Below are 107,905 nucleotides of genomic sequence, written 5' to 3'. Positions count from 1 at the left end.
CGCGATGGCGGTGTGCCTGATCAGTAGTTTTCAACTGACACACCGCCATCGCGAGCAAGCCCGCTCCCACAGTTGACTGCGTTCGGCCTGGGGCATCCACACAGCACGCTTGCACAGGGATTTGTGCGATATACACAAAATTCCTACAAGTTTTCCTAAAAATACCCCCCGCGCGGTTAGTCGCCACCCCCCGCGATGCATTAAAGTAGGCCCCCCAGGTCTGGCGTCGGTTGTTCGACACCACGGCTCACCCCTCCAGGAACCGTCATCGATGGAACATCGTGAAGCGCTGCTCGCGCTGCGAACTTTTCTTTCTACGCAGATTCTCGGCCAGGAAAAACTCATCGATCGCCTGCTGATCGCGCTGCTCGCCGACGGCCATATGCTGGTAGAGGGTGCACCGGGCCTGGCCAAAACCAAGGCCATCAAAGAGTTGGCCGAAGGCATTGAAGCGCAGTTCCATCGCATCCAGTTCACCCCCGACCTTTTGCCCGCCGACATCACCGGCACTGAAATCTATCGCCCGGAAACCGGCAGCTTCGTGTTTCAACAAGGCCCGATCTTCCACAACCTGGTGCTGGCGGACGAAATCAACCGCGCCCCGGCCAAAGTGCAGTCGGCGTTGCTTGAGGCCATGGCCGAGCGCCAGGTCAGCGTGGGGCGCAGCACCTACGAGCTGTCACCGCTGTTTTTGGTGATGGCCACGCAAAACCCCATCGAGCAAGAAGGCACGTACCCGCTGCCCGAAGCGCAGCTCGACCGTTTCCTGATGCACGTCAAAATCGGTTTTCCGGACGCCGCCGTCGAACGGCGCATTCTGCAACAGGCGCGTGGCGAAGCGCTCAACGGTGAAACCAAGCCCGAGCGCCGCGTCAGCCAGCAAGCGATTTTCGCCGCGCGCAAGGAAATCCTCGGCCTGTACATGGCCGATGCGGTGGAGGAATACCTGGTGCAACTGGTGATGGCCACGCGCACCCCCGGCAAGTTCGACCCGGAAATGGCCGAGTGGATCGCCTACGGCGCCAGCCCGCGCGGCTCCATCGCCCTCGACCGCTGCGCGCGCGCGCATGCCTGGCTTGCCGGGCGTGACTTTGTGAGCCCCGAAGATATTCAGGCGGTGCTGTTCGACGTGCTGCGCCATCGCATCATTCTGTCGTTCGAAGCCGAAGCGGCCGGTATTGACCAGGACCGCGTGGTGCAGCGCATTCTCGACGTCGTTGCCGTCGCTTGAACCCCATGAATGCCAGCGATGGAATACGCGTCACGCTCAGCGAACTGATTGAGATGCGCCACCGCGTGCGCGAGGTGCAGCTGTTTTCGACGCCGAGCCAGCGCAGCCCGTTGATTGGCCTGCACCACTCCAAGCTGCGCGGGCGCGGCGTCGATTTCGACCAGGTGCGCGTGTACCAGGCCGGCGACGATGTGCGCACCATCGACTGGCGCGTCACCGCGCGTACGCAAGAGCCGCACACCAAGCTGTTCCATGAAGAACGCGAGCGGCCGATTTTCATCATGGTTGAGCAAAGCTGTCGGCTGTTTTTCGGCTCCGGCCAGATGTTCAAGTCGGTGCTCGCAGCCCAGGCCGCCAGCTTGATCGGCTGGGCCGCGCTGGGGCACAACGACCGCGTCGGCGGGCTGGTGTTTGGCGACAGCGAGCACTACGAAATCAAGCCTCGGCGCAGCAAGCAAAGCCTGCTGCAATTGCTCAACCGGCTGGTGCGCGTCAACCAGAGCCTGAACACCGAACGCCGCCCGGAAGCCGACGCCTTGGGCATGGCGCTGCGCCGTGGCCGCGAAGTGCTGCGCCCGGGCAGCCTGGTGATTGTGATCTGTGATGAACGCGCGCTGACCGAAGGTGCCGAGCAACAACTGAGCCTGTTGTCACGCCATTGCGACCTGTTGCTGTTGCCGATCTCCGACCCGCTGGACCATGCCCTGCCCGCCGCCGGGTTGCTGCGGTTCGCCGAACGCGGTGCGCAGTTGGAGCTGGATACGCTGAACTTCGATTTGCGCCAAGCCTACAAAGCTCAGGCCGAAGCACGCATCGCCCGCTGGGAACTGCTGGCACAGAAACTGCGCATACTGCTGATGCCCTTGAGCACCCAGAGCGAAATGGTCGAGCAACTGCGCCACTACCTCAACCCGCAACGCCCGGTTAAAAAACAATGAGCGGCCTTGAGCAACTGCAACCCCTGATCGCCCCACCGGCGATCGGTTTCTGGCCGCCTGCGCCGGGGTGGTGGCTGTTGCTGCTGGTGATTCCGCTGCTCGGCTGGGGGCTGTGGTGGTTGCGCCGTTTTCTGCCCACGCGGCGCCCGCTGGCCCGCGCCGAACAACCGCTGGACCCGCTGCGCATCGCAGCCCTGGCCGAGCTGGCGCTGATGCCCAAACCCTACGACGGCGCCCCCGCCGGTGCCTGGCTGCAGCAGCTCAATGGCCTGCTCAAACGCCTGTGCCGCAATGACTACCCCTACAGCCAGAGCCACACACTGAACGGCCGCAAATGGCTGGCGTTTCTCGACAACCGCTGCCCCGCTGCCGGTTTGACGCGCTGGATGGTGCTGGTCGAAGGCGCCTACAAACCGGAATGCAAACTCGATGACAAAGCCATCGCCGGCCTGACGCAAGCTGTCGACACCTGGATTCGCAAGCATGTTTGAGTTCGCCTGGCCGTGGATCTTCGCCCTGTTGCCATTGCCCTGGTTAATGCGGCTTATCTTGCCGGTGGCCGACAGTGGCGAGCCTGCATTAAAGGTCAGCTACCTGGCCGACCTCGAAGGCCTGGCGCGCCGCCGCGCACGCGTCAACCTGCCGGGCTGGCGCCAGCAAGCGCCGTTCGTGGTGCTGTGGCTGCTGCTGTTAACCGCCGCCGCACGCCCGGAATGGCTCGGCGAGCCGTTGCCGATTGCAGCCAGTGGCCGCGATTTGCTGGTGGCGGTGGACGTGTCCGGCTCCATGGACTTCCCCGACATGCGCTGGCAAAACGACGACGTCAGCCGTTTGAGCCTGGTGCAGCATTTGCTCGGGGATTTTCTTGAAAGCCGCGAAGGCGACCGCGTCGGCCTGATCCTGTTCGGCAGCCAGGCGTACCTGCAAGCGCCGTTGACCTTCGACCGGCGCACCGTGCGCACCTGGCTGGATGAAGCGCGCATCGGCATTGCCGGCAAAAATACCGCCATCGGCGACGCGATTGGCCTGGCCTTGAAACGCCTGCGCCAGCGCCCGGCGCAAAGCCGCGTGCTGATATTAGTCACCGACGGCGCCAACAACGCAGGCCAAATCGACCCGCTGACCGCCGCACGCCTGGCCGCGGAAGAAGGCGTCAAAATTTACCCGATCGGCATCGGCGCCGACCCCGAGCAAACCGGCTCGCTGGGCATCCTCGGCGTCAACCCGAGCCTGGACCTGGACGAACCCGCGCTCAGGGCCATCGCCGAGGCCACGGGCGGCCGCTATTTCCGTGCGCGCGACGGCGAAGAGTTAAGCACTATCAAGCAAACCCTCGACCTGCTTGAGCCGGTGGCGCAACAGCCCACTCAGGCCCGCCCGGCACAGGCGCTGTACAGCGCGCCGTTGGCGCTGGCGTTGATCCTGAGCATGTTGCTGGTGGTGCAGGAACGCTGGCCGAATAACGCCCTGCAACGCGCCTTCAACACACTCTCGACCCGGGGCATTTTCCTGCAACAGCACCCGCAATGGCGCCAACGCTTGAAACGCCTGCGTCTGCGGAGGCGCCGATGATCGACTTATGGCCGCATTGGTTCCGCCCCTGGTGGCTGTTGCTGTTACCGTTGCTGGGCTGGCTGCTCTGGCAACTGTGGCACCGGCAAAAGCGCGCCGGGCGTTGGCAGATGATTCTGCCGCCGGCGTTTCATGCGGTGCTGCTCAGTGGCGGCAGTGGGCGCGAGAGCAAATCGCCGTGGGTGCTGCTCGGTATCGCCTGGCTGCTGGCGGTGCTGGCCTTGCTCGGGCCTAGTTGGCAAAGGGTTGAGCAGTCCAGCCAGAAACCCGCCGACCCGGTGGTGGTTCTGCTCGAGTTAACCCCGGAAATGCTCGCCACCGACAGCCCGCCCAATCGCCTTGAGCAAGCGCGGCGCAAGCTCTATGACTTGCTGCAAGCACGCGCCGATGCGCCGACCGCGATTGTCGTGTATGCCGGCAGCGCCCACACGCTGGTGCCGCTGTCGGACGACTTGGCAACCAGTCGCAACCTGCTGGAAGCCCTGCGCCCCTCGATCATGCCCGAGCCCGGCCATCGCGCCGACCTGGCGGTGGTGAAGGCGATGAGCCTGCTCAAGCAAGCAGGCCTTGGCCAAGGGCGCCTGCTGTTGGTGGGCTCGTCGCTTTCGAAACAGGAACGCCAAGGCATCCGCCTGCTGCTGCAAGGTGCCCAAGCGCCGAGCTTGTCGATACTCGGCATCGGCAGCCGCGAAGGCACGCCCGTCACCCAAGAGAGCGGCGAGTTCCTCAAGGACGACCAGGGCGCGATCCTGGTGCCACGCCTCGACAGCCCGACGCTCAAGGCCTTCGCCAACGAAATGGGCGGGCGTTACCGTGCCGCGCGCCTGGACGACAAAGACTTGCGCCAGCTCAACCTGCTCGATGGCCCGCAAAACCTGCGCAACGACGGCCAACTGCTGCACCTCGACACATGGGCCGACCAGGGTTACTGGCTGCTGCTGCCGTTGTTGTTGCTGGTCGCGTGTGCCGGGCGCCGCGGTTGGCTGTTCTGCCTGCCGTTGCTGTTGTTGGGCGCCCCGCAACCGAGTTACGCGTTTGAATTGCAGGACCTGTGGCTGCGCCCCGACCAGCAAGGCCAATACTTGCTCAAACACAAGCGCCCGGCACAAGCCGCCGAGCGTTTTGAAGACCCGCAATGGCAAGGCATCGCATTCTTTGAGGCGGGCAACTATGCCGAGGCGATCAAGCGTTTCGCCCAAAGTGATGACGCCTATTCCCACTACAATCGCGGTAATGCACTGGCCAGGTCCGGCGAACTGGAAGCGGCCATCGATGCCTACGAACAGGCCTTGGAAGCCCAGCCTGACCTGCAACCGGCGCTGAAAAATAAAGCCCTGGTGGAAAGCCTGATGCAGCAAAAAGCCCAGACCGCCCCCGCCAAGCCTGCAAAAAACGAGGATGACGAAACCACCCAACCCGGCCAAACTGCGCAACCGGGCGATACAGGGCAAAGTGCCACAGGTGCCGAGCAATCGCCCCAAGGCCAAGGCGAAACCAGCACCGGCGACACCCAAACCGGCGCCACGCCCAAAGCCGGCGGCAACGAAGTACCGGGCAGCGAGTTGGGCGATGAACACACCACCACCCCGCCGCTGCGCCCGGCGGATGCAAGCATTGACGGCGAACGTCGCCAGGCGCTGGAGCAATGGCTGCGGGAGATCCCGGACAACCCCGGCGAACTGCTGCGCCGAAAATTCTGGTACGAACAGCAACAACATCAGGACAAGACTCGATGAGCCGCCGCACCACCCTTCTGCTCTTGCTCGCGCTGACGGCAGGCCACGCCCAGGCGGCGAACCTGGTCGCCAGCGTCGACCGCAGCCGCGTCAATTCAGGGGAAACGGTGGAACTGACGGTCGAGTCCAGCGACGTCACGCAGTTCGGCAAGCCTGACCTGTCGCCGCTGGATGCGCAGTTCGAGGTCAGTGGCACCCGCCAGATCAACCAGCTCACCACACTGGGTGACGATAACCGCGCCACCACGCGCTGGATCATCACCCTGCTGCCCAAGGAAAACGGCACCGTGGTGATCCCTGCGCTGCAAGTGGGCGAGCTGAAAACCCAGCCGATCAGCCTGCAAGTGGTTGAAACCGCGAGCCAGAACACCAGCGCCGAACTGGCCCCGGTGTTTGTCGAGACCAAACTCGACCAGAGCAGCGTGTACGTGCAGGCTCAGGCACTGTTGACCGTGCGCGTGTATCACTCGGTGTCGCTGTATGACGACAGTAGCCTGACACCGTTGCAGATTCCCGATGCACGCATCGAACAGTTGGGCGAGTCGCGCACCTACGAAAAAGTCATCAACAGCATTCGCCATGGCGTGATCGAAACCCGCTACGCCATTTACCCGCAGCACAGCGGCGCCTTGTTGATACCGGCGCAGACCTTCAGCGCCACGCTGGTGGAAGCGCGCCCGGCGCAGGAAAACACCCTGCAAGGCACTAAGCCGGGCAAGTTGATCCACGTAAGCTCGGCGCAGCTACCGCTTGAGGTCAAGCCCAAACCCGCGTTGTACCCGGCTGACACGCCCTGGTTACCGGCACGCAGCCTGAGCTTGACCGAGAGTTGGAACCCAACGCCTGAGCACGTGCAAGTCGGCGACTCGCTGACGCGCAGCCTCACGGTCAAGGCCGAGGGCTTGTCCAGCGCGCAACTGCCAGCACTGCCGAGCAGCGACATCAATGGCCTGCGCCGCTACCCGGACCAACCGGTGCTCGGCAACCAGAACAGCGACCGCGGCCTGGTCAGCAGCCGTGAAGACCGCGAAGCCCTGGTGCCGACCCGCGCCGGCGCAGTGGAACTGCCGGCGGTGGAAGTGGTGTGGTGGAACACCCACGAAGACCACCTTGAGCGCACCAGCCTGCCCGCGCGCACCCTGCAAGTGGCCACCAACCCAAGCCTGGTGGTGGACACGCCCGCCATGCCGACTGTGATCACCGCACCTGACGACGAGCGCCTGTGGCTGTGGCAACTGAGCACGCTGACCTTGGCTTGCACCACGCTGCTGGGCTTCGGCCTGTGGTGGCGGGCACGCCGGCAACCGGCGGTACAGCGCGCCGCGCAAACCGGCCCGAGCCCGCGCAGCTTGCTCGACGACCTCAAGCGCGCGACGCAAGCCAACGACCCGCAGGCTACGCGCCAGGCACTCGACGCCTGGGCGCGGCAACAGCCGGACACATTGGCCGAGATGGCCGCGCGGTTTGTGCCGTTGTCGGATGCGCTGGATGGGCTGAACGGTGCGCTGTACAGCGAGAGCGGCCATTTCTGGCTCGGTGAGGAGTTGTGGCGCGCGGTGAAGGCGATTCCGATGGCCGAGCGTGAGCAAGACCCGGCGACTGATACCACCAGTTTGCCGCCGCTGTATCCGAAATAACCCTCAATTTACCTGACATCGGGCGCAAGCCCCCTCCCACATTTGATTTGCAGTGTTAAAGGCCAGCAAGCCATATCTCTTTAACTTGCAGGAAGTTTCCTAGACAATCATTCGGCCTTGCGCCTGCTCACTTCACTGGCTAGCCTTCGCTCCGTCGCTGCATATCAGCGATCGGGTGTGAGATCCCGTGTATGAGTGGACATGCGCAACAGCCGTCTATGGCGGCTGTGTGCGGGCAGACTTCGGTCTGGCCGGGTCCTGCTCTCCGGTATCTCACCCCGCACATAGCTGCCACCTTTTTTGACGTGTGAGATCGGCAAAAGAATGGCGCCCAACCGAGCAGGTACTTCCTTCATGAACAAAATCGTACCAGATCCGCCCCGCTTCACCCCCGGCCGCGAAATGTTTGAGCGCGCTCTGAGTCACTATCTGCAACCCGACTCAGCGCCGTCTTTCACCGTGCATCAAGACCTCAGCTTCGAAGACGCCCTCGCACAAATCTGCGACCTGTTGCGCTGCGCAGCCGCCACCGCAGCTTGCGCCACTCAAGGTGTGATCGGCGATCAACGCCACATCGCCGGCGCCACCGAACACCTGATAGACAAAGCCCAAACCCTCGCAGACCGGGCACTCGACTGCCTGCACGCCGCATAACCCCTGTGGGAGACCCGGCGACTGATACCACCAGTTTGCCGCCGCTGTACCCGAAGTAACCCTCAATTTACCTGACAATGATCGTTCCCACGTTCCGCGTGGAATGCCTCCAGTGACGCTCTGCGTTACCGCGCCGGTATTGATGTCTTCAACTAAAGCGGGACGCAGAGCGTCCAGGGCAGCATTACCACGCCGTGGGAACGATCATCTGAGGTACAGCCCCCTCCCACATTTGGTTCGCAGTGTTAAAGGCCAGCAAGCCATATCTCTTTAACTTGCAGGAAGTTTCCTAGACAATCATTCGGCCTTGCGCCTGCTCACTTCACTGGCTAGCCTTCGCTCCGTCGCTGCATATCAGCGATCGGGTGTGGAAACTCGGGAGTTAGTAGGCGCCATGATCGTATGCAAACGCTCAATGGCGGCTGTACGCGGGCAGACTTTGGTCTGGCTGGGTCCTACTCCCCGGTTTCCACCCCGCGTATGGCTGCCACCTAATTCGTCGTGTGGAAACGACACCAGGTGGCTCCTCCACTGAGTAGGAGCTTTACACATGAACAAAATTGTCCCAGATCCGCCCCGCTTCACCCCCGACCGCGAAATGTTTGAGCGCGCTCTGAGTCACTATCTGCAACCCGACTCAGCGTCGTCTTTCACCGTGCATCAAGACCTCAGCTTCGAAGACGCCCTCGCACAAATCTGCGACCTGTTGCGCTGCGCAGCCGCCACCGCAGCTTGCGCCACTCAAGGTGTGATCGGCGATCAACGCCACATCGCCGGCGCCACCGAACACCTGATAGACAAAGCCAAAACCCTCGCAGACCGAGCACTCGACTGCCTGCACGCCGCATAACCCTGTGTGGGCTTGCTCGCGATAGCTGTGGTTCAGTCAATACAGGTGTCGACTGTTACACCGCCATCGGGAGCAAGCCCCCTCCCACATTTGCCCTGCAGCGTTCAAGGCCAGCACTCAATCTACCTGCACACCGCACATCCCCTGTGGGAGCGGGCTTGCTCGCGATAACTGTGGGTCAGTCAATACAGTTGTCGACTGGCACACAGCCATCGGGAGCAAGCCCCTCCCACATTTGCCCTGCAGTGTTAAAAACCAGCACTCAATCTACCTGCATACCGCACATCCCCAGTGGGAGCGGGCTTGCTCGCGATAGCAGTGGGTCAGTCAATACAGGTGTCGACTGTTACACAGCCATCGGGAGCAAGCCCCCTCCCACATTTGACCTGCAGTGTTAAAAGCCAGCACTCAATCTACCTGCACACCGCATACCCTGTGGGAGCGGGCTTGCTCGCGATAGCAGTGGTTCAGTCAATACAGTTGTCGACTGGCACACAGCCATCGGGAGCAAGCCCCCTCCCACATTTGCCCTGCAGTGTTAAAAGCCAGCACTCAATCTACCTGCACACCGCACATCGCCTGTGGAAGCGGGCTTGCTCGCGATAGCAGTGGTTCAGTCAATACAGTTGTCGACTGGCACACAGCCATCGGGAGCAAGCCCCCTCCCACATTTGCCCTGCAGTGTTAAAAACCAGCACTCAATCTACCTGCACACCGCACATCCCCTGTGGGAGCGGGCTTGCTCGCGATAGCGGTGGTTCAGTCAATACAGTTGTCGACTGGCACACAGCCATCGGGAGCAAGCCCCCTCCCACATTTGCCCTGCAGTGTTAAAAACCAGCACTCAATCTACCTGCACACCGCACATCCCCTGTGGGAGCGGGCTTGCTCGCGATAGCAGTGGTTCAGTCAATACAGTTGTCGACTATTACACCGCCATCGGGAGCAAGCCCCCTCCCACATTTGACCTGCAGCGTTAAAAGCCAGCACTCAATCTACCTGCACACCGCACACCCCCAGTGGGAGCGGGCTTGCTCGCGATAGCAGTGGTTCAGTCAATACAGTTGTCGACTATTACACCGCCATCGGGAGCAAGCCCCCTCCCACATTTGCCCTGCAGTGTTAAAAACCAGCACTCAATCTACCTGCCCACCGCACATCCCCTGTGGAAGCGGGCTTGCTCGCGATGGCAGTGGTTCAGTCAATACAGTTGTCGACTGGCACACCGCCGCCAGGAGCAAGCCCCCTGTCACAGGTTTACAGGTAAACTCCCCGTTCTTTTCATCTTCTTCACGGAGTTCGCCTTGCGTCTGTTTCACACCTCCGACTGGCACCTTGGCCAGAACCTGCATGGCCAGGAACGCGACTTCGAACACGCCTGTTTCCTCGAATGGCTGCTCGGCCAGCTGAAAGCCCAGTGCCCGGATGTATTGCTGATCGCTGGCGATATTTTCGACACGGTCAACCCGCCGCTCAAGGCCCAAGAGCGCCTGTACGATTTCATCATCAGCGCCCACGAACAAAACCCAAAACTCACGATTGTGATGATCGCCGGCAACCACGATTCCGGCTCACGCATCGAATTGCCTGCGCCGTTGATGCGGCGCCTGCGCACCCATGCGCTGGGCCGGGTGCTGTGGCTGGATGACGGCCAACTGGATGCCGAACGCTTGCTGATCCCGCTGCCCGACGCCAAAGGCAAGGTCGCCGCGTGGTGCCTGGCGCTGCCGTTTTTGCGCCCGGCAGAAGTCACTGGCGCGCACTTGGGCGATGATTACCTGCGCGGCATTGGCCAAGTGCACGAATGGCTGATCGCCGCTGCGAATGCCAAACGCAAAAAAGGCCAGGCGTTGATTGCCATCAGCCACGCGCACATGGCCGGTGGTTCGGTGTCGGAAGATTCCGAGCGCAGTTTGATTATCGGCAATGCCGAGGCGCTGCCGGCCAAGCTGTTCGATGCGAGTATCGGCTATGTCGCCCTCGGCCATTTGCACAAGCCACAACGGGTGAATGGCGAGGAACGCATTCGCTACAGCGGCTCGCCGATTCCGCTGTCGTTTTCCGAAATCGGCTACAAGCACCAGATTCTCGATGTGACGTTCGAGGGCGAAAAACTGCTCAGCGTCGAGCCGCGCCTGATCCCGCGCTCGGTCAACCTGCAACGCCTTGAGGCCGCACCGCTGGCGGATATTCTTAAACAACTGGGCGACTTGCCCGACATCGACTTGCTCGCCGACACCCAGCGCCAGCCGTGGCTGGAAGTGCGCGTGCGCCTTGATGAGCCGCAGCCAGATTTGCGCCAGCAAATCGAAACCGCCCTGCAAGGCAAAGCCGTGCGCCTGGTGCGCATCGCCGCCGAATATGCCGGCAAACGCGGCAACGACGCCACGGATGAGGAGCGCCTGATCGAACTCGACCAGCTCACGCCGCAGGAGCTGTTCAGCCGCGCCTGGCAGGACAGCTACGGCAGTGAAGTGGATGAACAGACCTTGAAGGATTTCGCCGTGCTGCTCCAGGAAGTGCAACAGGGAGCTGAACAGCCATGAAAATTCTCGCCATCCGCCTGAAAAACCTCGCCTCACTGGCGGGGCCGTTTGACATCGACTTTACCGCCGAACCCTTGGCCAGCGCCGGGTTGTTCGCGATTACCGGGCCGACCGGCGCGGGTAAAAGTACCCTGCTCGATGCGCTGTGCCTGGCGCTGTTTGGCGCCGTGCCGCGCTTGGGTGATACCGGCCAGGCGAAAATGCCGGATGCCGACAGTGATATTTCTATCGGCGACCCACGCACCCTGATACGGCGCGGCACGGGCGGCGGTTATGCCGAGGTCGATTTTGTCGGTGTCAGCGGCCGCCGCTACCGTGCGCGCTGGGAAGCCAACCGCGCACGCGACAAGGCCAGCGGCAAGTTACAGAACAGCCGGCAAAGCCTGATCGACCTCGACAGCGACCAACTGCTGGCCAGCCAGAAAACCGAATACAAAACCCAGTTGGAACTGGCGCTGGGCTTGAATTTCGAGCAGTTCACGCGCGCGGTGCTGCTGGCGCAAAGCGAGTTCAGCGCGTTCCTCAAGGCCAACGACAATGAGCGCAGCGAGCTGCTCGAAAAGCTCACTGACACCGCGCTTTACACCCAGCTTGGGCGCCGCGCCTTCGACAAGGCCAAAGACGCCAAAGACGCGCACAAACACCTGCAAGACCAGGCCACCGGCGTGGTGCCGTTGGCGCCCGAAGCGCGTGCCGAACTTGATCAACAACTGGCCGATGCACAACAACAGCTCAAGACCCAGCAGGCCCAGCTCAAGCAGTTGGAGCTTCAGCACACCTGGCTCAAGGAACTGCGCGAATGGCAGGAGCGCCAGCAGAACGCGGTTGAGCAACTGCAACAGGCCCAACAGCATTGGCACGGCCAGGGCGCGCAACGCCAGGACTTGAGCCTTCTGGAGCAACTGGCGCCGCAACGCCATCAGTTTGCACGGCAGGCTGAACTCGGCACGTTGCTGACGCCGCTCGCCGCACACATTCAGCAGTACATCGAGCAGCAAACCGCCCTGCATGCCCGTCAGGAACAGGCGCAACAACAGCAAGCCGCCGCCCAAGCGGCACTCGCCGACGCGCTGAAAAACCAGGCCGACGCCCTGCCATTGCTGCGTCAAGCGTTTGAAGAACAAAGCACCCTCGCCCACCTGACCAAAGACCTGGCCAAACGCAGCGACGACCAACAGCAGCAGCACACCGCTTGCAGCGAAGGCCAGGTGTTACTGCAAGGCTTGCAGGAAAAACACCGCCAGGTCGCCGAGCGCCTGCAACGCCTGGCCGCCGAGCTGGAGCGCAGCGCCGCGCTCGCGCCGCTGAGTGACGCCTGGAGCGCCTACCGCGACCGCCTGCAACAGCTGATGCTGATCGGTAACCGCTTGAACAAGGGCCAGGCTGAGCTGCCGCAGCTTGAGCAGCGCGCGACCACCGCCGCCGAGAAGTTCGCCCAGCAACGCGATGCGTTGGACCTGTTGTATCAGGAAGCCGGTGCCGAACCGCACGCTGTCGCCGAGCAGATCCAGTTACTCGCCAGCCTGTTGCAAGAGAATCGCAAGCAACAGCGCGCTTTCGAAGACTTGACGCGCTTGTGGGACAGCCAGCAGCAACTTGATCAACAGGCCGCCAGCCTCACGCAAAAACTTGCGGAGGCGCAGCAGCAACGCGACCAACTGAACCAGACCGGCCTGCAAACCAAAGCCGAACTCAGCGTGGCCGAACATACCCTGACAGTGACCCGGCAATTGCTCGAACGCCAGCGCCTGGCCCGCAGCGCCAGCGTCGAGGAATTGCGCGAACAGTTGCAGGATGAGCAGCCATGCCCGGTGTGCGGCAGCCATGAGCATCCGTATCACCAACCCGAAGCCTTGCTGCAAAGCCTCGGTCGCCATGACGAGAACGAAGCGGCCAGCGCGCAGAAAGCCGTGGACACGCTCAAGGAAAAACTCACCGAGCTGCGCGGCGAAGTGGGTGGGCTGATTGCCCAGCAAAAGGAATTTTTGCAGCAGCAAGAGCAATTGGCGACGCAGCAACAAGGCCTGACACCGAGCCTGGAGGCACACCCACTGTCGGCGTCGCTGTTCAATCAGGACGCCGCCAAGCGCAGCGCCTGGCTGGCTCAGCAACTGGCCCAACTGACGCAAAGCATCACTGCGGACGAACAACGCCAAGGCGCCCTGCTCAACCTGCAACAAAATGCCGGGCGTTTGCAGCAACAACTGCAAGCCGCGCAGGACGCCAGCCAAAAAGCCCGGCAATTACTGGTGGACCAACAGCGCGAGCTGTCCAACGACCGCGAGCGGCTGGACGAAGAACTCACTGCGTTTGCCAGCCTGTTGCCCGCTGAAACCCTGGAAGGTTTACGCCGCGAACCGGCGGCAACCTTCATGCAGTTGGACCAGCAGGTGAGCCAGCGCCTGGAACAACTGGGCCATCAGCGCGATGAAGTGGCCGAACAGCAAGAGCGCCAACAGGCCATCGAGAAACAGCAGACCCATCAGCAACATCGCCAGCAGCAGCTGGACGCGCTGCAGCAACAGGTCAGCGAGTTGGCCACGCAACAGCAGGCCGCCCAGGAAAAACTCAGCGCCCTGTTGGGTGATCACGCGAGTGCCGAGCAGTGGCAACAGCAACTCGAAAGCGCGGTGCTGCAGTCACGCAAAAGCGAGGCCGACGCCAACCAACAGTTGCAAGACCTGCGCAACACCCTGACCCAATTGGCCGCCGATATAAAGGCGCAGCAAGAGCGTCAACACGCACTGGCGGCCGAGCAGCACAGCCTCGACGCGCGCCTGGCTGAGTGGCGCGCGCAGCACGGCGAACTCGATGACGACGGGCTGACGCGCTTGTTGGCCTTTAGCGACAGCGGCGTCAGCCAATTGCGCCAACAGCTGCAACACAGCGAAAAAGCCGTTGAACAAGCCAAAGTGTTGCTGCAAGAACGCGAGCAACGCCTGGCCGAGCATCAGGCGTTGCACAACGGCAACCTGGAAGCCGAAGCACTCGACAGCACACTGGCTGCACTCAACCAGCAACTCACCGAGGGCGAGAAACACTGCGCCGAATTGCGCGCGCGCCAGGCCGAAGACCAACGCCGCCAGGACGCCAACCACGCGCTGGCCGAGCAGATCAGCAAAGCGTGCGAAGAATGGCAGCGCTGGGCGCGTCTGAATGCGCTGATCGGTTCGGCCACCGGCGACACCTTCCGCAAGATCGCCCAGGCCTACAACCTCGACCTGCTGGTGCACCATGCCAACGTGCAATTGCGCCAACTGGTGCGTCGCTACCGCCTTAAACGTGGCGGCAGCATGCTTGGGTTGTTGGTGATGGACACGGAAATGGGCGATGAACTGCGCTCGGTGCACTCGTTGTCAGGTGGCGAAACGTTCCTGGTGTCGCTGGCACTCGCCTTGGGCCTCGCGTCGATGGCGTCGAGCACGCTGAAGATCGAGTCGCTGTTTATCGATGAGGGCTTTGGCAGCCTCGACCCCGAATCGCTGCAACTGGCGATGGACGCGCTGGACGGTTTGCAGGCGCAGGGCCGCAAAGTCGCGGTGATCTCCCACGTGCAGGAAATGCACGAACGCATCCCGGTGCAGATCCAGGTTAAACGCCAGGGCAACGGGTTGAGTACTGTGGAGGTCAAGTGAGCGAAGCGCTGCTGTATTCGTTTCGCCGCTGCCCCTACGCGATGCGAGCGCGCCTGGCGTTGCGCTACAGCGGCGTGCCGGTGCGCATCATTGAGGTGAGCCTCAAGGCCAAGCCGGCCGACATGCTCGCGCTGTCGCCCAAAGGCACGGTGCCGGTGTTGAGCGTGGGCGGCCGGGTGATTGATGAGAGTTTGCAGATCATGCAATGGGCCTTGGCGCGGCACGACCCTGAGGATTGGTGGCTGCAAGGCGACCCGGCGGTGCTGGCGCTGATTGCCGAGAATGACCAGGCGTTCAAACATCATTTGGATCGATACAAGTACGCCGAGCGCTACCCCGAACAGCCGATGGAAGATTATCGGGCCGAGGGCGAGGTGTTTTTGCAAAAGCTGGAAGGGTTATTGGCCGGACGGCAGTATTTGCTGGCCGAGCATATGACCCTGGCTGATGCGGCACTGGCGCCGTTTGTGCGGCAGTTCGCGCATGTTGATCGGGCGTGGTTTGCAGCCACGCCGTATCACCGTCTGCAAGCGTGGCTACAGCGCTTTCTGGAGTCGCCGCTGTTCATCGCCATCATGGCAAAGCCCTGAGAGCCACAGTTAAACGGTCGACCCGCTCAAGCTCAGTGTTGGGTTTTGTGGTCGAGGGCGGCGTAGAAATTCGCGCTTTGTTGCAGGTATTTCTGGGTGTAGGCGCTGGTGCTGGATTTTTTACCGACAACGTCAACGCTGGCGGCGGCCGGCAAGGCCACGGTGGCAGACACTGCGGAAGCGGCGATGATCGAGAAGAGATTGAAGTTCATGGCGGTGACCCTTGTGTTCGTTGGGTTGGGTGGCCGGGGAAGGCCTTGGAACCCAACTTACGCCCGAGGGCTGCACCTTAGAAATACATTGAAACATTAGCTGCTATTAATAGAATTAATACAACGAGTCAGGCCCCGCAATGCGGGGCCTGTGGCTTATTGACGGAGCAAAAACTTAAGGTCGCTAGGCGCATCGATCGGCAATTTCTGCACGGTTTTACCCAGCAGGCCGGTGTTCGGGTCACGTTCGATCACCACAATTTCGTTGCTTTTCTGGTTGGCGATCAGCAAAAACTTGCCGCTCGGGTCCAGGCTGAACTCGCGTGGGTGGTCGCCTTCTACGGTACGGCGCTGCAGTTCCGTGAGGTGCGCGGTGGCCGGGTCGATGCTGAACACCAGCATCTGGTTGGCGGTGCCACGGTTGCTCACGTAGAGGAATTTACCGTCGCTTGAAGCGTGCAACGCGGCGCCAGCCTTGTCGGACACGGGTTGCCCGGCGGCAAAGTCGACCATTTGGGTTTGCGTCAGCTTGCCGTCGTTGTGATCGAATACCGCGACCTGCGCGCTCATCTCGGTGGTCAGCCAGGCGTGCTTGCCGTCAGCGCTGAACAGCAAGTGACGCGGGCCGCTGCCACCCGGCAACTGCACCGACGCCGGGTCGGCCGGGGTGAGTGGCTGCTCGTGATTGGCGTTGGGGTTGTAACGGTAGGCGAACAGCTTGTCTGCGCCCAGGTCCTGCACAAATACATACTTGCCGTCCGGCGACGACACCACCGAATGCACATGGTTGGAGGCCTGGCGTTCCGGGTTCACGCGGCTGGCCGGGTGCGCGCTCATTTGCACCGGCGCCGACAATTTGCCCGTGGCGTCGACCGGCAGAATCGCCAGGCTGCCACCCGGGTCTTCGAGTACCGAGTAGTTGGCAACGAACAGGTAACGCCCGTCAGCGGCGAGGCTGGAGTGCGTCGGCTCGTTGCCCAAGCTTTGCACTTGGTTGATCAGGGTCAGTTGATGATTGTTCGGGCTGATGCTGTAACTGCTGATACGCCCAACCGGGTCGTGCTGGCCTGGGCCGTTTTCGTTGACCACAAACAGGTGTTTCTGGTCTTTGGAGAGCGTCAGCCAAGACGGGTTTTCAGCCTTGGCGGCGAGTACCGGTTTACCGTTGAATTGGCCGGTGCGGCTGTCGAATTGCAGGCGGTAGATGCCTTCGCTGGTGCCGGCGGTGTAGCTGCCCACTAACAGCTCGAAGGTCTGTGCCGGTGCAGCTTGCACCGACATCGCACCCACACTGCCCGCCATCAGCAGGGGCCAGAATTTACGCATCATCATCTGCTTCTTCCTCTTCATTATTATTGCCAGTGACGCCGTTCATGCACACCAGGCGATGCTCGCCCGAGTCACCCGTCAGGGTCCAGCTTTGCAAAGTTTGATCAAAGATCGCCGCGCGAACCTGCTCCAGGCTGAAACTCCAGCGTTTCTCGGCGCGACCGTCCATGCAAATGATCAGCAGTGTGTGTTCATCCAGGCTGAAATCGAAGGTGTGCAGCCCGTCGATTTCGACCATCTGGCAGTCTTTAAAAGCGTCGAGCAAGGTAGCAGTGTCGGCAGTCATAACCATCAATCATCAAGAGGAAAGACCGCATGATAGGGCAAATTGTTGCATCGACCTAAGGCCGCGCCATGCAAAACGCCGCGGCACAGGCCACGGCGTTTCGGCAACCACACTGGATCAGTGGGCAAACAGCGAATTGCCCTTCTGCCCCGCCAGCTTCTCGGGCTTGATCAAGAACCGCGCCAGCGCCGGCAGCAGCCACAGCGCGCCGAACATGTTCCACAGCAGCATAAAGGTCAGCATCAACCCCATGTCGGCCTGGAACTTGATGGCCGAGAAGATCCACGTGCACACGCCAATGGCCAGGCACAAGCCAGTGAACAGTACGGCTTTACCGGTGGACTTGAGCGTCTGGTAGTACGCCTCTTGCAGCGGCAAACCGGCGCGCAGGAAGCTTTCCAATCGGCTATAGATATAGATGCCGTAGTCCACGCCAATGCCCACGCCCAGCGCCACCACCGGCAAGGTCGCCACCTTGACGCCAATGCCCATGAACGCCATCAGCGCGTTGCCCAGCACCGAGGTCAACACCAGCGGCAGCACGATGCACAGGGTCGCCGCCCAGGAACGGAAGGTGATCATGCACATGGTCGCCACACACAGGTACACCAGAATCAGAATGGTCAGCTCCGACTCTTTGATCACCTCGTTGGTGGCCGCTTCGATCCCGGCATTACCGGCAGCGAGGATAAATTCCAGGCCATCCTTGTTGTTGTCTTTGGCGAAGTCCTGCACCGCATGCACCGCCCGGTCGAGGGTTTCGGCCTTGTGGTCGTTGAGGAATACCAGCACCGGCGCCAGTGAGCAATTGTTGTTGTACAGGCCATCGGCTCGCGCGATGGAGTTGTTCAAAACGTCGGGGTTGCGCGACAGGGTTTCCCATTTCAGGTTGCCCTCGTTCATGCCCTTGATCATCTGCTTGGACACCGTCACCAGCGAGATCGCCGACTGCACGCCCTCGGTGTTCTGCATCTTCCACATCAACTGGTCGATGGGCGCCATCGCTTCATAACGCGAGCAGCCTTCGGCCTTGGTTTTGACCATCACCACCAGCACGTCGGAGCTGGTGGAATAGTTGCTGATGATGAAGTTGTTGTCTTTGTTGTAGCGCGAGTCCGGGCGCAGCTCCGGCGCGCCTTGGTCGAGGTCGCCGATTTTGAGGTGCTGGCTGTACCAGAGGCCACCGCCGAAGGCGAGCAGCGCCAGCACGATGGAGACAGGCGCGACTTTGCGGCTGGCAAAGTTCGACAGCAGGCGCCAGAACGCATGTTCACGGTTCGCGTCTTTTTTGCTCCTGGCGATGGCGCGCTGGCTGATGCCAACATACGAAATCGCCACCGGCAGCAAGATCAGGTTGGTAAACACGATGACTGCCACGCCGATGGACGCGCCGATGGCCAGCTCGCGGATCACGCCGATGTCGATGATCAGCAGCGTGATAAACCCAACGGCGTCAGCCAGAATCGCGATCATGCCCGGCAGGAACAGTTGCCGGAAGGTACGCCGCGCGGCCGTCAGTGCGTTGTCTGCCTCGCTGGATTGCAGGGCGATACCGTTGATCTTCTGCACGCCGTGGGAAATACCAATGGCGAAAATCAGGAACGGCACCAGCATCGAATAGGGGTCGAGCCCGAAGCCGAAGAAGTGCATCAAACCGAGTTGCCAGACCACCGCCACCAGCGTCGTGCTCAACACCGCGATGGTGCTGCGCAGGCAGTTGGTGAACCACAGCAACAGCACCAGCGTGATGACGAAGGCTACGCCGAAGAACAGCACCACCATCACCAAGCCGTCGATCAGGTCGCCGACCTTCTTGGCAAAGCCGACGATGTGGATCTTGACGTTGGGGTTCTGCGCTTCGAACTTGTCGCGGATCTTGTCTTCGAGTTCATGCGAGAACTTGCGATAGTCCAGGGCCAGCAATTTGCCCTGATCCTGCGGGTCGGGGTAAGACTCCAACAGCGGAATGTCGACGATGCTCGATTTGAAGTCGTTGGCCACCAGGCGCCCGACCTGGCCGGACTTGAGCACGTTGTTGCGCAGTTGGTCGAGGCTTTGCGGCGAGCCGTTGTAGCTTTGCGGGATCACTTCACCGCCGGCAAACCCTTCTTCGGTGACTTCGGTCCAGCGCACGCTGGGGCTCCACAGCGACTTGAGCCCCGAACGGTCGACGCCGGAAATGTAGAACACCTCGTCGTTGATCTGGCGCAGGGTCTCCATGTACGCCTGGCTGAAGATGTCACCGTCCTTGGCCTCCACCGAAATGCGTACCGTGTTGCCGAGGTTCGCCAAGTCGTTACGGTGCTCCATCATCTTTTCGATGAAGGGGTGCTTGAGCGGAATCATTTTTTCAAAGCTGGTGGACGGGCGAATCAAGGTCGCCTGCCAGAACAGAAAAACGCTCACCAGCAGGCAGATGACGATGACGGCCGGGCGATTGTTGAAGATCAGGCGCTCAAGAAAGGTCGCTTTATCGTTGTGATGACTGCTCATGCTTGCTCCGCCTTCTTATTGTTTTGTCGGTTCGGCGCCGGTCGGCATGGCGACACGAACACCGCCCTGCCCGACCAGAATCAAGTTGCCATTGCCTGCCGCCGTCACGGCCGAAAGCGAAATACGGTCGGGGCGATTGAACACGCTGAAGGTTTGGCCATCGTCGTGGCTGACCACCACGCTGCCGCCGTTACCGACCACGACAATCGAACCGTCATCGAGCAAGGTCGCCCCCGACAAACCGAACTCCAGGGCGCCGCGTGTCGCGGTCAGTTCAACCTGCTCCCAGGTGCTGCCGAAATCCGTGGAGCGGTAAAGATTGCCACGCAAGCCATAGGCCAACAGGGTCTGCGGTTGCGCGGTGCTGATCACGCCGAACAGCGAGCCCTCGTACGGCCCTTCGAGTTTTTCCCAGGTCTGGCCGTCGTCGCTGGAGCGGAACATGCTGCCCTGTTCACCGACGATAAACAGGCCGGCGTCTTTGATCCGGGCGATGGCGTTGAGGTGGAACTGGTCTTCGTTGTCGAGGCGGTCGCTGACGTCCGCCCAGGTTTTGCCGCCGTCGGTGGTTTCGATCAGCGCACCGTAGGCGCCTACCGCCAAGCCATGGCTGGCGTCGTTGAACCAGATGTCGAGCAACGGCGCTTCGCGTTTGAGGTCTTGGTATTGCTGGGTCCAGGTGGCGCCGCCGTCGGCGCTTGCGAGAATTTGTGCGTCGTGACCAACGGCCCAGCCTTGTTTGGCGTCGACGAAAAACACCGCCGTGAGCAGTTGCCGGGTTGGCACTTTGGCTTGGATCCAGGTACCGCCCTGATCATCGGAATAGAGGATGTGCCCGCGATCACCGACGGCCACCAAGCGAGAGCCTGCGTGGACCACATCGATCATCAGGCCCTTGGCGGCCTTGGGCGATTCAATCGCAAAGGCCGGCGCTGCGCCGGTGTCGCCGGCTGCCAGCACGGGTGTCGACAACACCCCCAGCAGCGAGAGCGCTGTGGCCAGCATCGCAACCCTGCGTGCGGCGCGCGGGCGGCAAACAACCCAACCCATGACAGGCTCACTCATAGACCTTTCTCCCGATTTATTATTGTTAGGTCGTCTTGCCTTTCTGGGCTCTGAAACCTGCAATCTAGAGCGCCTGGAGCAAGCAGGGGCCATCCTATCGGGGTTTCGAATCGTCTGACAATCGGCGCTACGTTATCTTTTGTTAACTGGCGGCTTTTGCCGATGGCCTGAATAGGGTGGCATTACTGCGCTTGATGATCGCTCCGCTGCTTCGCGCGGGAAATATCAGCGATAATGAACTTTTATTCCATATCTTGAATTATGTGAATTTTTATTCCATTAATAGCCCTCTTGAAAACAATAATTCAAAGGACCACGGCTATGCGGGAACTCGGAATCGGCCTGATCGGCACGGGCTTCATGGGGCGCGCCCACGCCCTGGCGTTCAACAATGCCCGCGCGGTATTCGACCTGCCGGTGCAATTGAAACTGGCGGCATTGGCCGATGCCGACACCGAGCGTGCGCAACGCTGTGCCAAGGCGTGGGGCTTTGCCCAGGCCCATGGCGACTGGCAGGCGCTGATCAACGACCCCAAGGTCGACGTGGTGGCCATCACCACACCCAACCACTTGCACTACCCCATGGCGATGGCGGCGATTGCGGCAGGCAAGGCGGTGTATTGCGAGAAACCGCTGGCCGTGAGCCTCGAGCAGGCCGACGCCATGCGCCGCGCCGCCAGTGCGGCGGGTGTGGTGACGCGGGTCGGCTACAACTATCAGCACAACCCGATGATCAGCCTGGCGCGGCAAATGATTGCGAATGGCGAGCTGGGCGAGATCATCAGTTTCCAGGGTGAGTTCAGCGAAGACTTCATGGCCGACCCGGCGTCGCCGTGGTCGTGGCGCTGCGAAGTGGAACATGCCGGGGGCGCTCTGGCGGATTTGGGCAGCCACTTGCTGTCGATGGCGTGCTACTTGGTGGGCGAGGTGCACAGCGTGTGCGCCGACACTCAGACCGTTCACGCCCAACGCCCCGCCACGACGGGCAGCCAAACAACCCGCGCGATTGCCGTGGATGATCAGGTGCATGCGCTACTGCGATTCACCAATGGCGCGCGCGGTACGGTGAGCAGCAGTTGGCTCAAGCATGGCTACAAGAACCACCTGAGTTTTGAGATCAGCGGCACGAAAGGCACGCTGGCGTTCGATCAGGAGCGCCTGAACGAGCTGCGGGTATGCCGCGCCGGCCAGGACGGCTTCCAGCGTCTGCTGGCGGGCCCCGCCCTGCCCGGCTATGCCGCCTTCAGCCCGGCCGCCGGGCATCAACTGGGTTACAACGAGTTGAAGACCCTGGAAGTGCACGAGTTGATCATGGCACTGGCCGGGCAAGGCGCCGAGGGCACCGACTTTGATGCTGCGTGGGCCGTCGAGCGCCTGGCAACCGCGATCCGCCTGGCTGCCTTACAAGAGCGATGGGTCAACGTCAGCGAGCTTTAGGACGCTCGCGTTCCTCCACGTGGTCGGCGTGCACCCCAAGTGTACGCCGCCAAGCATGGGCACATGCGCGTGTCAGGCAGCCGAAAGTTCATGCTCGAGTTTTCTTTAACACAGTAACTTTTCCGTCCTGCCAGACAATAAAATTCCGACACCCTTACACTACACACCTTCCTGGCAAACCTGAAAAAGATTAACCCGCCTATCTCAAAACAATAATTAAGTCACACACAGAAATATACCCTAACTGGCATTCTCTGCAAAAAAGATTACTTTATCGCCTACTTACAACACGTTCTTTTATTATTGTGCCAGGAATTGCCATGCCTCTCACGCCAGCGAATACAGCAGCACGTTTTCACCCCCTCCAACACAATGTTGATAACCCAACAACTCCAATCAAACGTGACGTTCCAACAGCTTCTCTTCCTGGAAATATCGCAACACAGCTCACCCGCGAAAACTATAGAATCAATGATAGAAACGGTGATGGCCAAATAACAGTCGGCTACTCATTCTTAAACGCGTCCGACGCGCAAGCGGCGCACTCTAAAAACGGGGGCGCTCTGGCATTCAGCGAAGCCAGGAAAAAATCATTCAGAAGTTCAATCCGGGCGTGGGAAGATGTGGTGAAGGTCAAGTTTATCGAGAATGCCAAAAATGCCGACGCCTTGGTGGTCGTTCATGGTAATAACGGTGTGGGCGGTTACGCCACACTGCCCACTGACCATAGTAAAAACATGACTATCGGGATCGGCTTGGGCGACAAGAATTCACCTCTGAACTCGTCAATGATTCACGAAATCGGCCATAGCCTGGGGCTGCGGCACCCGACCGGAGAGCACCTCGAAAACAACAAGACCCATACGGCCATGTCTTACAGGACCGATTGGTGGCGGCCCCATGACGAGCGTGGCGTCAGTGTGTCGGACAGCACGTCAACCCCAATGATGCATGACATTACGGCGGGCCAACGCCTCTACGGTGCCAACCAGCATACCCGCACGGGCGATACCACTTACGGCTTCAACTCCAATTCTGAGCGCGATTACTATAGCTTGACCTCCGCCGATGAATTGGCCGCGTTCTGCGTATGGGATAACGGCGGAAACGACACCTTGGATTTTTCTGGTTTCAAGCACAATCAGACGATCAACTTGAACGCCGGGCAGCTTTCGAACGTGGGCGGCAGGGAAGGCAATGTGTCTATCGCCAAAGGCGTTGTTGTGGAAAATGCCATCGGCGGGGACGGGGAAGATCTACTGATCGGCAACCATGTTGGCAATCGCATAACCGGAGGGGCCGGCGGCGACGAGCTTTACGGCGGCGGTAATGCGAATACTTTTGTATACCAAAAGGCCAGCGATTCCACGCTTCAAAGGCCAGACGTACTTCAGGACTTCGTCAGTGGCGTCGATAAAATAGATCTCTCCAGTGTCTTGAAAGAGGCTGGAATTTCTAAGCTGAGTTTTTCCGAAACGCCCCCCGGCGAGGGCGGCAGTATGAGCGATCAGAAAGGCGAGTTGATGCTTGACTATGATCAAAACGTTAAACTGTACAGGTTGGCTCTTAATGTGGGGGGGTGGCGCTGACTCTACAGTAGTGATCCTGAGCAAGAACCCCATACGCCCAAGCGATATATTGACCGATACCCGCTCACACTCTTCGATTGCACCCTTGCCACAACCACAACTGACGCCCCATAAGACTTTTAATTTTGACGCAGTCTCCGACTCCTCTTATATCAACTCCCAGTTGCTCAAGAACTTCACCACGGGAGAGGACAAAATCGATTTGAGCAACTTGAGTAAAAACACTCAGGTCACGTTCAACCGCGTCAATGCTTACACGGGGCGAATTGGCGACACTGTGCTTACACTAAATACAGCAACCAACAGGTACTACATCGGTATTGATATGACGGGAAATCGCAGGACCGACTTTCTGATAAGAAGTACCACGCCGATCAGATGCGAAGATGTTATTGGCGTCCAATTCCAGTAACGCGACGATAGCTAAACGCCCAGGTGGGAGCGGCGCACCGCCGCTCCCGCCCACTCAAGTGTCAGATAACGAACCGCGCGACCATCCCATTCAGGTCCACCGCCAGGCGCGACAGCTCATGGCTGGCCGCGCTGGTCTGGTTGGCGCCTGCCGCCGACTGGGTCGCCAGGTCGCGGATGTTCACCAGGTTGCGGTCCACCTCTCGGGAGACCTGGGCCTGCTCTTCCGACGCACTGGCGATCACCAGGTTGCGCTCGTTGATCAAGCTGATGGACTGCGTGATCTGCTCCAGCGCCACACCCGCGGCGCGCGCCATCTCCAGGGTGCTCTGGGTGCGCTGGTTGCTCTGCTGCATCGACTGCACCGCTTGACCGGTGCCGGTCTGGATGCCGGCGACCATTTTTTCAATCTCCTGGGTCGACTGCGCGGTGCGGTGGGCCAAGGCCCGCACTTCATCGGCGACCACCGCAAAGCCACGTCCGGCTTCACCGGCGCGGGCCGCTTCAATCGCCGCGTTGAGCGCCAATAGGTTGGTCTGTTCGGCAATCGCGCGAATCACGTCGAGTACCTTGCCAATGTCACGGCCTTGAGTCGCCAGGCCTTCGATCATCACCGAGGTGTTTTGTACGTCCTGAGTCATTGTCTGGATCGCGCCGACGGTTTCCACCACGCGGTCGCGGCCTTCACGTGCCGCCTGGTTGGACTGGCTGGAGGCTTCGGAGGTGGACACCGCGTTGCGCGCCACCTCCTCCACCGCAGCGGTCATTTCGTTGACGGCGGTGGCGGCCTGGTCGATTTCGTTGTTCTGTTGTTGCAAGCCTTTGGAGGCCTCTTCGGTGACGGCGCTCAATTCTTCGGCCGCTGATGCCAACTGCGTGGCCGAACCGGCAATGTGTTGGATGGTCTGGCGCAAGTTAGCTTGCATGGCGGCCAACGCGCCGAGCAAGCGCGCCGGCTCATCCTTGCCCTCGTCCTCGATGAGCTTGATCAGGTTGCCGCCGGCGATGGTTTCGGCCGCTTCCACGGCTTTGCGCAGCGGCGTCACGATGCTGCGGGTCAAAAGCCAGGCCAGTAAGACCGTCATCAGTGCCGCCACTACTGACACGATGATGATCCCGGCGACAGCTTGCTGGTAGCTGCGCTCAGCATCCAGACCCGCCTGGTCAGCGTCGGCGCCGTTGATGGCGATCAGCTTGTTCAACTGCTCGCCCATCCGGTCGGTGCCGTCCTTGATGCGCGTATTGATCAGGGTGCGCATCTCTTCGACTTTGTTCTGCTGGGACAGCGACATCATCTCGGCCTGGGCGGCCAAGTAACTGTCGAGGGTCGCGACGAAGGTTTTGTAAAGCGCCGCCTCTTCCGCACCTGCTGGCATGACCGCATAAGCACTCTGGGCTTGTTTGACATTATCGACCAGTACGGCCACACGGGTCTTGGCTTCTTCCAGGGCCGCCGGTTCGCGGTTGGTCAGGATGCGGAAAGACAGAATGCGCAGGCGCAGGACGTTCTCGGTCATGTTGCCGAGAAACTTCACACTGGGTAATTGATTGGTCCCCATGTCCAACGAAGCCTGGCGAATCTGTGTCATGCGGTTGACGGCAAATACGCCAAGGATCACGACCAGCAACGCAACTAACGCAAAACCGAGAAACGCGCGAGGGGCGATATTCAGGTTACGAAGGGACATAGGGATGCTCTCGATAAGTAGAGTTGGCGCGCATCCCTGCCGCGACACGATCAGTCGGCGTCAATGCGCGGCTCTGACCTTTGGGCACCACTGTTGTAATAGTTGTGTGGGCTTAACTACCGCATCGGCAGGTGTGTGGATTTATGCAGGATGTTTCGAAATTTTTTTACGCACTTCTGACAGCCAGCACTTTCTGGCATCCTGCGCGCCCCTTTCCTTCTCGGGCCTGTATTTTGTCTGACGCTCAAACCCCTCGCCCCCGCTATACATCCGACCTGATCTACGGCCTGGAAGACCGCCCGCACTTCACTGCGGCGATTTTTGCGGCTCTGCAACACGTGCTCGCCAGCTTCGTCGGCATCATCACGCCCACCTTGATCGTGGGCGGTGTGCTCGGCCTGGAAAGCGAAGTGCCGTACCTGGTGAGCATGGCGCTGTTTGTGTCGGGCCTCGGCACGTTTGTGCAGGCGCGCACCTTCGGCCCGGTTGGTTCGGGGCTACTGTGCCTACAGGGCACCAGCTTTTCGTTTATCAGCGTGATCCTCAGCGCCGGTTTTATGGTCAAGGCGCGTGGCGGTGGCACTGATGAAATCCTTTCGACGATCTTCGGCGTGTGCTTTTTTGCAGCGTTTGTCGAGGTGCTGCTCAGCCAGTTCATCGGCAAGCTGCGCAAGCTGATCACCCCGGTGGTCACCGGTACGATTATCACCTTGATGGGCTTGTCGCTGATCAAAGTGGCGGTCACCGACATGGCCGGTGGCTTTGGTGCCAGCGACTTGGGCGCGGCGAGCAATATGGGGCTGGCGGCACTGGTGTTGCTGACCATCGTGGTACTCAACCGCTTCAGCAATCCGTTCCTGCGCCTGGGTTCGATCGTGATCGGCTTAAGCGTGGGTTTTGCCGTGGCCTGGTGGATGGGCCGCGTCGACATGGCGGCGCTGCCTCACGTGCCGTTGATCAGCGTGCCGGTGCCGTTCAAATACGGTTTCTCGTTTGACTGGCTGGCGTTTATCCCGGTGGCGGTGATCTTTCTGGTTTCGCCGTTGGAGGCCGCTGGCGACCTGACCGCCAACTCGATGATTTCGCAACAGCCGGTTAAAGGCCCGCTGTATATCAAGCGCATCAAGTCGGGCTTGCTCGCCGACGGCCTCAATTCGGTGATGGCGGCGACCTTCAACAGCCTGCCGATGGTGACCTTCGCCCAGAACAATGGCGTGATCCAGTTGACCGGCGTGGCCAGCCGTTACGTGGCGTATTTTATCGCCGGCCTGCTGGTGCTGCTGGGGCTGTTCCCGATGATCGGCGCGGTGCTGCAACTGATGCCCAAGCCGGTACTCGGCGGTGCCACCCTGATCATGTTCGGCACCGTGGCGGTGGCGGGCATCAAGATCCTCGCCGAAGCCGGGCTGCACCGTCGCAACGTACTGATCGTGGCGATCTCGCTGGGCATGGGCCTCGGCGTGGCCGCCGTGCCGGAGGTGCTGCGCGACCTGCCCAAGGCGCTGCATAACATCTTTGAATCGCCGATCACCGTGGGTGCGTTCTGTGCAATCCTGTTGAACATTTTCCTGCCGGAGGAGTTCATAGCGCTGCAGGAAGATGAATTTGATCCGGAGTCTTCAACCCTTAAGGTCATGCAGGACCCGGACGTCACGCACTAGGAGCACCTTTTTATGCGCAAGCTCATGGTTCTATCGTTATTGCTGCTGACCTTGAGCGCCTGCGCGCTGTTCCCCAACCGCGACCCGGTGAACATTACGGTGGTGGGCATCGAGCCGCTGCAAAGCCAGGACATGGAAGTGCGTTTCGCCGTGAAGTTGCGGGTGCAAAACCCCAATGAAACGGCAATCGACTACAGCGGCCTGGCATTGGACCTGGACGTCAATGGGCGGCCGCTGGCGTCGGGGGTGAGTGATCAAGCAGGTTCTATCCCACGGTTTTCCGAGACTGTGCTGACGGTGCCAGTGAGTGTTTCGGCGTTTTCGGTGTTGCGTCAGACGCTGGGCATTAGCCAGACGCAAAGTTTGAATAATCTGCCGTATGTGCTGCGCGGCAAGCTGGCGGGTGGACTGTTCGGCACGATGCGTTTTGTCGAGCGTGGCACGCTTGATCTGCCAAACACGGCCACTTGGTGATGGGCTTTTGTGGGAGCGGGCTTGCTCGCGATTGCGGTGTATCAGTTGAAAAATATTTATATGACACACCGTAATCGCGAGCAAGCCCGCTCCCACAGAAAGCAAATCTGCTGTGTATGTAAAACCCGCTGACGCGCAGTGGCGTGCTTTATTTAGCCGCGGCCATCAGCTTGTTGACTTCGCTGCGCACCATGTTGGAGAACTCCGGCGGTGACATTCCGTCAAGCTCGGCACGTACCCATTCAGCCCACTTGCCCTTGCGCTTGGCACGCTCGCCGAACAAGCGCGCGGCTTCGCCCTTGGCCTTACCCAGGTTGCTTTGCCACAGGTCATAGAGGCGCGACTTTTCATCTTCCAGCTCGGCACGTTCGGCGAGGGTCTTGTTGGCCAGATTGAAGCTCATGTTGAATTACCTGCTGCACAAATAGGTGACATCTTACACTGTAGGTCGAAATTTCCTGATTCGGATTTTACCCGGTAGCGCGCCTGAGCAAAAAAACTGCAACTTTTGACGCTGCCCGATACTCCATTGTTCACTGTCACATTCACTCGCAAGGAGTCACACAATGGCCCGCAAAACTGCCGCCCAAGCTGTCGAAGAGCAAATCAAGGATCAAGCGTTCAGTGAGCTGACGGCATTGATCGAAGAATCGGACAAGCTGCTCAAAAGCAGCGCTTCGCTGGTAGGCGAAGAAGGCGAAACCTTGCGCGAGCAGGTCGCCATCAAGCTCAAGCAAGCCCTGGAGTCGGTGTCCAGCGTGCGTGAGCGCAGCAAGCCAGTGGTCGACGCCACCGAAACCTATATCGGTGGCCACCCGTGGCAGACCGTGGCCATCTCCGCAGGCTTTGGCCTGGTGGTTGGGCTGTTGCTGGGTCGCCGCAACTGAGCCATTGGGCCGCGCCCCGCGCGCGGCCCGATTTAGCTGATGGCCAGTGCCTGCAATTGCTGAAGACCCTGCGCGTCAACCTCGATGCCTGCTTGCAGCGACTTCGCCCGCGTGCGATGCCGCCGATCCCCCGGTAACCTTCTCAACCCCGCCGCATGCATCTGCCGCACCAGTTCCTGGCTGCGCTCGGCAAAGTTTTGCCCGGCCGTTTTGCTCGGGTCAATCACAATGATTAACTGGCCAGTCCACGGCGTGCGCGCGCCCGGATGGTCGGCCCAGTTGAACTCAAACGAGAAGTTGCCACCGGTCAGTGCCGCAGCCAGCAACTCGACCATCATCGACAGCGCCGAGCCCTTGTGCCCGCCAAATGGCAACAGTGCACCGCCTTCAAGAATCGCTTTGGGGTCTTGGGTCGGCTGGCCGAGGCTATCGACGCCCATGCCGGGCGGCAGCCTCTCACCCTTGCGCGCGGCGATCTGCACGTCGCCATGTGCGATGGCGCTGGTAGCCAAGTCGAACACAATCGGCGGCCCGTCTGCGCGGGGTGCGGCAAACGCGATGGGGTTGGTGCCGAACAGCGGGCGATCGGCGCCATGCGGCACCACGCAGGTCATGCTGTTGACCACACTCAGCGCCACCAACCCTTCTTCGGCGAAAGGTTCGACATCCGGCCACAGCGCGGCAAAATGATGCGAATTGTGAATCGCCAACAGCGCGATGCCGGCACTGCGCGCCTTTTCCACCAGCAGTGAGCGTGCGGCTGCCAGCGCCGGTTGAGCGAAACCATTGCAAGCGTCTACGCGTACGAAACCGCTCGCCACGTCAGTAACCTTCGGCGTGACCTTGCCGTCGACCCAGCCGCTGGCCAGGGTGCTGAGGTAGCCAGGGATTCGGAAGATACCGTGGCTGTGCGCACCATCGCGTTCGGCGCTGGCACAGTTATGCGCCAGGATCGCAGCCACGTCCGGCGAGGTGCCGTGCGCGACGAAAACCCGTTGAAGCAATTGCACAAGCTGGTTGAAGCCGATTGACGTTGAAACCGCGTTGACTGTCGGAGACTGCGCAGACATTTGAAGCTCCGTTTTTATGATTGGCAGGGGCAACGAATGAACATTCAGGCCGTTGATTAAACACCACGCAACGCACCTGCTGTCAACGTGTGCCGGGGCTGATTATTTACCGCCGCCGGCACGTGACGCGTACTTACCCTGTGGTTTCCTGTGCACGATGGAAACACACCATGCTACGCGCCACCCCGCCGTATTTTTTTGACGAATTCGTGCTGCCCATCAGCCGCAAAACCCCGAGCGAGCGAGAACGCGCGCTGGGGCTCACCGTCAAAGATCTTGATTGGCTGCATAACCTGTATTACGCCAGTGACGCAGCCCGCCAGAACACCCAACTGCTGGGGTATCCGATGCGTGTCGAAAGGCTGCTGATCAACGTCGCGGGGCAGCCGCCCATCCCACTCGCCGGCGCCTTTTTGATCAGCCCGACCCCGGACGCTGGCAAAGCGCTTTTTTACACACCCTACGGCGGCATTCAGGTCAGTGACAATCGTGCCTTGCTGCTGGTGGAGGTCACCGAGCAATTGGCGGATGCGGTGCAGCGCTTAGACCTGCTGAGGTTCTTGTCGATTGCCCAGCGCAACACGTTATCCCTTGGCACACCACTAACGTTGACCACCACGGTCGTCGAAGGCGCCGTTATGGAAGACCAGAAGCAGACGCTCCAGGCCTGCCAGCAAGCCAATGTGCAGGCCATGCTTGAGCACCTGCAAAAGACTCCCACGCTGCCCGGCATGCTCGATACGCTGCTCGGCATCATGGCGCGCGCGGACTTCCCAGGCCTGGACCAACGCGATACGCGGGTGAACTGTTTTATACAAAGTGGCGGATACGGCCGTCGACGCTGGGTCGATTCACTGCCATTAAGCGAAGCGCTCTTACAGTTCCATGTGACACATGCCTGGCCCAAGCAACACACTCGCGAGTATACAAACCCCAAGCATGTCACCACTGCCTTCACCCAGCCCCAGTTGAAACACGACCACCAGCGATGGGAAGCGCTGGTCGAAAGAAGCTCCGAGATTCTGTCAAAGCTGCTGGACAGTCTGCTGCAGACTTACTGGAACGAGGACACAGACCACGGGACCTCACGCCTGGAGCTTTTCGCGCACGTCATGGCTGACAAGTTTCGCGTCGATGTGTTGCTCAAGCGCCAAGACCAAATCATCAGCGCCGACGAAAGCCATATGCTCCAGGCAATGTTCATTAGCGACCAGCCTGCTCGCAGCGCCTACGCCAAAAACCTGAGCGTGGAAAAAGTACGTATCCACGCGCCGTATGAGCACTACGTGGAGCTGGCCAGCACGCTGATGATCAGCGAGAGCCGCGCTTACCTTTACACGCAATCGCGCGGGCTACAGGTGCTCAAAGACCTGGATGATCTGAAAGATACTTTATTGAGCATGCTCAAAGCTGCGGGCCACGAAGATGAGCTACTCAACTTCCTGTCCCTGGATGAGCGCAACATTTTTATTGGCCTGAACCAAGTGAACATTGCTGCGCGACCTGTCACGGGCAGCGTTTTTACCGGCATCGTCGAAGACATAGCGCGCAAGCAAATCAACAACATGAACCATGCGTTGGCGCTTTACCGGCGCAGCGATGGCCAGGTCGAGCTGGCACCCCTGCTCGATTGCGCGCTGGATATACGCACAATGCTCGACGATCGCCTGGCGTTGCTGGCGACGGCCGGGCGTTGGACTGTCCACCCCGTGACCAGCGGCAACGGTCGCCCTTCCACGGTAAAGGCCGAGCGCGCCAAGTTGCTGCTTCAGCACCTGCAGGCGGCCGAGGATGCGCTGGCGCTCGAACGCGAAATGCATCCGACATTGCGCAGCATGGTCGCCCTCGCGCTGAACGCGCAGTTGCTAATAAAGCAACAGGAGCTTAATGCGAGTGAGGTGTATATCAACACCTACGCCACGGCTGCCCAAGAGCGCGAAGCGCGCCTGCCGGTGTCATCCATCAGCATGGTTGAACACTTCATCGAGCGCCTGAGCCTTGAAGCCACTGCAGTGCCCGACTCATCCCGAACCTGGTTTTACGGTCCGCGTAGCCAGGGCGAAGCCCTGCAGTTGCACAGCATGACGCTGAAAACCTTCAACGCGATTATCGATCAAGTACTGCTGGTGTTCGCCAAACACTCGATGCGCGAACTTACGCGCTTGTTCCTTGGCAACACACGCGAAAAACATATCCACGCGATGCTCCTTGGGTTGCGCAGCGAGGCGCAACTGCGGCTACTGGGTAAAACCATGATGGCGCGCAGCCAGGACGTTATTGATGCTGTACTCAGGCCCGACAGCCTTGTGCGCTTGACCCGGCACGGTATCAATGGGTTTCTTCCGGACGCCTACGCATTGACACTGGGCACTGGCACGGCCGATACACCTCAGCGCCTTGCCAACCTGTTTGTACTGACTGAGCGCGGCGGAGTAGACCCGCTGCGCTCAGGCCAGGTGGTGCTCTGGACGCCTGGGCGCGGTCACGAGGTGTTTAGCTCGATCCACACCTTGCGCGAGGAGATAGAACAGCGTCTGCAACACCCGATCAAGCGCTTGAGCCTGCTCGAAAACCTGCCGATCGCCCTGCCCGTGCCGCATCAGGTTTATCGATGGGGCGCCCTGCAACGCATTGACGATGACGTACTTAAAAATCGCCTGAGCACCTACAACGACTCTGTGATGGGCGGCGTTGATCAGTTGCTTTCCATGGGGTTGGGCGCACGCGCCCTGCAAGACCGCCTGGACAGCATGATAGAACAGCCCGCGCCGACTAACCTGCCCAGGGCCATGGCGGTGGCCAAGAGCATGATCAATCAGCAGGCCTTGCCGGTATGGTTGGGAATGGCGCCCGCCCAGGACCAGATCCATCAGGCGGAACTTCTTGAGCAATACCACAACAATGCGCCCGAGGAAGAAGATTACCTGCAGGGCATCACGCCCATCCGCGCGCATACGTTCACAGCATTGCTGGCGCTGCTGGATGCACGCTTTCCCGGCCTGGCCCTCAACCCCGATCACATTTTGATCCCCGTTCACCAAGCCCTCGACATCCACGACTACAGCCTGACCGACTTTGCCTTGCGGCACTGGCCCAACCTGGACGCCGAAAACATCCGCCCCCGCTCACGTAGCGCCAGGCCGCTGCCGGACACTCTGAATGCAAGTGCGGTGATTCAAATGGTCCGGCAGTTGGACCTGAAAGCGGCCTACCAGAAGCTGTTGCACAACCAGCTCAACGCCCGAACCGATGAAGGCCACCAACGCCGACGCCTGTTTTGCCGACAATTGCCCTGGCAAACGTTGCAGTTCGCCCACGAGTTAGCGCTGCAAGAACAACTGTCCGCGCAGGCACTGAGTTGGGTCCAGCAGGTTTTCGACATGCCTGACGCCGTGGCCCGCGCCGCAATGGACGGCGCAACGGCAGTGATTCGCCCGCTGGAATTGATTGCGACCGCAGGCGCCACACCCGTCAAGGCAGTGGGCATGTATTTGATAGGGGCTGTAATTGCGCCCTCGGCGCCTTTGGTGCTGTACGCGCCTTACAGCGAAAACCATGTACTCAAGGAGTATGCGGACGAGCAAGCGCTGCTGGATGAAATAGACCGCCCGGGCGAACTTCAGGATTGGCTGATCAGCCAGTTGGAACCCCCCCAACAGGCGGTGTATCGGAACTTGCTGCAAAGCAACCATTATCGCCGCTCCGAGATCGAGCTCGCCGCGTCTACGCTAAGCGGTAACCTGCTTCACCAGTTGTTCGATGACACCCGGCAAATCCTGCTCAAGATGCTGACCTGCCAATTCGAAAACGGCGCCAAGCTGCTGTGGGACAGAGTGATCAGTCTATTGGGCGAGGGTATTCCCACGGCCGTGCAGTTCATGGCCGGCAAACTCGCGTATCCGCTGGTGGTGTGGCGTAGCTATAAGCTGTTCAAGCGCTCAGCTGAAGCGCTGCAGTTACACCAATGGAGGGCTGCCCTGAGGGATTTTATCCTGGGCGTGGCTGAAATGGCCTTCCTGCGCAGTGAGCTTGAGGGGACTGCGAGCCCGCCACCCACAGAAACAGTGGTGTCGCAGGCCGACTTGTCAGACGAAACGCTGCCCACAGCGACAAGCCTGACCACGCTGAATATCACCGCTTCTTCGCGCACTCGGCTACAGCCGTTCGAGGCGCACGACATCGCGCTGAAAGACCTTGAACAGCGTACGCCGGTCTCTGTGTATAAGGACAAGGCGACGTCGAAATACTATGTACCGTTGGCAGGCAAGGTGTACTCGGTCCAGAAAGCCGCACAACATTGGCGCCTGGCCAACGACGAACACACAGGGCCGTGTGTGGGCTGTAACCCACAAGGCAAATGGGTGTTGGACCTTAACCTGCACAACCCGCGTTTCGGCAAAGTGCTGTCACGCATCAAGACGCGAACCGGCGAACGCGAGGCGATTAACATCGAGGCCACGGGCATCCAGGCAATCGCTGCCCTGTCCAGTTGGAAAGCTCAGGTCATCACGGAAGCCTTGAACGTCGCTACTTATTACACCGTCAACTGCAAACGCAACATCGCTCACTTTTCAACGCTGCGCGATCCCAACAGCCGCTTGGGCATTTTTTTAGGCGAAATGTTTGGCGTGATCAGCCTGACCGCTGATCAGCTCAGCAGAATCGAACGGATCGTCGATGGAATACTTGACGCGTTAAGCGACCCCACGTTGACCGGCCCGAACTCCAACCGTTTTGTCAGTGGCACCAGCCGGCTGAATACGCAATTGAGCTACGCCTTCACGCTGCCGGATGACAGGGGGAAAACGCTGTACTTGCTGGATCGGTTCTTTGATCCATGCCTGGATGAGTATCAGAATCGCTTGAACTCACCCTTCGACGTCTCTGCGCATGCGAGAGCTGCGGTGCTCATACATGAATTGACGCATTTAAAGTTCAACACCGAAGACATCGCCTACCTGGACAGCATACGACCTTTCTCTGACCTGGTTAACACCACCAGGCCCGGCGCTTTGGCACTCAAAACAGACATGGACGACCTGAGCACGACGGCGCTGTCCACGCTCACACCGGCGACGATGCTGTTCAAGACGTGGAACACTGTTTCTGCGGCATGGGAAGACTACGGGCTCGCCACTTCAACCCAAGAGATTGGCCGCTCGGTGCTGCACGCCACCGGCGCCCTGGACCTTAACGATGCTCGAAAGATTTTCATGAGCAACCCCGACAAACGCATTGACACCATCTTGACCAATGCCGACTCGGTGACGTTCCTGATTACTCACTTGGGCCGTCAATTGGATTCGGGGGCCTGAACAGCCCCCGGAGCCGCGGTCAGTCTTTCTGGTCACGCAGGACGTTGCCGGAGGCGCCGTCGATACGTGCTTCATAGACGGTGCCATCGGACTTGCGGCCTTTGACTTCCCAATAGCCATCGTTGTCTGCTTCGGCCGCGTAGACCTCGATGTACCCAGCCTTGGTCTTGGCGACTTCAATGGCCTTCTCGATGGTGATCCAGCCAGCGCCAGGCTTATCGGCCAGGGCTGCGCCGGCACTCAGCAGAGCAGTGGTTGCACACAGGGCAGCTAAGGTCTTCTTCAGCATGTTCGTTCTCCATTGTGGGAATGACGGACGCGTGTCCTCGATTTTCTGAGGCTTTCAAACGAGAATAAGTTCCAATTGATGGGCAATCGCCATGATGGCTGTTCTCGCCGTCCGCCTCGGGAGGTTAGAATGAGCGAAATCAGGATGAGCCAATGCGCGACAAGCCCCTTTCAGAAGCCGAATATGACGCCATCACCGACGCCGCCGCGCATTGGTGCATGCGCCTGCATGCCAGCGATTGCACGGCAGGCGAGCGTCAGGCGTTTGCGCAGTGGCACGATGCGCATCCGCTGCACGCTTTTGAATACGCGGCCATGCTCGAAGTCTGGGACGTGGCCGACCACCTGCCGCGCAGGGCGCCTGTAACGCCGGTGGTGCAGCTGGCGCCGCGCAGGCGGGTGCATCGCTATGCGGTGGCCGCCGCGATTTGCCTCGCCGCGTTGCCACTGGCCGCCTTTACCGGCTGGCAGGCCGGCTGGCTGCCCAGTTCGTATGAGCACTTTGAAGCCAATGATGGCCTGCGCAAGGTCACCCTCGGCGATGGCAGCCAAGTCGAATTGAACCTGGGCACTGAGCTTGTCTACCGCCATTACAAAGACCAGCGCCGGGTCACGCTGAACAAGGGCGAAGCGTTTTTCAAGGTCACCCATGACAGCAATCATCCGTTTATCGTGCGGGCGGGCGAAGGGCAGGTTCGGGTCACGGGTACACAGTTCAACGTCTGGAAGTACGAAGATCAGGTGCGGGTGATGTTGCTTGAAGGCTCGGTGCAGGTCTCAAGTGACGCGCTGCACGCCAGTGTGCCGCTCAGCCCTGGCATGCAAGCCAGTTATCACCCGGGTGATGCAGCGCCACACGTGGCTGCGATCAACCCCAATGACGCAGCCCTTGCGTGGCGTCAGGGCAAGCTGGTGCTCGACAACCTGGCCCTGGCCGATGCGTTGCCGCTGATCAACCGCTACCTGAGCAAACCGGTGCTGCTGGCAGACGCGAGTACCGGGACGATTCGCATCGGCGGCATCTACAACATCAATGAGGTCAACAACCTCATCCCCTCCCTGCCCAAGGTTTTGCCGGTCTACCTGACCCAGAACCAGGACGGCAACCCCGTACTCAATTCCATCCCGCGTAAAGCACCCAAAGGCTGACCGAGCTGTTAGCCGCCTCCGTTTCAGGAGGCCGGGGACAGTTCGGCCGCCATTTTGCACCGCAGTGTCCACTTCTGTTACACCGCGCTGCCCTGCATCGCCCGTGCCGCACAGGGCCACGGGTTTCTGCGGTTGAGTGTTACAGCGCTGATACAGCTGAACCCAATCTGCGCAGCATTGTCCGCGCTGACGGCCAGCAGTTTGACCAGACGGGGGAGTGTCTCGCTGACGTTACAACAGTGCCACTACTTTGTCTTAAATCAACTTCAAACCATTGAATAATAAAGATAAATAAAAAGCGGCACGGCTTCTGCTCTAGTCCTTACAGCGCTGCTCAGGGTCAGCGCGCCCATAAGGAACGTTGCCGTGGACACACACAATCCAAGCCTACCAAGCCTCTTGCTGATCAGCGCTGTACTGAGTGCAAGCGTGAGCCTTCCCGTGCTCGCCGGCGACGGTGTGATTGTGATTGAACGCCAGGTCCAGCCCTACGCGATGGGCCGTTCACGCGGCATCGACCCCTACCCCACTGCCGTAAGTGCCAACCCGTCGGCACAGATCATGCGCGCCGCCAACAGCGAACTCAGCGACAACGACATCGCGGGTATCAGCAGCGGCGCAAGTATCACCCGCAGTATTTTGCCGGGCGGCAACCTCCCGGGCCTGGGCAATACCGGCAGCGGCGCAGGCCTTGGCGCCGGCAGTGCGGCCGGGCACGGCAGCGGCAGTGGCAGCGGTATTTCCGGCACGATTAACGGCGCGCTCTCCAGCGGCATTGCGCCCCTCAATAACCTTGGCGGCATGGCCGGGGGGCGATGAGATGAAGCGTTCCTGGATGTTGATTGCTGCGCTCGGTTGCACAACCGCAATGGCCGACAGCAATAACAACGCAGGGATCGACAACAGCGGCACGCAGTACAACGGCGTTGCCTTGATCAACCAGGCCGCTGGCGACCAGCAACAACTGAGCAACAACCTCGCCATTACGGTGGGCCGCAACGCCGCGTCGAACCTCACCGTCACGCAAACAATCAGCGGCGCGGCGGCCGACCGCTCGCTCAACGCGAAGGCCGCAATCCAGGGCAACGCGTTCAGTCATGGCAATGGCGCACTGAGTGTCAACCAGTCTGCCGGCGCCCAAAACCAGATGATCAATGCCGTGCGAATCAGCGTCAGCGCTGGCCCGCAAAGCATCGACGACAGCGTCATGTCGCAACAGAACGTTGCGCTTGCAACCGACTCAGGGTTGACCTCTACCACTGGCAGCCGCCAGGTCGCGACCAGCGACCAGGCCTTCACCGGCAGCCGTGGGGTGGTGCAGGTCAACCAGAGCGCAGGGGTGGGGAACCAGGTGGCTAACACCCTGAACTTACGACTCAACTGATCAAGCTGAGTCTACGGCTACACCGTATCAACACACTTAACCACTCATTAGAAGCAAGGGGATACACCATGAAAACGACAATGGCTCTTAAACCACTGGCTTTCGCTCTGGCTGCACTGATGGCTGTTGCTGCTCAAGCGAGCGGCCCCACCACCACGTCTAACGCGACCGCGAATGACGGCCAAAACAACCACGGCAACGTGGTGCTCAATGACAAAACCGAAAACAGCGCGTCGGTTAACAACTCGCTCAACAACTACAGCGGCGTGGTCGGCAACAACACCCTCAGTGGCGATAACAATCAGGGCAAAAACGACGTTGCAATTACCTCTGGCGATGCCGATTTCGTGTTTGCCACGGTTAACTCCAAGCAATCGTCCGGCGGCAACCTGGTGATCAGCAGCGCCAGCAAAAACAATGCTTCGGTCAACGACAGTGGCAACAACGGCTCGGGCATCATTCAGTCGACCGTCGCCTCGGGTACGTCCAACCAAGGCAGCAACAGCACTGTCATCAACTCGGGCAACGGCAAAGCCGGCAGCGCCACCGTCAATGCCGTGCAAGACGTGTCGGGTAACCTCAGCGTCAACCTCAGCAGCGGCAACGCCTATTACGGCCAAAGCAAAGCCGTGGCAAACAGCGCCAGCGTGAACAACTCGTTCAACCACGCTTCGGGTGTAGTGGGTACCAACACCCTGTCGGGTGGCAACAACCAAGCTCAAAACAACGTAGCAATCACACGCTTCTGATGCAGATCGGGCCTTGGCAACAAGGCCCTTTTTATTTCCAGTGTCCAACAGGCCATTCGATCATGCGGCGCGTTACCTGCCTCCTTCTGCTAGCACTCACCGGCCCGACCTGGGCGGCGCAAATGGCTGTGGTCATGCCCAACGGTGCGGTGATCTACAAGAAAGTCGAGAGCCTGCGCGAGCGCAAGTTTGCCAACCTGGTGGAACAGAAAACCGATTTCAGCTGTGGCGCCGCCGCGCTGGCGACCCTCCTGCGCCAAGCCTATTGGATGGACGTGGATGAAGACCACGTGATCAAGGGCATGCTGGTCAACGCTGACCAAGAGCTGGTGCGCACGCAGGGTTTTTCGATGCTCGACATGAAGCGCTACCTGGAAAGCATCCAGATGCGCGCCAAGGGCTACCGCATTGAACCGCACGTGCTGGTGACCCTGAAAGTGCCGGTTGTGGTGCTGCTGGACATTCGCGGCTACAAGCATTTTGTGGTGTTGCAGCGTGCCGACAACGACTGGGTGTATATCGGCGACCCCGTGCTGGGCAACAAGCGTTATACCAGGGACGATTTCGTCAAGGGTTGGAACGGCATCGTGTTTGCCGTCATCGGCGAGGGCTACGACAAGGCCAATGCCCTGCTCACACCGCCTGCACCGCTGACCGCCAAGGGCCAGTTGAACGCATTCAGCCCGGTGCGTGACAGCGAATTGATGGACTTCGGGTTTATCCAGAGCGACTTCTTCTAGCAGCGCAACAAGGGGCAGGACGCTCCAGGAGCAGACCATGAACACCCAACGCTGGCTGACGCTGATGTGCCTGGCCACCTGCGCACCGGCTTATGCCGCGGCGGCATTCAAACCGATCGAACTCAAGGACGCGGAAATGGCCGAGCTGCGCGGACGTTATGTGATGCCCGGGCGCATTATCAGCTTTGGCATTGTGATGAGCAGCACCTGGACCAACGCCGCTGGCGCCAGCATGACCGGCACCGCGAACATGCAGGTCAACGCGACCACCGTGGCGCCGCAGTTTTATGTGCAAGTCAGCGGGCACGATGGCACAGGTTCAGCCACGCAACCCGATGGCACCGGCACGGTGGTGGGTGGCGCAGGCCTCGGCACGGGCCAAGGCGTGGTGCAAAGCGTGCGCGCGGCCGGCGACGGCAACAGCGCCACCAATGGCGTCGACATCAACGTGACGCGCAATGGCCTGGCACCCGCCAACTATGTGCAGTCCGGGCAAGCGCTGGTGGCTGGCCAGCCGATTACCGGCAGCACAGCTGCCGGCCAAGTGACGGTAGCTGCGCAAAATGGCGGGCTGCAACTCGCGCTCCAGGCCAATAACAATCAGGGCAGCGTGTTGCAGCAGATCGGCGGCGGCGCCGTCAGCCAAGGCACGATTATCAAAGGCGATTTCAACGCCATTGCAAACTCGACCCAACTCAATGTGGTACTGGGCAGCAACGGTTTGAACAGCCTCACGCAGAACCTCAACCTTGAGCAACTCAAGGGCCTACGCCCTTCCGGTTACTGAACCACGTTGAGCCACCACACTTACGCATTAAAAAAATGGGACGGCTTATTTCATGCATCGATCTTTATCGTTACATGCCGCTATATGTTTAAGCACGCTCCTGCCCGCATCCGCTCTCTACGCAGCCCCGGATGCCGATATAGAAACCTTGAAACGCGAGCTGCTTGAGCTCAGACAACGCTATGACATGCAGCAAAAAGCACTCGCCGTGCTGGAGCAACGTGTACGCCAGGTAGAAGACCAACCCGCCGCACCCTCCCCTAAACGCTTGGTCAAGTCACCCGCCGACTTTCAGAAAGGCGGCAGCGCCGTGGCCGGCCATACGCCGGGGGTGGGCGCGGCAGCGGCGTCGGGCGGTGCCGCCGGCAGCAGCTCCTACGGGCAAAACCTCAAGGACGATTCGGCACCGGCACAAAGCGTGAGCAACCTCTATAACGAGGCCAGTGGCTTTTTCGGCAATGGCCGGTTCAGCCTGGAAACCGGCATCACCTATTCCCGCTACGATGCGCGCCAATTATCACTCAACGGCTTTTTGGCGCTGGACTCGATCTTCCTCGGCAATATCAACCTGGACCGGATCAAGTCCGATAGCTGGACGCTGGACCTGACCGGGCGTTACAACCTCGACAACCGCTGGCAATTCGACGTGAACGTGCCGGTGATCTACCGCGAGTCGACCTACCAGTCCGGTGGTGCCAACGGTGACTCCACCGCAACCTCCGAAGCCTCGGTCACGCGAGACCCGACCATTGGCGACGTGAACTTCGGTGTCGCTTATAAATTTCTGGATGAAAGCGCCAACCTGCCGGACGCCGTGCTGTCGGTGCGGCTCAAGGCGCCGACCGGCCAAGAGCCGTATGGCATCAAGCTGATCGAACAAGCGCAGAACAATAACCTCGCGGTGCCGGCCAGTTTGCCGACCGGTAACGGTGTGTGGTCGGTGACGCCGGGTATCTCGCTGGTGAAAACCGTCGACCCGGCGGTGCTGTTCGGCTCGCTGTCGTATACGCATAACTTCGAAGAGTCGTTCGGCGATATCAGCCCCAACGTCAACCAGAAAGTCCCCGGCAAAATCAGCCTGGGTGACAGCCTCCAGTTGGGCCTGGGGGTCGCTTTTGCGCTCAACGAGAAGATGAGCATGTCGTTTTCCGTGTCGGACCTGGTGCAGCGCAAAAGCAAGATCAAACAGAGCGGTCAGGACTGGCAATCGGTGGTTTCCAGCGACGCCAACGCTGGTTATTTCAACGTCGGCATGACGATTGCCGCCACGGATAACCTGACGATAGTGCCGAACTTGTCGATAGGCATGACCGATGACGCACCGGACTTTACCTTCAGCTTGAAATTCCCGTACTACTTCTAAGCCAGCCACACGCAAAAGCCGCGCAACGATCAATGTCGTTGCGCGGCTTTTGGTTTACCGGCGCTAGCGGATCTGGTGCTTGTGCAGCAACCGGTAGAACGTCGGCCGCGAAACCCCCAGCACACGCGCCGCGACACTTATGTTGTCGCTGTGCCGGTTGAGCACATCGCACAGCGCCTGACGCTCGGCGCAGTGCTTGTAATGTTCCAGTGTCGCCATGGGCAAGGCGATTGCGCGCGCGCCTTGCAAGCCCAGATCCGCCGCCTCGATCTGCCGCCCTTCCGCCAGCACCAGGCCACGGCGCACACGGTTGGCCAGTTCGCGCACATTGCCCGGCCATGGGTGCTGCCCCATGGCGACCAGCGCATCCTCGCTGAAACTGCGCGGGCGCCGGCCGGTTTCCTGGCTGTAGAAACGCGAAAAGTGGTTGGCCAGCAGGGCCACATCGCCATGCCGCTCACGCAGCGGCGCCGTCATCACCTGCAGCACATTCAGCCGGTAGTACAAGTCTTCGCGGAAGCTGCCCTTTTCGACCGCGGCCTCGAGGTCGACGTGGGTGGCCGCCAGCACCCGCACATCCACCGGGATCGGCTGGCTGCCGCCAACCCGTTCAATGTGTTTTTCTTGCAAAAAACGCAGCAGATTGGCTTGTAATTCCATCGGCAAATCGCCGATTTCATCCAGGAACAGCGTGCCGCCGTTCGCCGCCTCGATGCGCCCGACCTTGCGCTGATGGGCACCGGTAAACGCGCCTTTCTCGTGGCCAAACAGCTCGGACTGAATCAGGTGTTCGGGAATGGCGCCGCAGTTGATCGCAACGAACGGTTTGGCGTGCCGCTGGGATTTGCGATGCAAGGTCTTGGCGACCAGCTCTTTGCCGGTGCCACTGTCGCCGCGAATCAGTACCGGGGATTGCGTGGGCGCCAGTTTGGCGAGCAATTTGCGCAAGTCGCGGATAGAGCGGCTGTCGCCGAGCAATTCATGTTCGGGCTCGTCCACCTGCGTGTGGCCTTTGCCGCGCAGGCGCGCCATGCCGAAGGCACGCCCCAGCGTGACCTGCACACGAGACACATCAAACGGCAGCGTGTGGAAGTCAAAGAACCATTCGCAGACGAAATCGCCGACGTTGTGCAGGCGTAAAACATCTTGGCTAAGCACCGCGATCCATTCGGTGCCACTGCGGCTGATCAGCTCTTTGACCGCCTCCGGGCGTTCAAAATGAAACGGCTGCAAACGCAACAGGCCCACATCACATGAGCGGTCACCGACCGCACTGAGCGCGCAACTGTCCACCTGCCACCCGGCGGTGCGCAGGCCGGGCAACAACGCGTGACAATCATCACAGGGGTCAACCACAAGCAAGCGGCGCTGGACAGGTGTAGTAACCATGACTATTCCTTGGCGCCAATATCGTTAAAATTATTTATAAACAATGATTTGTAGTGCCTGCGGCTCACACTATCAAGATATTGACGCGGCCTATGTACCGTTTCGCTATAAGTGCGGGCAAAAAGCCACCTCCGGCGATTTTCGGGAAAAAAGTCGAGGTTGATCGACACCTCAATTGCGCCGCTAAAACAGCCGCTTAGATGACTTCAATCACGCGAGCTTAAAATTTCTTGCTCTAACATGTGACCCGTACCCCGCCATCGTGCATCAGTACAAGTAACTCGCCGTGCGGCCCGCCCAACCGACGGCACTCACTTGATTGGGCAATTAGAGAGAAGAACCACATGAACGCCCCGCTCCGCATCAACGAAGCTCTTTTGATCGCAGACCGTGCTTTCCAACCCTTTCAGTGCGTGGCCTGGCACGATGGCAACGGCGCACTCAGCCTGAGCGTCATCGACCGCACCAATACCCGTATCGGCAGCAAACAGCTGTCTTCGAGCACCTATACCGATGCAACCCAACTAGAAGATTTGTTGCTGCAGGCGCGCGCCGAACTCGACAAAGACGGCTATCAGTTGCAGTCGTGGGCAATGCCCAAGTAAATCGATGCAGCCACTTCCGATCATTGCCGTTGTGCGACAACAATGATCGTGTGCAACAACAATGATCGGAAGAATGACCGGAAGTTAGCGCTTAGTGCGCGGCCAGAATAAACCGCTCGATGGCTTGCGCAGCACCGTCCTCGACATTACTGCCGGTCACGACGCTGGCTTGACGCTTGACGGCTTCTTCAGCCTGGCCCATGGCAATCGAGAACCCGGCGACATTAAACATCGCCGGGTCATTGCCACCGTCGCCAATCGCCGCCGTGTGTTCCAACGCGACACCAAGGTGCGCAGCCAGGGTTTTCAAGGCATCGCCCTTGTTCGCTTGCATCGCGGTCACGTCCAGGTAAATCGGTTGCGAACGCGAGACATGCGCCAGCCCTTGCACCTTGGGTTGCAACTGCGCCTCCAACTCGACCAGCAATGGCGCGTTACGACTGGCCGCGACGATCTTGTCGACCCGATCCAGGTACGGCTCAAAACTCTCAACTACCTTCGGCCCGTAGCCCAGGCCAGCCGCTTCGACGGCAACCATCGGCCCCGGCGGATCACGGCGCAGCCAATCACCGTCGGCAAACAACCAGACTTCAACGTCCGGCTGCCCTGAAAACAGCGCCAGCGTCACCAGCGCCGCCTCGGCCGGCAGATGGTGCGCCAACAGCACGCTGCCATCCGGGTTGATCAACGTACCGCCGTTAAACCCTGCCACGGGCACATCGATGCCGAACGCCTCGACCATGTGCAACATGGCCTTGGGCGGGCGCCCGCTGGCCAGGCTGAAAAACACCCCGGCGGCGCGCAAGGCACGCACCGCGTCGAGGGTGCGCTGGCTTGGCAGGTGATCGGGACCTAACAGCGTGCCGTCCATGTCACTTAATACAAACTGGATGGGATGCACCGGAACGTCACTCATCCGAGGCTATGCCACGTGCGACCATCGCGGGCGAGCAAGGCATCGGCAGCGGCCGGGCCATCTTCACCGGCTTTGTAGGCCTGAATACCGTCATCCTGCTGCCAGGCATCAAGGAACGGCTGCACCGCACGCCAGCCATTTTCGATGTTGTCGGCACGTTGAAACAGGGTCTGATCGCCGGTCATACAGTCGTAGATCAAGGTTTCGTAACCCGTCGACGGCTGCATCTCGAAGAAGTCCTTGTAGTCGAAGCCCAGCTCGATATTCGCCATTTCCAGGGTCGGCCCAGGCTTTTTCGCCAGCAGGTCGAACCACATGCCTTCGTTTGGCTGGATCTGGATTTTCAGATAGGTCGGCTTGAGTTCATCCACGTCGGTATCGCGGAACTGCGCGTACGGCGCTGGCTTGAAGCAGATCACTATTTCAGTGTCGCGAATGCTCATGCGTTTGCCGGTGCGCAAGTAGAACGGCACGCCGACCCAGCGCCAGTTGTCGATCATCACCTTGAGGGCGACGAAGGTTTCAGTGCTGCTGTCAGGCGCTACATTCGCCTCTTCACGGTAACCGGGAAGCTGCTTGCCGCCAATTTCGCCAGAGGTGTATTGGCCACGTACCGAGTTGGCCCGCGCATCTTCCAACGACCAGGGGCGGATTGCACCGACCACCTTGGCCTTTTCACCGCGCACTGCGTCAGCGCCAAACGCCGCCGGCGGTTCCATGGCCACCATCGCGAGCAACTGGAACAGGTGATTGGGCACCATGTCGCGCAGCGTGCCGGTTTTTTCGAAGAAATTACCACGGGTCTCGACGCCGACGGTTTCCGCCGCCGTGATTTGCACGTGATCGATGTAATGGTTGTTCCAGAACGCTTCGAACAGCACGTTGGAGAAACGGCTGATCAGAATGTTCTGCACCGTTTCCTTGCCCAGGTAATGGTCGATGCGATAGATCTGTTTTTCGCTCATGACGTTGAGCAAGCTGGCGTTCAACGCCTCGGCGGTGGCGAGGTCCGAACCAAACGGTTTCTCGATCACGACGCGGCGGAACGCTTCATCGGTTTCATTCAGCAAACCGGCGCTGCCGAGGCGCTGCACCACTTCACTGAAGAAGCGCGGTGCGGTGGCCAGGTAGAACACCGCGTTGCCGGTACCGCTGTCGGCGATCTTTTTGCCGATGTCGGCGTAGGTGCTGTCGTCGAGAAAGTCGCCCTCGACGTAGCTGATACCTTTGGCCAACTGCGCCCACAGCGCTGGGTCGAGCGCGTCTTGGCCATTGCCCTTGACCTTGCTCGCGGCTTCGGTGCGAATAAAGTCTTCGAGTTTCTTGGCGAAGTCGGCGTCACTGATGGCGTTGTGATCCACGCCGACAATGCGCAGGCCGTCGCCCAGCAGCCCGTCGCGACGCAGGTTGTAAAGCGCAGGCATCAGCAGGCGCTTGACCAGGTCGCCATGCGCGCCGAACAGGAACAACGTGGTCGGCGGTGCGGTTTCGGCCTTGGGTTTCTTGCCGTTAGCGGTCATTTTTTGGAAGTCTCCACGTGGCCGCCAAAGCCGAAGCGCATGGCAGACAGCATTTTGTCACCGTAGGTGCTTTGCTGACGGGAACGGAAGCGTGCAAACAACGACGTCGACAGCACCGGAACCGGCACTGCCTGCTCCATGGCGGCTTCGATGGTCCAGCGGCCTTCGCCACTGTCAGCCACGGAGCCGGAGTAACCGTCGAGTTTCGGGTCGGTGGCCAAGGCGTCGGCGGTCAGGTCGAGCAACCACGACGAGACCACGCTGCCACGGCGCCAGACTTCGGCGATGTCGGCGACGTTCAGATCGAAGCGCTCGTGCTCCGGCAGGTTTTCCGAGTTTTTGGTCTTGAGAATGTCGAAGCCTTCAGCGAAAGCCTGCATCATGCCGTACTCGATGCCGTTGTGGATCATCTTCACGAAGTGCCCGGAACCCGCTGGGCCGGCGTGGATGTAACCGTGCTCGGCGCGGGTATCAGCGCTGGCGGAACGGTCCTTGGTGCGCGGGATGTTGCCCAGGCCAGGGGCCAGGCTGGCGAAGATCGGGTCGAGGCGCTGCACGGTTTCGACGTCACCACCGATCATCATGCAATAGCCACGCTCCAGGCCCCAGACGCCGCCGGACGTGCCGACGTCGACGTAGTGCAGGCCTTTTTCCGCCAGGGTTTTGGCGCGGCGGATGTCATCTTTATACATGCTGTTGCCGCCGTCGATGATCACGTCACCGTCTTCGAGCAGCTCACTCAAGGCAGTGATGGTGTCTTCGGTGGGTGCGCCGGCCGGCAGCATTACCCATACCGCGCGCGGCTTTTGCAGCCCGGCTACCAGAGCCTCAAGGTCGGCGACGCCGGTGGCGCCCTCTTCGCTCAAGCCTTTGACGAATGTTTCGTTACGGTCATATACAACGGTGGTATGCCCATTGAGCATCAGGCGCCGTGCGATGTTACCGCCCATGCGGCCTAGTCCGATAATCCCCAGTTGCATGTGCTGATGCTCCTAACTACGTAATAAATGTGTGACATAGTTTATAGCGCAATGAGGCTAATGAGGGTTAGTCCAGAGCGGATCCGTGTAGTTTCATGACAAAAAAGTCGAACGTTTCAGCAACACCCTGCAAAAAGTCACAGAGACAATCAAAAATAAAAAAGTTCCATTGACTCAAAAAAGAATTCAGAATTGCTTCGACTGTTGCCGAAAACCTCGACTAAAGCGTTTCGGCACCGCGATTTACCGGCTATTTGCGAGGTAAGCAATGAGCACAGCACCCATGACACGCCCGCCACAGACCCTTTACGTTACCGTCCGTCGCGATGAATTGCGCCAGTTGAAAGACCAGCGCGATCAGCTTCAGCAAGAGGTCCTGCGCCTGCGCTTACACCTCCAGGCCCAGCTGGATCAGCCTTCAGGCGCACACCCTGCGCTGTGCTGAAACCGGCACCTGAGCACTTTGTAAGATAACCCACACAAAAATCTCACAAAGTTTTCACATCGACCTCCCGATACTCCCGCCCTCAAAGGCTACCCCATGCATGGGTGGCCTCTGTTGCGTGCGCTGTTGCGCGTCAACTGCAAAATGATCGGGTTGGAGCACTGGATGGCGATGTTCAAACGCAGCACCAAGTCTGCGAAAGGTTTTGACTGGGCAGGCCTTGGCTGGCTGTTCATGTTTTTCTGGTATTTCTCGGGTATTACCCAATTACTCATCCAACTGACCGGCACCTCCGGCTTCAGTGGCTTTCGCCAAGCCTTCTTCCTGAGTGCGCTGTGGTTGGCGCCGATGCTTCTGTTCCCGCGCCGTACACGCTTGCTCGCCGCCTTGATCGGCGTGGTGCTGTGGGCCTGCTCGATGGCCAGCCTGGGCTATTTTTTCATCTACCAGCAGGAATTTTCACAAAGCGTCATCTTCATCATGTTCGAGTCGAACATCTCTGAAGCCGGCGAATACGCGACCCAATACTTCGCCTGGTGGATTGTGCTGGCGTTTATCGCCCATACCGCCCTGGCTGTTTGGCTGTGGAGCCGCTTGCGCCCGGTGTACCTGCCGCGCGGCCAGTCTATTTTGGCCGCCACCGCAATCGTTTTGGCGGTGGTCGGTTACCCACTGGTGAAACAGATCGCGACCAACCCGACCATGGCGCTTGCCATCGACGGTTTTGAATCCCGTGTTGAGCCCGCAGTGCCCTGGCAGATGATCGTCGCCTATCGCCGCTACACCGAGCAGCTCAACAGCATGCAAGGCATGCTCACCAGCGCCAGCCAGATTGCGCCCTTGAAAAACCTCAAGGACAGCATGGCCGGCCAGCCAGCGACACTGGTGCTGGTGATCGGCGAATCCACCAACCGCCAGCGCATGAGCCTTTACGGCTACCCGCGCAACACCACGCCGGAACTGGACAAGCTGCGCGACCAACTGGCGGTGTTCAATAACGTCATCACCCCGCGCCCCTACACCATTGAAGCGCTGCAACAGGTGCTGACCTTCGCCGACGAAGAAAACCCGGACCTTTACCTGAAAACGCCGTCGATTGTCAGCGTGATGAAGCAGGCCGGCTATAAAACTTACTGGATCACCAACCAGCAGACCATGACCAAGCGCAACACCATGCTCACGACTTTTTCCGAACAGGCCGACGAGCAGGTGTACCTCAATAACAACCGCAACCAGAACGCTCGCCAATACGACGGTGACGTGCTGGAGCCTTTCGCCAAGGCACTGGCCGACCCCACCGAACGCAAGTTCATCGTGGTGCACCTGCTCGGCACTCATATGAGCTACCAGTACCGCTACCCGCCGACCTTTGACACATTCACCGATCGCCAAGGCGTACCGGCTGGCGTGAGTGAAGAGCAACTGGCCACCTACAACAGCTACGACAACGCGGTGCGGTACAACGACTTCGTGGTCTCCAGCCTGATCAAGGACTACGCCAAAACCGACCCGAATGGCTTTTTGCTCTACCTCTCGGACCACGGCGAAGACGTGTTCGACTCGCCAGGCCATACCACCCTTGGGCGCAACGAAGGCAAGCCAACGGCGCCGATGTATACCATCCCGTTCATGGCCTATGCCTCACCGAAATGGCGTGAAACACATGACTGGAGCTTCGCCAGCGACCTGCAGCGGCCTTACAGCAGCGCGCAGCTTATTCACACTTGGGCAGACCTCGCCGGGCTGAGTTTCGATGAATGGGACCGCAGCAAAAGCCTGGTCAACGACAGCTTCAAGCCGCGCCCGCTGATCATTGGCGATCCGTATATAGCCCAGAAAAAGGGTTTGATTGATTTCAGCCTGATCAAGCCGAAGAAGGCAGATAGCGCCGAGGTAGTCGCCAAGTAGTCACGGCTCTGAAACATACAGATAACAACAATTCTCGTTTAGACCTAAAGTCACCCTGCTCCTTTCGTCTTTGATCCATGCCTTCCCTTTCCGGGGTGGCTTCAAAGACGACAAGGAGCTTGCCCCGATGTTTGCGCCTTTTACCCGTTCCATGACCTTCACCCTTGGCCTGTTCAGCGTCACACTGAGCCCTGAGCTACTGGCCGAAACCGACCCCGAACACACCCCGACCAACGCCCTGCAATTGAGCAGCACGCGCATCACCGCCGAAGGCCTGGGCGCGAATACCGAGCACACCGGGGCCTACACCACCGGTTCGATGAATACCGCGACCAAGCTGAACCTGTCGATCAAGGAAACTCCGCAATCGATCTCGGTCATCACCCGTCAGCACATGGACGACTTCAACCTTAATACGCTGACCGAGGTGCTGCGCCAGACCACCGGTGTCAACGTGCAACACTATGACTCCGACCGCGCCGCCTATTCCTCGCGGGGTTACGGCATCAGCAATTACCAGATTGACGGCATGCTCAATACCTTCGGCTACATGAAGTCGGACGCCGACACCATCATCTACGACCACATTGAGGTCGTACGCGGCGCCACGGGCTTGACCACTGGCGCCGGCGACCCCTCGGCCACGGTAAACATGGTGCGCAAGCGCCCCACCGCGCAGTGGCAGGCAAGCACCGGTGTGAGTGCCGGCAGCCATGACAATTACTACAGCTACGTAGACGTGGGCGGCCCGCTGGCATTTGACGGCCGGCTGCGCGCGCGCACCGTGCTGGCCTACCGCGACAGCAAGTCGTACCGTGATAACTACGCGCTGCAGCGGTCGGTGGGTTACGGGATTCTGGAAGGCGACATTTCCGACGATACCGTGCTGGCGGCAGGCTTTGATTACCAGAACAAGCAGGTACAAGGCACCACGTGGGGCACCGTGCCCTACTGGAACAGCCAGGGTGGCAAGGCCGGGCTCTCGCGCTCAACCAACATGGCGGCAGAGTGGAGTTCCTGGCCGCTGACCGACAAGACCGCGTTCGCCACGCTGGACCATCGAATCGCCGGCGACTGGCACCTCAAGGCGGCTTACACCCATCGGCAAAGTGACACCGACGGCAAGGTGTATTACGGCGGCGCGGGCTTTCCCAACCCGGATCGCAGTGGCATGCAAGCATGGTCCAGCCATATGCTCGGCTCCTCGAAAATGGAGGCCGTCGACCTCAACCTTGCCGGCAGCTACTCGCTGCTGGGCCGCGAACACGCAATGATGATGGGGTATGGCGAAGCCGCGCAACGCGATGCCTCACCCTTCCTGCGCAGAGGCCCAACACCTGACGGGTACAGCAACATTGAAGACTGGAAATACATGGGCGGGATCGGCAAATTTCCCGACACGGTCACAGGCCTGAAGGGCGAACACAGCAGCAAAAAACAGAAAGCCGGCTACCTGGCCACACGCTTGAGCCTGACGGACCGTTTGCACGCCGTGCTCGGCAGCCGCTATGGCAGTTGGGAACTGCAAAGCGCAACCCCCGAATATGATGCCAACGACCAATTGACCGCGTCCGACAAAACCCGCCAGGTGCACAACGATATGTGGACGCCTTACGCCGGGCTGCTCTACGACATCACGCCGGAGTACACGGTTTACGCGAGCTACACCGATATATTCAAGCCGCAAAGCGCGCGCGATGTCGACAAGAAATACCTCGAGCCGGTGGTGGGCAGTAACTATGAGATCGGCCTCAAGGGCAGCGTGCTGAACGAGCGCCTGAACCTTGCGGCGGCGTACTTCTGGAGCACCCAGGACAACGTCGCTGAACTGGACGACTCGGTGCCGCCGAACCCTGTCACGCGTGAGGAGTACTACACATCCGGGGGTAAAGGTAACAAGGTCAAGGGGTTCGAACTGGAGGTCGCCGGCGAAGTGATGCCCGATTGGAACCTGACCGCTGGCTACACCTACACCCACTCGGTGTACGGCTCTGGCAAACGCAACAATACCCAACAGCCGCTCAACCTGCTGAAGGTCTCCAGCGCTTACCGGCTGCCAGGCGCGTGGCGCAAGCTGACGGTGGGCGGCGCGGTGAACTGGCAGAGCGATGTGTATGACTTCAGCAATCGGCCGACCGGCGCGCGGGACGACAAGGGCAACCTGATCACCACGCGCGCCAAAATCACCCAGCAGGCCTACACCGTGGTCAACCTGATGTCACGCTACCAATTCGACGAGCATGTTTCGGCGTCGGTTAACGTCAATAACCTATTTGATAAAAAATATTACGAACGCGTCGGCTTTTATAACGGCGTGTATTGGGGCGACCCGCGCTCCGTCACACTTGCGCTGGACTGGAGGCTGTAATTAGCCGCCTTGAGGTTAACAATATTGTTAACCTCAAGGCCTCTTTGCGTTAACTCCCACTTAATAAGGTGCCTGCAGACTCGCCCCATGAATCTGATCAAGGACGAGGCGGATACCGATCACACTTAATGGGAATACCTCAATGAAACTCTCGACGTTGATGCTTGCCACCTTGATGACGCTGACCTCTGCCGCCGCCTTTGCAGAGGGCGGTTCAGAGCGCTCCAAGGAGTTTTACAACAACTTCGCCTTCATGCAGCAAAAGACTCACGGCACGACTGATCCCACGGCGCTTGCCGATGGCAAGACTGTTAAGCCGAACACTGTCGAACAACCCAGTGCACAACAACAGCCTGCCAGCTGATTTAATCGTTAGTTAATCCGCATCACCCTTCGCCATTCCGCTCCGTTGGCAAAGGTTAACTTGGCGCCCTTAAGTGGCGCCTTTTTTTTGCGCTTTATTTATTAAAGCGGTTTACTCCAGGACAGCATGCGCCCATGGGCCGGATCAAAGATCGACTGATCAAAACCGAACTTGCGATACGCTGACTGTGCCACATCATTGCCCTCAAGCACCTCCAGCGTGATCTTGCAGCAACCGCGCTGACGGGCGATTTCCTCAACCTTCTGCAGCATCTTTTGACTCAACCCAAGGCCACGAAACTGATTCACCACCGCCACGTCGTGAACGTTGATCAACGGGCGGCAAGCGAACGTCGAGAACCCTTCAAAGCAATTGATCAGCCCTGCCGGCTCGCCGCCGACAAACGCGAGCACGCTGAACGCGTGGGCGCGCTTGGCCAGTTCCGCCGGCAGTTGCTGCAAAAGGTCGGCAGCCAGGGGGTGACCGCCACCCATTGGATCTTTAGCGTATTGGTTAAGCACCAGGCCGATGGCCTCAGCGTGCACGGGGTTGGTGTAGCTGGCTTGCAGCACCAGAATGTCCGGGGTGTCCATTGCCTTCCTCAATAACCACAACAAGGGAATCGGTTCCCTTTGAGGCACACGATTGTAAGCCTGCAGTCGGCGCCGGATGAAGCAGACTAACGACAAATTCCCGACTGAAAATACAAAGAGTGCGCGTATCCAGCGCCGACATTCGGCGTGTACGACGGTTTTTCCTACGTACCGAAGCGTTGCAGCTGCATCTCTTGCAAGCGGCTCAGCGTGCGCCGGAACGCAAACTCCAGATAGCCTTCGGTGTAGAGATCTTCCAGCGGCACTTGGGCCTCGATGAACAGCGGCACCTTGCGGTCATAACACTCGTCCACCAACGCAATGAAACGCCGCACACTGTCATCGTGCACCGACAACTGCGGCAACTCGCGGTCCCCGGCCACCACGTGCTGGGCAGCGTCTTCGGTGCCACGCGCGATCCGCCCCGGGCGCTGTTGCGCACTCAGGCTGGGCACCTCCCCGAGAAGAATCGCCTTGAAGCGATCGCACAGCAGCATGAAGTCCATGGCCGCCAGCGGCTGCTCGCACACGTCGGCATATCGACACCAAAGCAGCGTATCGCTGGACTGCACCGCCACAATCGAGCGAAAGCCGACACTGACCGGGCCGCGACTCACTGACTGCCCATCGCTTAAGGCTTTGAAAATCGCACCCAGCGCATTCGGCTGCCGCACCCAATAGCGCTGCACTGCCGCACCAGGGTGCAAACGATGATCTTCATCGCCGTCGACCGCTACCACCTGCATATGCTGCTTGATCGCCTGAATGCCCGGCAGAAAACGCTCGCGATTGAAACCGCCGGAATACAGCTGATCGGGAGGCTGGTTCGAGGTGCAGACCACCACCACGCCCTCCTCGAACATCACCTGAAACAAGCGCCCCAGAATAATCGCATCGCCAATATCACTGACGAACAGCTCATCGAAACACAGCACACGCACTGCCTGGCTGAGTTCCCGCGCCAAGGCCTGCAACGGGTCCTGGATGCCGCTGAGCTGAAATGAACGCTGATGCACCCAGCCCATAAAATGATGAAAATGCTGACGCCGAGCAGGCACACGCAGGCTTTGATAAAACTGGTCCATCAACCAGGTTTTACCGCGCCCCACCGGCCCCCACAGGTAAACGCCGGTTGGCGAACGGCCTTGGTGCAAGGCCTCGTGACAGTTTTGCAGGGCTTGCACCGCCCGCTGCTGGGCCGCGTCGGTGACGAAGCCTTGCTGGGTGATGGCGTGTTGGTAGGCGGCGAGAGGCGAGTCAAAAGTCATGCGTACGATTATGGCTTACCGAGCGATAACCTGGCCGTAAAATCTTGCCTTGCGCGCGCAACAGGAAAAGTTGCCCCAGCTTGGCGGGGGCAAAAAAGGTACTAGAAGCACAATGTGGCCGTTGTTGATGAGGGAAACCCCGACGATTAAGTGCTCCCACCCTGAATCAGAGAAAATTCCACTTAGATATAGGAAGTTTCCTGCATATTTTCGTTTTGTATCTTGTTTAACCTGAGTTTTAGCCTGCTCCCGCTCACAGGCGCGTGAGTCCGGCAACTACAGGTTCGACAAGGAACAGGCGGATGTTAATGAGCAAATTTACCGCGTTGCCTACAGCGATAGGTCTGTGCACGTTAAGGCCTCGCTATGACACCTGTGTTTAAAACGCTTTTGTTGGGGGCCAGCGTAGTTCTGACAACAGGCTGTGCTACCGGAAAGCCGGAGAGCTTCACCTTCATGGCTGACTTTCCTCCTGACTTTACTTACGAGGCAGTCGCCAGGTACGCACCTGCCAAGGGAGAAACGTGCAAGGTTAAAAAGCCTCATATAGGTTACAACCAAAGATGGCACCTGGATTATAAAGAACGCTACAAGCGCGAATTGGAAATCCCTATCTATCGCACCGTTGAACGTTGCCCATTAGTCATCTATCGCGTTGAACTCGAAGTCTACGGCGCTTATGGAAAAGCGCGTGGCGACTTCGGCGCAGATTCAGCGATGATTATTATCAGGAAGCAACTGGAGGAGCAGTACAAAGGCGCTTTTGACTCTGCTGGACAGGGCGCGATAAATGGCCAGTGTCAATGGCTGTTCCGCACGCAAGGGCCACAGCGCCGCCTTTCGAAGGGGCTCGACTGTAAAAAAATTGATGATCAGGGCTTGGTGACTAAAGGGCGTCCTGTAGGGGCATACACCCTGGATCAACTACCGGGTAAAACCGTAAAGCTGAAGATCAAGTTGGCTGCAGAGGAAAAACCTGCAATCGGAGATACTTGGATCAAGGTGCCGAATGGTTGGAAACGTTGCATGGGCAAAGCCCTTGAAGACCAGTATGCGTTCTGTTTTGGAAACCACAAAGACTTCAGCAGTTTCAAAATGCCTGATGGGCGCAGCTGCACCATTTACCCCGGCTGTACAGAATAAGGAATCGCTCAATGAGTACTCTGGGTGATGAGCTGAATCCCTCATTAAATTACCCCGTATTTAGCTGCCCGACCCAAGGAAAATGGATGTTTTTTCGACTAGTTGATGGATCTCTGCAAGGGAACGCCTCGCTATGACAAATGCACATAAAACCCTGTTCCTAGGGGGCTTCGTAATGCTGATAATAGGGTGTACTACCGGGAAGTCGGAGAGCTTCACCTTCACGGCCGACCTGCCTCCAAACTTCGCTTACTCCGCTGTAGTTAAGTATGCGCCCGCCAAAGGAGAGACGTGTACGGTCACTCTTGATGACAACCCATACCTTGCCTTTAACAGAAAGTGGCGCACGGAGTATAAGCCAGAGTCCGAAGTGCCAATATACCGAACAATCAAAGGCTGCAGGCTGGCTATTTATCGAATCGACTTGGAGATTAATGCGACCTATGGAAAAACCCGCGGAGACTTTAGCGGGGATACAACCGCTGTGATTATTCGAGAGCAACTGGAAGAGCAATACAAGAGGGGTTTTGATTATGCCGGAGCGAACGCTATTAATGGTCAGTGTCAATGGCTATTCCGAACCCAAGGGCCACAGCGCCGCCTTTCGAAAGGGCTCGACTGTAAAAAAATTGATGATCAGGGCTTGGTTACTAAAGGGCGTCCTGTAGGGGCATACACCTTGGATCAACTACCCGGTAAAACCGTAAAACTGAAGATCAAGTTGGCTGAAGAAGAAAGGCCAGGCTGGGGTGATACATGGGTCAAAGTCCCCAACGGTTGGAAACGTTGCATGGGAGAAGGCCCCGAAGATCAACGCGGTTACTGCCGTGGCAATTATAAGGATTTTAGCAGCTTTAAAATGCCAGATGGTCGTAGTTGCACTATTTATCCCAGCTGCACAGAATAAGGAAGATTCAATGAGCAAGTTGGATGATGAGCTAAAGCACCCATTAAATAGCCGTATGCTAACATGCCCTATTCGAGGCAAATGGACCAGCTTTCAGTTAGTTGATGAAAACGGTGAGGGGCAGCCATATGCCGGACTTGCCTACACCGTTATTGATACAGAAGGTTATGTATACGAAGCCAGGCTCGACAGCAGCGGCGCGGGAAAAGTAAACGACCATTTTGCGGGCCCGATCACCTTAATTCTTGCACATAAATATACTGGCACAGCCCGCCCCTACGAGGATCTACAGCGGCGCAAACACTACCCACTCCCAATAACCGAACTGCAAGTTCGCGCCGAGCAAACCCGCTACCTTCATAAAGACGGCTCGCGCACTGCCACAAACCCTGCACAAGCGTGTGCAGACTTTTTCTTTCAGGTCGAAGTTCGTCATTTTGTCGACCATGTTGCGCATTTACCGCCTGAAGTCGAGTGTCAATACCCGGCCATGCGGCGCTGGGCTTCACTGATGGGCGAGCATGGAAAGCGCGGGGTCTGCCTGCTTGCCAATAAACACAGCGTATTGGAAGTTCGCCCTTTACGCGCCCTGTGTCCGATGCTGTCTACAGACCCGCAGTTCTGTGCACTGAACCTGTATCAGCTCGCCATTATGGCCACCTTGAGCTACCACCCGTTTGGGCAAGAGCCCGACAAGGCGCCCATCAGAGACAAAAAAGTAAGTTTCCCGAGCAAACCAAGCATGGGTAACTGGTTCGGTGATGCGTTGGCCAAATTCGATGAAATCTGGACAGTAGACCCCTCCCAAACCACCGCGTACTACCCGCTATACGAAGATGTAGCGTATTCCAGGCGCTTGGAAATCGTACCGTTTGACCCTGATCTGTACCCAGCGAACAGCCCGGATTTAGAAACGGATCAAGAAACCCCTGCCACCATTCACTTTTTGGATGACCGAGGCCATAAAGTTGATACCGACACCCAAGCGTTTATCACACACAACGATGAGTTGATCCTGATTTCCGTACGTGGCACCAATGAAATAATCGCGGACGCCCTCCGTGATGCCGATGCACTTCAAGTGCCCTTTGTGGAAGGTGTGGGCAACGTCCACCGAGGATTCTATGAGGCAGCACAAAAGGTCTACGAACTCACGGCCAATTATCTCGAGAAATTTTACACCGGCCAAAAGCTGATCATTTGCGGTCATAGCCTGGGCGGCGCCATCACCTTGTTGCTCTCGGAAATGCTACGCCGCAGAGAGGACTTCGACTACGACATCACGCTCTACACCTACGGCGCCCCAAGAGCAGCTGACGCCTCGTTCGTAAAAGCGGCCGCTAACCTGGTGCATTACCGCATGGTCAACCACAACGACCCAGTGCCCAGCGTGCCCGGCACATGGATGAACACCAAAACCCCGGTCTACGCGACTGGCGCCGCCTTAACCTTCGTAAACGTGCCCGTCGGCCTCTCGGTGTTTGTTGCGGGCATTACCAACCTCAGCGGCGAGCCGTATGAGCACCACGGCACATTACGCCACTTCCTCCCGGTGGAGTTGGGCGGCAAAGAAACCTCTTCCATCCTCTGGCAGCCCGGTTGCGACACCATTACCCAGCACGCCGCCTGCACGTTGGCCGTGCAGCAAATCAATGGACTGCCCGACCGCCCCGGGCTTATCGCTCAAGGCTTAAAGCACAAAGGCAACCATTCAATGGTCGGAGGCTATATTCCCAATTGCTGGGCCGCGCTTCGGCGCGCGCAGGAATCGCTGCAGCTCAACCGTTCGCTGGTCACCCCGCGTGAATTCGATTTTGTAGACGCTGCTCTGATCCGCATTAACGAACAGTTGTTCCTCCGGCGCCGAGACTTGTACGGCCGTGGCGATAAATACCGCGAAAACCACGAACCTGCGGTTGAAGCGTTCAGTCGAGAAACGCATAAAGTGCAACAGACGCGTGACCGCTTGGCCACGTTGCGCTATGAGAAGGTGACCGCTGCAAGCGTCTACGGCTTGCTTTCAGAAGATGTAGAAGCACTCGCAGACAGCCTGCTGCGCTGGCAGGCTCACGCGGAAAACACGCGGGCTGAACAACTGGCCATGGCGCCCGCCGCCATCGTGAGCGATGAGGAATTTATGGCGTCACTGTCAGGTTATACCCCCGGCGCGCCGTACCCATTTGATATTGATTCGATGATCTGAACCCACACAGAACGGCGTGGGACGTCATCCATCCAATCAGCGTGGTGGTTTGCGTCTTTACCGCGAAGCCGTGAGGAGGCAAAAAAAACGGCCTGTTCAGGCCGTTTTTCTCAAACATGTAACTTACGCAAGGCTCTTGCTGACCACCTCGAACACATCGCTCGACAGCTCGCCGGACGCACGAATGCGCTCCAGTTCGGCCTTCATCAACGCCTGCCGCGCGCTGTCGTATTTACGCCAGCGGGTCAGCGGCGCCAACTGGCGCGACGCGATCTGTGGGTTGAAGCCATTGAGCTGGATCACCAGGTCCGCCAGGAAGCGATAGCCCGAGCCATCGGCGGCATGGAAGTTGATCAGGTTCTGCCCGGCAAACGCGCCGACCAGTGCACGCACCTTGTTCGGGTTTTTGATCGTGAACGCAGGGTGCTGCATCAGCGCTTTGACCCGTTCCAGCCCGCCTGGCAAGGTGCTGCCGGCCTGTACGCTGAACCATTGGTCCATGACCAACGGGTTATCCTTGAAGTTTTCGGCAAACACCGCCAACGCCTGGGCCTTTTCCGCCTCGAACGGCGAATTGACCAGCACCGCCAACGCGGTCAGACGCTCGGTCATGTTGTCGCTGGTGTCGAACTGCTCCAGTGTGGCTGCCAGCACTTCGGGTTTGCCGCTGAGCATCAGGTACGACAGCGCGATGTTCTGCAACGCGCGACGGGCAAAATGCTCAGCCGCTGCCACGTAAGGGGTTTGCTTGGACAGGTCGCGATTGGCCTGGTAGCGCAACCACAGCTCTTCGTGCAGGTTGTCTGCCAGTTGCTTGCGCGCAAACTCGCGAGCAGCGTGGATCGCGTCAACGTCCGCCACTTCGCTGATTTCGGTGAGGTAGGCTTCACCCGGCAACGAGAGCATTTCGGCGACCATCGCCTGGTCCAGGTTTTGATCGCGGAGCACGCTGCGCAATGCCGTGACCAGTCGCTGGTCAAGCTTCAACGCTTGGCCCTGCTGATGCTGGCCGATCAGTTCCTGCAACACCTGCACCGACAATTGCTGGCCGGCGTCCCAACGGTTGAAGCCGTCGCTGTCGTGCTGCATCAGGAACATCAGTTGATCACGGTTGTACGGAAAGCTCAGCTTCACCGGCGCCGAGAAGCCACGCAACAGCGAAGGCAACGGCTGTTCGGCGACATCAACAAAGGTGAAGGTCTGCTCGGCGTCGGTCACCGAGATCACTCGCGAGGTGTCGCCAGCGGCCGCTTCACCGGCCAGACGCAAGGCGATGCCGGCGCCCGCAGCGTCCAGCAAGCCCAATGCCACCGGAATCACGAAAGGCAGTTTTTCGACCTTGTCCGGGGTTTCCGGGCAACTCTGGCGGAAGGTCAGGCTGTAGGTTTTGGCGGCAGCGTCGTAAGACTCGCTGACAGCCAGGCGCGGCGTACCGGCCTGGCTGTACCAGCGTTTGAACTGCGTCAGGTCGGCGCCGTTCGCGTCTTCCATGGCCTTGATGAAATCGTCGCACGTCACGGCCTGGCCGTCATGGCGCTCAAAGTACAGGTCGCTGCCTTTGCGGAAGCCTTCGGCGCCGAGCAAGGTGTGGAGCATGCCGACCACTTCGGAGCCCTTTTCATACACGGTCAGGGTGTAGAAGTTGGAAATTTCGATGAAGCTGTCCGGGCGCACGGCGTGAGCCATCGGCCCTGCGTCTTCGGCGAACTGGTGAGTACGCAGGTAGGCCACGTCCTGGATGCGCTTGACCGTGGCGGAGTTCATGTCGGCGGAGAAACCCGCGTCACGGAACACCGTGAAGCCTTCTTTCAGCGACAGTTGGAACCAGTCGCGGCAGGTCACGCGGTTGCCCGACCAGTTGTGGAAGTATTCGTGCGCGACAATCGCCTCAACCCGCTGGTGCGCGGCGTCGGTAGCGGTTTCGGCGCGGGCCAGCACGGCGCTGGAGTTGAAGATATTCAGGCCCTTGTTTTCCATCGCGCCCATGTTGAAGTCGTTCACCGCGACGATCATGAAGATGTCGAGGTCGTACTCGCGGCCATAGGTTTCTTCGTCCCAGCGCATGGATTTTTTCAGGCTGTTCATCGCGTGCTGGCACTTGTCGATATTCTCTGGCTCGACATAGATGCGCAGCGCCACTTCACGCTGGGTCATGGTGGTGAACGTGTCTTCAACACACCACAAATCACCGGCCACCAGCGCAAACAGGTAAGCAGGCTTTTTGAACGGGTCTTCCCATGTCGCCCAGTGGCGGCCGTCTTCACCGGGGCCACTGGCAATCGGGTTGCCGTTGGACAGCAACACCGGGTAGCGGTGTTGCTCGGCGATCACGGTGGTGGTGAACGTGCTCATCACGTCCGGGCGGTCAAGGTAGTAGGTAATCTTGCGAAAACCTTCGGCCTCGCACTGGGTGCAAAACATGCCGCTGGATTTGTACAGGCCTTCCAGCGCGGTGTTGGTTTGCGGGTGGATTTTAACCGTGGTATCGAGGGTGAACGTCGCGCTTGTCGGGTGCACGGTCAGGTGGCTGTCGGTCAACTGATAGTCGTCAGCCGTCAGCTCGTGATCGGCAAGGTTCACGCTGAGCAGCTCAAGCTGCTGGCCGTCCAGCACCAGCGGCGGCAAACCGGCGCCGCGCTCTGGGTTGCGGCGCATCACCAACTGCGCGTGAACCAGGCTGTGGTCCTCGAACAGCTCGAAGGTCAGGTGCGTTTCTTCGATCAGGTAGTCCGGCGCCTGATAGTCCTTCAGGTAAATCATCTTCGGCTGTTCGGTACGCATGTCTTCGTCCTTCTACTGATGCACGGCGAGCTGGTAGGCCGTGTACTTGCGAATGTTGATTACGCCGGTGTCGAAGATCAGGTATTGGCCCTTGATCCCCAGCAGCGTGCCTTCGGCAATCGGGTTCTTGTCCAGGTTGAAGCTGACTATCTTTGTGGGATATTGCTCTACCGGGTAGCGAATTTCGATCGGATCGATGTCGGCAATTGTTTGGATGGCCTGCAGGCCAAAGCGTTCCTGCAAACTCAGCAAGCCTTCGGCGCACGACGCGAACAGTTCATCGCGCACCTGTTTGAGGTCGACCGACTGCGCATCGCCCTTAAGCAGTGCGCGCCAGTTGGTCTTGTCGGCCACTTGGCTGCGGAACAGGTCTTCGACGAACCCGGATTGCTGACGAGTAGCAACGCGCATGATCGGCAGCGCCTGGCTCGCGCCTTGATCAAGCCAGCGCGTCGGCAACTGAGTAGCACGAGTAATGCCAACCTTGACCCCCGACGAGTTGGCCAAATAGACCACATGGTCAGTCATGCAAAACTGCTCGCCCCAGCCCGGATCACGGCAGGTGCCGGCGTCGTAATGGCAACGCTCGGGGCTCATGATGCACAGGTCACACTGGGCCAGTTTGGTCATGCACGGGTAGCAGTAACCCTGGCTGAAACTGGTTTTGGTCTTGCGCCCGCAGTGGCTGCAATGAATCGCACCCAAAAACTCCAGGCGCACGTGGCTACAGATCAACGGGTTGACCGGCACCTCGATGTCGCCCAGACGAAACGCATATTGAACAGTCGGCTGACCCAGTTGCGCCGACATTTTGCTGACTGCACCGCGACCAATTTCAATCAATGGATCGCGTCCGACTTGAACAGAATGTTCGGCACCGGCGCCGATTTGGACGCGCATTCCTGCGGGCCCATGTAGCCGGTGCGCTGCTCTTCCGGCAGGTTCTGCAGTTCCCAGGCGATCATCGCTTGCAAGGATAATTCGCGCTGCTCGGCGGTGAGCTTGCGGCCATCCGACCACTTGCCGATTTCGACGGCGAGCTTGAGGCTCTCGTAGATGTCCGGGGTGATGTTTTCGATCATTTCAACAAAAGAGGACATAAGACTCTTCCTTATCAAATAGCCGCTTTGCGACGGTTATACAGCCCGCCCAGCAAGCCTGTGAGGCAACCGATAACCAACCCGCCGACATGGGCCGCGTTGGCGATTTCGCCGAAACCGATCATCGAGACCAGCCCCGACAGGCACAGCACCAGCCACACCAGCATCATCACCAACACCCCACGGGGCAAGCGATAGGCGGGGTTGGGCGACAATAATTGAAAGATCCAGCAATGCCCGAGCAGGCCATACAACACGCCGGACAAACCGCCGAAAAGACCGGGACCGCCGTAGGCATATTGAGCGTAATTGGAGACCAGGCTGAATAACAACGTCAGGCCCAGCAGGTTGACACTGCCCTGACGCGCTTCAATGCGCCGGCCAAGCTCCCAGTACCACATGCCGTTCATGGCCAGGTGCAGGATGCCGAAATGGATCAGCATCGGCGTGACCAACCGCCACCACTGCCCCGACGCCAACATGTCGGCGAACGGCGTGAACTGAATGTATTCGCCCATCACCCGGAACGGCAGGAACGTCAGCCAAGCGATGACTTGCAGGTTTTCACCGAGTAACGTCACCGCGCCGACGATGATGCTCGCCAGCAGCACCAGCGCAGTCACCGGGCTATGCCGCACTTGCTGAACAAAACTCGGCCGTGAGATCGCCGCTTGTTCGGGAATATCCAGTTGCTGGTCCGGGTCTCCGGCGGGAAAGCGCTGGTACAACACGCGCACGTCGTCGCTAATGGTGTCGGGCACCCATAACACTTGCTCGCCAGCCTCTTCGCTGACGCGATGCGGCACTTGCATGCGTTGCAGCAGCTTGACGAAACCCGCCAGGTCGACGCTCAGGGGCAAGCGTAATACGGCCACGGTGCTCATTTTATAACCTCGGGTGCAATGACCTCGGGCCGCTCAACGTCGACCCATACAAATTTACGCGGATCCAGTTGCGTTTCCTGGTCAAGCCGGTAAGCCACCAGCTTGCCGTACAGCACCGCGCTGTAATCCAGGCACGCCAGGTTGTTGCGGATCGGCGCCGGTTTGCCGCTGCGCCAGTAATGGCCGACGAACAACAACGGCTCGTCAACGCCATAGCGCAGCAGCGAATTTTTCTCCGTCGACGACAGCGGCGTGCGTGCCACCGGCTCCGGCAATGCGTCGGGCTGGAAGACAATGTCGCCGTAGGTTTTCGGGTCGTCTTCCCAGAACTTGGTGCGAAAGAACGAGCGCGTCAGGCCATCGCCACCGGTCAGCGTCAAGCCGTCCGGCAGGCGCATGTCGGTGCCGCGCAGCAGCCGGTCGAACGCATTGCAGGCAAAGCTGCCCGGCACGGCGGCGGCCTGCACAAAGTGCTGATCGATGCAACCATCCGCGAAGGTCGCGCGCAGTGGCGCAATAAAGCCGTCGTCCCAGCAGGCGTGCACCACACGAAAGCGCCCAGCGTCTACAAACAGTGGCATGTCGTAGAACCAGCCGAGGAAGGCTTGCCAGTCAGCCGGGTGCTGTTCGAATTGGCTCAGGGTTTCTTGGATCAACCGCGCATGGCGGGGGTTGTGCTCGCGCACAAATTGCTTGCCACTGCCGGGCGGCGCCGGCGTGCTCCAGCCCAGTGCATTGAACTCGTGGTTCCCCATGATGCACAGCGCCTGACCGGCCTCAGCCATGTCGTGAACAATATGCAAAGCCTCGCGAATGCGTGGGCCACGGTCGATAATATCGCCGAGGAACACCGCCATGCGCGACGGGTGCCGCCAGGTGCCGCCCTGCTTGTGGTAGCCCAATTGCTCGAGTAAATGCTCAAGCGTATGAGCGCAACCGTGCACGTCACCAATCAGGTCGTAGCTACGCGCGGGATCGAGCATCAGTCGCCTCCACCCCCCAAGCGGCTGCCCCAGCCCAACTTGGTCCGGCACACTTCGTAGTAGTTGTGGTCGAGCGGGTGAATCAGCCGCAGTTTCTGCGCCTTTTTACTCACGGTGATGGTGTCACCGGGCGCGCAGGTGAAATGGTTCTGCCCGTCACAGGAGACTTGCGGGTAGATCTGCATGTCTTTGGACACCACGATTTTCAGCTCACTGTTGCCGTCGACCACGATGGGCCTGCTCGACAACATATGGGGGTACATCGGCACGATCACAATGGCATCCAGCTTGGGGTGCATGATCGGCCCGCCCGCCGACAGCGCGTACGCGGTGGAGCCGGTCGGCGTGGCGACGATCAGGCCGTCGGCCTTTTGGCTGCACACGAACTGGCCGTCGATATACAGCTCGAACTCGATCATCCGCGTGGACTTGCCGGGGTGCAGCACCACGTCATTCAGGGCATCGCCCTGGCCGATGGCTTCGCCATGGCGGCGCACTTCGGCTTGCAGCAGGAAGCGGTTTTCCACCAGGTAATGGCCATCAAGCACTTTGGCCACTTCGACTTCCAGCTCATCCGGGCGTATATCGGTCAAAAACCCCAGGCTGCCGCGGTTGATCCCGAGCACCGGCACGTTATGCCGCGCCAAGGCCCTGGCCGCGCCGAGCAGGCTGCCGTCGCCGCCGACCACAATGACCATGTCGCAGACCTCGCCAAGCATCTTGCGCGACGAGGTTTGCAGGCCATGGCCCGGCAGGATCTCGGCAATCGTGTCTTCGAGGATCACGTGCAGGTGGCGCTCGAGCAGAAACTTTTTCAGTCGGCGAACGGTGTCCAGCACCTGGGTACTGCCCAGGCGACCGATAATGCCGATATTGCGAAAGTGCTCCATGGGGCTCCTGCGGAAATGGGGTCTGGCCAAAAACAGCGATTATGGGCGAAAGGCCGCGCCAGGCAAAACCCTTTGTCGCCGCAGGGGCTGGATGACAATGGTTCTCAGCCACCCACGCAGCGGTTAAACCGCTATGCTCGCAGGCATGACCGTGTTCGCCGATTTGCATGCGCTGCCCCGCCAACTGCGTCACCCCGAGGTGCGTGATTTGGCGTGGGTGATACTCGCCCCGCCGATGCTCGCGCAAACACCCTGGGCGCAGCGCCATCCGCTGGCCGGCAGCGACTGGGTGCAGGCACCGCATGTTCTGGAACAGTGGTTACGCGCACTCGATCAGGACAGCCGCGCCTTGCAGCAATGGCTGAGCCTGTCGCGCAGCCGACGCCTGGGCGTGTATTACGAGCGGCTGTGGCAATTCGCCGTGCAGCATGCGCCAGGCGTGGAGTTGCTGGCCGCCAACCTGCCGATCCGTCGCGCCGGGCATACCTTGGGCGAGCTGGACATGCTGCTGCGTGATCGCGATGGCGTGCACCATCTGGAGCTGGCGATCAAACTCTACCTCGGCCCGCAGCACGGCGATGGCCAAGACACCGCGCAATGGCTCGGCCCCGGCTGCAATGACCGGCTGGACCGCAAACTGGCGCACCTCACCCAACACCAATTGCCGATGTCGGCGCGCGCGGAAAGCCGCGAAGCCTTGGCGGCACTGGATATTCAGCAGTTCGATGCGCACTTGTGGCTCGGCGGGTACTTGCTTTACCCGTGGCCCGGCGAGGCTGCCGCCCCACACGGCGCGCACCCGCAGCATTTGCGCGGGCGCTGGTTGCATCAGCGTGATTGGCCGGCATTCGCGGCTGGCAGCGCGCCGGGCCGCTGGCAGCCGCTGCCCCGGCATGCATGGTTGGCACCGGCACATTACGCGCCAAGTGAGCTGTGGAGCGAGGCGCAGATGCAAGCGTGGCTGGCGGCGCTGGAACCGATGGCGCCCGCGCAGTTGTTGGTGCGCCTGGTGCAGAACGGCGAGGATTGGCAGGAAGCCGAACGCCTGTTTCTGGTCGCCGACCTTTGGCCGAACGTGCCGGGTATCACTTGAGCTTCAAGTGCCGCGCATACCACGGCCGCTTCGGCACCCGCTTGAACAACGCCTGCAAACCCTCGTCCTCGGCTGCGAATGTAATCCGCAGCGCGAGCTTCATGGTCTCCGGGTCCATCTCCATCGACCGCCCGATCTGCAACCCCGGCGTGGTGCTGCAGCCATGCGTGTCCGGCCCCAGCCACGGGTCGCCCACTTCCACCCATCGCCCCGGCGCAAACCAGGCCACGCCGTTGAGCTGTAGCCGGCTGACCGCGCCCGGATTGATGCGCTCGTGGGCATGAAACCAGTCCTCGATGCGGTCATCGATCCAGCCGTGAAAGTGCCAGAACACCGGGTTTACGTGCGATGAAAACGGGTCGCCGAGGAAGTCGTTTTGCGCGGCGTACCAACGCGCGGCAAAGTCCGCCGGGTCACGGGCGAAGGGCACCGGGGCGCCGTTGGAAGGGTCACGCGGCACCGAGGCCCAGCGCATGTGCAGCCAGTCGTGCAGGCCCAGCTCCATTTCCGAGCCTAACTGGCCCAAGGTTAATTTGGCCAAGTAGCGCGGGTCGCGGTATTGCGACTCCCATACTTGAAAGTTGCTGTGGTAGGTCTCGGCCGCCTTGATGTCGCTGACCCACTGGGTGTAGTCGCCATCCTCCGGCGCCGACCACGCGGGCGGCAGCGCAAAGCCGTCATGGTTGTCGAAGTAACGCACAAAACCCTGACGGTCGCGCTCCAGCGCCGGCTGCGGTTGGGGAAATTGCGGCCACGACGGCAAGTCTTGCATCGAACGTGCAGTGCCGAGCATGTGCCGGTGCATAAAAAAGAAGTCGATACCCGAACCGTTGCGGTCTTTATGCTTGCCCCGGGCATCCCGCTCCTGTCCGCGCGGCCCGGGCTGCCAGCCGATGCCGCGCAGGGCGTCGCGTTTTTCTTCAGAGAGCTTGTGCCATTGGTCACGCGTGGCGTGCCAGAGCTGATGAAACAGCCGATGTTCGGGGGCGATCAGCCAGGCCAGCAGCGTCGGATTGAGGCCGATACGCTCACGCGCTTCGGGAAACACGTGCTTGTGGGCGACAACGCGATTGTCGCGCTCGGTCAGGGCCAAGGGTCGGTCGAGGTCGAAAATCTGCCCGCTGAGGGTGCCACTGCCGGCATTGCCGAAGTCGGCCCAGACTTCGTCGAGGCTCATTTTGAATTCATACGCCGGTGCGCCGCCGGGCGCATCGCGGTCGATCAGGCGCCAGTAGAGCAAGGCGCCCTCGCCCGTCAGCAGGTCGCCGAGTACGCGGTAGCGCGGTTCACCGTCGGCGCGCAGGTTGGCGGCCGTGTCCAGATAACCGCGCAGGCCACGGCCACGCGGGGCGATGTCGAGCAGCAGCTCCAGGCCTTGCAGCGGCAAGCCTTTAAGGCCGGCATCGCGACCTTCCAGGCGCAGGCTCCACACGCCACGCAGGGTGTTCGCCAGGTGCTGGCCGGCGGTGTCGGCCAGATCCACCGTGGCTTCGCCCGGGGTGACCGGGAACTCTTGTTCACGCGTCAGCTCGCGATGGGCATAAAAAGCCGCCGGCACGGCAGCGCCTGTCAGCGCCAGGCCTGCGATGAACCCACGTCGAGAGATGGTCATTATTTACCTTAGGAAACGGCTTGATCAGAGCTAGAACGTTGGCGCCGCCGATAAATTTACCGGCGTGCCTGCTGTGCCTGATGCCGCACCTAAATTTCGCCGCCCATCGCTCGTTCTTCCTCAGAGCAAAAGCCTCAACTGACTGAGATGGCAATGACAAAACCACGTTCGAAAAAGGCGCTGTTCATCGGCCTGCCATTGGCATTGGCCATCGGCGCCGGGGCTGGCTGGCTGGTCTGGGACCATTGGTTTCGCGGCAATGCCGGCTACCCGCTGGAGGTGATCAAGCAGGCCAACGAAATGCAGGACCGCCTGCTGTCATTCGACAGCCATATCACCGTGCCCATGGACTTCGGTACGGCTGGCAACGAGGCCGATAAAGATGGCGGCGGCCAGTTCGACTTGGCCAAGGCGGCACGCGGGCGCTTGTCGGGGGCAGCCCTGACGATTTTCGGCTGGCCGGAAATCTGGAACGGCGCCAACGCGCCGCACAAGCCCACCGACGGCTTTGTCGAAGAGGCCCGCCATGAGCAAGAAGTGCGCTACACGATCATCTCTGGCATGGTGCGCGACTTCCCCAACCAAGTGGGCATCGCCTACACCCCGGACGACTTCAGGCGCCTGCACGGCGAGGGCAAGTTTGCGATCTTTATCAGCATGCTCAACGCCTACCCGCTGGGCAACGACCTGAACCAGCTTGACCTGTGGACCGCGCGCGGCATGCGCATGTTCGGTTTCAGTTACATCGGCAACAACGCCTGGTCGGACTCGTCGCGCCCCCTGCCGTTTTTCAATGATTCGACCGATGCCCTCGAAGGCCTGTCGCCCATCGGCAAGCAAGCGGTGCAGCGCCTGAATGACCTCGGGGTGATCATCGACGTGTCGCAAATGTCGACCAAGGCGCTGGAGCAAGTCGCGCAGTTGAGCCGCACGCCAATGGTCGCGTCGCACTCGGCGCCGCGCGCCTCGGTGGACATCCCGCGCAACCTCAGCGACAAAGAATTGCAACTGATCAAGAACAGTGGCGGCGTGGTGCAGGTGGTGGCCTTCCCGGCCTATTTGCGCCCGCTGAGCCAGCCCACCCAAGACAAACTCAACGTGCTGCGTGCGCGTTTTGATTTGCCGCCGCTGCCGAACCTGGCCATGGCCTTGATGCCCGGCGACGCGATCATTGCCGCCTGGCCGGAGCAAAAATTCGGCGAGTACGCACAGGGGCTGTACGGCATTCTTGAAGAAGAACCCAAGGCCAGCCTCAAGGATTGGGGTGATGCCATCGACTACACGGTGCGCAAGATCGGTATCGATCACGTCGGCATCTCGTCGGACTTCAACGACGGCGGCGGCATTCAGGGCTGGGAGAACGTCGGCGAGGTGCGCAACGTCACCGCCGAGCTGATCCAGCGTGGCTACTCCGAAGCAGACATCGCCAAGCTGTGGGGCGGCAACTTCCTGCGGGTGTGGGACCAGGTACAAAAAGCCGCCAAGCCATTGGCTAACCGCTGACTCGCTGGAAGCCCGTTGATGACCGACCGCCGTACATTTCTCAAACAGGCCGGGGTATTCGCCGCCAGCCTGCCGTTGGGCGCAGCCCTCGTGCCGCAGGCCATGGCCGCTAACCCTGCGCCCGCGACGAACGACCCATGGACGGGTTTCAAGCAACTGTTCAACCAGGACCCGGACTACCTGCACTTTTCCAACTTTCTGGTGGCCTCGCACCCCAAGCCGGTGCGCGAGGCGATTGAGCGCTATCGCCAGCAGATCGACCGCAACCCTGGGCTGGCGATGGACTGGGGCCTTGAGGAAACCTGGAAACGTGAAGGCCAGGTGCGGAAGTGGGCCGGTCGCTATTTAAACGCGCAGCCGCCGCAAATCGCCCTCACCGGCAGCACCTCCGAAGGTTTGGCGATGATTTATGGCGGGATCAAGCTGCGGCCTGATCAGGAAATCCTCACCACGGTGCATGAGCACTATGCGACCCAAAACGTGCTGGATTTTCGCGTGCTCAAGCAAGGCACTCAGGTGCGCCGGATCAGCTTGTTCGAACAGGCTAGCCGTGTCTCCGCCGACGAAATCCTCGGCAACATCAAGCGCAATATCCGCCCCACTACCCGTGTGCTGGGCATGACGTGGGTGCAGTCCGGCAGTGGCGTGAAGCTGCCCATTGGCGAGATCGGCAAGCTGGTCGAGGAACAGAACCGCAACCGCGATGACAACGACCGCATCCTGTATGTGGTGGATGGCGTGCACGGCTTCGGCGTGGAAAACCTCGATTTTCCGGCCATGCACTGCGACTTCTTTATTGCTGGCACGCATAAATGGATGTTTGGCCCGCGCGGCACCGGCCTGGTGTGTGCGCGTGACGCCGAGAACAAATACGTGACGCCGATGGTGCCGACGTTTTCCGAGGACACCAATTTCGCCACCACCATGACCCCTGGCGGCTACCACGCGTTCGAGCATCGCTGGGCGGCGGATGAGGCGTTCAAGTTGCACCTGCAAGTCGGCAAGGCGCAGGTGCAGGCCCGTATTCATTCGCTGAACACCGAACTGAAAGAGCAGTTGCTGGCGCACCCGCAGGTCGAACTGGTGACACCGCGCAGCCCCGACCTGTCGGCCGGTTTCAGCTTCTTTCGGGTCAACGGCCGGGACAGCGAAGCGGTGGTGGCCCACATGATGAAAAACCGCGTGGTGATCGACGCGGTGGACCGCGATGTCGGCCCGGTGATCCGCACCTCGCCCGGCCTGCTTAACAGCCCGGATGAGATCCAGCGCTTCATGACCTTGTTGACGGCGCAGTTGTGACACCCCCTTTTTTTCTTTGAACGAGATGCCCACATGAAACCATCCCGACTCAAACCCTTGACAGCCCTGGCGCTGACCGCGCTGTGCGGTGCACTGCTGCCACAGCTTGCACAGGCCGCCGCGCCACAACCGGGCAAAGTTTTCAAGGACTGCAAGGACTGCCCGGAAATGGTCGTGCTGCCCGCCGGCACCTTCACCATGGGCACCCCGGAAGACGAAGTCGGCCGCGAACCCGACGAAGGCCCGATGCATGCGGTGACCTTCGCCAAGGCGTTTGCGATGAGCCGCTTTCAGATCACTGCGGGCGAATGGGACAGCTATATCCGCCAGACCGGCGTGAAGATCGCCGATGGCGACACCCGCCCCGGCCGCGAATGCATCGCCAGCAAGCCGCGCTACCCGCAAGGGCCGCGTCAGCCGGCGGTGTGCATGGACATGGACGACATCAAGCAGTACGTGGCGTGGCTGTCGAAAAAGACCGGCCAGCACTATCACATGGTCAGCGAAGCCCAGCGTGAGTACGCGGCGCGCGCCGGTACCAGTGGGCCGTTCCCGTTCCCGTTTGATGCGGGCAAGGGTTACAGCATCGCCGAGCATGCCAATACTTATGGGCCGGCTGATGGCTACAGTTATTCCTCGCCGGTGGGCAGTTACGCGCCGAACGCGTTTGGCCTGTACGACATGCATGGCAATGTGTATGAGCGGGTAGCTGATTGTGAGCATCCAAACTACATCGGCGCGCCGACTGACGGCAGCGCCTGGATGGAGCCCAAGTGTGAGAGTTATCAGATTCGCGGCAATGATTGGGGCGAGGCGCCGGTGTTTTCGCGTTCGGGCAACCGCAATAATATCTACCCGCAGACCCGCGGGGACTGGATCGGCTTTCGTGTAGTGCGCGATCTTTGAAACACGCCAGCGCAAAATGCAGGGGCTTGGATTCCCTGCAGCCTGCGCCTTGCCTGATTTAAGGCAAGGCGCAAAATGCAGGGAAACTAATTCAGAGCGCCCTGGCTACCGCTTCCCTGAGGGCTCGGCTTGACCAGATAGTTTGGCCTTAATGGTTTACCCATTTCTTCATTCAAGGCGTTCTCGGTGAATGGGTACGGATTGATCGCGCTCGGCAGCGTCGAGAGGTTGTTATCAAGGTCAAATGGCTCCGCATCGCTAGCCAGGCCAATGGCCTGACGTTCAAAGTTGGGAACAGCGCGCGACTCGCCGGGTTCCGGGCTTTCAGCGGTCTCGCCCGCCAGGAATGTGCCGGTGGCGCCATTGTAGGCATGCGCCATTTCATGGAACAAAGCCGTAAAGCGCCTGCTGACCTGCAGGCGAGCTGCGTAAAAACCCGAAATCGTCGGCGACGCGTTGTTTTAAATCCTTCTGGTCTTATCCTGACGCCCCCTCTTTTTCTGCCACTGTGAAACCATTTTCACCCGCATTACTGGGTTTTACCTCGGTATAAGCCGAACCCTGGGTACGGTCGAAGTGGTCATTGGCGCCAGCGTAAATCCGATCCTTGCGCAGATTACGCATGACGTGGTCGTTACCTTCGCCGGTATAGAAGGTCGTGCTGTCGTGCCCGATCAAATGATCATCATCGTTACCGCCATGTAGAACCGTGTGCCCGCTACCGGCATAAAGCCAATCTTTGCCGTCGCCTCCGTCCAGGTAGGTCTGTTTGGTTGGGGCGCCAAACCCCGCATAAAGACGATCATTGCCTTTGTTGCCGTAGATCAAGGCATTGCCTTTACCATTAATGATCGTGTCGTCGCCGTCATTGCCCTCGGCATAACCAATGCCGCTGCCTAGCCGTATTAAGTCGTTACCACTTTGCCCATAGAGTCTGGACCTGCCTCCGCCCGCCTGGAGATGGTCATCGCCATCGCCGCCATCAACATCCAGAGCAAGCTTGACGTCATCGTCGACGATAACCGTGTCATTACCGCCCCTGGCGTTGATGAAGAGGCCCTGCTCTGTGCCATCTTTCGCTTTTGCGTCAACCACATACGACTTCCCATTGACGATGAACTGCAGCTTTTCGCCCGGCCAACTGCGTACATGGATATGGTCTGCATTGTCACCGGTTTCCACCACCAGTCGATTCGACACAATCTTGGGTTTTTCGGGGTCCGCGGTATCCCAGGCAATTTCGCGGCTTATTTTTACATCAGACTTTTCAAGCAGAGGGTGCAGCCTAACGCTCAAGCCCCATGGCTCCAGGTCGGACGGAGGGTCATAGGGCGACGGTTTGGGCCTGTTCGGCTCAGTGGATGCGTTGTAGTGGGGCTGAGTGGGTGCTGAATGAGCGAGGGGCGACAGCATCGATATATCCTTCCTGTTAATCGTCGGAAACCTGACTGTTCGCCAGGTCTACTGCCTACGTGGAGGATCGACGCGCGAGCGTTCCCAACGCCCGTAACGGGCGTACTACCAAACGTTGCCTGTACCAGAAAAATCAGCTCCAGCCCTTGCGAGCCAACAATTCCAGCCCTTCATGCAACGCCGGAAACAGGCTGTTGTTGAAGTTGTTCCAGCGCAGTTCAAGAATCGTGTCTTGCGGCGAGATCTCGGTGTTGAGCACATCGTGGAACACTTCGCCAGAGTCGATACCGTTATCCACATAGTGGAACGACGCACCGGTCAAATACACCGGCTCCGACGGCGTCGTCGCCTTGGTCGCCCAGTCCACCACCGTTTGCCCACGCGCGCCATACAGCGCATTCCAGGTGGCGTATGCCCCGCGGCGCTCATAAGGCGACTCGATCCGGGTAATGCCCGGGTGAATGTTCATGATCCTCCGCGCAAACGGCGCCCCTGGCCGCACCAGCTCATCCAGAATCACCAGCAAACCATCCAGCACCACGATGTCGGCCTTCAACTCCACCAACGTATCGTGCAGGCGCCGCTCAAAATCCTGCTTGCCGGCGATATGCGCAGCGCTGCCGCGCGGCAGGCGACGGTAGGTCGACGGCACACTCAGCAACAGGTCGTTGACCCGCTGGCCCTGCACCTGCAAATCCGCCGGGTACAGCCACTGGCGGCCGGGCGTGCAGGCAAAGCCGTAGTCGGCCACCAACTGCTGGTCACGCGGGTTCTGTTCATCATCGTCGTACACCACGCCAACCAGGTTATAGGCGTCGCCCAGCGGCGTGTCGTTCAGCGACCCCACCAGAAATTCCAGCACCGACTTCATGTAGCGCTCGTGGTCCTTGTAGGCCACCGGCTGCCCGGCCTTGTCGGCGGCGGCATTTCTCAGGGACCAGACATACACCAGATTCTTTTTCGTCATTGTTTCGCTCTCGCTGAATGAACTGCGCGCTGCGTCAATACGCGTGCGCCTACAGCACAAGAACGAACCAAACCCTCGGCAATTTATCCCGCGCCACTGCCGTCGGGCACAGCGCGCTAAATACTCGCGGCAGCACTTCGTTAGTCATGGGTAAGGGTCTGTGTGCCCAGCCCCTCTTTTCACTCTCCGGGAAGTATTTATGACCGACCCCAAGCGCGGCGCCTTTAATGGTCTGCTCGCATTGCTCAGACCCTTCCGTACCCTCGTGACGATCTCCGTCGCATTGGGCATGGTCGGAGGCCTGGCTATCACCTTGCTGCTGGCCACCATCAATAATGCCCTGCATTCGGCCAACGGCATGACCCAAGGCGTGGTGCTGACCTTTGCGGCGCTGTGTGTGCTGGCACTGCTCAGTTCGATCATTTCGGACATCGGCACCAACTACGTTGGGCAACGCATCATCGCCGCCTTGCGCAAAGACCTCGGCGAAAAGGTGCTGTCGGCGCCCATCGGGCAAATTGAGCGTTACCGCTCGCACCGCTTGATCCCGGTGCTGACGCATGACGTTGATACCATCAGCGATTTTTCCTTCGCCTTCACGCCGCTGGCCATCGCCGCCACGGTCACCCTCGGCTGCCTGGGTTACCTGGCCTACTTGTCGGTGCCGATGTTCTTGATGATGGTGGTGGCGATTATTATCGGCAGCGCCGTGCAGTTTATCGCCGGCGGCAAGGGCATCCAGGGCTTTGACCAGGCGCGCAGCCACGAAGATGAACTGCAGCGTTACTACAACGCGATCGCTTCCGGCGCCAAGGAATTGCGCATGCACCGGCCACGGCGCTTTCGCATGAACACCCACCGCATCCAGGAAACCGCCGACCTGATCAGCGACATTCAGGTGCGCTCGGTCAACATCTACATCCTCGCCAAGACCTTTGGCTCGATGCTGTTCTTCGTGGTGATCGGCCTGGCGCTGGCGATGCAGGCCTACAAGCCGAACCCGGACCCGACCGTGATCACCGGTTTCGTGCTGGTGCTGCTGTACATGAAAGGCCCGCTGGAACACTTGCTCGGCTATTTGCCGGTGGTGGGTAAAGCCAAGATCGCCTTTGGCCGGATCAGCGAGTTGTCGCAGCGCTTCTCGTCCCCCGAACCGCACCTGCTGATGGATGACAGCGAAGCGCCAACACCGCTGGTCAACAGCCTCGAACTGCGCGGCGTGAGCTACAGCCCACCGGCAGTGGAAGGCAGCGAGTCGTTCCACCTGGGGCCGATCAACCTGAGCATCAAGCAAGGCGATATCGTGTTTATCGTCGGCGAAAACGGCAGCGGCAAAACCACCCTGATCAAGCTGCTGCTGGGCTTGTACACGCCTCAGGCGGGTGAGATTCGCCTCAACGGCGAGGCCGTGACCGACCCTGAGCGCGACGATTACCGCCAACTGTTCACCACAATCTTTTCCGACTATTACCTGTTCGACGACCTGGTACAGGGCAGCGCCACCCAGTCCCTGGACAGCGCCGCCAAATACCTGGAACGCCTGGAAATCGCGCACAAGGTCAGCGTGAAGGACGGCGTGTTCAGCACCACCGACTTGTCCACCGGCCAACGCAAGCGCCTGGCATTGGTCAATGCGTGGCTTGAAGAACGCCCGGTGCTGGTGTTTGACGAATGGGCCGCCGACCAGGACCCGGCCTTCCGCCGCATCTTCTACACCGAGCTGTTGCCGGACCTCAAGCGGCTGGGCAAAACCATCATCGTAATCAGCCACGACGACCGTTATTTCGACATCGCCGACCAGTTGGTGCGCCTGCGTGCCGGCCAGGTGGTGCACGAGATGGAGCCCGCCTGAAATTTCTTTTCCGGTTTTGCCAGGTAGGAACGTCTCACTAGTGGTAATGAGAACTAAACTCAATAAACACCCATAGCAGCCCACTTAACATAGAAGAGAAAGCATCCATGCCAGCAAGACTCGGTCTCAGCCCTCTAAGCAAAGCGCTATCCATGCGCCGGGCCCTGAACATCAACCTGTCTGCGAGCGGTCTGGTCCTGGCGCTGTCGCTGCCGGTGGCAGGCTATGCACAGGCGCAGGAGATCGAGCTGGATATTCCCGCGCAGTCGCTGGGGAGCGCGCTGCAGGAATTCGGTCGTCAGACCAACGTGCAGGTGCTGTATGCGCCGGGTGATGTGCAGGGCAAGAACAGCCGCGCGGTCAAGGGCAAGATGGCGCCGCAGCAGGCCATTGATACCTTGCTGGGTGGCACTGAAACGACCCACAGCCTCAGTGGCAACGCGCTGACCGTGACCGCCGCCGGCGCTTTCTCCGGGGTGGAACTGAGCCCGACTCAGGTGACTGGAAACGTATTGGGCAACATTACCGAAGATTCCGGCTCCTATACGCCGGGCACCGTTGCCACGGCCACACGCCTGACCCTGACGCCTCGGCAAACCCCGCAATCGATCACGGTGATTACCCGCCAGCACATCGAAGACTTCGGCCTCAATAACGTTGATGACGTGATGCGCAACACGCCGGGCATCACCGTATCGGCCTATGACACCGACCGCACCAACTACTATTCGCGGGGTTTCTCGGTCAACAGCTTCCAGTACGATGGCATCCCGTCCACCGTGCGCAACGTCGGCTATTCGGCCGGCAACACCCTGAGTGACATGGCCATCTACGACCGTGTCGAAGTACTCAAGGGCTCAACCGGCCTGCTTAACGGTGCCGGTTCGCTGGGCGCGACCATCAACCTGGTTCGCAAAAAGCCAACCTCGGCGTTCAAGGGCCATGTACAACTGGGCGCGGGCTCGTGGGACAACTACCGCAGCGAAGTCGATGTCAGCGGCCCGTTGACCGACAGCGGTAATGTACGCGGCCGCGCGGTGGCTGCGTATCAAGACAAAAACTCGTTCATGGACCACTACTCGCGCAAGACTGAAACCTACTACGGCATCACCGAATTCGACCTGTCGCCCGACACCATGCTGACCGTCGGCTTCGACTACCAGGACAACACACCGAAAGGCTCCAGTTGGTCCGGTGCCTTCCCGTTGGTGAAGTACGACGGCAGCATCAACAAGATGCCGCGCTCCTACAACAACGGCACCAGCTGGAGTTCATGGGAGCAAAACACCCGCACCGCCTTTGCCATGCTCGAGCATGACCTGGGCGACGGCTGGGTCACCAAGTTCCAACTCGACCACAAGATCAACAGCTACCACGCCGACCTCGGCTCTATCCAGTTCGTGCAGCCGGCAGCCGATGGCACCGCAGAGATCAATGGGCAGAAGTACACCGGCGAGACCAAAAGCACCTCGGCTGACCTGTATGCCACCGGGCCTTTCAGCCTGTTCGGCCGCGACCATGAACTGGTGGTGGGCGGTTCGATCGGCACCTCGCGCTGGCAGGGCAAGGGTTATTGGTCGCCGGAATGGCCAGATGGCAACAAGGTGGATTTTTACAACTGGAACGGCGCTATCAGCAAGCCGATTTATGGCCCGGCCCAACAGTACAACGACGACACCATTCGCCAGACCGGCTACTACGTGACCACGCGTTTGAACGTGATGGATGACCTCAACGTGATTCTCGGCGGCCGTGTCGCCAACTACCACGTCACCGGTAACAACCCGTCATACAAGGAAACCGGCCGGTTTATTCCTTATGCGGGTGTGATCTACGACCTTAACGACAACTTCTCGCTGTACACCAGCTACACCGATATTTTCCAACCGCAAGAAAGTACTTACAAAGACCGCAACGAAACGCTGTTGGAGCCGGACGAAGGGCAAAACTATGAGTTCGGCCTCAAGGGCGAGTTCTTTGAAGGCCGCCTGAACACCAGCCTTGCGTATTTCGAGGTGCATGAAACCAATCGCGCTATACCCGACGACGCCTACAACAACCAAACTCCGGCGCCGCAAAACTATGCGTTCAAGGGTTCCAAGGCCGTCACCAAAGGCTACGAAGCGGAAATCTCCGGGGAATTGAGCCCAGGCTGGCAAGTGCAGGGTGGTTACACGCACAAGATCGTACGCGACGAAGACAACAAAAAAATCTCCACCTTCGAGCCGGAGCATCAGGTCAACCTGAACACCACCTACAAGCTCAAGGGCAACCTCGACCAGTTCACCATCGGTGGCGGCGTGCGCTGGCAGAGCAAGGGCTGGTACGAGATCTATAACTCGCCGCTCGACAAAAACCAGGACATCACCCAGAAATCCTATTGGGTGGTGGACCTGTTGACCCGCTACCAGATCACCAAGAACCTCTCGGCGACGGTCAACGTCAACAACATCTTTGACACGAACTACTACACCAACGTGGGCTTCTATAACTCGGCCGCCTACGGTGAGCCGCGTAACGTAATGTTCAGCACCCGCTGGGACTTCTGACCTGATGCAGTGATCGCCCCGGTGATCAAGTTAAAGCCCGATGAAGGCCTCGCTTTCATCGGGCTTTTACACGCGACGGGTGCAATGATCAGCGGGAAGGAATGCAGTGCCTGATGGGCCAGAAAACACGCACAAAAAAACCGGATCAATGATCCGGTTTTTTTGTGCAGCGGCGCCCTACTCCATGGCGGCCACCAAGCTATTGATGAACTCGGCGCTGTCGATGATCCCGTCATGATCGGTGTCGATCATCACTGAACGCTCGATGCGCCCCTGGCCAATTACACCCACCATGTGCTGCTCAATCTGCGCTTTGAACTGCCCGGCGCGGCTCAATGAAGCCCACCAGCAACTGAGCGGCGCCTTGATCGGCTTAAAGTCCGCCGCCGTCATACGCTCACTGAGTGCCCGGTCAACCTCCCAGGAAATCTGTGCTTCATTGCCACGCAGCAACTCTTCCTTGATGCCGGTGAACGCCTCACCCAGCGTATGTTCGGCCCATGCCACGAACGCTTGCCATTGCAACGCTTCGTCCTTAGCCTCACGTTGGCACTGCTGCCAGGCACTTTCAATGTGCTCGGCAAACGCCGGGAACATCACCCCGAGCAATGCCGCGCGCCGTTCATTGGCCGACACCTCACGGTCTTCCTCGATGACCACCGCGTCCCAATACGGCGTGAGCCATTGCGGTGGCGCAGCGTCGATCCAGCCGACAAATTCGACCTCACGCCCTGCTTGCTCCAGCGCATAGGCGACTTCCATCGCCAGGTTGCCACCCAGCGACCAGCCGGCCAGGCGATAGGCGCCTTGCGGCTGAGCGCTCAACAATTGCGCGGTGTAGTCGTCGACCATCGCTTGCCACTCCGGCACCGACGCGCCCTCCTCCACCAGCGCACGGCAGATCACGCCGTACACCGGGCGCTGCTCGCGGAGTGCCAGGGCAATGGCGGTGTAGCAATGCACCGAGCCAAAGCTTGGGTGGAACATGAACAGCGGCGTGCCATGGGTCTGGCTGTTGAGCTTGACGATCAACTCGCTTCGCGCACTGCCCTGCAGGCAAGCGACCTGCCCACGCACGGTAGGGTTGAGCATCAACTGACTGACGGACAGGTTGACCCCGCTGACCTGCCGGATGCGCTCCTTGAGCAGCAGCACACGCAAAGAATGCCCGCCCAGCTCGAAGAAATTGTCGTTCAGCCCGACCCGTTCAACCCCGAGCACCTCGCTCCAAATCGCAGCAACATGCTGCTCGATTTCACTCTGCGGCGCCTGATAAGCCTGCGCTGCGTTTGCTTCAGGGGTGGGCAGCGCTTTGCGGTCCAGCTTGCCGTTCGGACTCAACGGCATCTGCTCCAGCAGCACCCACTGCGCGGGCACCATGTAGTCCGGCAATTGCGCAGCCAAGTGTTCGCCGACTGCGGTTTTCCAGTCTTCGCCGCACGCATGCAACACCACATAACCCACCAGATACGCGCCATCCACGGCCAGCACCGCCGCTTCGCGCACATTCGCGTGCTCCAGCAGGCGCGCTTCGATTTCACCCAATTCGATGCGCAGCCCGCGCAGCTTGACCTGATGGTCGATGCGCCCGGCGTACTCGATCACGCCGTCATCACGGTAGCGCGCCAGGTCGCCGCTGCGGTACAGGCGTGCGCCGCTGCCAAACGGGTCAGTCACAAAACGCTCGGCGGTCAACGCCGGCCGACGGTGGTAACCCCGCGCCAGACCGAGGCCGCCCAAGTACAGCTCGCCCAACACGCCCACCGGCGCCGGTTCCAGGTTGCCGTCCAGCACGTAGCAGCCCAAGTTGGCGATGGGCCGGCCAATCGGCACGGCATCACGCCCTTCGTCGACGCACGTCCAGTGAGTTACATCGATGGCGGCCTCCGTCGGCCCATACAAGTTGTACAGCTGGGCGGCCGGCAACTTGGCAAATACCTGCTGCTGAGCATCCACCGGCAAGGCTTCACCACTGCACACAATGCGTTGCAGGCTATGGCAGGCATTAACCGTCGGGTCTTGCAAGAAGGCTTGCAGCATGGACGGCACAAAGTGCAGCGTGGTGACCTGCTCGGCGTTGATCAGGCTGACCAGCCTGGCCGGGTCGCGATGGTCGCCAGGCGCTGCCACCACCAGGCGCGCGCCGGTCATCAGCGGCCAGAAGAATTCCCAGACCGACACGTCAAAGCTGAACGGCGTCTTCTGCAGCACCGTATCGCTGGCATCCAGGCCATACGCCTGTTGCATCCAGCACAGTCGATTGGTCAGTGCGCAATGCCGATTACCGGCGCCCTTGGGCTGCCCGGTAGAACCCGAGGTATAGATCACATACGCGAGGTTTTCGCCCTGTAGGGCGATAGCCGGGTTGTGCTCACTATAGCCCTCAAGCCACGCCGCCCCGCTTTCCAGCACCAGGCTCTGAACGCCCTGCGGAATCGGCAGTTGTTCGAGCAAATGCGCCTGCGTCAGCAGCCATGTCACACCGCTGTCTTGCAGCATGTAGCTGAGTCGGTCACGCGGGTAGTCCGGGTCCAGCGGCACATACGCGCCACCGGCCTTGAGCACTGCGAGCAGGCCGACGACCATCTCGATCGAGCGCTCCACCGCCAGCCCCACCAGCACGTCCGGCCCCACACCCGCCGCGATCAAACGATGCGCCAAGCGGTTGGCGCGACGGTTCAGTTCGGCGTAACTCAGTGGCTGCCCGGCAAACACCAGCGCCGTAGCCTCCGGCGTACGTGCGACCTGCGCTTCAATCAACTGATGCACGCCTTGGTCCAGCGGGTAAGTCTGCGCCGTGGCATTCCAGGCCTGCAGCGTTTCGCGCTGGGCCTGAGCCACGGAAGGGAGCGTGGCCAGGCGCTGATCGGCATCCATAATCAGGGCGTTGAGCAACTGCTCGAAGTGTTCAGCCAAACCCTGAATACGCGCGGCACTGAAGGCCTGCCGGTCGTAGTTGAATTCAAGCCCGAGGCTCTCGCCCATGCCCAACAGCACGGTCAACGGGTAGTGCGTCTGCTCAAGGCTGTGCACAGCGCCAAAGCGCAGGCCCGACGGCGCGCCCTGCTCCAATGCCTCGGACACCGGGTAGTTCTCGAACACCAGGATGCTGTCGAACAGCGCCTCGCCGCCCAACCCGGCCCAGCGCTGAATCTCGAACAGCGGCGTATGCTCTTGCTCACGCAAGCGCACGTTCTGCGCCTGAACCTGTTGCAGCCACTGGCTAACCGATAGCTGTGCGTCCGGCGTGGCCACCACGGGCAGCGTGTTGATAAACAACCCGACCTGCTGTTCGATGCCGCGCAGCTCGGCGGGGCGGCCGGCCACGGTGGCACCGAAAGCGACCGTGGCCTGCCCGGTGTGATAGTGCAGCAGCAGTAACCAGGCGGCTTGCACCAAGGTATTGAGGGTGACTTTGTTGCTTTGCGCAAACGCTTTGAGGCGCTCGGTGTGCGCGGCATCAAAGCTCAATCGATGTTCGCCGTTGGCCGCCAGCGCCGCCGGTTCGTCGGTCGACAGGTCTTGCGCCAGGCGCGTGGGCGCCAGCAAGTTGACCAGTTGTTCTTTCCAGAAGGTTTCGCTGACGGCCTGGTTCTGCGCTTGCAGCCAAGCGATGTAATCGCGATAACGCCCGGTCGGCGCGGCCAGCGGCTCGCTGGCATAGTGTTGGAGTACTTCACCAAACAGCTGCGAACCGCTCCAACCGTCCATCAGGATGTGGTGGTTGGTGTAGATCAGGTGATAACTCGACACGCCGGTGCGTATCACCGACAGGCGCAACAGCGGCGCCTGTTCCAGCACAAAACCCTCGGCGCGTGCCGATTCGGCGAGGCTGTCGAGGGCCGCGAGGCAGTCTGCGCGGCCCTGCCAATCGAGTGCATCGAACGGCATGCGGCGCTGCTTGTAAACCACTTGCAGCGGTTGCTGCACATCGGTCTGCCAGAGAAAACCGCTGCGCAGAATTTCATGCCGGTCGACCGCCGCCTGCCAAGCCTGGCGGAAACGCGGCACGTCCAAACCGTCCACATCAATGCGCATCTGGTTGATGTAGTCGCCAGAACCTTCGCCATACAACGACTGGAACAACATGCCTTGCTGCATCGGCGACAACGGGTACAGGTCTTCAACTTCAGCGGCGCTCAGTGGCAGCGCGTCCAGTTGGCTTTGAGACAGGCGCGCCAGCGGGAAGTCCGACGGCGTGACACCTTGATGGGGCGCCGCGCAGCAATGCTCAATCAAGGCCTTCAGCTCCACGGCGTAGTCATCGGCCAGTTGCTGCACGGTGGCGGGCGCGAACATGGCCTGGCTGAAACTCCAGTTCAGTTTCAGCTCACCGGCGTAGACCTGGCCATTGATTTCCAGCCAATTGCCCAGCGGCGCATCGTCGCTTTGTTCGGCGCCGCCGGCCTCACCGGATGGCGCGAACAGGCCTTGCTGTTCGCCGCCTTCAAAACTGCCGTCGAACTGCCCCAAATAGTTGAACGTAATGCGCGGGGTTGGCAACGCGGCCAACGCCTGCTGAGCCTCGTGGCTGCCCAAATAACGCAAGGCCCCAAAACCCAGGCCTTTGTTGGGCACTGCGCGCAGTTGCTCCTTGATCTGTTTGAGCGAGCCTGCCAGCGAATCGGTTGGCACCAGTTGCAACGGATAGAGGCTGGTAAACCAACCGACGGTGCGGGTCAGGTCGATCTCGTCGAACAGGTCTTCGCGGCCGTGGCCTTCCAGGCGGATCAACATCGACGCGTCACCGGTCCAGCGCACCATCACGCGTGCCAGCGCCGTCAACAGCAGGTCGTTGATTTGAGTCCGGTAGGCACTTGGCGCGTCTTGCAGCAAGCGTCGGGTAAACCCTTGGTCCAAATGGGTGGTCACGCTCAGCGCATCGCGGTTGCTCACGCTGGCCTGCGGGTCGGCGCCCGGCAAACCGGCGCGGCTGCCGTGCAACTGCGTCTGCCACCAGCGCAACTCCTGGCCAAGCGCTGCACTGCCGGCGTAAGCCTGCAGCCGCTCGGCCCAAGCGCGTGTGGAGCTGGTTTTGGCCGGCAGTACCACGTTGGCGCCTTCAGCCAATTGGCGGTAGGCGCTTTGCAAGTCTTCCAGCAGGATGCGCCAGGACACCCCGTCCACCACCAAGTGATGGATCACCAGCAGCAAGCGTTGTGAGCCATCGGCCAGGCCCACCAATACCGCACGCAACAGCGGGCCTTGGCTCAGGTCGAGGCTGCGTTGAGCCTCTTCGCCCAACGCCTCAAGTTCTTCCAGCGTGGTGAGCGTGGTCTGCCACAGCACCTCTTCGGCCTGGTGCTGCTCCGGGCCTCGGTAGGCCGCGGCCCAGCCGTTTGCAGCGTGAACAAAGCGCGTACGCAGGGCGTCGTGATGCTCAATCAAAGCCTGCAACGCCGCCACCAGCAGCGGCGCCTCCAGCCGTTGGTGCGGTTGCAGCACCACGGATTGGTTCCAGTGCTCGCGCTGAGGAATTTCATCGTCAAAAAACGCGTGTTGCACAGGCAGCAGCAGCAACTCGCCGGTCAGTGCCGACTGATCAAGCACCACCGCGCCCTCGCCCTCCAGGGCGACCGCCGCCAGGCTCTGCACCGTTTGGTGCTGGAACAGATCCTTGGGCGTGAACCGCACACCCACCTGGCGTGCACGGCTGACCACCTGGATAGAAATGATCGAATCGCCGCCCAGTTCGAAGAAGTTGTCATGCACGCCCACGCGCGGCAGGCGCAGCACGTCGGACCAGATCGCCGCGAGCTTGTGCTCCAGCTCACTCTGCGGTGCGACGTAGACCTGCTGCATCAGGCTCACGTCCGGCAGCGGCAAGCCTTTACGATCCAGCTTGCCATTCGGCGTCAGCGGCATACACGCCAGGAACATCAAGTGCGTGGGCACCATGTAGTCCGGCAGGCGGGTTTTCAGCGCGCGGCGCAGTGCTTCACGGCTGTTCGATTGCGCCACGGCATCGTCGAGCAACGTCAGGTCCAACGGCACCACATAGGCGACCAGCTGTTTGCCGGTCGGGCCTTCCTGGGCGACCACCACCGTTTCGCCGACGCTGTCCTGCTCACGCAGGCGCGCTTCGATTTCACCCAGCTCGATGCGGAAACCACGGATTTTCACCTGATGGTCGACGCGGCCCAAATAGTCGACCACGCCGTCCGGGCGGCCTCGGGTCAGGTCGCCGCTGCGGTACACGCGGCTGCCGGGTTTACCGAACGGGTCTGGCACAAAACGCTCGGCGGTCAATGCTGGACGCTCCAGATAACCTCGCGCCACGCCCTCGCCGCCCAAGTACAACTCACCCGCCACGCCGATGGGTTGCAGGTTCAATTGCGCGTCCAATACGTAGCCGCTGCGGTTGCCCAACAGCGTGCCGATGGGCGCGTAGACCGCGCCGCAAGGGTCGCCACGGCGGGCTTTCCACAGCAACGGCGTGACCACCGTTTCCGTCGGGCCGTAGCCGTTGAACAGGTAGGTCGGCTTAAGCGCACGCCACGCCAGGTCATAACTGGCTTGAGCGACGGCATCACCGCCGAAGCAGTAAACCCGCACCGCCGGTGGGTTGCCGTCACGCTCGGCATGCTCGGCCAACTGTTGCAGGTACACCGGCGGGAACACGGCCATGGTCACGTTATGGCGGTGCATTTGTGCGTAGGTGTATTCCGGCAACCACAGGCTGTCGTCGCGAATCAGCACGCTGGCGCCGTTGATCAACGGGTGCATCCAGCCTTCGTGGGAACCGTCGAAGGCGAAAGACATAAAATGCAGCTCGCAGTCCGCCGGGCCGGTTTCATAGCGCTCGCCGGTGGCGATGATGTGCGCAACCAACGGCCCGTGAGCCACGGCCACGCCTTTGGGCAAGCCGGTGGAGCCGGAGGTGTAGATCACGTAGGCGAGGTTGTCGCCGTGCAGTGTCACCTGTGGCGCGCTGTCATCAGCGCCAGCCCAGGCTTCGGCCTTATCGACCGCAAGCGCTTGCAGCCCTTGCGGAATCGGCAGCCGCTGCTGCACGGCAGAATGCGTCAGCAACAGTTGCGCACGGCTGTCTTGCATCATGTAGAGCAGGCGGTCACGCGGGTATTCCACGTCCAGCGGCACATACACGCCACCGGCTTTCATCACCGCGAGGAACGCCACCATGATTTCGGCGCTGCGCGGCATGGCGATGGCCACGCGCACTTCCGGGCCGATACCGCGAGCAATCAGCGCATGCGCCAGGCGATTGGCCTGGTCATCCAGTTCCGCGTAAGTAAGGGTTTGCGCATCGAATTTGACCGCGACGGCATTCGGCGTTTCACGCGCGCGGTCAGCGAACAATTCATGCACCAGGCGCGTAGCCGGGAAGCCCGAATCGGTGCAGTCCCACAGCTCAAGAATCTGTTGGCGCTCGGCAGCGTCCAGCAACGGCAATTGGCTGAGGCTTTGCTGCGGATTGGCAACCATGCCCTGCAACAGGTTCTGCCAATGCCGGGCCATGCGTTGCACGGTGGCGGCTTCAAACAGGTCTTGGGCATACCCCAACGTGGCCCAGATGCCCTCGGTGGACTCCTGAATATCCAGGTCGAGGTCGAAGTGTGCGGTCTTGCTCTCCCAGTCCAGCCCTTCTACGCGCAGGTGCGGCAACTGATGCTGGACCTGGGCCTGGCCCACATCGGTCTGGTGGTTGAACATCACTTGGAACAACGGGTTGTGGCTCAGGCTGCGTTCCGGTTGCAGCGCCTCTACCAATTGCTCGAACGGCAGGTCCTGATGCGCCTGGGCATCCAGCGCGCGTTGGCGCGTGTGCTGCAACAACTGCTCGACGCTCATCTGCCCATGCAGGTCGGCTTTGAGCACTTGGGTGTTGACGAAAAAGCCGATCAGGCGCTCGGTCTCGCTGCGATTGCGGTTGGCAATCGGCACGCCGACGCGAATCTCTTCCTGGCCGCTGTAGCGGTGCAGCAGGGTTTGGAACGACGCCAGCAGCAACATGAACAGGGTCACGCCTTGTTGCTGGGCCAACGTCTTGAGGTCGTGCGCCAGCGCCGGTGCCAGCTCAATCGCCAGGCGTGCGCCACGGTGGCTCTGCACCGCCGGGCGCGGGTGGTCGAAGGGCAATTCGAGCACGCTCTGCTCACCGCCGAGTACCTCGCGCCAGTACGCCAGTTGACGGGCTTTTTCGCCCGCGTCCATCCAGTGGCGTTGCCACACGGCGTAATCGGCGTACTGGATCGGCAGCACCGGCAGTTGCACGTCCTGCCCCTGGCTGTACGCCGCGTAGAGCTGCACCAGCTCTTCCACCACCAACTGCATCGACCAACCATCGGACACGATGTGATGCTGCACCAGCACCAGCACATGTTCGTCGGCGGCCAAGCGCAGCAGCGTCACACGCAGCAGCGGGCCTTGTTGCAGGTCGAACGGCTGGGCGATTTCAGCTTCTACGCGCGCCTTGAGCTGCGCTTCCTCAACGTCGTCGTGCGCAATCTGCAACGCCACCACTGGCGCAATCACCTGCACCGCGCCGTCGTGCGTCTGGCGCACATGCGTGCGCAGGCTTTCATGGCGGGCCAGCAGCGTGTCGAAACTGCGTTGCAACGCCGCCGCATCCAACTGGCCTTTCAAGCGCAGGGCGCTGGGCACGTGATACGCAGCGCTTTGCGGCTCCAGTTGCCAGAGGAACCATTGGCGCTCTTGCGCATATGACAACGGCAACGCCTGGTCACGCCCCACCGGCAGCAGCGCCGGAGCTTTGGGTGCCGTCGGGGAATGCGCTTCAATGGCGGCGACGAATCCGTCCAGGCGCGGCTGTTCAAACAGGCTCTTGAGCGGTACTTCAAGGTTGAGTGCCTGGCGGATGCGTGAGACCACCTGCATCGCCAGCAGCGAATGCCCACCCAGCTCGAAAAAGTGCTGGGTCAGGCCCACGCGCTCAGTGCCGAGAATATCCGCCCAGATCGCCGCAACCTGTTGTTGCAGCGGCGTGACAGGCGCTTGCCAGTCGGCTTGCACTGCGCCGGCATCCGGTTTGGGCAGTGCCTGGCGGTCCAGCTTGCCATTCGGGTTCAACGGCATGTGCGAGAGGAAGATCAGGTGCGCCGGCACCATGTAGTCCGGCAATTGTTCGCGCAGGCTGGCCTTGAGCTGTTCAGTGGCGGCCGCCTGTTCTGCCTCACCGAGTGATTGTGTTGGCACCACGTAGGCCAACAGTTGGTTATCAGCGGCCAGCAGCAGGGTTTCGCGCACACCTGGCTGGGCCAGCAGCAATGCCTCAATTTCACCCAGCTCGATGCGAAAACCGCGAATTTTGACCTGATGATCGACACGCCCGACGTACTCGATCACCCCGTCGGCGCGACAGCGTGCCAGGTCACCGGTGCGGTACACACGCTCGCCCGAGCGGCCCAGAGGGTCGGCAACAAAACGCTCGGCGGTCAGCGCAGGTTGCTGCAGGTAGGCGCGGGCCAGGCCACTTTGACTGGCGATATACAGCTCACCCACCGCGCCCATTGGCAGCAGGTTTAAATCGCGGTCGAGCACATACAAGCCGCGCCCCGCCAGCGCTCGGCCGATAGGGCTGGCGCTGGCACCGATCACGGTCGTCGCGTCGCTGCAGTCGAGCACACTCGACACCACCGTCGCCTCGGTAGGCCCATAGGTATTGAGCAGGCGCACATGCCCGAGCCCGGCGCGACGCCACAGCGCCGGGCCGTCCAGCGGCATGGCTTCGCCGCCGATATGCACCTGGCGCAGTGCACCGTAAGCGCGTGGGCCGGCCGCCAGGCAATCCTGCAAGAAGAGCTTCCAGTACGCCGTTGGCAAGTCGGCCAGGGTGATGCCCTGCGCGATGATCTGCCGGTACAGCTCGGCACCGTCCCACAACTGCGGGCCGCGCAGCACCACGCTGGCGCCGCGGGTCAGCGCCGGGTACAACTGCTCGACGAAACCGTCGAAGTTCAAGGTCGCAAACTGCAACACCCGGTCATCCGGGGTCAGGCACGAGTAGTCGGCGGCGATGCTCGCAAACTCACTCAGGGCCGCATGGTTGATGGCCACGCCCTTGGGTTTGCCGGTAGAGCCGGAGGTGTAAATCACATAGGCCAGGCTGCGCGGCTCGAACTCGAACTGCGGGTTGTGCTCGGCACACTGCGCAAGCTGCGCATCGGCCAAGTCGATGTCCAGCGTCGCCAACCGCTCAGGCAACGGCAGGCGCTGACGCAGCGAAGACTCGGTCAACACCAGTCGCACGCCGCTGTCCTCAAGCATGTGCACCAGGCGCTCGCGCGGGTAGTCAGGGTCGAGTGGCACGTAGGCGCCGCCCGCCTTGAGCACCGCCAGCAGGCTGACCACCATGGCGAATGAGCGCTCCACGGCGATGCCGACCAGTACCTCCGGGCCTACGCCTTGGCCGATCAAGTAGTGCGCCAAGCGGTTGGCCTGGCGATTCAACTCGGCGTAACTCATGGCCTGCTCATCCAGCGCCAACGCCTGGCGCTGCGGGTGCTGGTGCGCCTGCGCTTCGAATAACTGATGCACCGCGCGCAACTCAGTGCGGGTGGCCGGGGCGTTCCACGCCTGACGTATCAGCGCGTGTTCGGCGTCGCTGAGCATCTGCAAGTCACTGATGCGGCTGTGAGGCGCGCTCACCAAGGCGTGCAGCAGGTTCTGCCAGTGCTGCGCGAAACGCTCTATCGTCGCGGCATCAAACAGGTCAGTGGCGTAGGTCAGCGCGGCCCAAATGCCCTCTGCGGATTCATGCGTGTCCAGGCTCAAGTCGAAGTGCGTGGTGTGGCTGTCCCAGTCCAGCTCCGCGACGCGCAGGCCCGGCAATTGCTGGCCCTCGTCTTTGGCGTCGGTCTGGTGATTGAACATTACCTGAAACAACGGGTTGTGGCTCAGGCTGCGCTCGGGCTGCAACGCCACCACCAGTTGCTCGAAAGGCAGGTCTTGGTGAGCCTGGGCTTCGAGGGCGCGACGCTTGGTCTGTTGCAGCAGTTCGACGAAGGTCATCTGCCCATCGAGGTCGGCCTTGAGCACTTGCGTGTTGACGAAAAAGCCGATCAACCGTTCGGTTTCGACACGGTTACGGTTGGCGTTGGGTACGCCAACGCGGACATCCGACTGCCCGCTGTAGCGATAGAGCAAGGTCTGGAACGACGCCAGCAACAGCATGAACGGGGTGGCGCCCTCTTGCTGCGCAAGGCGTTTTATAGCGCTGACCAATGCGGGTGGCAGATGCACTTGCAGGCTGTTGCCGCGATGGCTTTGTTGGGCCGGGCGCGGATGGTCGAGGGGCAGCTCCAGCACCGGTTGTTCACCGCCGAGCAGTGCCTGCCAGTAAGCCAACTGACGGGCTTTCTCGCCGGCCTCCATCCAGCCGCGCTGCCACAGGGCATAGTCGGCGTACTGGATCGGCAGGTCCGGCAATTCAACGCTGCGGCCCTGACTGCAAGCGGCATAGAGTTGCACGAGTTCCTCGACCATCACTTGCATCGACCAACCATCGGAAATGATGTGGTGCTGCACCATCACCAGCACATGCTCATCTTCGGCCAGTTGCAGCAGCGTCACACGCAACAGCGGTGCCTGGAGCAGATCGAACGGCAGCGCGACCTGCGCTTGCACCTGCGCCATCAACTGCTGTTCGTCGGTGCGCACCTGCACGATTTCAACCGTGGCCTGCGGCATGACCGCCTGCAGCAGCCGCTCACCGTCTTGCACCAGGCGCGTGCGCAGGCTTTCGTGACGCGCCAGCAATGCGTCGAAACTCTGTTGCAGCGCCGCCAGATCCAGCTGGCCGTGCAGGCGCAGCGCGCCGGGAATGTGATAGGTGGCGCTGCCCGGGTCCAACTGCCAGAGAAACCACTGGCGCTCTTGCGCGTAGGACAATGGCAACGTGTCGGCAGCCTGGCGGGTCGGGGCAATCGGCAATTGCGCAAAGCTCATGCCGCGCGCTTGCAGGCGCTGATAAAACTGCTGGCGTTGTTCAAGAGGCAGGCGAAGAAAGCGCGAGACCAAGTCGATATTAGGGTTGGAAAGCATGGTTCAAATCGCCTCTAGTTCGCTCAAAAAGTCACGAAGATCATCAAAGTCTTCCGCACTGCCCGCACGGAAGGTGGCTGCGGCCTGCACATAGGCGCGCAGCGTTTCGGTCTGGAACACTTCCACCAGTGGCACCTCCAGGCCCAGCTCGACCTGCACCCGCGACGTGATCTGGATCGCCAGCAAGGAATGCCCACCGACTTCGAAGAAGTTGTCGTCCAGGCCTACTTGCGGCAAGCGCAGCACTTGCGCCCAAATCGCCGCAATCTGCTGTTCCAGTTCGGTTTCGGGCGCCACATAGCGTTGCTGCATCAGGCTTGCATCCGGCGCAGGCAAGCCCTTGCGGTCGAGTTTGCCGTTGGGGGTCAGCGGCATTTGCGCCAGGAACATGAAATGCGCAGGCACCATGTAATCCGGCAGTCGCGTCTTGAGCGCGCGGCGCAAGGTGTCGCGGAACTCGGCCTGGTTGATCAGGGCTGGGTCGGCCGGTACTACGTACGCGACCAGTTGCTTGCCGGTCGGGCCTTCCTGGGCGACCACCACGGTTTCACCGACGCTGTCCTGCTCACGCAGGCGCGCTTCGATTTCACCCAGCTCGATGCGGAAACCACGGATTTTCACCTGATGGTCGACGCGGCCCAAATAGTCGACCACGCCGTCCGGGCGGCCTCGGGTCAGGTCGCCGCTGCGGTACACGCGGCTGCCGGGTTTGCCGAACGGGTCCGGCACAAAACGCTCGGCGGTCAACGCTGGACGCTCCAGATAACCCCGCGCCACGCCCTCGCCGCCCAAGTACAATTCACCCGCCACGCCGATGGGTTGCAGGTTCAATTGCGCGTCCAATACGTAACCGCTGCGGTTGCCCAACAGTGTGCCGATGGGCGCATACACCGCGCCGCAAGGGTCGCCTTTACGCGCCTTCCACAGCAACGGCGTGACCACGGTTTCCGTCGGGCCGTAGCCGTTGAACAGGTAGGTCGGCTTGAGCGCACGCCACGCCAGGCCGTAACTGGCTTGGGCGACGGCATCACCGCCGAAGCAGTAAACCCGCACCGCCGGCGGGTTGCCGTCACGCTCGGCATGCTCGGCCAACTGTTGCAGGTACACCGGCGGGAACACGGCCATGGTCACGTTATGGCGATGCATCTGTGCGTAGGTGTATTCCGGCAACCACAGGCTGTCGTCGCGAATCAGCACGCTGGCGCCGTTGATCAACGGGTGCATCCAGCCTTCGTGGGAACCGTCGAAGGCGAAAGACATAAAATGCAGCTCGCAGTCCGCCGGGCCGGTTTCATAGCGCTCGCCGGTGGCGATGATGTGCGCAACCAACGGCCCGTGAGCCACGGCCACGCCTTTGGGCAAGCCGGTGGAGCCGGAGGTGTAAATCACGTAGGCGAGGTTGTCGCCGTGCAGTGCCACCTGCGGCGCGCTGTCGCTGCAATGCGCCCAGTCCTCAGTGCGATCTATCGCCAGGGTGTTCAGGCCCTGCGGGATCGGCAATTGCTGCAAGGCACTGGTGTGCGTCAGCAGCAATTGCGCGCGGCTGTCGTCCATCATGTAGAGCAGGCGATCACGCGGGTACTCAATGTCCAGCGGCACGTACACACCACCGGCTTTCATGACCGCAAGGAACGCCACCATTATTTCGGCGCTGCGCGGCATGGCGATGGCCACGCGCATTTCCGAGCCGATACCGCGCGCGATCAGCGCATGTGCCAAGCGGTTGGCCTGGCCATCCAGCTCTGCGTAGGTCAGCGTTTGCGTGTCGAATTTGACCGCGACGGCATCCGGCGTTTCGCCAGCGCGGTCGGCGACCAACTCATGCACCAGCCGCGTGGCCGGGAAGCCGGAATCGGTGCAGTTCCACAACTGCAAGATGTGCTGTTGCTCGTCACGATTGAGCAGGTTCAGTTGGCCGATGGATTGTTGCTGATCATCGACCATGGCTTGCAACAGGTTCTGCCAATGCCCGGCCATGCGTTCGATGGTGCTGTGGTTAAACAGGTCGGTGGCGTAACTCAGCGACGCACGCAGCACCTCGCGGGATTCCTCCACATCCAGCGCCAGGTCGAACTGGGCCACGCCTTCATCCCAGCTCAATACCTCGACCTGCAGGCCAGGCAAACGCTGCAAATGGCTGCCTGCCGAGGTCACGCGGTGGTTGAACAGCACCTGGAACAACGGGCTCAGGCTCATGCTGCGCTCGGGCTGCAACGCCTCCACGAGTTGCTCGAACGGCAAGTCCTGATGCGCCTGAGCCTCCAGCGAGCACTGACGTACCTGTTGCAGCAAGTCTGCGACGCTCATTTGGCCGTTGATCTCGGCCTTGAGCACTTGGGTATTCACGAAGAAGCCAATCAGGCCTTCGGTTTCAAGGCGGTTGCGGTTGGCGATCGGCACGCCGACGCGCACGTCTTGCTGGCCGCTGTAGCGGTGCAGCAAGGCCTGATAGGCCGCCAGCAACACCATCGGCAACGTGACCCCGGCCTGCTTGGCCAGGCTGCGCAACCCCGCCAAAAGTGTCGGCGCCAGCTCAACCTCAAGGCGTGCACCGCGATGGCTTGGCAACGCCGGGCGCTGGTGGTCGTACGGCAGCTCCAGCACCGGCTGCTCGCCGCCCAACTGCTCGCGCCAGTAGGTCAGTTGACGCGCTTTCTCCCCGGCTTCCATCCAGTTGCGCTGCCACAGCGCATAGTCGGCGTACTGAATCGGCAGTGCCGGCAAGTGCGGCGTACGGCCGTCGCTGAACGCGGCGTATAGCTGCACTAATTCTTCGACCATCCGTTGCATCGACCAGCCATCGGAGACGATGTGGTGCTGCACCAGCACCACGACACGGTCGTGCTCGGCCAGGCGCAACAACTTGACCCGCAGCAACGGCCCGCGCAGCAGGTCAAACGGCCGCGCGACCACCTCGGCCACCTGCGCCTTGAGCCCGGCTTCATCCGCGTCGCAGCGTTCGATTTCGATCAGGCCCGAGTCCTCAATCACCTGCACGGCGCCGCCAGGCTCCTGGCGCACATGCGTGCGCAGGCTTTCATGGCGCGCCAGCAAGGTGTCGAAACTGCGTTGCAGCGCGGCCACGTCCAGCGCGCCTTTCAAACGCAGCGCGCTGGGGATGTGGTACGCCGCGCTTTGCGGGTCGAGTTGCCAGAGGAACCACTGGCGCTCCTGCGCATAAGACAGTGGCAACGGCTGCGTGCGATCCGCCCTCAGCAGCGCTGGCACGGTGACGCCCTGCTCGCCCAATGCGCGCACAAAATCACCGAGCAGCGGCTGTTCAAACAGGCTCTTGAGCGCGACTTCCAGCGCCAACACCTGGCGCACCCGCGACACCACTCGCGTGGCCAGCAGCGAATGCCCGCCGAGTTCGAAGAAGTGGTCGTCGAGGCCCACCTGCGGCACCTCCAGCACCTCGGCCCAGATCGCCGCAACCTGTTGTTCGCGGAGCGTGACGGGCGCTACATGCGCTTTCAGCAACACACCGGCATCCGCTTTGGGCAGTGCCTTGCGGTCGAGTTTGCCGTTGGGGGTCAAGGGCAGGCTGTCCAGGAAAATCAGCTGCGCAGGCACCATGTAGTCCGGCAAACGTTCGCGCAAGGCAGCCTTGTACTGGTCTCGCAGCGCTGCTTGCTGGTCGGGGGCGACGCTCACCAGGTAGGCGATCAAGCGGTCGTTGTCGGCCAGCACCACGGCTTCGCGCACCGCCGTGAGTTCACGCAGGCAGGCTTCGATTTCACCCAGCTCAATACGGAAACCGCGCACCTTGACCTGATGGTCGACGCGGCCGATGTACTCCACCACGCCATCGGCGCGATAGCGGGCCAGGTCGCCGCTGCGGTACAGGCGTTCGCCGGGCGCGCCGTAAGGGTTAGGCACAAAACGTTCAGCGGTGAGCGCTGGCCGCTGGTGATAACCCCGCGCCAAGCCAACGCCGCCGATCAGCAATTCACCGGCAGCGCCCTGCGGACAAGGCGTTAACCCGGCGTTGAGAATCAACAATGAGGTATTGGCAATCGGTCGCCCAACAAAAGGCTGCGCGTCCAACAAACGATGGGCAGCCGACCAGATGGTGGTTTCCGTCGGGCCATACAGGTTCCATACCGGGCCTTGCAGGTCGAGCAGGCGCTGGGCCAAGTCGACCGGCAGCGCTTCGCCGCCACACAAGCACTGGATGCCTTGCAGCAGCTCGGCACGCGGGCTTTCCAGCAGCATGCGCCAGGTTGACGGGGTGGCTTGCAGCACACTTGCGCGCTGGCCGTGCACCCGGTCCAGAATCGCTTCCGGGTCGAGCGCCAGTTCCTGGCTGCTCAGCAGCACCGTGGCGCCGACGCTGAGTGGCACGTACAGCTCGAGTGCAAAGATGTCGAACGAGAACGTGGTCAGCGACATCACCCGCGCGTCGCGGCGAATTTCCAGGGCGTCGGCCATGCCGCAGGTAAAGCTGCACAGCGCCTGATGGCGCACCATCACACCCTTGGGCTTGCCGGTGGAACCGGAGGTGTAGATCACATAGGCCAAGTGCGCAGGCGTGACAGCGACCTGCGGGTTGTGTTCGTCCGCGCTGGCATCATCCACCAACAGCACCTGCACACCGTGCGGTTGCGCCAGACGACCGTTCAAGTGTGGCTGGGTCAGCAACACCCGGGCCTGGCTGTCTTCAAGCATGAAGGACAGGCGCTCCGCCGGGAACTGCGGGTCAAGCGGCACATAAGCGCCACCGGCCTTGAGCGTCGCCAACAAGCCGACCACCATCTGCAGCGAGCGCTCGACATGCACCGCCACCAACACGTCCGGGCCAACGCCCGCTGCGATCAGGCGATGGGCCAGGCGGTTGGCGCGGCGGTTGAGCTCGCTGTAGCTCAGCGCGTCGTCATTAAATTGCAGCGCGCAGGCGTCCGGCGTGGCCAATGCTTGTGCTTCGAACAGTTGATGCACGCAGCGCGTGTGCGGGTAGTCGAACTGGCTGTGGTTCCAGCCGTGCACGCTCTGTTGCCATTGCTGCTCGCTGAGCATCGGCAATTCATCCAGTGCTTGCGAGGCGTCACGGACCACCGCGTGTAACAGGTTCTGCCAGTGCTGCGCCATGCGCTGCAGGGTCGCGGGCTCGAACAAATCGGTAGCGTAGGTCAGCGAAGCCCACAGGCCCTCGGCGGACTCTTCGGTTTCAAGGCTCAAGTCAAATTGCGTGGTGTGGCCAGCCCACTCCAGCGGCTGCAACACCAGGCCCGGCAGTTGCACAGCGCCGCCGCGCAGGGTGTCCTGGTGGTTGAACATCACCTGGAACAACGGGTTATGGCTGAGGCTGCGTTCCGGTTGCAGCGCTTCGACTAACTGTTCGAATGGCAGGTCCTGATGGGCTTGCGCTTCCAGCGCGCGCTGTTTGACCTGCGCGAGCAATTGGCCGAAAGCCATTTGCCCGTCAAGGTCGGCCTGCAGCACTTGGGTGTTAACGAAGAAACCAATCAGACGCTCGGTCTCAAGGCGGTTACGGTTGGCGATTGGCACCCCGACACGCAGCGTTGACTGGCCGCTGTAGCGATGCAACAAGGTCTGGAACGACGCCAGCAACAGCACAAAGAAGGTCACGCCCTCACGGTGCGCCAGCGCCTTCAGGTCGGCCACCAGCGCAGGGTCGAGCTGCACCTGTTGACGCGCGCCACGGTAGCTTTGCACCGGCGGACGCGGGCGGTCGAGCGGCAATTCCAGCACCGGGTGCTCGTCGCCCAGGCGCCGCTGCCAGTAATCCAGCTGGCGCTGTGTTTCGCCGGCCGCCATCCAGTCGCGCTGCCATACGGCGTAGTCGGCGTATTGGATCGGCAAGCCAGGCAACTGGGCCTGGCCCTGATACAACGCCACCAGTTCATCGACCATCACGCGCATCGACCAACCGTCAGAGATGATGTGGTGCTGGGTGATCACCAGCACATGGTGGTCGGGCGCGATCACCAGCAGTTTGACGCGCATCAGCGGGCCGTTGCACAGGTCGAACGGGCGTTGGATTTCTTGCTCCACACAGCGCTGGATCGCCGCAGCCTCTACGCTGGCCTGCTCGACAGGCATCGCCCGTGTGGGATGGATTACCTGCAAGACTTGCTCAGCGTTTTCGACAAAGGTGGTGCGCAAAGGCTCATGCCGTTCGACCAGTGCCTGCAAGGCGCGCTCCAGCGCGGTGACGTCGAGTTGGCCGCGCACCTGCAGCGCCGTGGGTACGTGATACGCGGCGCTGGCAGGGTCGAGTTGCCACAAAAACCATTGGCGTTCCTGGGCGAAGGACAGCGCCATCGGTTGCCCGCGCTCCAGCGCTACCAGCGGTTGCGCGCTGTGCGGATGCAACTGCGCACACGCGGTGGCGAATGCTTGCAGCGTCGGCTGCTCAAACAGTGCGCGCAACGGCACTTCGCGTTTCAACTCATGCCGCACGCGCGAAATCACTTGAGTGGCCAGCAGCGAATGACCGCCCAGCTCGAAGAAATGATCCGCCAGGCCCACCTGCTCGACCTGCAACACCGCTTGCCAGATCGCCGCCAACTGCAGTTGCAGCGGGCTGTGCGGCGCTACATACGCCTGTTGACGCAGGTTCAGGTCTGGCGCCGGCAGCGCACGCCGGTCAAGTTTGCCGTTGTTGTTCAGCGGCAAGGCTTCAAGCACCACCCAGTGCCCCGGCACCATGTAGTCCGGCAGCGACTCGCGCAAGGTTGTCGCCAAGGCTTGCGAGTCCAGACGTTGACCTTGGGCAGGCACCACGTAAGCCACCAATTGCAGGCCGGTCGCACCCGGCTGGGCGATGACTGCGGCTTCACGCACGTTCGACATGCCTTGCAGGCAGGCCTCGATCTCACCCATTTCGATGCGATAGCCGCGGATTTTCACCTGATGGTCGATACGCCCGACGTACTCCAGCGCTCCCGCCGCGTTGTAGCGCGCCAGGTCACCGCTGCGGTAGAGCCGCGCGCCCGGCACGTTGGAAAACGGGTCGGGAAGGAAGCGCTCGGCAGTCAGTGCCGGGCGGTCGAAGTAACCCTGAGCCAAGCCCGCGTGCGCACCAATGCACAGCTCGCCGACGCCGTCGGTGGCCAGCAGCTCGAAAGCACTGTCGAGCACATACAGCGCGCGGCCTGCAATCGCCCGACCAATCGGCACGCCGAACGCATCACTGGCATCCGCCAATTGGCAGTCGTGCACACTGGACACCACCGTTGCCTCGGTCGGCCCGTAGGTGTTGACCAGGCGCACTGCGCCCAGCCCTGCGGCGTGCCAGGCGCGCAGACCTTCCACCGACATGGCTTCGCCGCCCACATGCACCTGGCGCAGGTTGCCCAAGGTGCGACGGTCGAGCGCGCATTCCTTGGCCAACAGATACCAGTAAGCGGCCGGCAAGTCGGCCAGGGTCACGCCCTGCTCGACGATTTCGCGCGCCAATTGCCCGGCGTCCCACAACTCATCGCCACGCATGATCAACGCCGCGCCCACACACAGCGGCGCATAGCACTGCTCGACAAACCCGTCGAAGCTGAAGGTCGCAAATTGCAGTACGCGGTCCTCTGCACCCAGCCGGCTGTACACTTCGGCGCTGTCGCAGAACTGGCTGAGGGCGGCATGGTCGATGGCCACGCCTTTGGGCAGGCCGGTGGAGCCGGAGGTGTAGATGATGTAAGCCAGGTCGCCAGCCGCTGCAGCGTTGGCGGGATGGGTGGCCGGGTAGCTGGCCAGCTCTTCACCACTGGCGCTGAAATCCACGCGCGTCAGCCCTTGCGGCAACACTAGGTCAGCGAGCAAACCGGTTTCGCTGAGCAGCAGGTCAAGGCGACTGTCGGCGAGCATGTAGGCCAAGCGCTCGGCCGGGTATTTCGGGTCCAGCGGCACGTAGGCGGCGCCGCTTTTAAGCACCGCCAGCAAGCTTGCGATCAACTGCGGGCCACGTCGACTGGCCAGGCCTACGCGCTGGCCCGGCCCGACGCCGAGTGCCAACAGGCGATGCGCGAGGCGGTTAGCGCGGTCGTTGAGCTGGGCATAGGTCAGGCGCTCACTGCCCGCCTGCACCGCCAGCGCGTCAGGCGTGGCCTGTGCCTGCGCGGCGATGCGCTCATGCACACGCTGATGGCGCGGCGCGGCAGCGGCGGATCGGCTAAGGGTGAGTACGCTGTGCTGGGCGCCGGCGTCGAGCAGTTGCACGTTGCCAAGTGGCACACTGGCGTCGGCCACCCATTGCTGCAAAAGGTGCAGCAGGTCAGCGCCCAACCGCGTGACCTGTTGCTCACTGAAATGCGCGCGGTCGTAGCTGAATTCGAGGCGCAAGCCAGCACCCAGCTCAATGCCCAACGTCAGTGGGTAATTGGTGCGCTCATGGTTGTGCATCCGGCCAAACGTCAGGCCGGCAGGCGCGCCCTGCTTCAAGGCGTCGGCGACGGGGAAGTTTTCGAACACCAGCAGGGTGTCGAACAACGCCGAGCCTTGTTGACCGGCCCAGCCCTGAATGTCGTAAAGCGGCACGTGCTCATGGTCGCGCAGGCCGAGGTTCAGCGCTTGCAATTCACTCAGCCACGCGCCGACCGATTGCGCAGGCGACGGCGCACTGATAATCGGCAAGGTATTGATAAACAGGCCCAGTTGCTGCTCGATCCCCGGCAAGGGCGCCGAACGCCCGGCAACGGTGGCGCCGAACGCCACGCAAGCCTGGCCGGTGTAGCGTTGCAGCAACAGGCTCCAGGCGCCTTGCAGCACCGTATTGAGCGTGACTTTTTGTTGGCGGGCAAACTCGCCGAGGGCGTGGGTAAAGTCGCTGCCCAACGTCACGTGATGCTCTGCCACACCCACACCGCCGACCGGCGTACGCAGCGCCTGCGCGAGCAACGTGGGTGCTTGCAGCGGCGCCAGGGCGTTCTTCCAGAACACTTCGCCCGACGCTTGCTGTTGCAGCCAAGCCAAATAATCGCGGAACTGCCCCAGCGGCGCAGGCACGGCCTGGCCTGCATAGTGGGCAATGACTTCGCCGAGCAACTGCGCGTTGCTCCAACCATCCATCAGGATGTGATGGCTGGTGAAAATAAAATGCCAGGCGCTGCCCGCGCCACGCACCAACATCAGGCGAAACAGCGGCGCGGCATTTAGCTCAAAGCCGCGTGCACGCTCGGCATCGGCCAGGGTATCGAGGTCGGCAGCCACGTCCTCGATCACCTGCAACTGCACGTCGACCTGGCGCTGGATCACTTGATGGGCGCTGTCGAGGCCAAGCCAATGGAAGCTGCTGCGCAAGATGGCATGCCGGTCCAGCGCTGCCTGCCAGGCACGCCCGAACGCCTGCACATCAAGGCCGTCTATGTCCACGCGCAGCTGGTTGATATAGGCCTCGGCCGCCGGTTCCAGGAGCGTATGAAAGAGCATGCCCTGCTGCATCGGCGACAGCGGGTAAAGGTCTGCGATAGCCGGCCCGGCCACCGGCAGTGCATCCAGTTGTGGTTGGCTGAGGCGCGCCAGCGGGAAGTCCGACGGCGTCACCTGACCGGCCGGTAGTTGGCAGCAATGCTCGATCAAAGCCTTGAGTTCGGTGCTGTACTCGTCCGCCAGGCGCTGAATGGTTGCGGCGTTGAACATCTCGCGGCTGAAACCCCATTGCAGTGACAGCTCACCGCCATACACCTGCCCTTCCACCGTCAGCCAGTTGGCCAGCGGGCCGTCGGCATCTTGCGCCTGACCGCTGCCTTCAGCGGCCGGCACGAACAGCGCCGACTCATCGAACTGGCGGTCGAACTGCCCAAGGTAGTTGAAGGTGATACGCGGCGCAGCCAAGCCTGCAAGGGCTTCGCGTGATGCAGGCGCGCCCAGGTAGCGCAGCAGGCCGTAACCGAGGCCTTTGTGCGGAATTGCGCGCAGTTGCTCTTTGACCGATTTGATCGCGCTCGACAGCTCGCCACCGGCCTGCAGGCGCACCGGGAACAGGCTGGTGAACCAACCGACCGTGCGGCTCAGGTCGATGCCGTCGAACAGGTCTTCGCGACCATGCCCTTCGAGTTGAATCAACGCCGCGGCCTGGCCGCTCCAGCGGCTGATCACCCGCGCCAGCGCAGTCAATAGCAGGTCGTTGACCTGCGTGCGATACGCCGCCGGCGCGTCCTGCAAGAGTTGGCGGGTGTGTTCGGCATCCAGGCGGGTTGTAACCTTGAGGCCGAGCCGGTTATGCAAACCGCCCTCGGGGTGATCGCACGGCAAGTCGGCGTCGGTGGCTTGCGCCTGCCAAAACGGCAGTTGCTCCTCAAGCGTTTTCGCGTAGGCCTGCAACTGTTGCGCCCACTGTTGATAGCTGCTGGTCTTGGCCGGCAATTCGGCCTGGCGGTAGGCCTGCTGCAAGTCTTCGAGCAGGATGCGCCAGGACACGCCATCGACCACCAAGTGATGCACCACCAGCAACAGGCGCTGGCTGCCGTCGGCCAGCGTGACAAGGGCTGCACGCAGCAACGGGCCTTGCTCCAGGTCGAGGCTGCGCTGGGCTTCATCGCACAGCGCGGCCAGCTCGGCGTCGGTGGTGACGCTGGACTGCCAGAGTACGCGCGCCTCGTCAGCGGCGCCGTGGGCTTGGTGCCAACCCTCGGGCACCTGCGTAAAGCGCAGGCGCAGCGCATCGTGATGGTTGATCAATTGCGTCAACGCCACCTCCAGCCGTGCCGGCGCCAACGCTTCGCGCGGCGTCAGCAACAGCGACTGGTTCCAGTGCTGACGCGCAGGGATTGCCTGCGCGAAAAAGCTTTGCTGCACCGGTGTCAGAATCACCTCGCCGCTCACCGGGCCTTGATCGATAACGCTCGCCTGTTCAAAGCTCGCCACCAGCGCCAGGCTGCGCACGCTTTGGTACTGGAACAGGTCGCGCGGGCTGAGGCGAATGCCCGCCTGCCGAGCACGGCTGACCACTTGGATGGAGATGATCGAGTCGCCGCCCAGTTCGAAGAAGTTGTCGTCCAGGCCGATTTGCGCGGCGCCGAGTACGTCACGCCAGATCGCCGCCAGGGCTTTTTGCAGTTCGCTTGAGGGCGCAACGAAGGCGTGTTGCGGCGCGGCATCCGGCACCGGCAGTGCCTTGCGGTCGAGCTTGCCGTTAGCGGTGACCGGCAACTGGGCCAGGTGCACCATGTGCGTGGGCACCATGTATTCCGGCAGGCTGGTCAGCAGCCACGCCTTAAGGTCGGTGGGCGCTGCGTTTTCGAGTACCAGGTACGCGACCAACTGTTTGCCGCCCTGCACCAGCACCACCGCCTCCCGCACCTGCGGGTGTTGCATCAGGCGCGTTTCGATTTCGCCCAACTCGATACGCAAGCCGCGCAACTTGACCTGATGGTCGAGACGGCCGAGGTATTCGATCACCCCATCGGCACGCTGGCGCACGCGGTCGCCGGTGCGGTACAGGCGCTCGCCGGCGAGGAACGGGCTCGGCACAAAGCGCTCGGCAGTCAAGCCCGCACGGCGGTGATAACTGCGCGCCAGGCCCGTACCGCCCAAGTACAACTCGCCCGACACACCGGCTGGCACCGGGTTGAGCTGGGCGTCAAGCACGTAGGTGGCAAGGTTGGCGATCGGACGGCCGATGGGCACGCTGTCAGCACCTTCATCGACACAGGCCCAGTGGGTCACATCGATGGCGGCTTCGGTGGGGCCGTAAAGGTTGAACAACGCCGCCGTCGGCAGCTTGGCGAACACCTGCAGTTGCGCATCCAGCGGCAACGCCTCGCCGCTGCAGACGATGCGTTTCAGGCTCGCGCAGGTGTGTACGCCAGGCTCGTGGATAAACGCCTGCAGCATCGATGGCACAAAGTGCAACGTGGTGATGGCGTGGCGGCCAATGGTCTCGATCAGGCGCGCCGGCTCGCGGTGTTCGCCAGGTGCTGCGACCACCAGACGCGCACCGGTCATCAGCGGCCAGAAGAACTCCCAGACCGACACGTCAAAACTGAACGGGGTTTTCTGCAAGACCGCATCGCTGGCGTCCAGACCGTAGGCCTGTTGCATCCAGCACAAGCGGTTGACCAGCGCGCGATGGCTGTTGCCGGCGCCTTTGGGTTTGCCGGTGGAGCCGGAGGTGTAGATCACATAGGCCAAATTGAGCGCATGCATCGTCACTGCAGGCGAGCCGGTGCTGTAGCCGTCGAGCCAGCCCGGCGTCTGGTCCAGCGCAATCACCTGAACGCCTTCGGTGGGCAGCAATGCCAGCAAGCTGTGTTGGCTAAGCAGCAGCGTGATGCCGCTGTCTTCGATCATGTAGGCCAGGCGCTCCTGGGGATATTCCGGGTCCAACGGCACATAGGCGCCGCCCGCCTTCAGAATCGCCAACAGGCCCACGACCATTTCGACCGAGCGTTCGACGCAAAGGCCGACCAGCACGTCCGGGCCAACGCCCTGCTCGCGCAACGCATGCGCCAGCTGGTTGGCACGCGCGTCGAGTTCTGCGTAGCTCAGCGTGGTTGCGCCAAACTCCAGCGCTGGCGCATGCGGCGTGCGCTGCACCTGCGCTTCGATCAGTTGATGGACAGCGCACTCGGTCGGGTACGCCTCGGCAGTCTGGTTCCACCCACGCACCAGCAAGTGCTGCTCCTCGGCGGCCAGCATCGGGAGTTCGCCGATGCGTTGGTCACCCTCGGCTACCATGGCGTGCAACAGGCTGATCCAGTGCCGGGCCATGCGCGCAATCGAAGGCGCGTCGAACAGGTCATTGGCGTAGGTCAGCGCGGCATGCAAGGTGCCGGACTTTTCATAGGTGTCCAGCGTCAGGTCGAACTGGGTCGTACGGCCCTGCCACTCGACCAGCGAAAGCTCCAGGCCGGAAGCAGTGCTGACCGAGGCGATGTCCGCCACCACCGGCTGGTGGTTGTACATCACCTGGAACAGCGGCGTGCGGCTGAGGCTGCGCTCGACTTTCAGCGCCTCTACCAGACGTTCAAACGGCAGTTCCTGATGGGCTTGAGCACCCAGCGCGTGCTCTTTTATATGTTGCAGCAACTCGGCCACGCGGGTCTGCCCGTTCAGCTCGGTGCGCAGCACTTGGGTGTTGACGAAGAAGCCGATCAGCCCTTCGACTTCACTGCGATTGCGGTTGGCAATCGGCACACCCACGCGGATGTCGCCCTGCCCGGTGTAACGATGCAACAGCACATTGAAAGCGCCCAGCAGCAGCATGAACAGGGTCACGTTGTGCTGTTGCGCGCAACTGCGCAGTTGCGCGGCCAACGCCGCATCGATTGCGAAGTTATGGCGCGTGCCCTGGTAGCTGGGCATGGCCGGGCGCGAACGATCGGTTGGCAATTCCAACAGCGGATGTTCATCGCCAAGACGCGCTTGCCAGTACGCCAACTGACGCGCCTGCTCGCCCGCTTCCAGCCAGCGGCGCTGCCACAGGGCGTAGTCGCTGTACTGAATCGGCAGCGCCGGCAATTGCGGCGTTTGGTTGCGCTCATGCGCGTCGTAAAAGCGAATGAATTCGTCGATCAGCACGTTCATCGACCAACCGTCAGAGACGATGTGGTGCAGGGTCAGCAGCAGCACGTGTTCCTGCTCGTCGAGCTTGAGCAATTGCACGCGCAACAGCGGGCCGTTTTCCAGATCGAACGGCAACAGCGATTGACGCGTCGCCGCGTGGTTGACGGCCTGCTCGCGCTCGGCGAGGTCGAGGGCACTCATGTCCACCTGCTCGACCGCCAGCGACGGCGCCAACGCGACCTGCGCCAGGCGCTCATCGGCCTGGCGCTGGAACACCGTGCGCAACGTTTCATGACGCGCCACCAGGCTGGCGAACGCTTGCTCCAGCGCGCGCAAGCTGAGTGCGCCCTTGAGCCGCACCGCGCCCGGCAGGTTGTAGGCGCCGCTGGCCGGGTCTAACTGCCAGAGAAACCACATGCGTTGCTGCGCGTAGGACAGTGCCTGCCGGTCCTCGGCCTCCACTCCCGCCGGAATCGGAAACCTTGAAAAATCCACACCTTCGTTCTGCAAGGCCTGCAGGAATACCTGGCGTTTTTCCAGGGGCAACCCGATAAACCGGCGAGCAAGTTTCAAGGAGTCTTCAGCATTCATTTCTTGGAGTCCGGAGCAATAGGCAGGAAGCACAAAGGCACGTCGTCCCTATAAAACGAACCGGGCGGGGAAAAATTAGCGGCGCATGGAGGGCGTGGAGCGAGCTGTCATCAGGGGTTACATCAATTTCAGCAACGGCACGGTCGCCCGAGTTAGCATTGACGCACACCATCTTTTGCAACTACATTTAGTTACACGCAGGGAACGCCGTGTCCAAAAATGAAAAGCTGCTCGCCAAACTGCTCAATGAGCACATGGCTTTTAACTGGCCAGCGCTTGTGACGCTGCTGCGTTGGCTTGGCTACACACAAATTGAAGGGGCTGGAAGTCGCGTCAAATTCGACAGCGGTGACCCCAGTGCGATGATCAGCTTGCACAAGCCTCACCCCGGCAACGAACTGAAGCACTACATTCGGCGCCAGGTCATCGAACAATTGAAGTCAGGAGAACTGATTCAGTGAACAACCAACTCAAATACAAAGGCTACATCGGCTCTATCGAAGCCAGCCTCGAAGATAACTGCCTGTTCGGCAAAATCCTGTTTATCAAGGCATTGGTCAGCTATGAAGGCAACACCGTTGCAGCGCTGGACGTGGCCTTTCGTGAGGCGGTAGACGATTACCTCTCTACCTGCCAAACCCTCGGGCAAACACCCGAAAAGCCCTGCAAGGGTTCGTTCAACGTACGCGTCGGCCATGATCTGCATCTGGCAGCGGCGCTGGCGGCGATCCGCAAAAAAGTGACGCTCAATGACCTGACACGCCAAGCGCTGAATGAGTTTTTGCAACAGCATTGCGCCGAGCCTTCGCCGGCGATTGGCTGACTAGCCCAAGCGCCGATACCCCAGCAGCGCAGCGCCAAACACCACCGCACCCGCAACCAACGCCACCCAGAACCCGCTGGTGGCGCCGAAGTGGTCGATCATCCAGCCGGAGCTGGCAGCACCGATGGCCACGCCGATGCTCAGGCCAGTGATCAGCCAGGTCATGCCTTCGGTCAGGCGGCTCGGCGCTACGATCTGCTCCACCAGCGCCATGGACACAATCAGCGTCGGTGCGAAGAACAGTCCGGAAATGAAGATTGCCACCGCCAGGCCGGGGATATTGGTCACCAGCAGCAATGGCAAGGTGGTCAAGGCGGTGGCCACGCCGCAGAACAGAAACTGCCTGGGCAGCGATGCCTTGAGTTTGAGAGTGCCGAACGCCAACCCTGCCAGGCACGAACCGATGGCATACACCGAGAGCACGATACTCGCCGCCGCCGGTTGGCCCTGATACTGGGCAAAGGCCACGCTGACCACATCCACCACGCCGACGATCATGCCCATGGCCAGCAGCAGAATCATCAAGATCAATACCGCAGGCGAGGCGATCAGCCAGCCGCCCAGATGCTCCTGGTGTGCATGCACGGGCGGTTCAGTCGCGCGTTGCAGCACAAAAGCGGTCACGCCCACCGCCAGCAACAGTGCGGCGAGCAAAGGCCCGGCTTCCGGGAACAGCACAACGCTTAACCCGACTGAAATCGGCGGGCCGATGATGAAACACACCTCATCGAGCACCGACTCCAGGGCAAAGGCAGTTTTCAGCGCGGGCTGGCCCCGGTACAGCTCGGTCCAGCGCGCCCGTACCATGGCTGACATGTTCGGCATGCAACCGGCCAGCGCGGCGAACACAAACAACGTCCACTCCGGTGCCTGCAAACGGGTGCACACCAACAGCAGTAACAACGAGCCACCGCCGATCAGCGCGGCTATCGGCACTACCTTGCCCTGGCTGTAGCGGTCTACCCAGCGCGACACCTGCGGCGCGCAAAACGCCGTGGCCAGGGCAAATACGGCCGCCACCGCGCCCGCCAAACCGAAGCCGCCGTGAACCTGGGAAAGCATGGTGATCAAGCCGATGCCGACCATGGAAATCGGCATGCGGGCAAGCATGCCGGCCAGTACAAAAGCGCGAGTACCAGGGGCCTGGAACAACTCGGCGTAGGGGTTTGCCATGACTTAAACGCCTTCTGCCACTGAATGTGGGCAACTTTTATTACACCAACCGCTTGATCTGCTTATGCCGCCACACCAGCCGGTAATACGCGGTCTGCAGCGCCAGCATGGCCAGGTAGGTGACCGGAAACGCCATCCACACCCCTTCCAGACCAAAGTGTGCGTTGAACACATACGCCATCGGCAGCTCAACGCAGAGCACACAAAAAATCGAGATCGCGACCGGCATCAGCACCACGCCGCTGGCGCGCATGATCCCGCCCACCACCGCCTGAAAACCGAATACCAGCACGCTCCACAACATAATGTGCAGCAAGTGTTCGGCCTTGACCCGCGCATCGGCGTCAGTAATGAACAGGCCCAACAACCAGTGCGACATTAAATACCCGAGCACGATCAGGCCACCGGTGAGGCACAGGTTGATCAACAGCCCGGTACGCAAAATTGGCCCGACCCGCTCCAAGCGCCCGGCGCCAATGGCTTGGGCACCGAGGATCGAGGCGGTAATCGCAATCGACAGCGCCGGGAACTGCACGTAATTGACGATCTGCGTCACTGCGCCATAGGCCGCCGTAGCCTGAGAGCCGTGGCTGTTGACCAAGGCCAGGATGACCAGCTCCGACAGCGACAGCACCACCATCTGCAAGCCGGTCGGCAGGCCGATGCGCAAGACTTTACCGAGGATTACGCGGTCCAGGCGCAACGCGGCGAGCAGCTCACGGTCCGGCGCCATCACATGCTTTTTATGGCGCAGGCGCAGTATCAGAAACAGCATCGCCGAGGCGTTACCGACCAGCCCCGCGTACACCGCACTTTGGATGCCCAGCGGCGGCAAGCCGATCCAGCCGCGAATCAGCGCCGGGGTCAGCAACAGGCCGACAGACGTCGAGACCATCAATGCCAACAACGGTGAGACCGTGTCACTGACACCGCGCAGCAGTTGCGTGTAGAGAATAAACACCAGCAGCAGCGGCATGATCAGCATCATCGCCTGGGCATAACCGACCGCATCGTCCAGAACGTCAACCGGCGTGCCCAATGCCTGCAACGCCGGGCGCGCAAACAGGCTGCCAAGCACCGCCGCGATCAACCCCACCAGCGCGCCAAGGGTCAGCGTGGCGCCGGTGATCACCTTGACCATGGCGGTTTCCTCGGCGCCCCAGGCCTGACCGATCAGCACCGAAGCGCCCGCCCCCAAACCGATCACCAAGGCAATGAAGAAAAATACGATGGGGAACATCCCCGACACCGCCGCCAGCGCCTGAGTACCGAGCATTTGCCCGACATAGATGCCATTAAGGGTGCCGGAAAAGCTCTGCAAAAAGTTCGACAGCACCATCGGCGCCAGAAAGATCAGGTAGATCTGCCACAGTGGGCGTTGTAGAGGGTTTTGCATTAAAAACGGGGCCTCGAAACACTAAAGCGTCCGAGGTTTATACCGTAAGTGGATAGCATTTTGCTGTACTCATGGTTGAGGGGAACGATCAAAACGCGGTCAAGTGTGGGAGATTCTATGGTTTTGGGGAAGCCTCCAAAACCGCTTTCGACTGGTATTCGCTCAGGTTTTTCATGAGAGAAAACGCGATGCGAGCCAGCTTGCGGGCGATGATGACCAGGGCCTGAGTC

At 60.6% G+C, this 107,905-nt stretch carries 70 protein-coding genes and 1 pseudogene; 41 read left to right on the top strand and 30 right to left on the bottom strand.

Features of this window, described 5'->3' with window-relative positions; all coding sequences use genetic code 11:
- Positions 1 to 271: 271 nt before the first annotated feature.
- The 11 genes from ACOZK9_RS21385 (at position 272) to ACOZK9_RS21335 (ending at position 15,389) form a co-directional block, all read left to right on the top strand.
- The gene (locus tag ACOZK9_RS21385; RefSeq protein WP_016780594.1) at positions 272 to 1,231 is read left to right on the top strand and encodes an AAA family ATPase; all 960 of its coding nucleotides are present in this window, start codon (positions 272 to 274) and stop codon (positions 1,229 to 1,231) included.
- Between the two features lie 5 nt (positions 1,232 to 1,236).
- Positions 1,237 to 2,169 carry a DUF58 domain-containing protein gene (locus tag ACOZK9_RS21380; RefSeq protein ID WP_122251710.1) on the top strand — a complete coding sequence of 311 codons (933 nt, stop codon included), beginning with the start codon at positions 1,237 to 1,239 and terminating at the stop codon, positions 2,167 to 2,169.
- A complete protein-coding gene (locus ACOZK9_RS21375) occupies positions 2,166 to 2,660 on the top strand; it encodes a DUF4381 domain-containing protein (RefSeq protein WP_058411236.1) in 495 nt (164 codons plus the stop codon). The genes ACOZK9_RS21380 and ACOZK9_RS21375 overlap by 4 nt, the downstream gene beginning before the upstream one ends.
- Complete coding sequence (locus tag ACOZK9_RS21370; protein WP_122251711.1) at positions 2,653 to 3,741, top strand: vWA domain-containing protein; 1,089 nt, start codon at positions 2,653 to 2,655, stop codon at positions 3,739 to 3,741. The genes ACOZK9_RS21375 and ACOZK9_RS21370 overlap by 8 nt, the downstream gene beginning before the upstream one ends.
- Positions 3,738 to 5,477: a tetratricopeptide repeat protein gene (locus tag ACOZK9_RS21365; protein WP_058411238.1), complete on the top strand. Its 1,740-nt coding sequence runs from the start codon at positions 3,738 to 3,740 to the stop codon at positions 5,475 to 5,477. The genes ACOZK9_RS21370 and ACOZK9_RS21365 overlap by 4 nt, the downstream gene beginning before the upstream one ends.
- Entirely contained in the window at positions 5,474 to 7,114 is a 1,641-nt protein-coding gene (locus ACOZK9_RS21360; RefSeq protein ID WP_421556511.1) for a BatD family protein, read from the top strand. The genes ACOZK9_RS21365 and ACOZK9_RS21360 overlap by 4 nt, the downstream gene beginning before the upstream one ends.
- A 354-nt stretch (positions 7,115 to 7,468) precedes the next feature.
- On the top strand, positions 7,469 to 7,768 hold the full coding sequence (locus ACOZK9_RS21355; RefSeq protein WP_421556510.1) for a DUF6124 family protein: 300 nt from the start codon (positions 7,469 to 7,471) through the stop codon (positions 7,766 to 7,768).
- Between the two features lie 550 nt (positions 7,769 to 8,318).
- The gene (locus tag ACOZK9_RS21350; protein WP_241678079.1) at positions 8,319 to 8,618 is read left to right on the top strand and encodes a DUF6124 family protein; all 300 of its coding nucleotides are present in this window, start codon (positions 8,319 to 8,321) and stop codon (positions 8,616 to 8,618) included.
- Positions 8,619 to 9,922: 1,304 nt separating this feature from the next.
- The gene (locus tag ACOZK9_RS21345; RefSeq protein ID WP_058411240.1) at positions 9,923 to 11,164 is read left to right on the top strand and encodes an exonuclease SbcCD subunit D C-terminal domain-containing protein; all 1,242 of its coding nucleotides are present in this window, start codon (positions 9,923 to 9,925) and stop codon (positions 11,162 to 11,164) included.
- A complete protein-coding gene (locus tag ACOZK9_RS21340; RefSeq protein WP_421556509.1) occupies positions 11,161 to 14,799 on the top strand; it encodes an AAA family ATPase in 3,639 nt (1,212 codons plus the stop codon). Before ACOZK9_RS21345 ends, ACOZK9_RS21340 begins: the two co-directional genes overlap by 4 nt.
- Positions 14,796 to 15,389 (top strand): glutathione S-transferase, encoded by a 594-nt coding sequence (locus ACOZK9_RS21335; RefSeq protein WP_058411242.1) that lies wholly within the window; start codon positions 14,796 to 14,798, stop codon positions 15,387 to 15,389. The genes ACOZK9_RS21340 and ACOZK9_RS21335 overlap by 4 nt, the downstream gene beginning before the upstream one ends.
- Positions 15,390 to 15,421: 32 nt before the next feature.
- On the opposite strand, the gene ACOZK9_RS21330 is transcribed toward ACOZK9_RS21335, so the two are convergent.
- The 5 genes from ACOZK9_RS21330 to ACOZK9_RS21310 all read right to left on the bottom strand — a co-directional run bounded on the left by ACOZK9_RS21330 (position 15,422) and on the right by ACOZK9_RS21310 (position 20,759).
- Entirely contained in the window at positions 15,422 to 15,601 is a 180-nt protein-coding gene (locus ACOZK9_RS21330; RefSeq protein WP_058411243.1) for a hypothetical protein, read from the bottom strand.
- Positions 15,602 to 15,757: 156 nt separating this feature from the next.
- Entirely contained in the window at positions 15,758 to 16,933 is a 1,176-nt protein-coding gene (locus ACOZK9_RS21325) for a lactonase family protein (protein ID WP_421556508.1), read from the bottom strand.
- Entirely contained in the window at positions 16,920 to 17,216 is a 297-nt protein-coding gene (locus ACOZK9_RS21320; protein WP_421556507.1) for a DUF5629 family protein, read from the bottom strand. The genes ACOZK9_RS21325 and ACOZK9_RS21320 overlap by 14 nt, the downstream gene beginning before the upstream one ends.
- Positions 17,217 to 17,333: 117 nt before the next feature.
- Entirely contained in the window at positions 17,334 to 19,709 is a 2,376-nt protein-coding gene (locus ACOZK9_RS21315) for an efflux RND transporter permease subunit (RefSeq protein ID WP_058411246.1), read from the bottom strand.
- 15 nt (positions 19,710 to 19,724) lie between these two features.
- A complete protein-coding gene (locus tag ACOZK9_RS21310) occupies positions 19,725 to 20,759 on the bottom strand; it encodes a WD40/YVTN/BNR-like repeat-containing protein (protein ID WP_421556516.1) in 1,035 nt (344 codons plus the stop codon).
- Between the two features lie 336 nt (positions 20,760 to 21,095).
- Between ACOZK9_RS21310 and ACOZK9_RS21305 the strand changes: the two genes are divergently transcribed.
- The 3 genes from ACOZK9_RS21305 to ACOZK9_RS21295 all read left to right on the top strand — a co-directional run bounded on the left by ACOZK9_RS21305 (position 21,096) and on the right by ACOZK9_RS21295 (position 24,212).
- Positions 21,096 to 22,211: a Gfo/Idh/MocA family protein gene (locus ACOZK9_RS21305; RefSeq protein ID WP_421556506.1), complete on the top strand. Its 1,116-nt coding sequence runs from the start codon at positions 21,096 to 21,098 to the stop codon at positions 22,209 to 22,211.
- Positions 22,212 to 22,531: 320 nt separating this feature from the next.
- Positions 22,532 to 23,800, top strand: a complete 1,269-nt coding sequence (locus tag ACOZK9_RS21300) for a M57 family metalloprotease (protein ID WP_421556505.1) — start codon at positions 22,532 to 22,534, stop codon at positions 23,798 to 23,800.
- A complete protein-coding gene (locus tag ACOZK9_RS21295) occupies positions 23,745 to 24,212 on the top strand; it encodes a M10 family metallopeptidase C-terminal domain-containing protein (RefSeq protein WP_421556515.1) in 468 nt (155 codons plus the stop codon). The genes ACOZK9_RS21300 and ACOZK9_RS21295 overlap by 56 nt, the downstream gene beginning before the upstream one ends.
- Before the next feature lie 61 nt (positions 24,213 to 24,273).
- Here ACOZK9_RS21295 and ACOZK9_RS21290 read toward each other — a convergent pair whose 3' ends face one another.
- On the bottom strand, positions 24,274 to 25,899 hold the full coding sequence (locus ACOZK9_RS21290) for a methyl-accepting chemotaxis protein (protein WP_421556504.1): 1,626 nt from the start codon (positions 25,897 to 25,899) through the stop codon (positions 24,274 to 24,276).
- Positions 25,900 to 26,132: 233 nt separating this feature from the next.
- Here ACOZK9_RS21290 and ACOZK9_RS21285 point away from each other — a divergent pair, with 233 nt between their 5' ends.
- Together ACOZK9_RS21285 and ACOZK9_RS21280 are read left to right on the top strand one after the other, a co-directional pair.
- Positions 26,133 to 27,560: a nucleobase:cation symporter-2 family protein gene (locus ACOZK9_RS21285; RefSeq protein ID WP_152750770.1), complete on the top strand. Its 1,428-nt coding sequence runs from the start codon at positions 26,133 to 26,135 to the stop codon at positions 27,558 to 27,560.
- A gap of 12 nt (positions 27,561 to 27,572) precedes the next feature.
- A complete protein-coding gene (locus ACOZK9_RS21280) occupies positions 27,573 to 28,034 on the top strand; it encodes an LEA/WHy family protein (RefSeq protein ID WP_421556503.1) in 462 nt (153 codons plus the stop codon).
- A 148-nt stretch (positions 28,035 to 28,182) separates the two neighbouring features.
- On the opposite strand, the gene ACOZK9_RS21275 is transcribed toward ACOZK9_RS21280, so the two are convergent.
- On the bottom strand, positions 28,183 to 28,437 hold the full coding sequence (locus ACOZK9_RS21275; protein WP_017848398.1) for a hypothetical protein: 255 nt from the start codon (positions 28,435 to 28,437) through the stop codon (positions 28,183 to 28,185).
- A gap of 163 nt (positions 28,438 to 28,600) precedes the next feature.
- On the opposite strand from ACOZK9_RS21275, the gene ACOZK9_RS21270 reads away from it, so the two are divergent.
- Complete coding sequence (locus ACOZK9_RS21270) at positions 28,601 to 28,921, top strand: ElaB/YgaM/YqjD family protein (protein WP_058411252.1); 321 nt, start codon at positions 28,601 to 28,603, stop codon at positions 28,919 to 28,921.
- Positions 28,922 to 28,953: 32 nt separating this feature from the next.
- Here ACOZK9_RS21270 and ACOZK9_RS21265 read toward each other — a convergent pair whose 3' ends face one another.
- Entirely contained in the window at positions 28,954 to 29,991 is a 1,038-nt protein-coding gene (locus ACOZK9_RS21265; RefSeq protein WP_421556502.1) for an Ldh family oxidoreductase, read from the bottom strand.
- A 170-nt stretch (positions 29,992 to 30,161) separates the two neighbouring features.
- On the opposite strand from ACOZK9_RS21265, the gene ACOZK9_RS21260 reads away from it, so the two are divergent.
- The gene (locus ACOZK9_RS21260; protein WP_421556501.1) at positions 30,162 to 35,306 is read left to right on the top strand and encodes a dermonecrotic toxin domain-containing protein; all 5,145 of its coding nucleotides are present in this window, start codon (positions 30,162 to 30,164) and stop codon (positions 35,304 to 35,306) included.
- Between the two features lie 19 nt (positions 35,307 to 35,325).
- Here the strand turns inward: ACOZK9_RS21260 and ACOZK9_RS21255 are convergent, their stop codons facing one another.
- Positions 35,326 to 35,595 (bottom strand): PepSY domain-containing protein, encoded by a 270-nt coding sequence (locus ACOZK9_RS21255; RefSeq protein WP_058411255.1) that lies wholly within the window; start codon positions 35,593 to 35,595, stop codon positions 35,326 to 35,328.
- A gap of 152 nt (positions 35,596 to 35,747) precedes the next feature.
- On the opposite strand from ACOZK9_RS21255, the gene ACOZK9_RS21250 reads away from it, so the two are divergent.
- The 7 genes from ACOZK9_RS21250 to ACOZK9_RS21220 all read left to right on the top strand — a co-directional run bounded on the left by ACOZK9_RS21250 (position 35,748) and on the right by ACOZK9_RS21220 (position 41,766).
- The gene (locus ACOZK9_RS21250) at positions 35,748 to 36,743 is read left to right on the top strand and encodes a FecR family protein (RefSeq protein WP_058411256.1); all 996 of its coding nucleotides are present in this window, start codon (positions 35,748 to 35,750) and stop codon (positions 36,741 to 36,743) included.
- A 366-nt stretch (positions 36,744 to 37,109) separates the two neighbouring features.
- Entirely contained in the window at positions 37,110 to 37,562 is a 453-nt protein-coding gene (locus tag ACOZK9_RS21245) for a hypothetical protein (protein ID WP_421556500.1), read from the top strand.
- Position 37,563: 1 nt separating this feature from the next.
- The gene (locus ACOZK9_RS21240) at positions 37,564 to 38,127 is read left to right on the top strand and encodes an adhesin (RefSeq protein WP_421556499.1); all 564 of its coding nucleotides are present in this window, start codon (positions 37,564 to 37,566) and stop codon (positions 38,125 to 38,127) included.
- A gap of 68 nt (positions 38,128 to 38,195) precedes the next feature.
- Positions 38,196 to 38,876, top strand: a complete 681-nt coding sequence (locus ACOZK9_RS21235; protein WP_058411259.1) for a hypothetical protein — start codon at positions 38,196 to 38,198, stop codon at positions 38,874 to 38,876.
- A 62-nt stretch (positions 38,877 to 38,938) separates the two neighbouring features.
- Positions 38,939 to 39,616 (top strand): C39 family peptidase, encoded by a 678-nt coding sequence (locus tag ACOZK9_RS21230; RefSeq protein WP_152747105.1) that lies wholly within the window; start codon positions 38,939 to 38,941, stop codon positions 39,614 to 39,616.
- 37 nt (positions 39,617 to 39,653) lie between these two features.
- Positions 39,654 to 40,403: a hypothetical protein gene (locus tag ACOZK9_RS21225; RefSeq protein WP_421556498.1), complete on the top strand. Its 750-nt coding sequence runs from the start codon at positions 39,654 to 39,656 to the stop codon at positions 40,401 to 40,403.
- A gap of 52 nt (positions 40,404 to 40,455) precedes the next feature.
- Positions 40,456 to 41,766 (top strand): hypothetical protein, encoded by a 1,311-nt coding sequence (locus tag ACOZK9_RS21220; RefSeq protein ID WP_421556497.1) that lies wholly within the window; start codon positions 40,456 to 40,458, stop codon positions 41,764 to 41,766.
- A gap of 63 nt (positions 41,767 to 41,829) precedes the next feature.
- On the opposite strand, the gene ACOZK9_RS21215 is transcribed toward ACOZK9_RS21220, so the two are convergent.
- Complete coding sequence (locus ACOZK9_RS21215; protein WP_421556496.1) at positions 41,830 to 43,155, bottom strand: sigma-54 dependent transcriptional regulator; 1,326 nt, start codon at positions 43,153 to 43,155, stop codon at positions 41,830 to 41,832.
- Between the two features lie 344 nt (positions 43,156 to 43,499).
- Here ACOZK9_RS21215 and ACOZK9_RS21210 point away from each other — a divergent pair, with 344 nt between their 5' ends.
- Entirely contained in the window at positions 43,500 to 43,760 is a 261-nt protein-coding gene (locus ACOZK9_RS21210; RefSeq protein ID WP_058411264.1) for a hypothetical protein, read from the top strand.
- Between the two features lie 91 nt (positions 43,761 to 43,851).
- On the opposite strand, the gene ACOZK9_RS21205 is transcribed toward ACOZK9_RS21210, so the two are convergent.
- From ACOZK9_RS21205 to gnd, 3 genes are read right to left on the bottom strand one after another with little or no spacing between them, the layout of a single operon-like run.
- Positions 43,852 to 44,676, bottom strand: a complete 825-nt coding sequence (locus ACOZK9_RS21205) for an HAD family hydrolase (RefSeq protein ID WP_421556495.1) — start codon at positions 44,674 to 44,676, stop codon at positions 43,852 to 43,854.
- Positions 44,673 to 46,196, bottom strand: coding sequence for a glucose-6-phosphate dehydrogenase (zwf, locus tag ACOZK9_RS21200; protein ID WP_058411266.1), 1,524 nt, complete (start codon positions 46,194 to 46,196; stop codon positions 44,673 to 44,675). Before zwf ends, ACOZK9_RS21205 begins: the two co-directional genes overlap by 4 nt.
- Entirely contained in the window at positions 46,193 to 47,176 is a 984-nt protein-coding gene (gene gnd / locus ACOZK9_RS21195) for a phosphogluconate dehydrogenase (NAD(+)-dependent, decarboxylating) (RefSeq protein ID WP_421556494.1), read from the bottom strand. Before gnd ends, zwf begins: the two co-directional genes overlap by 4 nt.
- Before the next feature lie 283 nt (positions 47,177 to 47,459).
- On the opposite strand from gnd, the gene ACOZK9_RS21190 reads away from it, so the two are divergent.
- The 4 genes from ACOZK9_RS21190 (at position 47,460) to ACOZK9_RS21175 (ending at position 52,261) form a co-directional block, all read left to right on the top strand.
- A complete protein-coding gene (locus ACOZK9_RS21190; protein WP_421556493.1) occupies positions 47,460 to 47,621 on the top strand; it encodes a DUF6026 family protein in 162 nt (53 codons plus the stop codon).
- Positions 47,622 to 47,786: 165 nt separating this feature from the next.
- Positions 47,787 to 49,529, top strand: a complete 1,743-nt coding sequence (locus tag ACOZK9_RS21185; RefSeq protein WP_421556514.1) for a phosphoethanolamine transferase CptA — start codon at positions 47,787 to 47,789, stop codon at positions 49,527 to 49,529.
- A 127-nt stretch (positions 49,530 to 49,656) separates the two neighbouring features.
- Positions 49,657 to 51,897 carry a TonB-dependent siderophore receptor gene (locus ACOZK9_RS21180; protein WP_421556492.1) on the top strand — a complete coding sequence of 747 codons (2,241 nt, stop codon included), beginning with the start codon at positions 49,657 to 49,659 and terminating at the stop codon, positions 51,895 to 51,897.
- 142 nt (positions 51,898 to 52,039) lie between these two features.
- A complete protein-coding gene (locus tag ACOZK9_RS21175; RefSeq protein WP_058411269.1) occupies positions 52,040 to 52,261 on the top strand; it encodes a hypothetical protein in 222 nt (73 codons plus the stop codon).
- A 101-nt stretch (positions 52,262 to 52,362) separates the two neighbouring features.
- Here ACOZK9_RS21175 and ACOZK9_RS21170 read toward each other — a convergent pair whose 3' ends face one another.
- Both ACOZK9_RS21170 and zapE read right to left on the bottom strand, forming a co-directional pair.
- On the bottom strand, positions 52,363 to 52,854 hold the full coding sequence (locus ACOZK9_RS21170; RefSeq protein ID WP_058411270.1) for a GNAT family N-acetyltransferase: 492 nt from the start codon (positions 52,852 to 52,854) through the stop codon (positions 52,363 to 52,365).
- A 164-nt stretch (positions 52,855 to 53,018) separates the two neighbouring features.
- On the bottom strand, positions 53,019 to 54,122 hold the full coding sequence (zapE, locus tag ACOZK9_RS21165; protein ID WP_421556491.1) for a cell division protein ZapE: 1,104 nt from the start codon (positions 54,120 to 54,122) through the stop codon (positions 53,019 to 53,021).
- Between the two features lie 366 nt (positions 54,123 to 54,488).
- Between zapE and ACOZK9_RS21160 the strand changes: the two genes are divergently transcribed.
- From ACOZK9_RS21160 to ACOZK9_RS21150, 3 genes are all read left to right on the top strand, one after another.
- Positions 54,489 to 55,265: a hypothetical protein gene (locus tag ACOZK9_RS21160; RefSeq protein WP_421556490.1), complete on the top strand. Its 777-nt coding sequence runs from the start codon at positions 54,489 to 54,491 to the stop codon at positions 55,263 to 55,265.
- 133 nt (positions 55,266 to 55,398) lie between these two features.
- Positions 55,399 to 56,172 (top strand): hypothetical protein, encoded by a 774-nt coding sequence (locus tag ACOZK9_RS21155; protein WP_421556489.1) that lies wholly within the window; start codon positions 55,399 to 55,401, stop codon positions 56,170 to 56,172.
- A gap of 10 nt (positions 56,173 to 56,182) precedes the next feature.
- Positions 56,183 to 58,375, top strand: coding sequence for a lipase family protein (locus ACOZK9_RS21150; protein ID WP_421556488.1), 2,193 nt, complete (start codon positions 56,183 to 56,185; stop codon positions 58,373 to 58,375).
- A gap of 123 nt (positions 58,376 to 58,498) precedes the next feature.
- On the opposite strand, the gene pepN is transcribed toward ACOZK9_RS21150, so the two are convergent.
- From pepN to ACOZK9_RS21120, 6 genes are read right to left on the bottom strand one after another with little or no spacing between them, the layout of a single operon-like run.
- The gene (pepN, locus tag ACOZK9_RS21145; RefSeq protein WP_421556487.1) at positions 58,499 to 61,156 is read right to left on the bottom strand and encodes an aminopeptidase N; all 2,658 of its coding nucleotides are present in this window, start codon (positions 61,154 to 61,156) and stop codon (positions 58,499 to 58,501) included.
- 12 nt (positions 61,157 to 61,168) lie between these two features.
- Positions 61,169 to 61,999, bottom strand: a complete 831-nt coding sequence (locus tag ACOZK9_RS21140; RefSeq protein WP_421556513.1) for a DUF2797 domain-containing protein — start codon at positions 61,997 to 61,999, stop codon at positions 61,169 to 61,171.
- Positions 61,996 to 62,256 (bottom strand): YeaC family protein, encoded by a 261-nt coding sequence (locus ACOZK9_RS21135; protein ID WP_058415014.1) that lies wholly within the window; start codon positions 62,254 to 62,256, stop codon positions 61,996 to 61,998. The genes ACOZK9_RS21140 and ACOZK9_RS21135 overlap by 4 nt, the downstream gene beginning before the upstream one ends.
- A gap of 14 nt (positions 62,257 to 62,270) precedes the next feature.
- Positions 62,271 to 63,140: a rhomboid family intramembrane serine protease gene (locus ACOZK9_RS21130; RefSeq protein WP_421556486.1), complete on the bottom strand. Its 870-nt coding sequence runs from the start codon at positions 63,138 to 63,140 to the stop codon at positions 62,271 to 62,273.
- Positions 63,137 to 64,123, bottom strand: a complete 987-nt coding sequence (locus tag ACOZK9_RS21125) for a metallophosphoesterase (protein ID WP_122251599.1) — start codon at positions 64,121 to 64,123, stop codon at positions 63,137 to 63,139. Before ACOZK9_RS21125 ends, ACOZK9_RS21130 begins: the two co-directional genes overlap by 4 nt.
- Complete coding sequence (locus tag ACOZK9_RS21120; protein ID WP_003190745.1) at positions 64,123 to 65,013, bottom strand: NAD(+) kinase; 891 nt, start codon at positions 65,011 to 65,013, stop codon at positions 64,123 to 64,125. Before ACOZK9_RS21120 ends, ACOZK9_RS21125 begins: the two co-directional genes overlap by 1 nt.
- 145 nt (positions 65,014 to 65,158) lie before the next feature.
- Here ACOZK9_RS21120 and ACOZK9_RS21115 point away from each other — a divergent pair, with 145 nt between their 5' ends.
- Positions 65,159 to 66,106: a DUF1853 family protein gene (locus tag ACOZK9_RS21115; protein ID WP_421556512.1), complete on the top strand. Its 948-nt coding sequence runs from the start codon at positions 65,159 to 65,161 to the stop codon at positions 66,104 to 66,106.
- On the opposite strand, the gene pvdP is transcribed toward ACOZK9_RS21115, so the two are convergent.
- On the bottom strand, positions 66,099 to 67,718 hold the full coding sequence (pvdP, locus tag ACOZK9_RS21110) for a pyoverdine maturation tyrosinase PvdP (RefSeq protein WP_421556485.1): 1,620 nt from the start codon (positions 67,716 to 67,718) through the stop codon (positions 66,099 to 66,101). The genes ACOZK9_RS21115 and pvdP overlap by 8 nt on opposite strands.
- A gap of 153 nt (positions 67,719 to 67,871) precedes the next feature.
- Here pvdP and pvdM point away from each other — a divergent pair, with 153 nt between their 5' ends.
- Genes pvdM through pvdO form a run of 3 tightly spaced genes read left to right on the top strand, consistent with a single transcriptional unit; the run spans position 67,872 to position 71,426 of the window.
- The gene (gene pvdM / locus ACOZK9_RS21105; RefSeq protein WP_421556484.1) at positions 67,872 to 69,221 is read left to right on the top strand and encodes a pyoverdine-tailoring dipeptidase-like protein PvdM; all 1,350 of its coding nucleotides are present in this window, start codon (positions 67,872 to 67,874) and stop codon (positions 69,219 to 69,221) included.
- An 18-nt stretch (positions 69,222 to 69,239) separates the two neighbouring features.
- On the top strand, positions 69,240 to 70,520 hold the full coding sequence (pvdN, locus tag ACOZK9_RS21100) for a pyoverdine-tailoring periplasmic protein PvdN (RefSeq protein WP_152749724.1): 1,281 nt from the start codon (positions 69,240 to 69,242) through the stop codon (positions 70,518 to 70,520).
- 33 nt (positions 70,521 to 70,553) lie between these two features.
- Positions 70,554 to 71,426, top strand: coding sequence for a dihydropyoverdine dehydrogenase (gene pvdO / locus ACOZK9_RS21095; protein ID WP_421556483.1), 873 nt, complete (start codon positions 70,554 to 70,556; stop codon positions 71,424 to 71,426).
- Between the two features lie 86 nt (positions 71,427 to 71,512).
- Here the strand turns inward: pvdO and ACOZK9_RS21090 are convergent, their stop codons facing one another.
- The 3 genes from ACOZK9_RS21090 to ACOZK9_RS21080 all read right to left on the bottom strand — a co-directional run bounded on the left by ACOZK9_RS21090 (position 71,513) and on the right by ACOZK9_RS21080 (position 73,806).
- Complete coding sequence (locus ACOZK9_RS21090) at positions 71,513 to 71,818, bottom strand: M91 family zinc metallopeptidase (protein WP_241678122.1); 306 nt, start codon at positions 71,816 to 71,818, stop codon at positions 71,513 to 71,515.
- An 85-nt stretch (positions 71,819 to 71,903) separates the two neighbouring features.
- On the bottom strand, positions 71,904 to 72,722 hold the full coding sequence (locus ACOZK9_RS21085) for a calcium-binding protein (RefSeq protein WP_241678123.1): 819 nt from the start codon (positions 72,720 to 72,722) through the stop codon (positions 71,904 to 71,906).
- A gap of 250 nt (positions 72,723 to 72,972) precedes the next feature.
- Complete coding sequence (locus ACOZK9_RS21080; protein ID WP_421556482.1) at positions 72,973 to 73,806, bottom strand: N(5)-hydroxyornithine transformylase PvdF; 834 nt, start codon at positions 73,804 to 73,806, stop codon at positions 72,973 to 72,975.
- A 199-nt stretch (positions 73,807 to 74,005) separates the two neighbouring features.
- On the opposite strand from ACOZK9_RS21080, the gene ACOZK9_RS21075 reads away from it, so the two are divergent.
- On the top strand, positions 74,006 to 75,658 hold the full coding sequence (locus ACOZK9_RS21075; RefSeq protein WP_099237091.1) for a cyclic peptide export ABC transporter: 1,653 nt from the start codon (positions 74,006 to 74,008) through the stop codon (positions 75,656 to 75,658).
- A 152-nt stretch (positions 75,659 to 75,810) separates the two neighbouring features.
- Entirely contained in the window at positions 75,811 to 78,207 is a 2,397-nt protein-coding gene (locus ACOZK9_RS21070) for a TonB-dependent siderophore receptor (protein WP_421556481.1), read from the top strand.
- Positions 78,208 to 78,384: 177 nt separating this feature from the next.
- On the opposite strand, the gene ACOZK9_RS21065 is transcribed toward ACOZK9_RS21070, so the two are convergent.
- Both ACOZK9_RS21065 and ACOZK9_RS21060 read right to left on the bottom strand, forming a co-directional pair.
- Positions 78,385 to 90,231, bottom strand: a complete 11,847-nt coding sequence (locus ACOZK9_RS21065) for a non-ribosomal peptide synthase/polyketide synthase (protein ID WP_421556480.1) — start codon at positions 90,229 to 90,231, stop codon at positions 78,385 to 78,387.
- Positions 90,232 to 90,234: 3 nt separating this feature from the next.
- A complete protein-coding gene (locus tag ACOZK9_RS21060) occupies positions 90,235 to 104,283 on the bottom strand; it encodes a non-ribosomal peptide synthase/polyketide synthase (protein WP_421556479.1) in 14,049 nt (4,682 codons plus the stop codon).
- A gap of 209 nt (positions 104,284 to 104,492) precedes the next feature.
- On the opposite strand from ACOZK9_RS21060, the gene ACOZK9_RS21055 reads away from it, so the two are divergent.
- Both ACOZK9_RS21055 and ACOZK9_RS21050 read left to right on the top strand, forming a co-directional pair.
- On the top strand, positions 104,493 to 104,744 hold the full coding sequence (locus ACOZK9_RS21055; protein ID WP_421556478.1) for a type II toxin-antitoxin system HicA family toxin: 252 nt from the start codon (positions 104,493 to 104,495) through the stop codon (positions 104,742 to 104,744).
- Complete coding sequence (locus ACOZK9_RS21050; protein WP_122251610.1) at positions 104,741 to 105,106, top strand: type II toxin-antitoxin system HicB family antitoxin; 366 nt, start codon at positions 104,741 to 104,743, stop codon at positions 105,104 to 105,106. Before ACOZK9_RS21055 ends, ACOZK9_RS21050 begins: the two co-directional genes overlap by 4 nt.
- On the opposite strand, the gene ACOZK9_RS21045 is transcribed toward ACOZK9_RS21050, so the two are convergent.
- The 3 genes and pseudogenes from ACOZK9_RS21045 to ACOZK9_RS27490 all read right to left on the bottom strand — a co-directional run.
- Complete coding sequence (locus ACOZK9_RS21045; RefSeq protein ID WP_152748949.1) at positions 105,107 to 106,279, bottom strand: MFS transporter; 1,173 nt, start codon at positions 106,277 to 106,279, stop codon at positions 105,107 to 105,109. It lies immediately after the preceding gene.
- A 40-nt stretch (positions 106,280 to 106,319) separates the two neighbouring features.
- Positions 106,320 to 107,675, bottom strand: a complete 1,356-nt coding sequence (locus ACOZK9_RS21040) for an MATE family efflux transporter (protein ID WP_421556477.1) — start codon at positions 107,673 to 107,675, stop codon at positions 106,320 to 106,322.
- Positions 107,676 to 107,790: 115 nt separating this feature from the next.
- Positions 107,791 to 107,905: pseudogene (locus ACOZK9_RS27490) on the bottom strand (IS110 family transposase); the annotation flags it as partial.

The sequence above is a fragment of the Pseudomonas kitaguniensis genome (assembly GCF_049199985.1).
In the GTDB taxonomy this organism is placed as follows: domain Bacteria; phylum Pseudomonadota; class Gammaproteobacteria; order Pseudomonadales; family Pseudomonadaceae; genus Aquipseudomonas; species Aquipseudomonas kitaguniensis.
The sequence above is the reverse complement of the archived record's forward strand: the minus strand, read 5'-3'. Positions and strand labels throughout refer to the sequence as shown.

Excerpts from the sequence above, each read along its gene's own strand:
- ACOZK9_RS21065 (WP_421556480.1), bottom strand. The coding sequence starts at position 90,231 with ATGCTTTCCAACCCTAATATCGACTTGGTCTCGCGCTTTCTTCGCCTG.
- ACOZK9_RS21315 (WP_058411246.1), bottom strand. The coding sequence starts at position 19,709 with ATGAGCAGTCATCACAACGATAAAGCGACCTTTCTTGAGCGCCTGATC.
- ACOZK9_RS21185 (WP_421556514.1), top strand. The coding sequence starts at position 47,787 with ATGGCGATGTTCAAACGCAGCACCAAGTCTGCGAAAGGTTTTGACTGG.
- ACOZK9_RS21070 (WP_421556481.1), top strand. The coding sequence starts at position 75,811 with ATGCGCCGGGCCCTGAACATCAACCTGTCTGCGAGCGGTCTGGTCCTG.
- ACOZK9_RS21320 (WP_421556507.1), bottom strand. The coding sequence starts at position 17,216 with ATGACTGCCGACACTGCTACCTTGCTCGACGCTTTTAAAGACTGCCAG.
- zwf (WP_058411266.1), bottom strand. The coding sequence starts at position 46,196 with ATGACCGCTAACGGCAAGAAACCCAAGGCCGAAACCGCACCGCCGACC.
- ACOZK9_RS21255 (WP_058411255.1), bottom strand. The coding sequence starts at position 35,595 with ATGCTGAAGAAGACCTTAGCTGCCCTGTGTGCAACCACTGCTCTGCTG.
- ACOZK9_RS21340 (WP_421556509.1), top strand. The coding sequence starts at position 11,161 with ATGAAAATTCTCGCCATCCGCCTGAAAAACCTCGCCTCACTGGCGGGG.
- ACOZK9_RS21250 (WP_058411256.1), top strand. The coding sequence starts at position 35,748 with ATGCGCGACAAGCCCCTTTCAGAAGCCGAATATGACGCCATCACCGAC.
- ACOZK9_RS21120 (WP_003190745.1), bottom strand. The coding sequence starts at position 65,013 with ATGGAGCACTTTCGCAATATCGGCATTATCGGTCGCCTGGGCAGTACC.
- ACOZK9_RS21060 (WP_421556479.1), bottom strand. The coding sequence starts at position 104,283 with ATGAATGCTGAAGACTCCTTGAAACTTGCTCGCCGGTTTATCGGGTTG.
- ACOZK9_RS21225 (WP_421556498.1), top strand. The coding sequence starts at position 39,654 with ATGAACACCCAACGCTGGCTGACGCTGATGTGCCTGGCCACCTGCGCA.
- ACOZK9_RS21360 (WP_421556511.1), top strand. The coding sequence starts at position 5,474 with ATGAGCCGCCGCACCACCCTTCTGCTCTTGCTCGCGCTGACGGCAGGC.
- ACOZK9_RS21270 (WP_058411252.1), top strand. The coding sequence starts at position 28,601 with ATGGCCCGCAAAACTGCCGCCCAAGCTGTCGAAGAGCAAATCAAGGAT.
- zapE (WP_421556491.1), bottom strand. The coding sequence starts at position 54,122 with ATGACTTTTGACTCGCCTCTCGCCGCCTACCAACACGCCATCACCCAG.
- ACOZK9_RS21155 (WP_421556489.1), top strand. The coding sequence starts at position 55,399 with ATGACAAATGCACATAAAACCCTGTTCCTAGGGGGCTTCGTAATGCTG.
- ACOZK9_RS21310 (WP_421556516.1), bottom strand. The coding sequence starts at position 20,759 with ATGGGTTGGGTTGTTTGCCGCCCGCGCGCCGCACGCAGGGTTGCGATG.
- ACOZK9_RS21220 (WP_421556497.1), top strand. The coding sequence starts at position 40,456 with ATGCATCGATCTTTATCGTTACATGCCGCTATATGTTTAAGCACGCTC.
- ACOZK9_RS21135 (WP_058415014.1), bottom strand. The coding sequence starts at position 62,256 with ATGTCCTCTTTTGTTGAAATGATCGAAAACATCACCCCGGACATCTAC.
- ACOZK9_RS21125 (WP_122251599.1), bottom strand. The coding sequence starts at position 64,123 with ATGCTCGATCCCGCGCGTAGCTACGACCTGATTGGTGACGTGCACGGT.
- ACOZK9_RS21240 (WP_421556499.1), top strand. The coding sequence starts at position 37,564 with ATGAAGCGTTCCTGGATGTTGATTGCTGCGCTCGGTTGCACAACCGCA.
- pepN (WP_421556487.1), bottom strand. The coding sequence starts at position 61,156 with ATGCGTACCGAACAGCCGAAGATGATTTACCTGAAGGACTATCAGGCG.
- ACOZK9_RS21080 (WP_421556482.1), bottom strand. The coding sequence starts at position 73,806 with ATGACGAAAAAGAATCTGGTGTATGTCTGGTCCCTGAGAAATGCCGCC.
- ACOZK9_RS21265 (WP_421556502.1), bottom strand. The coding sequence starts at position 29,991 with ATGTCTGCGCAGTCTCCGACAGTCAACGCGGTTTCAACGTCAATCGGC.
- ACOZK9_RS21380 (WP_122251710.1), top strand. The coding sequence starts at position 1,237 with ATGAATGCCAGCGATGGAATACGCGTCACGCTCAGCGAACTGATTGAG.
- ACOZK9_RS21160 (WP_421556490.1), top strand. The coding sequence starts at position 54,489 with ATGACACCTGTGTTTAAAACGCTTTTGTTGGGGGCCAGCGTAGTTCTG.
- ACOZK9_RS21300 (WP_421556505.1), top strand. The coding sequence starts at position 22,532 with ATGCCTCTCACGCCAGCGAATACAGCAGCACGTTTTCACCCCCTCCAA.
- ACOZK9_RS21370 (WP_122251711.1), top strand. The coding sequence starts at position 2,653 with ATGTTTGAGTTCGCCTGGCCGTGGATCTTCGCCCTGTTGCCATTGCCC.
- ACOZK9_RS21385 (WP_016780594.1), top strand. The coding sequence starts at position 272 with ATGGAACATCGTGAAGCGCTGCTCGCGCTGCGAACTTTTCTTTCTACG.
- ACOZK9_RS21330 (WP_058411243.1), bottom strand. The coding sequence starts at position 15,601 with ATGAACTTCAATCTCTTCTCGATCATCGCCGCTTCCGCAGTGTCTGCC.
- pvdP (WP_421556485.1), bottom strand. The coding sequence starts at position 67,718 with ATGACCATCTCTCGACGTGGGTTCATCGCAGGCCTGGCGCTGACAGGC.
- ACOZK9_RS21190 (WP_421556493.1), top strand. The coding sequence starts at position 47,460 with ATGACACGCCCGCCACAGACCCTTTACGTTACCGTCCGTCGCGATGAA.
- ACOZK9_RS21215 (WP_421556496.1), bottom strand. The coding sequence starts at position 43,155 with ATGGTTACTACACCTGTCCAGCGCCGCTTGCTTGTGGTTGACCCCTGT.
- gnd (WP_421556494.1), bottom strand. The coding sequence starts at position 47,176 with ATGCAACTGGGGATTATCGGACTAGGCCGCATGGGCGGTAACATCGCA.
- ACOZK9_RS21045 (WP_152748949.1), bottom strand. The coding sequence starts at position 106,279 with ATGGCAAACCCCTACGCCGAGTTGTTCCAGGCCCCTGGTACTCGCGCT.
- ACOZK9_RS21205 (WP_421556495.1), bottom strand. The coding sequence starts at position 44,676 with ATGAGTGACGTTCCGGTGCATCCCATCCAGTTTGTATTAAGTGACATG.
- ACOZK9_RS21280 (WP_421556503.1), top strand. The coding sequence starts at position 27,573 with ATGCGCAAGCTCATGGTTCTATCGTTATTGCTGCTGACCTTGAGCGCC.
- ACOZK9_RS21260 (WP_421556501.1), top strand. The coding sequence starts at position 30,162 with ATGCTACGCGCCACCCCGCCGTATTTTTTTGACGAATTCGTGCTGCCC.
- ACOZK9_RS21275 (WP_017848398.1), bottom strand. The coding sequence starts at position 28,437 with ATGAGCTTCAATCTGGCCAACAAGACCCTCGCCGAACGTGCCGAGCTG.
- ACOZK9_RS21290 (WP_421556504.1), bottom strand. The coding sequence starts at position 25,899 with ATGTCCCTTCGTAACCTGAATATCGCCCCTCGCGCGTTTCTCGGTTTT.
- ACOZK9_RS21130 (WP_421556486.1), bottom strand. The coding sequence starts at position 63,140 with ATGAGCACCGTGGCCGTATTACGCTTGCCCCTGAGCGTCGACCTGGCG.
- ACOZK9_RS21295 (WP_421556515.1), top strand. The coding sequence starts at position 23,745 with ATGATCAAAACGTTAAACTGTACAGGTTGGCTCTTAATGTGGGGGGGT.
- ACOZK9_RS21040 (WP_421556477.1), bottom strand. The coding sequence starts at position 107,675 with ATGCAAAACCCTCTACAACGCCCACTGTGGCAGATCTACCTGATCTTT.
- ACOZK9_RS21375 (WP_058411236.1), top strand. The coding sequence starts at position 2,166 with ATGAGCGGCCTTGAGCAACTGCAACCCCTGATCGCCCCACCGGCGATC.
- ACOZK9_RS21180 (WP_421556492.1), top strand. The coding sequence starts at position 49,657 with ATGTTTGCGCCTTTTACCCGTTCCATGACCTTCACCCTTGGCCTGTTC.
- ACOZK9_RS21230 (WP_152747105.1), top strand. The coding sequence starts at position 38,939 with ATGCGGCGCGTTACCTGCCTCCTTCTGCTAGCACTCACCGGCCCGACC.
- ACOZK9_RS21305 (WP_421556506.1), top strand. The coding sequence starts at position 21,096 with ATGCGGGAACTCGGAATCGGCCTGATCGGCACGGGCTTCATGGGGCGC.
- ACOZK9_RS21150 (WP_421556488.1), top strand. The coding sequence starts at position 56,183 with ATGAGCAAGTTGGATGATGAGCTAAAGCACCCATTAAATAGCCGTATG.
- pvdM (WP_421556484.1), top strand. The coding sequence starts at position 67,872 with ATGACAAAACCACGTTCGAAAAAGGCGCTGTTCATCGGCCTGCCATTG.
- ACOZK9_RS21115 (WP_421556512.1), top strand. The coding sequence starts at position 65,159 with ATGACCGTGTTCGCCGATTTGCATGCGCTGCCCCGCCAACTGCGTCAC.
- ACOZK9_RS21365 (WP_058411238.1), top strand. The coding sequence starts at position 3,738 with ATGATCGACTTATGGCCGCATTGGTTCCGCCCCTGGTGGCTGTTGCTG.
- ACOZK9_RS21235 (WP_058411259.1), top strand. The coding sequence starts at position 38,196 with ATGAAAACGACAATGGCTCTTAAACCACTGGCTTTCGCTCTGGCTGCA.
- ACOZK9_RS21325 (WP_421556508.1), bottom strand. The coding sequence starts at position 16,933 with ATGATGATGCGTAAATTCTGGCCCCTGCTGATGGCGGGCAGTGTGGGT.
- ACOZK9_RS21075 (WP_099237091.1), top strand. The coding sequence starts at position 74,006 with ATGACCGACCCCAAGCGCGGCGCCTTTAATGGTCTGCTCGCATTGCTC.
- ACOZK9_RS21355 (WP_421556510.1), top strand. The coding sequence starts at position 7,469 with ATGAACAAAATCGTACCAGATCCGCCCCGCTTCACCCCCGGCCGCGAA.
- ACOZK9_RS21350 (WP_241678079.1), top strand. The coding sequence starts at position 8,319 with ATGAACAAAATTGTCCCAGATCCGCCCCGCTTCACCCCCGACCGCGAA.
- ACOZK9_RS21210 (WP_058411264.1), top strand. The coding sequence starts at position 43,500 with ATGAACGCCCCGCTCCGCATCAACGAAGCTCTTTTGATCGCAGACCGT.
- pvdN (WP_152749724.1), top strand. The coding sequence starts at position 69,240 with ATGACCGACCGCCGTACATTTCTCAAACAGGCCGGGGTATTCGCCGCC.
- ACOZK9_RS21170 (WP_058411270.1), bottom strand. The coding sequence starts at position 52,854 with ATGGACACCCCGGACATTCTGGTGCTGCAAGCCAGCTACACCAACCCC.
- pvdO (WP_421556483.1), top strand. The coding sequence starts at position 70,554 with ATGAAACCATCCCGACTCAAACCCTTGACAGCCCTGGCGCTGACCGCG.
- ACOZK9_RS21175 (WP_058411269.1), top strand. The coding sequence starts at position 52,040 with ATGAAACTCTCGACGTTGATGCTTGCCACCTTGATGACGCTGACCTCT.